The sequence below is a fragment of the Amycolatopsis sp. NPDC104819 genome (genome assembly GCF_055583145.1).
Genome location: NZ_JBVJON010000001.1, coordinates 56,374 through 144,802 on the forward strand (window position 1 = coordinate 56,374; position 88,429 = coordinate 144,802).

The following is an 88,429-nucleotide window of genomic DNA, read 5'->3' on the forward strand; positions in this document are numbered from 1 at the left end:
GCGTACCCCCTCATAGGTCAAAAAAAGCACAGGGAAGGGGGGAGAAGAAGAGGAGGGAGGGGGGTGCTCCTCTGGGTTGTGCTGGCGGTTTGGCCCCCCCCCCCCCCCCCCCCCACCCCGGCACTGGCGCACAACGTGCTGATCTCCTCGGACCCGGCGAACGGCTCGTCCGTCGCCGCCGGCCCGCAGAAGGTCAGCCTGACGTTCGACCAGTACGTGCAGGGCGCGGACGTCAACCAGATCGCGGTGACCGGACCCGGCGGCGGCCAGTGGGCCGAGGGACCGATCAGCGTGGTGAACAACGTCATCAGCGCGCCGCTGCGGCCGCTCGGGCCGGCGGGGAAGTACACCATCGGCTACCGGGTGCTCTCCGCCGACGGCCACCCGGTGACCGGCGAGCTGACGTTCACCCTCACCGCGGCGGGCACCGGCACCCCGGCGACCGTGGACGCGGCGAAGTCCCCGGGCTCCGCCTCGCAGGCGACGTCCTCGGCGTCGTCGTCCACCGGCGTGCCGATCTGGGTCTGGATCGCGGGCGCCGTCGTGCTGCTGGCGATCGGGCTGACCGTGGCCCTGCGGTCGGGACGGTCCGTGGAAGAGAAGAAGTAACCGGATGACCCAGGCCGAGGCCACCACCAAGCCCCGCTACGCGACGCTCCTGTGCGTCGTGACGGCGGGGCTGCTCGGCGCCCTCATCGGCGTCGCGCTCCTGTCCACCACCCCGGTCCCCGGTGTGGTGGAGCCCAGCGCGGTGGTCTCGGCCGGCATCCCGGTCGTGCGGGTCCTGCTCGACCTCTCCGCCGTCGCCACCATCGGGCTCTCGCTGCTCTCGGTCCTCGCCGGCTACGACCGGCCGAAGCTGACCGAGCCGATCATGCGGCTGGCGCGGCCGGCCGGGGTCGCGGCCGCGCTGATCTGGGCCACCACCGCCGTCGTCGCGCTGGTCCTGCAGACCGCGGAGTACAAGCCGGGCTCGTCGACGCTCACCGCGTCGGACATCGGCGGGTACATCGCGGCCGTCGGCGCCGGGAAGGCGCTCGTCATCGTCGCCGCGCTCGCGCTCGTCCACGCCGGGATCGGCGCGCTGGCCCTGCGCTTCGGCGAGAAGGTGCCCGCCGAGGTCCGCGTCGGGCTCGGCCTGTTCGCGCTGCTGCCGCTGCCGGTCACCGGGCACGCGTCGAACTGGAACTACCACGACTACACGATGATCTCGATGGAGCTGCACGTCATGAGCGCCGTCGCCTGGACCGGCGGCCTCGGCGCGATGACCGTGCTCCTGATCGCGAACCGGACCCTGCTGGCGCACGCGCTGCCGCGGTTCTCGAAGCTCGCGACGCTCTGCCTGATCCTCTCGGCGGCGACCGGGCTGTTCAACGGCCTGGTCGAGATCTCGCTCAACCCGACCATCGGGTTCTGGGCGGCGATCTTCACGACGCCGTACGGGCAGCTGTTCGTCCTCAAGTTCCTCTGCACCGGGGTCATCGCGCTGCTCGGCGCGTACACCCGGTTCCGGCTGATGCCGCAGATCGTCCGGCACAACCGCACGGCCCTCGCGTCGTGGGCGACGCTGGAGTTGACGGTCATGGGGCTGGCGTTCGGTTTTGCGGTTGTGCTCACGCGCGCGCCGGTTGTCGCGTCCTGAAAGCCCTTCCACGCAGGTGAGAGCCGGTGATCTGTCACGGCGAGTAGCTGCAAATTGCGCATTGGGATGACCGGTGATCCATTGGGGGTGACCGGTCGGACCGAACTTTCTACCCTGAGAAGACTGCATTTGAGAAGCGACGAACGGTCATCTGCAGTCGTCGAATGCACGTGCAGGCTGTGGCGCCGGTCACACGAAGTGACAGTCCCGGCTCAGCGGTAACGCGCCCAGCGAGTGTCCGTCCGGCCGCTCCGCAGGTCGTCCAACCGGCGGAAGAGCTCGGGCCGCACCTGCGGCCGGCTGCGCAGGATCGGCAGCACGCTGGTCGTCAGCTTCAGCTCGCGGATCGCCCGGAGCACGCCGAACCCGGACCACGACGTCACGTCGAAGCCGTACTCCGCGGCGAACGTCCGGTAGCGCACCGGCGGGTCACCGAACCGCTCACGGCCGACGGCCAGCGGCGTCAGGTCCCACTCCGGCGGGCCGACGCAGGAGGAGTCGAAGTCGCAGAGCACCGGACCGTCCGGTCCGGGGATGACGTTGCCGGGGTACGCGTCCCCGTGCACCAGGCCCCTGGGCAGCGGAAACTCCAGCCCGGCCAGCGCGGCCTCGAGCTCGGCGCAGCGGTCGAGCAGGAACGCGCGGTCGGCGGCGCCGAGCTCTTCGGCGTCGGAAACCCGGGCCCGGACCGCGGCGAACGGCGCCCACTCGGCGAGGCCGTCGGGCGCGGGCAGCGCATGCACCCGGCGCAGCAGCCGGGCGAGGTCGGCGGCCGTCGCCGCGCGGCCGATGCTCGGCACCTGGTGCCACACGGTCACCAGGTGCTCGCCGACGGCCATCGGCTGCTCGACCCCGTCGAGCAGCCGGATCGCGGGGACGTCGTGCCGGGCGAAGTGCCGGGCCACGGTGACCACCGTGCCGACCCGGTGCCGGAGCTGCGTCGAGCCGACGATCCGGACCACCACCGGGGCCGTGACCAGCGCGAACACCGCGTTGTTGGTGAACCGCAGCAACCGTGCGCCCGCCGGGTCGAGGCCCAGCTGCGCGCAGGCCTCGGCCAGCACGCCGCGCAGCTTCCCGGGGGTGAACCGGCCGTCCAAGACGGTGCCGGCGCCTTCGGCGTTACGCGGCGTAGAAAGCGTGGAGGCGGTCGGCGAGGTCACGCGCGTCGGCGTTGTTCCGGCGGCGCTCCGCCTCTTCCTGGAGCGGCCGCATGCGGTCCTTGACCCGCTCGGACTTGATGCCCTCGGCGCAGTCGATGGCCTTGCCGCCGACCTTGGCGCCGTGGTCCAGGTCGCCTTCCAGCAGGTGGTTGGTGGCGAGCGCGCTCAGCATGAACGTCTTCGACCGGGCCATCTCGTCGTCGTAGGACTCGACGGCCCTGGTCAGCGCCGGGATCGCGTACTTCGTGTGCTCGGCGTTCTTCTGCGCGAGGACCGTGTGGACGGTGCCGACCATCGCGTAGACGTCGGTCTCGGTGAAGAACTTCACCCAGGACTCGGCCTCGGCCAGGTTGGCGCGCTCGAACTCGTCCTTGCTCCGGCCGAGCAGCTTCACCGCCTGCTCTTCGTTGCCCATCATCGCGTAGGCCCACGCCTCGTTCGCGCAGAGCACGGAGACGGCCAGCTCGGAGCCGGACTCCTGAGCGGCGATCTGGCCCAGCTGGAACAGCTTCAGCGCGTCGTTCGGGGCGTCCTGGTGCAGGTAGACGCGGCCCATGCGGTAGAGCACGTTGGCCACCAGCGGATGGTTGTCGCCCTGCTTGGCCAGGTCCAGCGCGTTGGCGAAGTGGCCGCGCGCGGAGTCCATCAGACCGGTGTCGAACGACGTCCAGCCGGCCAGCGAGTGCAGGTCGGCCAGCGCCACGTACAGCCGGTTCTTCACCATGTCGGTGCCGTTGGACTCGAGCATCTGCTGTCCCCAGGACAGCTGCGCCACGACGGCGTCGCGGCAGAACCCGCCGCCGTACTGGTAGTCCAGGGCGCGGAGAGCGCGTGTCGCGGCCTCCACCTGGCGCACGTCGGTCATGCCGATGCGCCCGGGCGCCGGCGTCCGCGCCGGTCCCGCCGACCACGTGCCCGATTCCGGACCGAACACCGCCGCACCCATCGTGACCTGGGCGGCGTGCGCGAGGAACCTCCGTCGCTTCACGGACTCGTCCTCCTCAGCCTGCTGGCCGTCGGCGGAGCCGACGACGCGTATCGCCGTGGCCTCGTCGTAGGCGAGGCCCATGTATCCACGGGGGACACCCAGGCCGTCGGCGATCCGCGTGAGGACGTCGTAGGCCATGACCTGGCGACCCTTGAGGATCTCCGACACCTCGGACTGGGACTGGCCGGTCATCGCGGCGATCTGGCGCTGCGAGACACCGTGCTTGCGCAGGAGCCGGTAGACGGCGCTGATCTCGCGACTGGCAAGAGCAGCTCTCATCTCGGGCTGCTCCCACGCGTCGGCGGGAACCGCGTGGTTCTGCCGGGCTTCGGCACCACCACCGCTACTGGCGTCCATCGCGCCCCCTCCACTGTCCGGTCGGGCGTCTGTGAAACAGCGTAAGCAAAGCTGGGAAACCGTGTGAACAGCCGAACTGGCGCCCTGATCGGTCCGGGCGAAGTCCGTTGACCGCTTACCGTGGAACCCGGTCCGGTCACCGCTATGACGCCATTTCGACCTTCTATCGCACCCGGTTTCACCTCACTGTAGTTGTCAGATCTCCGTCACCGCCAGGACACCGGCAGCGATCACGGAGAGCTACGAAAACCGCAGCGTTGTGACAAAGCGATGTTGCAGAAGGCATCTTCGAAGACTTCGACAGAGCGGAGAAGGGCGTGGAGTTCGTGGACTCGTTCGCAGGGGGACATGCCGGCACGGCCACCCGCGCCGTGCGGCCGGCAGTTTCTCCTCTCTCCGCTGTCCGCCCCGTCACCCCCGCCGCCGCGGTGGACCCCCGCACCGCGGCCGTCCGGCACTACGAAGGCGGGCAGCTGGTGTGGCGCGTGCAGTGCGGCGACCTCATCAGCCGCGAGCGCGCGGTGACGGTGTTCGTCGAAGACAACCAGGTGGTACTGGTCTCGCCCCCCGGCGAGACCGCGCGGTTGACGTCCGGCCAGCTCGGACAGCTGCGCGCCGCGCTCAACGAAGCCGCCAAGATGGCGGAAAGGTAACGGTGAGCTGATCATGGATCAGGTACTCGGGCAGGTCCTCCGCAATGCGGTCTGGGAGCGCCTCGACATGCTGACCGACCTGGCGAACCGCGCCGACGCCCAGTCGCTCGTCTCGGTCGCGCGCTCCGAACTCCCCCGGTTGACCGAGGCGTGGCGCGCGATGCTGAAGATGCACGAGCCCGACGAGCGCGGCGACTGCCCGACCTGTTCGACCCGGTGGCACCGCTGCAAGGCGCCGTGCTCGGTCTGGCAGGTCGCGCACGAACACCTCGTCGCCGGCGGCTTGGCCCCGCAGCAGGCCTCGGCCCGCGACGGCCTGCAGGACCGGCGCAAGAGCCCGGTGCCGACGCAGGGCCGTCCGGCCCCCGCGCCCACCCCGGCCGAGACCACCGGCCGCCACGCGCTGGTCAACCCGCGCCGAGCGGTCACCGCCTGACCTCCGGGCCGCCGCCACCTCCCGCGGCCGCGGCTCACCAGCACGACCCGGTCCGGGTCGCCGTCACCTCCCCGCGGTGCCGACCCACCCGGTCCGACCCCAGATCCGGCGAGCGCGGCCGGCCGATCGCCCCATCGGGTCCGCGTCCGTGCTCGCCCGGCCGGGGACTGTTTCGCCCGCACCCCCGAGCAGTGCGAACCAGTCCTCGGCCCTCCAGCCCGGTCCCCACCGCGATTAATCGAAAAAAATACGCGTTAGCCCTAGCCCGGGCGGTAATCCCCCGCTAGATTGATCATCAAGCGCAGCGTGGACCACTGGTCCAGCCTGCAGCGACCCGCCCCCGAGCGGCCCTCGAATTCCGCGGGCCGGTGCCGTTGCACTCCCCTCCCCCGACCGGCACCGGCCCGCGGTTCCAAAACCTTTCAGCGCACCGCCTTCACGCGGAGCACGAGCACCGCGGCCAACAGTGTCGCGACGGCCGAAGCGGCGAAGAGCCCCGGATAACCACCCAGGTAGGCGAGCACCAGCGGTGTCAGCAGCGGCGCCACCACCTGCGGCAGCGAGTTCGCGATGTTGATGACACCAAGATCCTTCGCGCGGTCCTGCGCCGTCGGCAGCACCTGCGTCAGCATCGCGAGCGCGACAGCCATGTACGCCCCGAAGCCCACCCCCAGCAGCGGGGACGCGGCGAGCGCGACCGGCCATGTCTGCCAGAGCACCAGCAGCAAAGCGGCCAACGCCATCACACCGGAGGCCGCAAGGACGTACGGCTTACGCCGTCCGGACTTGTCCGAGAAGTGCCCGGCGACCACGGCGCCCGCGACGAGTGCAACGCCGTACAGCCCCATCATGATGAGCAGGCCCGTGTCCGGGTCCTCGTAGTGCACCGCGTCCTTGAGGAAGAACAACAGGTAGAGCGTCCCGAACGCGTTGCCGAGGTTGATCATGAAGTGGCACGCCCACGCCCACGCGAAGTCCGGGTGCCGCCGCGGGGACACCCAGAGGTTGCGCAGCACCTCGCCGGCCGCCGACGACGGCCGGAACTCGACCGGCAGGCGCGCGTCCGGCGTCCGGAGCACGAAGAACGCGGCGCCGACCAGGACGATCCCCGCGCAGACCGCGTAGGCCAGCGGCAGCCCGGCGATGCCGAGCATGACGACCACCACGAGCGCGCCCAGCACGGTGCCGAGCATCTGCGCGATGCCGACCAGCCCGCCGACCTGCGCGCGCTGCCCCACCGGGACCCGGTCGGCGATCGCGGACATCAGGGTGGCGAGCATGCCGTTGAGCCCGGCCTGCACCAGGCACCAGCCGACGATCAGGAGCGCGACGCTCGGCGCGAACGCCAGCACCAGCAGCCCGACGGCCGCGACGGCGGCGCCGATGACCGTCCACGGGTGGCGACGGCCGAAGCGCGAGCACGTCCGGTCGGACAGCAGCCCGACCGCCGGGTTGACGATCAGCGCCACGATCGCGCCGACGCCCATCACCAGGCCGAGCACGAACTCCTTGTTCACCTGGTCGAGCAGCTCCGCCTGCTGCGGCAGCAGCACCTGGATCGGCGCGTAGATCCCCAGCCAGAGCGCGATGTTCGCGAAGAACAGCAGGCTCATCCAGCCGGGCCGCACCCGCACGACGGGCTCGGCGAGCGCGTCCGGCACCGCTTGGGTCGTTTCACTCATCCCGCACCAGCTTCCGGTACCAGTGGAACGAGTCCTTCGGCGTCCGCCGCAGGGTCTCGTAGTCGACGTGCACCAGGCCGAAGCGTGGCGCGTAGCCCTTGGACCATTCGAAATTGTCCATCAGGGACCAGCAGAAGTACCCCCGGACGTCGACCCCGGCGTCCATCGCCTCGCGCAGGGCCGTGAGATGGCTGTGCAGGAAGTCGATGCGTTCGGGGTCGTGCACACCACCGTCCTCGGCGACGACGTCGGCGAAGCTGCAGCCGTTCTCGGTGATCTGGATCGGCGGCAGCTTGTCGCGATAGCGGCGGTGGAAGTCGAGCAGCAGCTCACGCAGGGCGTGCGGGACGATCGGCGAGTCGTTCGTCGTCATCGGGTAACCCTCGATCGGGCGAAGCTCGAAGGGCAGCGGGTTGCCCGGCCCGGGTTTCGCGACCCCCTGCGGCTCGTAGTAGTTGACGCCGTAGAAGTCCAGCGGCTGCGCGATGGCCGGCAGGTCGTCGGCGAAGCCGGCGGGGAGGTGCTCGTGGAGCTGTTCGGGATAGGTGCCGAGCAGGACGGGATCGGCATAGAGCCGGTTGAGGAGCGCGTCGAGCCATTCCGCGGCGTCGTGCGAGTCGTCGTCCGCGGGCCAGATGGGCGAGTGGTTGTTGGCGGTGCCGATGTTCGTGGCGCCGGCCGCCCGCAGCGCCTGCACGGCGAGGCCGTGCGCGAGGTTCTGGTGGTGCGCGGTCGGAATGGCGTCGAGCAGGAGCGTCTGACCGGGCGCGTACTCGCCGATCGCGTACCCGAAGATGGACATCACCATCGGCTCGTTGAGCGGAATCCAGAGTTTCACCCGATCGGCGAAGCGTTCTCCGAGGATGTGGGCGTACTCGGCGAAGCGATCAGCGGTCTCCCGGGCGAGCCAGCCACCGTCGTCCTCGATCGCCTGCGGGGTGTCCCAGTGGTAGAGCGTGACGGCGGGCGCGATGCCGGCTTCGCACACGGCGTCGATCAGCTTGTCGTAGAAGCCGAGGCCTTCGGGATTGGGCGCGCCCTTGCCCTCGGGCTGGATGCGCGGCCAGGCGATGGACATCCGGTAGGCGCCGACGCCGAGCTCCGCCATCAGGGCGATGTCTTCGGGGTAGCGGTGGTAGTGGTCGGCGGCTACGTTGGCGTTCTCATCGTGGGCGATCTTGCCCTCGGTCGCGGTGAACGTGTCCCAGATGGACGGTCCGCGCCCACCTTCGCTGGTGGCGCCTTCGATCTGGAACGCCGAGGTCGAAACACCCCAGAGGAAGTCGGGCGGGAAGTTCGGGTTCTGCACCGGCTGCTGACCCCTTCGTCAGGCCACCCGTACGGGTGAACATGAAAAGTTCTCATATACTAGGTCTTCACTCGTCCGTGGGGAAGCCCGTCGGCACGATAAAGTCCCAGATCAGACGAGGAGGAGCGCCGTGTCCGACATCCAGGCCGCGAAGGTGCCGGCAGAAGCCACCCCCTTACGCCGTCAGCCGGTTCAGCAACGAAGCGCGAAGCGGGTCGAGCAGATGCTCGACGCGAGCGCGGCGTTGATCGACGAACTCGGCTACGACGCCCTGACGACAACCCTGATCGCCAAGCGCGCAGGAGTGGCCGTCGGTTCGCTGTACCAGTTCTTCCCCGACAAGCGCGCGGTCGTGCAAGCGCTTACCGCCCGCAATCTGGAGCGCTTCGTCGGCGCGGTGAACGAGCGCCTCAAGCAGTTCGGCCCGGAGCACTGGTGGGACGTCGTGGACTCGATCCTCGACATCTACCTGGAGATGCACCGGTCCGTGCCGGGGTTCTCGAAGGTCCACTTCGGCGACATCATCGACCGCCAGCTGCTCGACGAGACCCGCGACAACAACGCGGTGATCGTGGACTCCCTGACGGACCTGCTCTCCGGTCAGGTCGACCGCCCGGTCGAGGACCTCAGGTTCGCGATCGGCATCGCGAACGAGGTCGCGGACGCGCTGCTGAAGCTGGCGTTCCGGAAGGAGCCGAGCGGCGACGAGAAGATCGTCGCCGAGGCCAAGTACGTGGTGAAGGGGTATTTGGCGGCGCGGTTCGGGGAGCAGTCGTAGCTGTCCACAGAGGTTGTCCACAGGTATGCACAGCTGTGGACAACCTGGGGTTTTCAGCGGGGTCTGTCAGGGGTCACCGATAGACTGGAAGCGGGGGTTCCCCCAGGGAAGGGCGGGCTGCGCTTGGGGGCGGCTTTGCTGGGTGGCCGGTGCAAACGGGTGGATGTGCTCGGCGGGGGTGTGCCTGGCCGGAGCTGCTTTGTGTGGCGGCCGGTGTCGGTGGGGTGCGTTCGGGTGGGGCCTGCTTTGCCTGGCAGCCGGTGAGGTGGATGCGCTCGAGAGGGGTTGTGCTCGGCCGGGGCCTGCATTGCCTGGTGGCCGGTGCAAGTCGGGCGCGCTCGAGTGGGCGTACTCGGTGGGTGCGGCGCTCGCTTGGGCGGGGCCGGACGTTTGGCGGCGGCACCTGAGTTTGCGGCTGACTGCCGGGATCAACGGATTTCGGAGCGAGTGGGCTTGAGGCCGCTGCTCTTGGGGGCGGCCGGGCTGCCTGGCAGGACGCTTCGATGGCTCCCGGGAAAGACTGCGCACGGGTGGCCGCACCACCTGTCGGGCGGTGGCTGCCGCACTTGGAACGGCGACTGCGCTCAGGAGTCGAGGGCATTCCGGGACCCCGATCCACGGCGCACCAGCAGCGGCCGCTCCCCGCATCGGGGAGTTCGGGCAAGCTCGGTCCTGTGACCGACAACGACGCGAAGACATACCTTCACGACGAGCTGCGCTGGATTCGCGAAGCCGTCCTCGCGAAGCTCGATGGGCTCACCGAATACGACGTCCGGCGGCCGATGACGGCTACCGGGACCAACCTGCTCGGCCTCGTCAAACACCTGGCGACCTGGGAGGCCCGGTACTTCGGTGAGGTCTTCGCACGGCCCTTCCCCGAACCGCTCCCGGAGCGGGGCACCGACATGTGGGCCACCGAGGACGAGACGCGCGAGGAAATCGTCGATCGGTATCGGCGCGTTTGGGTGCACTCCGACACGACCATCCTCGACCTCGATCTCGACTCCGCCGGGAATGTGCCGTGGTGGCCTCGGCCCGACGTGACCCTCTTCAAGGTCCTCGTCACTTTCCTCACCGAGATCAACCGGCACGCCGGGCACGCCGACATCCTGCGTGAACAGCTGGACGGCAAAGTCGGGCTCGACGCGGAAAGCACCGCCGCCGGGCAAGACCGGTGGGCTGAGGTTGAGCGGGTGGCCGTCAGCCGAAGTTCTGGTGCTCGCCGCGGTAGGTCGGGACCGTTCGTTCCACCCGGTCGCCCAGGACCAGGTGGTAGTGCGTGAAGCGCTCTGCCAGCTCGCCCGCCTTTGCGTGGCGGAGCCAGACCCGGTCGCCCAGGTTCAGGGTGCGGGCCGCGCGGCCCGTCACCGGGGTCTGGACTTCGCCCGCTCCCTCGAAACCCAGGAACTTCAGGCCCGTCGGGAGGTACGGCGTCGGCTGGCGCGAAGGGCCCGTTGGCCCCGAAGCGATGTAGCCGCCTGAGTACAGCGTTGCGATCTTGCGGGTCGGGCGGCGGACCACTGGGAGCGCGAACAGTGCGGCCGGGCGGGGGCTGAAGCGCGTGTAGCCGTCGAAGAGTGTGGGGCCGATCAAGCCCGAGCCGGCCGCTATCTCGGTGACGACCGCGTCCGCTCCTGTCGACTCGATGCTGCCCGTGCCGCCGCCGTTGACGAACTCCAGCGGGGTCACCGCTTCGACCGCGCGGACCACTTCGCCGCGACGCCGGTTCAGCTCCGCCGCCGAGTGGCGCTGCATCCAGCCGATCACCAGCTGGTTCACGCGCGCGCCCGCCTTGTCGCCGAGGCCGGCGATCTGGCCTTCGTACGCCATCACGCCGACCAGGCGGAACCCCGGCCGGGCCACGATCTGGCGGGCGAACGTCGTGGCCTGCTTCGGGGTGAAGATCGGGGACCGGCGGGTGCCGACGTGGACTCCCGGGAGCGGGCGCCACGACGCGTCGAGCTCGAGGCAGACCCGGATCTCCGGGTGGCCGTGGCCGAGCGCGGCGTCGACCAGATCCAGGTGCTCCGGCGAGTCGACCATGATCGTGATCGACGCGCGAGCGAGATCGGACGCGGCCAGGCGGCGCAGCGCCTCGTGGTCGGCCGTCGGGTAGGCGACGACAACGTCGTCCGTTGTGCCCTGCTCGACGTGCCAGACGGCTTCGGCGAGCGAGTAGCACATCAGGCCTTCGAAGCCCGGCTTCGCGAGCACGCGCTCTAGCAACGCACGGCAGCGCACCGACTTGCTGACCACGCGGATCGGCTTGCCCGCCGCGCGGCGGGCAAGGTCGTCGGCGTTCGCGTCAAAGGCAGCCAAGTCGACGACGGCCAAGGGTGGATCGAGGTCCTTGGTCGCCAAGTCGTACACCGTCGCACTGGTCACGAGGTCTAAAGTACGACACGAAGGCTTGAAACGCGAATACTGTTCACATACTGTTTCGGGCACTCGACCGATGGAGGGTGCGCGCATGACCCGGTGGACCAACTGGGCGGGCACGGCGTCCGCCTCGCCGCAGCACGTTCACCAGCCACGGAGCACGGCTGAGATCGCGGCGACCGTCGCAGGCATCGCCGCGGCCGGCCGGACCGTGCGCCCCTGGGGCAGCGGCCACTCCTTCACCGCGATCGCCGTCGCCGACTCCGACGCGCTCGACCTGCGGCAGTGGACCGGCATCGAGCGCGTCGCCCTCGAAACCGGGCACGTCACCGTCCGCTCCGGCACCACGATCAAGCAGCTCAACGCCGAGCTCGACACGCTCGGGCTGGCCATGACCAACCTCGGCGACATCGACGCACAGACCATCGCCGGCGCGATTTCCACCGGCACCCACGGCACCGGCGCCCGGCTCGGCGGCATCGCCACCCAGATCGTCGCGCTCGAGCTCGTCCAGGCCGACGGCTCGGTCGTCACCTGTTCGGCGGAAGAAAAGCCCGACCTCTTCGCCGCCGCCCGCGTCGGCCTCGGCGCGCTCGGTGTCATCACCACGGTGACCCTGCGCTGCGAAAAATCCTTCTACCTGCGAGCTCAGGAACGCCCGGAGCCGCTGGAGCAGGTCCTCGAGGGTTTCCACGACTTCGCCGACCAGAACGAGCACTTCGAGTTCTACTGGTTCCCGTACGGCAAGAACGCGCTGGTCAAGCGCAACAACCGGTGCGAGACGGCGGAACCGCTGAGCAAGGTCCGCGAGTTCGTCGACTACCAGATCATGGAGAACGTCGCGTTCGGCGGCCTCTGCCGGACGGGCCGGCTGATGCCGCGGCTCGTGCGCCCGCTGAACAGCTTCGCGTCGAACATGCTCTCCGCGCGCGAGTACAGCGATCTCTCGCACCGGGTCTTCGTCACCGCGCGCAACGTCCGGTTCACCGAAACGGAATACGCTGTTCCACGTGAATCAGTGCTCGACGTGCTCGCCGAGCTACGGGCCGTAGTGCCGAAGCTGAAGGACCCCGTGATGTTCCCGGTCGAGGTGCGCGTTGCCGCGGCCGACGACATCTGGCTGTCGACCGCGCAGGGCCGCGACTCCGCCTACATCGCCATCCACCAGTTCACCGGGATGCCGTACCGCGAGTACTTCAGCGCGTTCGAGAAGATCGCCGGCGCCGTCGGCGGCCGCCCGCACTGGGGCAAGATGCACGACCTCGACGCCGGCGTCCTCCGCACGCGCTACCCGCACTTCGACGACTTCCTGCGCGTGCGCAAGGAAACCGACCCGAACGGCGTGTTCACCAACACCTACCTGGACCGGGTGCTCGGGCCGGCCTAGAAGAGCGCGGACACCGATTCGCCGTTGTGGATCCGGCGGATCGCCTCGGCCATGGCCGGCGCGATCGAGAGGATCTTCAGCTTCTCGGTGCGTTCCTCTTCGGGCACCGGGACCGTGTTGGTGCAGACGATCTCCAGCACCTCGGGCCGGCCGCCGATGCGCTCGATGGCCTTGGCCGCGAACAGCCCGTGCGTGCAGGCGACGCGGATCGACCGCGGTTCCAGCTCGGCGAGCTTGTCCAGCAGCTCGATCACCGTGCTGCCCTTGGCGATCTCGTCGTCGAGCACGATGACGTCGCGGCCGGTGATCTCGCCGATCACCGAGCTGATCTGGACGCGGTCGTCGGGGAAACGCTCCTTCGCGCCGGCCGCGACCTGGACGCCGAGCAGCCGCGCGAAGTGCGACGCCTCCTTCGCGTTGCCCAGGTCGGGCGAGACGACGGTGGTGCGCGAAAGGTCGTACTGGCGGAAGTGCTTGGCTAGCTCCTGCAACGCGTGCAGGTGGTCGACCGGGACGCTGAAGAAGCCGTGGACCTGCGGTGAGTGCAGGGTCATCGCGAGCACGCGGTTCGCGCCGGCCGTGGTCAGCAGGTCGGCGACCAGGCGGCCGCCGATGGAGATGCGCGGCGCGTCCTTCTTGTCCGAGCGCGCGTACGAGTAGTGCGGCATCACGGCGGTGATGCGGGACGCCGACGCGCCGCGCGCCGCGTCGAGCATCAGGAGCAGCTCGACGAGGTGTTCCTGCACCGGCCGCACGAGCGGCTGGATGATGAAGACGTCCCGCTCGCGGCAGTTCGCCTGCAGCTGCACTTCGAGGCAGTCGTTCGCGAACCGCCGGACCTCGGCCGGCCGCAGCGGGACGCCGAGGTGGGCGCAGATCTCTTCGGCCAGCTCGGGGTGGGCGCTGCCGCTGAAAACGGCGATCTCTCGGGAAGCCTCGTTGATCACAGTGCTGAGATCGCTTCGCCGATCGCGACCTCACCGGAGATCAGCGTCAGGGTGCGCCGCGCGGTTTCGGGCGCGTCCAGCAGGCCGACGAGCACCGCGGCGACGTCGTCGCGCGGGATCGGGCCGCGATCGGTGCGCTCGGCGAGCAGCACGAGGCCGGTGCCCGCGTCGTCGGTCAGCGCGCCCGGCCGGAGGATGGTCCAGTCCAGGTCGCGCGCCTTGAGGTCGTCTTCGGCCGCGCGCTTGGCGCGCAGATAGTGCCGGAACTCCTCGGTGACGTTGGGGTTCTCCGGGTTGTCGGCCCCGATCGAGCCGACCTGGATGTGCCGCCGGACCCCGGCTCGCGCGGACGCGTCGGCGAAGAGGGCGGCGGCGCCACGGTCCACAGTGTCCTTGCGGTCGGTGCCGCTGCCCGGCCCGGCGCCGGCCGCGAAGATCGCGGCGTCGGCACCCTTCAGGACCTCGGCGACAGCGTCCACATCGGAGTTCTCCAGATCGAGGACGACGGCTTCGGCGCCGGCCGCCTCGAGGTCCGCCGCGTGGGCGGGATTACGGATGATCCCGACCGCCTTGTCACCGCGCGCGGCGAGCAGCCGCTCCAGCCGCAGCGCGATCTGACCGTGTCCACCTGCAATGACGACTCGCATGGAGCCGACCCTAGTGCGAAGCGGGCGCCTCTGCGGTCCGGAGCAGGTGGTCGTAGACCAGTTCGTTCACCAGGCGGGAGACCGGGTCCTCGGCGAGCACGACGCGCTCGGTGCGGCCCTCGAGGTCGAGGTCGACGACCGCGTTCGGGTCGGCGGTCACGATCGCGAGGCCGTACGCGCGGGCCCGCGGCAGGCAGTTGCCGACGTAGTCCTCGGTCAGCACGGCCGGCGACGGAAGCACCATCGCGGCCTCGCCGTAGCGGGCGAACGGAACCGCGGAGGCCATCGCGGTGCGCCAGTGGCGCGCGACGGCCAGGACGCCGACGATCTCGGCGGCCGGGGCGGGGGCGGTTCCGGCCAGCTCCGGCCAGGTCCAGGTGTCGACGGTGGCGCGGTCGGCCACCGGGCCGGCACCCATCGCGATGCGTTCGGCGTGCACGTCGGTGCGGAGCTTGGCGACCACGCAGACCTTGCGGCCGAGGATCGTGGTCTCGGGGAGCACGATGCCGTTCCAGCCCAGCTGGGCGGCGGCGGTGCGGGCGAGCTCGTCGACGCTCGTGGGCAGCTCGATCGGCGGCACCACCCGGCTCGGCATCGACCGGCTGCGCTTCGCGCCACCGGCGACCGTCGAGCGCTCGGTGTTCTGAGGTGTAGCCGCCACGAGTCCGCCTCCTTCTAGCCTGCACCGCTTCGTGACCGGTGAAAACCGGCACTCAACCTGTCTAACAGCGCGGCGGCGCGGCGTCGCCGGGTAGTGCGAGTGGCTGCGATCGGCGGCGCCCAGCGGTCGATGACCGGTCGGTAGGCGGTCATCCGACTTCGGTCGAACGGTGCGGCCAACCGAGTGATCGCGGGGTGAGTGGCACTACCGTCCGCCCGCGACCGACTACCGAAGGCACCCTCGTTCGATTGGGCCGTTCGGCGCAACCGGGGGAAAATCCACAGTGGACGCAGGCGGCTGAGCTGCGGTTGTCCGCCGTCACCCACCCGGCGGTGACTTGCACCGCAGCGGTGTCGCGCGCGCCGGACTAAAGTTACCGATCAGTCACTTAGTCGTCGCCGTGGAGGACCGATGCGCTCCCCGAAGGACTTCTTCGCCCCGCTCGCCCTGGGCGCGCCGGCCCCCGTGCGGGAGATCCCGGTGACGCCGTCCCGGATGATCCACTTCTTCGACCCGGGCAACGAGAAGATGGCCGCGAAGGTGCCGGACATCGCGAAGAAGGTCGACGTCCTGCTCGGGAACCTCGAGGACGCCGTGCGCGCGGACCGCAAGGAGGCCGCGCGCGCCGGGCTCGTCGCGATCGCCAAGGCGAACGACTTCGGCAGGACGCAGCTGTGGACGCGCGTCAACAGCCTGGACTCGCCGTGGGTGCTCGACGACCTGGTGACGCTCGTCACCGAGATCGGCGACAAGCTCGACGTGATCATGGTGCCGAAGGTCGAGGGCGCGCAGGACATCCACTACGTCGATCGCCTGCTGGCGCAGCTCGAAGCGCGCGCCGGGCTCACGAAGCCGTTGCTGGTGCACGCGATCCTCGAGACGGCGAGCGGGGTGGCCAACGTCGAGGAGATCGCCGGCGCGAGCCCGCGGATGCAGGGCATCTCGCTCGGCCCGGCCGACCTGGCCGCGAGCCGCCGGATGAAGACGACCCGCGTCGGCGGCGGCCACCCGGGTTACCTCGTGCGGACCGACCCCGTCGGCGACGACCTCAACGAGGGCCGGACGACCTACCAGCAGGACCTCTGGCACTACACGGTCGCGCGGATGGTCGACGCCTGCGCGATGCACGGGATCCTGCCGTACTACGGGCCGTTCGGGGACATCCGCGACGTCGTCGCGTGCGAGGACCAGTTCCGGAACGCGTTCCTGCTCGGCTGTGTCGGCGCGTGGAGCCTGCACCCCGTGCAGATCGACATCGCGAAGAAGGTCTTCTCGCCTTCGTCGTCCGATGTGGCCTGGGCGCGTCGCGTCATCGCGGAGATGGGCGACGGCACCGGCGCGGTGATGATCGACGGGAAGATGCAGGACGACGCGTCGGTGAAGCAGTGCCGCGTGGTCGCCGAACTGGCCGACGCCCTCGCGGCGGACGACCCCGAGCTCGCGGCCGCTTACGACGCCGCCACCAAGGAGATCCTCGGATGACACAGCCCCGACGCTCTGTCCTGTACATGCCCGGCGCGAACGAAAGAGCGCTGGAGAAGGCCAAGACCATTCCGGCCGACGCGCTGATCCTCGACCTCGAGGACGCCGTCGCGCCGGACGCCAAGGAAGCCGCGCGCGAACGCGTCTGCGCCGCCGTGGGCAACTACGGTTCGCGTGAGGTGACGATCCGCGTCAACGGTCTCGACACCGAGTGGCACGACGCCGACCTGCGCGCGGCCGCGTCCGCCGGGCCGGCCGCGGTGGTCGTGCCGAAGGTGAACTCGGCGGCCGAGGTGCACAACATCGAGCGCGCGCTGGAGCTCGGCGGCGCGCCGGAGCACACGAAGATCTGGGCGATGGTCGAGACGCCGGTCGCGATGCTGCACGCGGAGGAGATCGCGGCGGCATCCGAGCGGCTGACCGTGCTGGTGATGGGCACGAACGACCTGGCCAAGGAGCTGCACGCGGAGTTCGTCCCGGGCCGCGGGCCGCTGCTCGGCGGGCTTTCGCTGTGCCTGCTGGCCGCGCGCGCAACCGGCAAGGTGATCCTCGACGGCGTCTACAACGACGTGAAGGACCTCGAGGGGTTCGAGGAGGAGTGCAAGCAGGGCCGTCAGTACGGCTTCGACGGCAAGACGCTCATCCATCCCGGCCAGGTCGAGCCGTGCAACCGGATCTTCGCGCCGTCCGAGGAGGAGATCGACCGGTCGCGGCGGATCATCGAGGCTTTCGAGAAGGCCGGCAGCGGCGTGGTCACTGTGGACGGCCGGATGATCGAAAACCTGCACGTCGACAACGCGCGGCGGGTGCTGGCACTGGCCGAAGCGGTCAAGAACTGAGCCCCGGTGGCCGGGCGTGCGCAGGCCCGGCCACCGGTCCTTTCACCCGGGCAGTGAATCGGTCCACTCGGCACTGATCCCGAACGTGGTGCCCTCGGCCGCGGTCGCTGTTGCGCCGTCCGAGGTCACGTACGTCGAGGTCTTGTTCACCCGGCTGGTCGCCGGGTCGACGACGAGCAGTCCCTCGCCCGGCGGCGGCAGCCGCAGGCCCTGCCCGCCCGGCACCGCGCCGACCGCGCGCACCCCCGGGTACGCGGCGATCGCCCGGAAGGACGCCGCCCGGACCGCCGGGGGCGCGGGCAGCGTGGACACGAGCGAGACCAGGCCTTCGAGCACCGCCTCCTGCCGCTGGTCCGCAGTCAGCGGGCCCGCGCTCGTGCGGATGTCGCTGTGCGCCACCAGGTTCGTGATCCAGTCCCGCAAGGCCGCCGGTTCGGTGGGGAGGGCCTGGATCTGGCCCATGGTCACCTCCGCTCCCCCCAGCCGGAAGGGCAACGGCAACCCCAGCGGCACGACCCGTCCCCCGGACTTCGCGCCGCGGAACCACACGTGCGCGTCGGCCTTGGTCCAGTATTCGTAGGTTTCGGACGAGCTGATCTTGACGTGCCAGTAGGTGCCGGTGCCCGCCGGCGCCTGCGCGGCCACCGTGGCCGCGGCCAGCAGGATCTCCTGGCCGGTGACGACCGGCGGCGCCACCGCCCGCGGCGGGGTCTCGGCCGGGGTGCCGGGCTGGGTCACGACCACGACGCCGGCCGCGACCGCCGCGGTGGCGACGAGTCCGGCGCCGATCGTGAGCGGGCGCACGCGCCTGCGGCGTCCGTGCAGCATGTGGTTCTGCAGCCGGTGACGGCTGCGGTCGACGACTTCCGGGGTGGGTTCGGCGGACAGCAGCGTGGCGCGCAGCGTCTCCAGGTCATGGGGCTTTCGGACGAGCCGAGGATGAGCAGCCGGACCGCGCAGCAAGAGCTTGCCGGGCCGAGGAGCAGACCGCGGGGCTCCCCCCGCCCTTCCCTTGGGGGGCGTCCCCGGGTCCAGTCTATCGGCGAGGGCCGACAGCACTGGCGAAATGGCGTTGCTGCGGCCGAGTTGTCCACATGCGGGGAGGCCTGTGGATTGCTGGGTTTCCGCGCTGCCGGTGCGAAAGCGCGGTAGTGCCGTGCTTCTTTGCGGCGATGGCGGGAAACGAGGTTCGTCGCGATGCCGAACAGCCAGGCCCGCACGTCGCCGCGGGTGGGGTCGAACTTCTTCCGGCGGTCGTAGGCGACGAGGAACGTCTCCGCGGCGACGTCCTCCGCCACCTGGGCGCCGAGCCGGCTGGAGACGTAGCGGTGGATCGCCGCAAAGTGGTGGTCGTGCACCTCGGTGAACCGGTCGACGCCGGTCACCGGGGCTGCCTCTGTCATGGGGATCCTTCCCGTCGGCGACAGTTTCACCCCCACTTCGCCGCGGGCCCCGATCTTCTTCCCTATCCGATCGGCCAGGGGCGCTGTGGCTCGCGAAGGCGCTCGTACGCCGCGGCCGCGCGCAGGACGCCGATGTCGTCGAATCGCCGTCCGGTGAGCTGGAGGCCGATCGGGCGGCCGTCGTCGGTGTACCCGCAGTTCAGCGACACCGACGGCTGGCCCGACATGTTGTACGGGACCGTGAACGCGATGTGCTCGAACGGCCTCGACGGGTCGTTCGTCGGAGACGCCCACTCCGCCGGCGGGGCCGCGACCGGGCAGGTCGGTGAGAGGACGACGTCGTACGCCGAGGTCGCGCGCAAGGCGGCCACGCTGATCACGTCGATCTGGGCGAAGCCGCGGTAGACGTCCACTCCGGACACCTCGGCGCCGCCCGCGGCCCAGTCCGCGATGTACGGCAGGACCTTCGCGCGCCGCTCCGCCGGCAACGCGAGCATGTCCGACCAGGCACGCGTGCGCCAGAAGACGTCGAGACCACTGAGCATTTCGCGGGTCAGGAACGGGCCGACCGGCTCGACGACCGCGCCCGCGGCTTCGAACGCGCGGGCCGCCGCCGTGACCGCGTCGCGGGTCGCCGGGTCGACCGGGAGGCCGACGCCGGGGTCGAGGTGCAGGCCGACGCGCAGGCCTTCGAGGGAAGAGTCCAGTGAAGACCAGTCCAGCTCCGCCGGCGGCAGGCTCAGGTGGTCACGCGCGTCGGGCGCGGACAGCACGCTCATCAGCAACGCCGTGTCGGCGACCGTGCGGGTCATCGGGCCGGCGACGCGGCCGAGGAACGGCGGGTCGACCGGCACGCGCCCGAAACTCGGCTTCAGCCCGACCAGGCCGCACCAGCCCGCCGGGAGCCGGATCGAGCCGCCGATGTCGGTGCCGACGTGCAGCGGGCCGTACCCCGCGGCGGCCGCCGCACCGGCGCCCGCGCTCGAGCCGCCCGGCGACGCCGACGGCTGCCACGGGTTCCGCGCGGTCGTGTGGAAGCTCGAGAGGCCGGACGTCAGCATCCCGTAGTCCGGCATGGTCGTCTTGGCCAGCAGGACACCGCCGGACTCGCGAACCCGTGCGGCCGCGGGGGCGTCCTCGGCGGCGGGAACCAGCGCGGTCGCCGCCGTGCCGAGCGGGACCGGCGTGCCGCGGGTCGCGATGTTCTCCTTGAGCGTCAGCGGGACACCGTCGATCGGGCCCAGCGGTTCGTCGGACGCCCAGCGTGCTTCGGACGCCTTCGCGTCGTCGAGAGCCGCCGAAGGGTCGTACGCGTACAACGCGTGCAGCTCCGGCTCTCGCGCCTCGATGCGCGCGAGGACGGCTTCGGTGACCTCGACCGGCGAGAGCGTCTTCGCGCGGTACTGCGCCACGAGCTCGACGGCGGTCAGGTCGGGCAACTCAGGCATGGACGCTCCTCAGGAGGCGGGCGGTTCGAAGCGGCCGTCGACAGCGGTCCAGCCGCCGTCGACCGCCAGCACGGAGCCGGTCACGAACGACGAAGCGTCCGAAGCGAGGTACACGACGGCGCCGGCCAGCTCGTCCGGACGCGCCCAGCGGCCCAACGCGCCTTTCTGCGCGTACGCGTCGTACCACTCGGGGTTCGCCTTGATCTGCGCGGTCAGCGGGGTCTCGACGACGCCGGGAGCGATCGTGTTGACCCGCACCCCGGCCGGGCCGAACTCCGCCGCGGCCGTCCGGAACAGCTGGACGAGCCCGGCTTTGGTGGCCGCGTACGGGCCCTGACCGGGCTCGACGGTCGTGCCGCGGATCGACGAGAAGCCGATGATGCTCCCCCGCCCACGCGCGACCATGTCGGCGCCGAACACCCGCACGACCTCGAACGACACCCCGAGGTTCAACGCGATGACGCGGTCGAACTCCTCACGCGTGTAGTCCAGCAAACGTTTGCGGACGTTCGTCGCGGCGGTCAGCACGACGACGTCCTGCGGTCCGAGGTCCGTCGCGGCCCGGTCGACTGCCCCGGGTTCGAGCAAGTTGATCTCGTACGCCTCGCCGACGCCGGCCTCGCGCGCGGCTTCGAGGTCGCGGTCGGCGCAGACGACCGAAGCGCCGTGTGCGGCCAAGGCCCGCGCGGCTTCACGGCCGATGCCGCCCGCGCCGAGCACCACGGCCCGGCGGCCGTCGAGGCGGAACAGGTTCTCGTAGCTCACGGGCGCAGCACCGCCATCCTCGTCACGGTCAGCTCTTCGACGGCGAACCGCGGCCCCTCGCGGCCGATGCCGGAGTCCTTCACGCCGCCGTAGGGCATGGTGTCCGAGCGGAACCCGGGCACCTCGTTGACGACAACACCGCCGACGTCCAGCTCGTCGAGCGCGCGGAAAGCCGTCTTCAGGGACCGGCTGTAGACGCTGGCGTGGAGGCCGTAGCGGGAGGCGTTGACCGCGGCGAACGCTTCGTCCACATCGGACACCGTGCGGAGGCAGACGACCGGGCCGAAGATCTCCTCGTCCCACGCCTCGACACCGTCGGGGACGTCGAGCAGGACCGTCGGCCGCAGCACGGTGCCGTCGACGCCGCCGCCGATCTGGCGGGCTCCGGACTTCTCGATCCACGCGGCGACGCGGTCGGTGGACGCCGGGTCGATCAGCGCCGACACCCGCGTCTTCTCGTCACGCGGATCGCCGACGACAACCTCGTCGAGCCGGGCCATCAGCCGTTCGGTGAAGTCCGCCGCCACCGACGCGACGACCAGGACCCGCTGCACCGAGATGCACGCCTGGCCGGACGCGTAGAAACCGCCGCGCAGCACGGCGTCCGCGGCCGCGTCGAGATCCGCGTCTTCCGCGACCACGAGGGCCGCGTTCGAGCCCAGCTCCAGCAACGTCTTGGTGGGCGCCGCGTCGCGGGCGATGCGGTGGCCGACGGCGGCCGAGCCGGTGAAGGAGACCGCGCCGATGCGGCGGTCGGTCGTCAGCGCGGCGCCGACCGAGGCGTCCCCGGTGACCAGCTGGACCATCGCCGCGATCGGCGCGAGCGACCGGACCAGGTGCACCAGCCAGAGGGTGGCCAACGGCGTCTGCGGCGCCGGCTTGACGATCACCGGGCAGCCGGCGGCGATCGCCGGGGCGATCTTGTGCGACGCCAGCAGCAACGGGTAGTTGAAGCCCGCGATGCCGACGACCACGCCGATCGGCTTGCGTTTCCAGAACCCGACCAGCCCGTCACCCGAGGGCAGGAGATCCAGCGGCACGGTCTCACCGTGCAGCCGGGACACCTCTTCGGCCGCGGCTTCCCAGGTGACGATCGTGCGGGCGACCTCGACCCGGCAGTCGACCAGCGGTTTGCCGGTCTCCAGCACGAGCAGGTTCTCGAACTCCTCGCGTCGATCCCGAAGCGCCGAAGCGACGTCGTTGAGCAGAGACCGGCGAGTCCGCGAAGGCAGCGAAGCCACTTCACGTGCGACGGCGACAGCCTCGTCGACAGCGCGCTTCGCCAGCTCCGGCGTCCCGATCGGGGCGGTGCCGACCACGCTCCCGTCGTAAGGGAAAACGATCTCCGCGCTGTCTACAGTGGACACCCAGGCGGTGCCGACCGGCAGGCCTCCGGGATACTCAGCCATCTTCACCTCCGCTCAACCGGGCCAGTTCCGCACGCAGGTTCGGCGCGGCGGCCAGCAGTTCCCGGGTGTATTCGTGCTGCGGCGCGTCATACACCTGCGCGACGTCGCCCAGCTCGACGATCTCCCCGCGGCGCATCACCGCGACGCGGTCGCAGACGTGCCGGACGACGCCGAGGTCGTGCGACACGAACACCAGCGTCAGCGCGAACTGCTCCACCAACGACGCGAGCAGGTCGAGGATCTGGCCGCGCACGGAGACGTCGAGCGCGCTGACCGGCTCGTCGGCGATCAGCACGCTCGGGTTCGGCGCCAGCGCGCGGGCGATCGAGATCCGCTGCCGCTGCCCGCCGGAGAACTGGTGCGGGTACCGCCCGGCCGCGTCTTCGGGCAGGCCGACGGCGGCGAGCAGCTCGGCGACGCGGTCGGGTTCGCGGTGGCCCAGCGGCTCGGAAACGATGTCTCGCACGCGCATCCGCGGGTCGAGCGAGCCCATCGGGTCCTGGAAGACGATCTGCAGCTCGGACCGCAGGAAGCCGAGACGGCGTTCGGGCAGGTTGTCGATGCGCCGGCCCTGGAACGAGACCGTGCCGGCGGTCGGCTTGTCGAGCGCGGCGAGGAGCCGGACCAGCGTGGACTTCCCGGAGCCCGACTCGCCGACGATGCCGAACCGCTGCCCCGCTTCGACGTCGAAGCTGACGCCGCGCAGCGCGTGGACGTCCCGCCGGGCGTAGCGGCGTTCGAGGTCACGGACTTCGATGATCATCGCCGGGCCTCCAGGTCCGAGGCGTCGAGGAGCTTCCGCGTGTATTCGTGCTTCGGCGACGTCAGGACTTCGCGCGTCGAGCCCGCTTCGACGATCTCGCCGTCGAGCATCACCAGCACGCGCTCACACACCGAAGCGACCACCGCGAGGTCGTGCGTGATGAAGAGGAGGGAGCTTTCACGTGAAAGCTCCGTCTTGATGAGCGAAAGGATCTGGGCTTGGACGGTGACGTCGAGGGCGGTCGTCGGCTCGTCGCAGATCAGCAGGGCCGGGTTGTTCGCCAAGGCCATGGCGAGGACAACGCGCTGGCGTTGGCCGCCGGACAGCTGGTGTGGGTAAGCGCGGGCCGTGCCCGGCAGGCCCACCGCGTCGAGGAGCTCCTCCGCGCGGTGGCGGCGACCGTGGATCCGGCCCGGTTCGGTGACCTGGCGGCCCACCCGCATCGCCGGGTTGAGCGCCGTCATCGGCTCCTGGAACACCATCGCCAGCTCGTCGCCGCGCAGCCGGGAAAGGTCCTTTTCGGACATTCCCAGCAGCTCACGCTCGCCGAGCCGCACCGAGCCGGACGTGTGGAGCTCCTCCGGCAGCAGGCCCATGATCGCCAGCGCCGTCAACGACTTCCCGGACCCCGACTCGCCGATCAGCCCGACGCGCTCACCCGCGCCGATCTCGAAAGAAACATCCTTGACCAGCGACGACACCGACAGGCCGGTAACCGAGAGAGTCATACCTTCGCCGCCAACCGGGGGTCGAGGCGGTCGCGCAGGCCGTCACCGAGGAGGTTGAACCCCAGCACGGCGACGGCGATCGCGATGCCCGGCACCAGCGCCAGCCGCGGCTGGACCGTCAGCAGTTCTTGGGACTCCTGCAGCATCCGGCCCCACGACGGCGTCGGCGGCCGCGTCCCGAAGCCGAGGAACGACAACGCCGCTTCGGCGAGCACGGCGATCGCGAACGACACCGACGCCTGCACGATCAGCAGGCCCGAGATGTTCGGCAGCACGTGCCGCAGCGCGATGGTCACACGCGACCGGCCGCCGGCGCGGGCGGCGAGCACGAACTCCGTGCTCATCACCTGCAGCGTCCCGGACCGGGCGATCCGCGCGAACGACGGGATCGTCGCGATGCCGATCGCGACCATCGCCGTGAGCGTGTCCGCACCGAAGACCGCGCCGAACATGATGGCCAGCAGCAGCGCGGGGAACGCGAGCACGAGGTCGTTGACGCGCATGACGAACTCGCCGAGCCACCGCGGGGACATCCCGGCGAGGATTCCGAGCGGCGTGCCGATCACCGCGGCGATGCCGACCGCGACCACACCGACGTACAGCGTGGTCCGCGCGCCGACCATGATCTGGCTGAGCAGGTCACGCCCGAACTTGTCGGTGCCGAAGAGGTTCGAACCCCCGAAGCCGAGCAGCCGGTGGGCCGCGTCGACCTTCACCGGGTCGAACGGCGTCCAGAAGAACGACAGCACCGCGGCCAGCACGACCAGGCCGACGAGCACCCCGCCGATGACGAGACTGCGCATCACGAACCTCGCAATCGCGGGTCGAGCACGGTGTAGAGCACGTCGACGACGAAGTTGACCAGCAGCACGCCGACCACCAGCACGAGCACGATCCCCTGCACGGTCAGCAGGTCCCGCGACGCGACCGCGTCCAGCAGCATCGACCCGAGCCCGGGCAGCACGAACACCCGCTCGACGACGACGGCGCCGATCAGCAACGTCGCCAGCTGCAACCCCAGCACGGTGACCACGGGTACCGACGCATTGCGCAAGCCGTGGCGCACCAAAGCCTGACCGGGCCTGAGCCCCTTCGACCGCGCAGTGCGGAGATAGTCCTGACCGAGCGTGTCGAGCACCGCCGACCGCACATACCGCGTGAGCACCGCGCCCTGCACCAAGCCGAGCGACAACGCGGGGAGGATCAAACCCCGGAAGAACTCACCGAAATCCTGGTCCGGCGGGGTCCAGCCGCCCGACGGCAGCCAGCGCAGCTGCACCGCGAAGATCTGCACCAGGATGATCCCGGCGAGGAACGCGGGGATCGCGACGCCGATCTGCGACAGCCCGGAAACCCCGGCGCCGGACGCCTTCCGGTGCTTCACCGCGGCGAACGTGCCCGCGGGGATCGCGATCACCAGCGCCACCAGCATTCCCGCGCCGACCAGCCAGAGCGTCACGCCGAGGCGGTCGAGCAGCTGCGGGCCGATCGTGTCGCGCGTGACGTACGAACGGCCGAAGTCGCCGTGCAGCACCCCGCCGATCCAGTCGAAGTACTGCGTGACGAGCGGCCGGTCGATGCCGAACTCCGCGCGGGTCTTGGCCAGCAGCTCCGGCGTCGCGTTGACGCCGAGCGCGACCTGCGCCGGATCACCCGGCAGTACGGCCATGAACAGGAACACCACGATCGACGCGACCAGCACGCTGACCACGAAGATCGCCACCCGGCGCAGCACCTTGGCGGTCATCGCGGGGCCAATCCCGTGAGGTCGAACGACTCGCTGACCTGGTTCTGGACGAACCCGCCGACCTTCGCCTTCGCGACGATGACGTTGGGGAACAGGAACAGCCAGTCCGCGGCGGCGTCGGTGTTCAGCTGCCGCGCCACCTGCTTCATGTCGGCGACCTGCTGCTCCGGCGTCCCGCTGTCGGCGTCGGCGAGCAGCTGCTGGACGCGCTTGCTGTCGTAACCCCAGTAGTACTTGGGCTTCCCGAACGTCGTGATGTCCCGGGCCTCGACGTGCTGGATGATCGACAGGTCGTAGTCGTGGTCGGTGAACACCTGCTTCAGCCAGACGGCCGGGAAGTCGAGCGGCTCGATCGTCGTCCGCACACCGACGTCGGCGAGCTGCGACTGGACGACCTGCGCGGCCGACACCGCGTACGGCAGGTTCGGGATCCGCAGCCGCAGGTTCAGGTTCGTCGCCCCCGCCTCGGTCAACAGCGCCTTCGCCTTCGCCGGGTCGAACGGGTAGACGTTCGCCAGGTCCTCGTACCAGGGATCGGTGGGCGGGACCATGCTGCCGATCAGCGTGCCGCGGCCGGCCCACGCCGTGTCGAGCAGCGCCTTCCGGTCGATCGCGTACGTCAGCGCCTGGCGCACGCGCGGGTCGTTCAGCGGCGGCCGCGCGTTGTTCATCGCGAGCGTGACCTCGCTGTTCGAGGTGCCTTGGATGACCTGGAACCGGTCGTCCGCCTGGAACTGCGGGATCGAGTCCGGCGCGGTGATCGCCGAGATGACGTCGATGCCGTTGCTGTACAGGGCGTTGTTGAGCGCGGTCGGGTCCTTGATGTACTTGAGGACGACCGTCTTGTACGCCGGTTCCCGGCCCCAGTACGCGGGATTCGCCTTGAGCACCACCGAGTCTCCGCGCTTGCGGGCCGCGACGACGTACGGCCCGGTGCCGACCGGCTTGTTCGCCAGATCGGCGACGCCGGTCGGGCTGAACATCGCGCCGAGCCGGCTGGTGAGGCTGAACAGCCAGCCGTTCGACGGCTTCGAGAGCACCACCCGCGCGTGGTCCGGCGCGACGACGTCGACGTGGTCGACCACGTCCATCGTGGACTTGATCGAAATCGTCCAGTCGGTCTTCACGCGCAGCAGCGAGAACTTGACGTCCTCAGCGGTGAACGGCGCGCCGTTGCTGAACTTCACGCCCGGCTGCAGCTGGAAGTCGTAGGTGCGGCGGTCGGGGCTGATCGTCCACGACTTCGCGAGCAGCGGGACCACACGTCCCTGCGAGTCGAGCTTCACCAGGCCTTCGTAGACGTTGTAGAGCAACGCCTGCGGGATGGCGGCGCCGTCGGTCTTGGTGAAGTCGAAGTTCGCCGGCTCCGCCGTGAAGCCGACGGAAAGCGTGTCCGGACCAGCGGAAACGCTCGCGGACGAGCCGGCCGAGCAGCCGGACACCACGAGCAGCAGCGTCGCTGCCACCGCGGGAATCCGGACTTTCATTCCGCCTCCAGGTCAGTACACTGGTCAGACCAGTAGCCTGCACCGAGCGGACGACGAGGTCAAGGGATGCGGTTCGAACCGGTGGCTCCGGTCCGCGCGTACGAGCGGGTCGTCGAGCAGATCGAGCAGGCCGTGATCAGCGGTGAGCTCAAGCCGGGCGAACGCCTGCCGAGCGAACGCGAGCTGATGATCCAGTTCGGCGTCGGCCGCTCGACGATCCGGGAAGCCCTGCGCGTGTTGCAGGCGGCCGAAATGATCCGCTCGCGACCCGGCGACCCGCGCGGGCCCGAGGTGCTGGCCGCGTCCCCCGTCGCGTTGCACCGCTCGATGCACCGGCTCGCGCGTGCCGACCACGTCGGGCTCGCCGAGCTCCTGCAGTTCCGGATGATCCTCGACGGCTCGGCCCACCTCCTCGCCGCGGAGCTCCGCACGGAAGACGACCTGACCGGCCTCGACGCGGCGCTGGAGTCGATGCGCGAAGGCGTTTCGCGTGGTTACGCCGAATTCAGCCGCGCGGACGTCGCCTTCCACGAAGTCATCGCGCGCATCTCACGCAACCCACTGCTGGTGGTCAGCGAAGAAGTCGTGCGCGGCGTGGTGCTGGAGCTGATCGAGGACAAGCTGGAGCACGCCAGCAACCGCGCGTCCCTCATGCGCGCCTGGCTCGCGCACCACGCCGAGGTGCTCGACGCGGTCCGCGCGGCCGACGGCGCCGGCGCGGCCCACCTGGCCAAACAAGCGTTGTACGACAACTACGCCGAGTACGTCCCGGCCGGGCAACGGCCACTTCTCACGCCGTTGTTGCGCTGACCGGCCTACACTCCGTCGGGTGGATTCCTCGGAGCGCGACGGCGTCGGTCTGGCGCTTTCCGGTGGCGGTTACCGCGCGATGCTGTTCCACGCGGGCGCGCTCTGGCGGCTCAACGAGCTCGGCTGGCTGCCCAAGCTGACCACCGTCTCCAGTGTGTCCGGCGGTTCGATCGCCGCGGGGGTGCTGGCGCACGCGTGGCACAAGCTGTGGTTCGGCGAAGACGGCGTCGCGGAGAACTTCGGCAAGGAGGTCGTGGCGCCGCTGCGGAAGCTGGCCCGCACGAACCTCGACATCCCGGTGACGCTCAAGGCGTTGGTCACGCCCTGGCGCAGTGCGGGTGAAGAGCTCGCGCGCCGCTACGCCGAACACCTCTTCGGCGACTGCAAGCTCGCGGACCTCGACCCGGCCGGGCCGCAGTTCGTGTTCACCGCGACCAGCCTGCAGGACGGCTCGCTGTGGTGGTTCTTCCGGCAGCCCGGCCCGCACGGGCAGGTGCCGCTGGCCACCGCCGTCGCCGCGTCGTCCGCCTTCCCGCCGCTGCTCTCGCCGGTGGTCATCCCGGACCCGCACCAGGCCGGCCGCAAGATCGTGCTCAGCGACGCCGGGGTGTACGACAACCTCGGCCTCGACCCGATCGAGAACCAGCGCGCGACCGTCCTGGTCAGCGACGCGGGCAAGAAGATGAAGCACGAGGAGAAGCCGAAGCGGAACTGGCCGTTCCAGATGTTCCGCGTGCTGACCGTGATGGACAACCAGGTCCGCGAGCTGCGCACCGGCTCGCTGCTGAAGTCCTACCAGGACAAGCAGTTCGCCGGGACGTACTGGGCGACCTACAGCAACATCGAGAACTTCGAGCTGCCGGACGCGCTGCCGGCGCCGATCGAGAAGACCCGCGCGCTCGCCGAGACGAAGACGCGGCTCACGAAGACCCCGGAACACCAGCAGGACCAGCTGATCAACTGGGGTTACGCGGTCTGCGACGCCGGCATGCGGCGCTGGGTGTGCCCCGGCGCCACGGCGAAGCCGGAGTTCCCGTACCCCGGCTCAGGCGTTGGCTAGCTTCGCGTAGACGACGATGTTGTCCTTGTAGCTGTGCTCGGCGTGGTCGAAAACGCCACCACAGGTGATCAGGCGCAGCTCGGGCTGGTCGCTGTTCCCGTAGACGGCGTCGCGCGGGAAGGTGTCCTTCGGGACCTGGGTGACGCGGTCGACGACGAACTTCACCTTCTTGCCGTCGCTGCGGTCGACGTCCACCTCGTCGCCGGGCGCGAGGTCCTTCAGCTTGTAGAAGATGCCGGGCTTCTTGTCGCCGTCGACGTGCCCGAGCACGATCGCCGGGCCGACGTCGCCGGGCACCGGCGAGAGCTTGTACCAGGCCGCCTGCATCGGTGTGTGCACCGACGGGACGGAGATCGAGCCGTCGGTCTTGACCGCCACCGCGAGCAGGCTGGACTCGGCGCCGATCTTGGGGATCTTCACCGACGTCGGCCGGAGGCCCTTGAACGGCACGCTCACCGGGGCCGACGGCGGCGGCGGTGACTTCGGCGCGGCCGCCTGCGGTTCGGCGGTGCCGCACCCGGCCACCAGGACGGCGAGCGCGGCGACCACCGCGCCCGCTCGCCGGGCGGTCATCAGGCGGTACCGCCGAAGCCGGTCTCGATGCCACCCTTGGGCGCGACCTTGACCTGGGCCTTCGGCGTGGTGTTCCCGGGCGCCGCGGACGTCGCGGTGGTGACCGGCGCGGTGCTCGACGGCGAGCTGCTGGAGGTGCTGGTCGGCGCGCTGCTCGACGTCGTCGGCGGCTGTTCCTGCTCGAAGTCGACGATCCCGATGCCCTCGACGCCGTCGCAGGTGAAGGCGAACCGGGCGGTCGGGCCGGACGGCGGCGTCACGACGGTCACCTGGTAGTTCCAGAGCCGGCCGTCGGACTCGTCCTGGTCCGGGCCCGCGGTGACGCTGAGGTTCTGGCTGAGGATGCCGCCGACCTTGCCGGACGCGCAGTTGACGACCAGGATCCCCTCGCCGCTGAGGCCGATGAAGCCGTGGCCGACGCCGTCCTGGTAGCCGGGGTCGTCGACCGGCGGCTCGCTGGTGGCCGAAGTGGACGTGGGCTTGTCGGGCTTCGTGGTCGTGGTGACGTCGCCGGTCGGGTCCGCCGAGGTGGTGGTGGTCGTGACCGGAGTGGACGGGGTCGTCGTCTCCGAGGTCGACGGCGCCGTGGTGGTCGTCGTGGTCTCGGACGTGCTGGTCTCGGTCGACGACGGCACGGTGGTCGTGTCCGTCTGCGCCAGTGCGGCCGGCGCGGCGACCACGGTGGCGAGCGCACCCGCGAAAACGACCCCGGCGACCCGGCTCAGCGTTCTACCCACGACGACTCCCAAAAGCCAGCGAACTGCGATGCCGCGACTATCGAGGATTCAGCCGTCCGTGTTACTCCGCGAGGGCGATGGACAAATCCCGCCAGAGGTCTTCCGGATCTTCGAGACCCACGCTGAACCGCACCAGACCGGCCGGGACGCGCTCCTCGCCCGGCAGCCACGCCCGCCGTTCGACCAGGCTTTCGACCCCGCCGAGGCTTGTCGCCGGGACGATCAGCCGGGTCGACGCGCAGAAGCGGTCGGCGGCCTCGGCGTCGGCCAGGTCGAAGGAGACCATCATCCCGAAGCCCGGGTACCGCACCCGCGTCACGGCGGGGTGCTCACCGAGGCGCCCGGCCAGCAACGCGGCGGTGCGGGACTGCTCGGCCAGCCGGACCGGCATGGTCCGCAGCCCCCGCAGCGCGAGCCAGGCTTCGAGGGCGCCCGGCGTCGAGCCGACCCGGGTCCGCGCGCCCTTGAGCTCGGCCGCCACCTCGGGGTCCGCCGCGACGGTGATGCCCAGCAGCAGGTCGCTGTGCCCGCCGATGAGCTTGGTCGCGCTGTGCACGACGACGTCGGCGCCCAGCTCCAGCGGCCGCTGCTGCAACGGCGTCGCGAAGGTGTTGTCGACGACGACCCGGCCGCGCGCGGCGGCGGCGATCGTCTTGATGTCCATCACGTCGAGCGTCGGGTTGGTCGGGGACTCGAGCCAGACCAGGTCGGACGTCGCCGCCTCGGCCACCCAGGCTTCGGTGTCGGTCGGCTCGAGCTCGGTGACGGCGAGCTTGCCGAGCTTCTGCGCGTGGGCCAGCACCCCGCGCGTCACGGCGTAGCTGAACGTCGGCACGACGACCCGCGACCCGACCGGCAGCAGGTCCAGCACCGCGGACAACGTCGCGACGCCGGACGCGAACGCCGTCGCGTGACCGCCTTCGAGCGCCCCGACGGCTTCTTCGAGTGCGTGCCAGGTCGGCGTCCCGTCGCTGCGGGCGTACACCGAGTCGCCACCGGCCTGGTACGTGCTGGTGGCGACGAGCGGGGTGTTCAGCGGCTCGCCGGGGCCGTGCGGCCGGCCGGCGGTGATGGCCTTGGTGCGGGGCGTCCAGTCGTCCATGCGATCACGGTAACCGCAGGTCATGCCCCGGTCACTGTGACGAAGACGGCCGGCCCGCCCCCGCGTCCGGGAGCGGGCCGGCCTGGCTCCTTCTAGTGGGCGTAGACCTCGAACTCGTAGAGCGAGTACCCGTACTTCGTGCCGCGCTGGACACCCTGCAGCTTCACGAACCTGGCCTGCGTGGGCGTGAACGACAGGTTGTCCTGCCCGCCGTCCCCGTCCGTGACGACCGCCGCGTCCGTCCAGTTCACCGCATCCGGCGAGGTCTGGATCCGGTAGCTCTTGCCGTACGCGGACTCCCAGCTCAGCAGCACCCGCGAAACCTGCTGGACCGCGCCGAGGTCGACGGTGATCGCCTGGTCGTCGCTCCAGTCACTGGCCCAGCGGGTCGAGGCGTTGCCGTCGATCGCGTTCGACGCCGGCGAGTTGTAGAAGCCGGTCTCGGCGCTCGTGGCGCTGACCGTCTTCCCCGGCGCGAGGTTCGTGATGTTGTCGCCGCGGTGCGCGGTGTACTCGACGACCTGCTGGAACGTCGGCCGGTTCTGCCAGCTGATCTTGTCCTGCGTGATCCCGCCCAGCGGGTTGTGCACGATCGTGTCGGCACACCACTGGTCACCCGCGGAACAGGACGCGTCACCGGGGTAGACGGTGTTCGCGGCCTGGCCCGCGGCCGTGGTCAGCGAGTCGACGAGCGCCTGGCGGCACGTCGTGACGTTGCCGCCGCCGCAGAACGTCTGGCCCAGCGGACCCGCGACCGGCTGGCCGAGGACCTGCCGGATGTCCTTGCTGACGTAGCCCCACCAGCCGAACTGGAACGACGAACCCTTGTGGGGCTGGCCGGTGTGCCGGCCGTTGCCGTTCTGGAAGCCGGACGGGCTTTCGTTGATGCCCAGCACGCCGGTCATCGCGTTGTAGGCGTTGTCCCCCATGCCCGGCTTGAACTCGGCCTGCACGAGCAGCGGCCACCAGGCGTCGAAGATGCGGATCGCGTCGGCGTCCGTGTACGCCTTGCTGCCCGGCGAAGTCTCCTTGCGCTGCTGGCCGTGGGTGAGCCACGCCTTGAGCTTCGCCTCGGCGTCCGCGGCCGGGCCGGTGGTCGGCGCCTTGTCGAGCACCTGCAGCAGCAGCGGCAGGACGCGCTCGGCGCGCAGGTCGGCGAGCGCGGCGTCCTCCATCGCCTGGGTCAGGTTGACCCGGGTGACCTTGGTGCCGCTGGAGATCAGCTTCTTGACCCGCGAGTCGAGCAGGTCGACGCGGTGCACGGCGGACTTGTCGGCGCCGGCCGCCGCGTACCCGTTGGCCTGCGCGTTGTTCCAGCTGACGTAGTAGTCCTGGTTGACCGACTGCGGGTGCTGCGACGCCGGGGTGTAGTTCGCGACGTTGCCGTTCGGGTTCCAGCCGGTCCAGTCGTGGCCCTGGTCACCCCACACCGGCATGTTCGGGTCCACATTGGACTGACGGGCGGGGTTGGCGCCGGAGTTGAAGTACGCGATGTCCTTCGAGTCGGCGTAGAACCAGTTGAACGTGTAGTTGATGTCGGCCGCGGCCTTCTGGAAGTCCGCCGCGGACTTGACGAAGCCCGGGTCGTTCAGCTCCTGGAAGCCGATCAGCGAGTCGACCTCGTGGAAGTAGGACGACCGCAGCGCCGCGTACGCCACCGGCTTGCCGCCGACGGTCGCCCGGCTCTGCACCGGCCCGTACTTGGTCCGGTAGCTGCGCAGGGTGTACGAGCCCGCCGCGGTGCCGTCGGCGACCGTCGGGTTCCAGGCGTTCTTCACCTCGACGGTGTCCATCGGGATGCACTGGCCCTGCCAGGTGTAGTAGTTCGAGTCCTTCGTCGGCGCCTTGCCGCTCGGGTCGCACAGGGTGAGCGCGTAGGTGTCGATGATGTCCTGCGCCGACGTCGTCGCGCTCCACGAGTAGTCCTGGCCGCGCCCGAGGAGCGTGTACATGCTCAGGCCGGCGAAGGCCGCGCCGCGCGAGCTGATGCCCGGGCCCTGCAACTCCTGCAACAGCAGCAGCTGCGGGGCGAAGTACCCGGTCTGCGGGCCGAAGACGGCGACCGGGTGGCCGCTGGCGGTCTTCGAGCCGGAGACGAGCAGCGCGTTGGACATGCCGTGCTTCTCGCTCAGCAGGTTGCCCGGCAGCACGCCGTTCTCGAACATCCCGCGGGCGGGCTCCTGGTCGGCGGGCGCGGCGACGTCCACAGTGGACGGCGTCGCGGTCGCGGCCGAGCCGGTCTTGTCGAACACCAGCTGCTGGCCGGTCACCGAGCCCTTGTCCGGCAGGGCCTGCCCGACCGCGTTGGCCGGCGTCTTGCCGTACGGGAAGGTCTGGCCGTCGTGCAGCGTCTTGACGGCTTCGGGGTCGTCCTCGGAACGGAGGCTCTGCCACACCTTCTCGCCCTGCACGACGCCGTACTGCTCCTGCAGCGCGAGCTTCGCGATCGCGTTCTGCACCTCACCGCCGCCGCCCGCGCCGAACTCGGCGCCGACGAGCGAGGCGAGCACGACGAGGTCGGTCAGCTTGAACGGGTCGATCGTGCCCGCGTTGGTGATCGCGTCGACGTGCCCGGTCAGCACGTACTCACCCGGGAAGTACCGGCCGTTGTGGGAGTCGGTGATGTACTTGTTGATGCCGTCGACGTAGGCCTGCGCGTCGGCCAGGCCCTGCGCGCCGCGCGGGCCGCTGGCGGCGACCCGGTCGATCTGCTGCTGCAGCTCGGCTTCGGTGTACGGCGCGTTGGAGAAGAACTGCTGTTCCAGCTCGCGGTTGGCTTCGGCGCCCCCGGCGAACGGCGTGACCTGGCCGCGGGCGGCGTGCCGCAGGACGTCCATCAGCCACAGCCGGTCCTGCGCGGCGGCGTACCCGGCGCCGAACTCGGTGCCGGCGCGGGTGGTGCCGGTGATGTGCGGGACGCCGAGGGCCTTGTCCCGCACGATCGTCACGTCGGAGCGCGGCTTCGTCGTGCTCGCGACCTGGTCGGCGGCGACGCCGAACGACGAGTCGTTGAAGTACTGGTTGATCGTGCCGGTGGTCAGGGTCTGGTACCCGTTCGCCAGCGACGAGTACTTGCCGAGCTGGTCGGCGGAGTGCGCGGGCCGGGTGCCGAGCACCTTGTGCGCGAGGATTTCGGCGAGCGTGGCACTGCCCTGCTCGCCGGGCGGGAGGATGTCGCTGCACTGCCCCCCGCAGTAGTCGTCGGGCGACACGGCCGCCTGGGCGGCCGGCGCGGTGACGGCGACTTGGGCGAGCCCGGCCACGAGGGCCCCCAGTGCCGTGTAGGTCAGGGCGCGGATGCCTCGTCGCATGCCGGGCTCCCCTCCGTCCAGAAGAGTGACGAAGCGCACGCTACCCATCAGTAGGACAAGTGTGAAGACTTTTCGCGTTTTTCAGCCCTTGGGTGTAGTCCGAACGGCGCAGCCTCGCGCGCGTGGGTACGGTGAGTGCCATGACCTTGGAAAAGCCCCAGATCGACCGCCCCGAGGGCAACCCTCCGGCCGACCTCGAGATCACCGACCTCACGGTGGGTGACGGCGCGGAGGCCACGCCCGGCAAGGCCGTCACCGTGCACTACGTCGGCGTCTCCCACTCGACCGGCGAGCAGTTCGACGCCTCCTGGGACCGCGGCGAACCGCTGCGCTTCGGCCTCGGCGCCGGCCAGGTCATCTCCGGCTGGGACCAGGGTGTCGCGGGCATGAAGATCGGCGGCCGCCGACAGCTCGTCATCCCGCCGCACCTGGCCTACGGCGACCGCGGCGCGGGCGGCGTCATCAAGCCCGGCGAGACCCTGATCTTCGTCGTCGACCTGGTCGGCGTGAACTAGGTTGTCCGGCGGTGGCGGGCAGTACCAGTCGCCGAGCGGCCGGATCGTTTCGGTCGAAAGCGACGGTCCGGACTGTCCGCACGACCAGGCCGAAACCACCGCTCGTGTCGACGTCATCGCGAACTGGATCACCGCACACTTGGGCTGAACGGCGCATTTTTCCCTGCCACGGCGTCGCTACGCTCGAAGGTGATCACCGGTCTTCGACGGCCGGTGCGTGACAAGGGGGATCCACCGATGCGCGTTCGCGCTGTGTTTTCCGCTGCCCTTTTGACCTTGGCCGCCGGGCTCGCCACCGCGAACCCGGCGGCCGCCGTGGCCAACGGCGCCGACGTCCCGGCGGGGACGTTCAAGTTCGCCGCGAAGCTCACGATGACCAACATCCCGAAGCCCGACGGGACGAAGTACAACAGCGCCTGCTCGGGCGCGCTGATCGCGGCGAAGTGGATCATCACCGCCGGCCACTGCTTCCACGACGCGAACCGCAACCGCGTCTCCGGCCCGGTGCCGTACCCGACCTCGGTGCTGCTCGGCACGGTCAACCAGAGCACACCCGGGGTGACGCGCAACGTCGTGACGGTCTACCAGGCCGCCGCCAACGACATCGCGATCGCCACGCTCGACACCGCCGTCAGCGGCATCACGCCGCTCACGGTCAACCGGCTCACGCCGTCGCTCGGGCAGCAGCTGACGCTGGCCGGCTGGGGCAGCCTCACCGCGACCAACCCGACACCGTCGACGAAGCTGCAGCAGGGCACGGTGAAGATCGGCCAGGTCGCCACCTCGACGCTGGGCGTGCAGGGTGTCGCGCCGACGTCCACGACGAGCGCGTGCGTGTACGACTCGGGCGCGCCGTACTTCGTCGCGGCGGGCACCGGCGGCCAGCTCGTCTCGGTGGAGTCGTCCGGGCCGGACTGCCCGCACAACCAGCTCGAGACGACCTCGCGCGTCGACGTCGTCGCGGATTGGATCGCTTCGCACACGGGCTGACCTCCGTCCGGGCGTCACCCGGTGGCCCACCGGGTGACGCCCGGCCAGGGAATACCCCCGGCCCGGCGGCGGCCCTAGCCTCGAACGTCGATCATCGTTTCGACGAAGGGGAAGAATGCGCCTGCGCGCCGTGCTCGCCGCTGCTGTCCTGACCATCACCACCGCCCCTGCCGCCTTGGCCGCGCCAGGGATCGCCCACGGGTCCGACGTGCCGCCCGGCCGGTTCGGGTTTGTCGCGAAGCTCGCGATGACGAAGATCCCGCGTCCGGACGGCTCGACCTACAGCAGCTTCTGCACGGGCGCGCTGGTCGCCCCCGCCTGGCTCCTGACCACCGGCCACTGCTTCCACGACGCCGCCCGCAACCGCGTCTCCGGCAAGACGCCGTACCCCACGACGGTCACCCTCGGCCTGGTGGACGAGGCGACGGAGTCCGGCGTGGCCCGCAAGGTGACCGAGGTGGTCCAGGCCAAGGAGAACGACGTCGCCCTGGCCCACCTGGACACCCCGGTGACCACGGTGCAGCCGCTCAAGATCACGACGAAGGCCGCGAAGGTCGGCGACCAGCTGACCCTCGCCGGCTGGGGCAGCCTCACGAGCACGGACCCGAAGCCGGCGACGCGCCTGCAGCAGGGCACGGTCGCGGTCGCCAAGGTGGAGCCGACCACGCTGGGTGTCCGCGGCGCGGCCCCGGAGATCACGACGAGCGCGTGCACGTACGACTCCGGAGCCCCGTACTTCACCGGCGACGAGCTGGTCGCGCTGGAGGCCACCGGCCCGGGCTGCCCCCACGCGGGCATCGAGACGACGAGCCGTGCCGACGTCCTCAAGGCCTGGATCACCAAAACGGCGTCTTGATACACCCGAAAGTCCGCCGTGAGCGAACACCACGCAGAGCCAAACGGGTGATATTCCCCACCGAACAACGCTGGAAGGTGAGGTGCCGCACCGTGGGGGGTCCGGGGGGCTCGGCCCCCCGGGAGACATAGGGAAAACGGGAAAAGGCCCGGTCGCGCTAGCGACCGGGCCTTTGAACAGCGTGGGCGAGGAGGGAGTTGAACCCTCACGTCCTTTCGGACACACGGACCTGAACCGTGCGCGTCTGCCATTCCGCCACTCGCCCGAGTGCTTCTCTGTGACAGCGAGGAGAAGACTAGCAGGTCGTTTGGGCGGGTTTCACCGGGGGCCGTGTCGAGGCTCGCTCACCCGGATAGGATCGGTGCGGAAGCACACGTGCAGAGGAGGTTTTCCCCGGTGGGCCGCGCCGAGAGATTCGACAGGCGACTCGAGAACCTGGTGGGGAACACTTTCGCGCGCATGTTCGGTGGCAACGTCGTCACGCAGGAAGTGGCGATCGCCCTCGAGCGGGAGAGTGAGGAGAACGTTCGTGAGCTGGCAGGCGGTCGGCAGCTCGCCCCGAATCACTACATCGTGTCCTTGGGGTCGGCTGACCACGAACGCATGGCCGGTGACGAGCAACGGGTCACCCAGGTCCTCGCCAAGGCGGTCGCGGAACACCTCGCCGCCGAAGGCCTGGACACCTATGGTGACGTCGTCGTATCACTCGAGCGCAACGAGGCGCTGCATACTGGACAGTTCAAGACCCGTTCGTCCGTCGATCCCGACGCCCGCCCCTCAGGCGCCGGTTCACCACGGTCGGCACGACCCAGCAACGCAGGAGACCCAGCAATGAGCCAGCCCCCCGGCTACGGCCAATACGACCAGGGTGACCCGTACGGCCAGCAGGGCCAATACGGCTACGGACAGCAGGGTGGCCAGCAGCCCGGGTACGACCAGGGTTACGGCCAGCAGCAGGGCGGCTACGACCAGTACGGCGGCCAGCAGCAGCCCGGTTACGACCAGTACGGCGGCCAGCAGCAGGGCGGTTACGACCAGGGTTACGGCCAGCCCCAGCAGGGTGGCTACGACCAAGGTGGCTACGCCCAGCCCCAGGGCGGTGGCTACGACCAGGGCGGGTACGCCCAGCCCCAGCAGGGTGGCTACGAGCAGGGCGGCTACCAGCAAGGTGGTTACGACCAGTACGGCGGCCAGCAGCAGGCGCCCGGGTACGACCAGTACGGCGGCCAGCAGCAGGGCGGCTACGACCAGTACGGCCAGCAGCAGGCGTACGGCCAGCCGGCCGGCGACCCGTACGGCCAGCAGCAGGGCGGTTACGGCCAGCCCGCGGCCGGGCGCCAGCTCGCGGCGAGCCTGCAGCTGGACGACGGCTCGAACCGGACGTACTCCCTCAAGCAGGGTGGCAACGTCGTGGGCCGCGGCCAGGACGCCGACTTCCGCCTCCCGGACACCGGCGTCTCGCGCCGGCACCTGGAGATCACCTGGGACGGCCAGAGCGCGACGCTCGCCGACATCGGGTCGACCAACGGCACGACCGTGAACGGCACTCCGGTCCAGACCTGGCAGCTCGCCGACGGCGACGTCATCCGGGTGGGTCATTCGTCCCTGGTGTTCCGTACACAGGGCTGACTCCGGGCACGGAATACTGTTCCCGCAGAATTGACGTGCGGGGGGACCGCGGCGTACCCGCGTCGCGGCTGCACGGAAGAGTCGGGAGCGGACACACCAAGTGCCAGAGCTGGTCGTACAACTCACCAGGGTGGGCTTCCTCGTGCTGCTCTGGCTCTTCGTGTTCGCCGCGCTCAGAGTCGTCCGCTCGGACCTCTACGCGGCGTCGGGCATGCGCGTCCAGGTGCCGACCTTCGGGCGCAAGAAGGAGAAGAAGCCGCGCAACAGCAAGTCACCGCAGCAGCTGCTGGTGACCCACGGCGCGCTCGCCGGGACCCGCATCGCGCTGGACGGGCGGCCGATCCTCATCGGCCGCGCCGACGACTCCACGTTGGTGCTCGACGACGACTACGCGTCGACCCGGCACGCCCGGATCGCCCAGCGCGGTGAGGACTGGTACGTGGAAGATCTGGGCTCGACGAACGGGACCTACCTGGACCGGGCTAAGGTCACTGCACCCCTCCGGGTCCCGCTCGGAGTCCCCATCCGGATCGGCAAGACGGTGATCGAGCTTCGCCCATGACTCTCGTCCTCCGCTATGCAGCCCGCAGCGACCGGGGCCTGGTGCGTTCGAGCAACCAGGACTCCGTGTACGCCGGCCCTCGCCTGCTCGCGCTCGCCGACGGCATGGGTGGTCACGCGGCGGGTGAGGTGGCCAGCAAGGTCGTCATCGCCTCGCTCGCGCCGCTCGACGACGACGAACCGCGCGACGACCTGCTCGCCCAGCTGCGGGAAGCGGTGGCGAACGGCAACGCCGCCATCGCCGAGCTCGTCTCGCAGGACCCCGATCTCGACGGCATGGGCACCACGCTCACCGCGGTGCTGTTCGCCGGCACCCGGCTGGGGCTGGTGCACGTCGGCGACTCCCGCGCCTACCTGCTGCGCGGCGGTCAGTTCGCGCAGATCACGCGCGACGACAGCTTTGTCAACGAACTGCTCGAACAGGGCCGGATCACGCCCGAGGAAGCGGCGGTGCACCCCCAGCGGTCACTGCTGCTCAAGGCGCTGACCGGGCACGAGGTCGAGCCGAGCCTGACCGTGCGCGAGGCCCGCGCGGGCGACCGGTACCTGATCTGCTCGGACGGCCTGTCCGGCATGGTCAGCGACGAGACGCTGACCGAGGCCGTGCAGATCCCGGACCCGCAGCAGTGCGCGGACCGGATGATCGAGCTGGCGCTCAAGGGCGGCGGCACGGACAACGTCACGGTGATCATCGCCGACGTCGTCGACGTCGACTTCGGCGAGGACGCGCCCATCGTGGGCGGCGCCGCCGGGGACGGCAGCGACGAGCTGCACCAGGGCGACTCGCCCGCGGCCCGGGCCCGGGCGTTGACGCAGCCCGCGCCGCAGCCGCGGCCCGAGCTGCCCCAGCCGAGCGTGGATCCGAAGGCCAAGCGCCGGAAGCGGTTCCGCTGGCTGGCCGGGGCGCTGGTCGTGCTCGTGGTGCTCGCCGCGGCCGCCATCGCCACCCGGTACTTCGTGCTGAGTCAGTACTATGTCGGCGAAGGTGCGGACCAGGAGGTCGTGATCTACCGCGGCGTCCCCGGCAGCATCCTCGGCATCGACCTGCACACCTACGAGCAGGGCTCGTGCCCGCCCAACCAGGTGTGCACGGACAAGCTGCGCGTCGACTCGCTCCAGGAAGACGCGCGGCTGGCGGTGCAGAACGGCGTCAAGAAGGACAGCCTCGACGACGCCCGGAAGTACATCGACGACTTCCTGCAGCTGCACAAGCGCCTGAACAACTGCGCGCCGGCGGGCGGCCAGACGTCCCCGCCGCCGACACCTTCGGCCACGCCGACGACCACTCCGTCGGCTCCGGCCGGTTCCACCGCTCCGTCGTCGGCGAACCAGCCAGCGGGGAGGGACTGCTCGACGCCGAGTTCGACGGCACCGACGACGGGAGGCGGTAACTGATGAGCCAGCCCGCCGCGCGCGCCGCCGAGCCGCTCGCCGCGCAGTTCCAGACGAACCCGCCGCGCGAGGTCCCGACCCGCCGCAACACCGAGCTGGTGCTGCTCGGGTTCGCGGCGTTCATCGTCACCATCGCGCTGGTGCTGGTCGAGGCGAACCAGGAGCAGGAGCTCACCGCGTCGATCCTCTGGCTCGGGCTGGCCTACCTCGGCATCTTCGCCGCCGCGCACCTCGCCGTCCGCAAGTGGGCGCCGTACGCGGACCCGGTGCTGCTCCCCTGCGTCGCGCTGCTCAACGGCATCGGCCTGGTGATGATCCACCGGATCGACCTGGCGCTGGCCGAGCGGGCCGTGCAGAACGGCAAGGACTATACGCCGGCCGTCACCGCGCAGGTGCTGTTCACGGTGATCTCGCTGGTGTTCTTCGTCGTGGTGCTGGTCGTGGTGAACGACCACCGCACGCTGACCCGCTACGGCTACACGGCCGGCCTGGTCGGGATCGCCGCGCTGGCGCTGCCCGCGTTGCTGCCGTCCAGCCTGTCCGAGGTCAACGGCGCCAAGGTGTGGCTGAAGCTGCCGTTCTTCTCGATCCAGCCGGGCGAGTTCGCGAAGATCCTGCTGATGATCTTCTTCGCCTCGTTCCTGGTGTCGAAGCGCGACCTGTTCATGGTGGCGGGCAAGAAGCTCGTCGGCGTCGAGCTGCCGCGCGCCCGCGACCTCGGCCCGATCCTGATCGCCGCGTTCGTCTGCATCGGGATCCTGGTGTTCGAGAAGGACCTCGGCACGTCGCTGCTGTTCTTCAGCGTCATCCTGGTGATGCTGTACGTCGCGACCGAGCGGGCCATCTGGGTCGTCCTCGGGCTCAGCTTCTTCGCCGCCGGCTGCGTGATCGCGTACAACCTCTTCACACACGTCCAGCAGCGCGTCGCGAACTGGTTGGACCCGCTGGCCACCTACGACGACGCCGGCGGCGGTTACCAGCTCGCGCAGGGCCTGTTCGGGCTCGGCACCGGCGGGGTCGGCGGCACCGGGCTCGGCGCCGGGCGGCCGGACATGGTGCCCGAGGCCGCCACCGACTTCATCACCGCGGCGATCGGCGAAGAGCTCGGCTTCATCGGGCTGGCCGCGGTCCTGATGCTGTACTTGCTGGTCGCGATGCGCGGCATGCGCAGCGCGCTCGCCGTCCGCGACACGTTCGGCAAGCTGCTCGGCGGCGGGCTGGCGTTCACCATGGTCATGCAGATCTTCGTCGTTGTCGGCGGGGTCACGAAACTCATCCCGGAGACCGGTATCACCGCCCCGTTCCTCTCGAAGGGTGGTTCGTCGCTGCTGGCGAACTACATCCTGGTCGCGCTGCTGCTCCGGATCTCCGACGCCGCCCGCAAGCCCGCCACCCGGTCGAAGCCGCAGCCGCAGCAGCAGGCGCCGATCGCGGAAGCGCACACCGTGCTCGTGCAGCGGCCCTCGGCGGACGGGGGCGCGCAGGCATGAACACCCCGCTCCGCAAGGTCGGCATGGCGATGCTCGTGATGGTCGTCCTGCTGCTCGCGAACGCCACCTACATCCAGGTGGTGAAGGCCGACGACTACCGCACCGACTCGCGCAACGCCCGCGTGCTCTACGACGAGTTCGCCCGCCAGCGCGGCAAGATCGTGTCGCAGGCCAACGGCGAGGTGCTCGCCAGCGTCAACCCGTCGAACGACAAGTACAAGTACATCCGGACCTACGCCGACGGCGCGATGTACGCGCCGGTGACCGGGTACTACTCGATCAACTACGGCGCCGGCGGCCTGGAGCGCGCCGAGGACGACGTCCTCAACGGCTCCGACCCGCGGCTGTTCGTGCGGCGGCTCTCGGACATGGTCACCGGCCGCGACCCGAGCGGCGGCAACGTCCGGCTGACGATCGACCCGGCCGTGCAGAAGGCCGCGTACGACCTCATGACGCAGCGCGGCTACACCGGCGCCGTCGTCGCGATGGAGCCCAAGACCGGCCGGATCCTCGCGATGGTCTCGACCCCGTCGTACGACCCGAACGCGCTGGCCTCGCACACTTCCAAGGCGCAGACCGACGCCTGGAACGCGAACAACAAGGACCCGAAGAAGCCCATGCTGAACCGGGCGATCTCGGAGACCTACCCGCCGGGCTCGACGTTCAAGCTGGTCACCGCCGCGGCCGCGCTCGAAGACGGCAAGGGCCCGGACACGCCGGTCAACCCGGCGCCGAACACCAAGCTCCCCGGCACGAACGTCACGCTGGAGAACTACGCCGGCGCCGGCTGCCCCGGGACGACGTTCAAGGACGCGCTCGCGCACTCCTGCAACGTGCCGTTCGCGGAGTTCGCCGGCCAGCTCGGCGCGGACAAGATGAAGAAGACGGCCGCGAACTACGGCATCGGGCAGACCGACCTGACCGTGCCGATGAAGGTGGCGCCGTCGACGGTCGGCCCGCTCGACTCGCAGGGCGCGCTCTACCAGAGCGGCATCGGCCAGCGCGACGTCCGGCTGACGCCGCTGCAGGACTGCCTGCTCGCGGCCACCGTGGCCAACAACGGCATGGCGATGAAACCGCAGCTGGTGCAGTCGGTGCTGGCGCCGGACCTCTCGACCATCGAGGACTACAGTCCCACCGAGCTCACCGGCACGCCGGCGCTGTCCTCGGCCAACGCCGCGATCCTCAAGGACATGATGATCGCTTCCGAAGGCTTCACCAAGGGCGGCGGCAAGCGCCCGGACATCCAGATCGCGTCGAAGACCGGCACCGCCGAGCACGGCACGGACTCCAAGAACACCGCACCGCACGCCTGGTACACCGCCTTCGCCCCGGCTAACGACCCGCAGATCGCGGTCGCCGTGATCGTCGAGGACGGCGGCAACCGCGGCCTCGCGGCCACCGGCGGCACCGTCGCGGCGGACATCGGCCGCGCGGCGATCAACGCCAAACTCGGGGGTGGATAGCGCATGCTGTCCTCCGGTCAGCTGCTGGCCGAGCGCTACAAGCTGACGAGCCGGATCGCCGTCGGCGGGATGGGTGAGGTCTGGCAGGCCAGCGACACCCGGCTGGACCGGACCGTCGCCGTCAAGATCCTCAAGGCCGAGCTCTCCGGTGACGCCGAGTTCCTCCACCGCTTCCGCACGGAAGCGCGGATGACGGCGTCGCTGAACCACCCCGGCATCGCCGCGGTGCACGACTACGGCGAGACGGTGTTCGACGGCGACCTGTCGATCGCGTACCTCGTGATGGAGCTCGTCGACGGCGACCCGCTGGCCGGGCTGCTGGCCAAGCACGGGCGGCTGTCGGCGGAGTTCACGCTCGACATGCTGGAGCAGGCGGGCAACGCGCTGCAGGCCGCGCACTCCCACGGCCTGGTCCACCGCGACGTCAAGCCGGGCAACATCCTCGTGACGTCGGCGGGCCAGGTGAAGATCACCGACTTCGGCGTGGCGAAGGCGGCCGACGCGGCGCCGGTCACGCGCTCCGGCATGGTCATGGGCACCGCCCACTACATCGCGCCGGAGCAGGCGCTCGGGCACCCGGCCGAACCGGCGTCCGACGTCTACTCGCTGGCCGTGTGCGGGTACGAATGCCTCGCCGGGCACCGGCCGTTCCTGTCGGAAAACGCCGTGACGGTCGCGATGATGCACATCCGCGACATCGCGCCGCCGCTGCCGCCCGACGTGCCGCCCGCGGCCCGCGCGGTGATCGAGGCGACGCTGGTGAAGGACCCGCGGCAGCGCTACAACAACGGCGGCGAGTTCGCGAACGCCGTCGCCGCGGTGCGCGCCGGCCTGCCGCTGCCGACGCCGTCCGGGCTGGTCAACGCGGCGTATGCGACCGGCCAGCAGCCGGTGCAGCAACAGCCGCCGCAGCACCAGGTCCCGCCCCCGCAGCAGCAGATGCCCGGCGGCCCGCCGTCGCCGGCGGTGAACCCGATGGTCGCCATCGGCCCGCCGTCGCGGCCGGTCATGCGCCCGGCCATGGCGCCGGCGCCCCGCAAGAAGTCCCAATGGGGCTGGTGGGCGCTCCTCGCGGCGATCCTGCTCGTTGTCCTGGTGGCGGGCATCGTGCTGGTGGCGAAGATGATCGGCAGCTCCGGCTCGCCACCACGCACCGGCCAGACGACGAGCCAGGTGGTCCCGGGCAGACAGCCGCCCGCGGAGGAGCCGCCCGCTTCGAGTGCTTACCCGGCGGACACTCCCGGCACGACCGACGATGGCCAGCAAGGCATCATGACCACACCTTGGACGGAATGGAACGGCACCCAGAGATGAGCACACCCAGACTGCTCTCCAACCGGTACGAGCTGGGCGAAACGCTCGGCTACGGAGGCATGTCCGAGGTCCATCACGGCCACGACGTGCGCCTCGGCCGGGAAGTCGCGATCAAGATCCTCCGTGCCGACCTCGCCAGGGACCCGCAGTTCCAAGAGCGCTTCCGCCGTGAAGCGCAGAACGCCGCCGCGCTGAACCACCCGGCGATCGTCGCGGTCTACGACACCGGTGAGGCGAACACCGACTTCGGGCCGCTGCCGTACATCGTCATGGAGTACGTCGAAGGCCGGACGCTGCGCGACATCGTCAAGACCGAAGGCCCGATGTCGCAGAAGCGGGCGATGGAGGTCATGGCGGACGTCTGCGCGGCGCTGGACTTCTCGCACCGCCACGGCATCGTGCACCGCGACGTCAAGCCGGCCAACGTGATGATCACGAAGAACGGCGCGGTCAAGGTGATGGACTTCGGCATCGCGCGCGCGATGCACGACGGCCAGTCCGCGATGACCCAGACCGCCGCGGTGATCGGCACGGCGCAGTACCTGTCGCCGGAGCAGGCCCGCGGTGAGTCGGTCGACGCCCGTTCGGACGTCTACGCCGCCGGCTGCGTGCTGTACGAGCTGATCACCGGCGAGCCGCCGTTCACCGGGGACTCCCCGGTCGCGGTCGCCTACCAGCACGTGCGGGAGGACCCGAACCCGCCGTCGTCGGTCAACCCGGCCGTGGCGCCGGAGCTGGACGCCGTCGTGCTGAAGGCGCTGGCGAAGGGCCCGGCGAACCGCTACCAGTCGGCCGCGGAAATGCGCTCGGACCTCGTCCGCACGCTTTCGGGCCAGCGCCCGGCGGCGCCGATGGTGATGTCCGAAGACGAGCGCACGCAGGTGATGAACGCCGACCGGCGGCAGCCGCAGCGCTACGAGGAGTACAACGAGCCGGACGACGAGGACCCGAAGGCCAAGCGCCGCCGCCGGACGATCCTCGCCGTGCTGGCCGCGGTGTTCGTGCTGGGCGCGGTGCTGCTGATCATGTGGCTGTCCAACGCGTTCAAGAGCACGACGGACACGGCCGCCATCCCGGACGTGCTGCACCAGTCGGTGCCGCAGGCCCAGGAACAGTTGCGCGCCAAGGGGTTCCAGAGCTTCGAGAACAAGAGTGTCCCCTGCGGCGTCGCGCCGACCGACGGCAGCCCGCAGTGCAGCCAGGACGACATCAACAAGGTCATCCAGGTCAACCCGGCGGTCGGCACCGAGGTGGCGACCAGCACGAAGATCGTGCTCACGGTTGGGGTCTCGCCGGGCAAGGCCAGCGTGCCGGACCTCAAGGGCAAGACCCGTGACCAGGCCGAAAAGGCGCTGACCGACGCGAAGCTGACCCTCGACCCGAACGTGGACGAGGTCGAGGTCGACGACCCGAACCAGGCGGGCCTGGTGCAGACGCAGACCCCGACGGCGGCGTCCGAGGTCGCCGAGGGCACCAGCGTCCGGATCACCGTGGCCAAGTCCAAGGAGCTCAAGCAGGTCCAGGACTTCACGGGCAAGCCGTACTCGACGGCCGACTCGTCGCTGCGCTCGGCGGGCTTCAAGACCAAGCGCGTCGACCAGGCGTCGGACACGGTCCCGAAGGACACGGTCATCACGCAGAACCCGAACGGCGGTTCGGTGACCGCGGGCAGCCTGATCACGCTGACGGTGTCCACCGGCCCGGACCAGACCAAGATCGAGATGCCGAACCTCTCCGGCATGACGGTCGACGAGGCTCAGCAGAAGCTGGCGAGCATGGGCTGGACCGGCACGCTCCGGCAGCAGTCCGACAAGACCAGCAACAAGCCCGAGGGCACGATCACCAAGCAGGACGTCAAGGCGGGCAACGAGATCGACAAGGACCAGGCGATCACGGTGTCGGTCTCGGAGGGCAACGGCGGTTTCCCGTTCCCGACGACCACGCCCACCACACCCTGACGCACTGACGAAGCAGGGCCCGCACGGTTCGCCGTGCGGGCCCTTTCTCGTTGTTCAGGCTTTGTCGAGGAATCCCTGGACCGCGCCGAGGACCTGGTCGGCGTCACTCGCGGCGCCGCAGTCGAGCTCGAGCTCTTCGGCGGCGCCCGAGCGTTTGACCTTGAGGAAGACGCGGGATTCGCGGTAGCGCCGCAACCACGCGAAGAGCGAGCGGCAGAAGACCCCGGCGGAGTTGCTCGTCACGCCGACGAGCACGGCGTCGAACAGCTGGACGCGGCCGCGGAGTTCGTCTTCGTTTCGCAGCCACGCGGCGAGCCCGGGAAGCTCACCTTCGGAGTTTGGCACGGTGATCGCAACGATCCCAGCCGTCACCCGGTCTCCCTTCGCCCAGAATCGGAGAGGACCCGAACCTTAGTCGGGTTCGTGGCCTCTCAGGAAGCCTGTCGAGGAAATTGAATTCTGCAATGTGCAGTCAGGATCGGCGCTGCACGAGCCGCGAGACGACGGCGAAGCTCGCGGCCAGCACCACCACCGACGTCGCGACCGCCAGAACCAGCGGCCCGCCGACCGGTTCTTCGTCGGTGAGGGCGTGCAGCAGGGGGTGGACCAGCGGAATCTTCGCCAGCAGCACGACCACCAGCGTGAGCACGGCGGCGAGCACCGTCCAGCCGATCCGCTGCACCAGCAGCCGCGAGCACGGCAGCGCGATCGCGATGCCCAGCAGCGCGCACGCCAGGTGGGCGAGCAGCCCGACGCCGAGCGCCGACGGCTGGACCTTGAACGACTTGAGCGCCGACCACGACTCGGTGATCACGGTGAGGACCAGCGAACAGGCCAGCACGGTGAGGATCGCACCGGTGATCATCCGCCGCCACTGCCGCGCGTGGCTCAGGGTGACCAGCCGCTGCACCGGGTCCTCGATGTCGAGCAGCGCGATCGTCAGCCAGCACGACACGACCAGCAGCCCACTGGCGCTCACCCCGAACAGCGGCAGCGGCGGCGAGTGCGGGTCGGCGTAGAGGATCACGCACAGCGCGAGGTACGCGAGCAGCGCCGGCAGGTACCGCTGTGAGTGGCCGAGCAGCGCGAGGTAGTACCGCGTCAGGGCGAGCACGGCGCCACCTCCCGCACCGACCAGCCGTCCTTGAGCGCGCGCAGCAGCACGGCGTCGACGTCGGCGACCTCGACGGTGAGCACCACCTGGGCGCCCTCGGTGACGGCGTGCCGCACCCCGGGCTCGTCCGCCCAATCGGTGCCGTGCCCGCGCAGGACGATCCGCGTTGTCGGCTCGGCGCTCTCCGCGGTGAGGCGGCCGTCGTTCATGAGGTGCACGACGTCGGCGTGGTCGTGCACCACCTGCGGCCGGTGGTCGGTGAACACGACGCTCGCCCCGCGCGCCCGCGTCTCGGCGACGAGCTCACCGAGGATCGTGTGCGTGCCGACGTCGAGCCCGGACCACGGCTCGTCGAGGATCAGCAGGTCCGGCCGGACCAGGACGGCCTGCGCGAGCCCGACCTTCTGCGCGTTGCCCTTGGACAGCGTCCGCAGCGGCGCCGTCGGGCCGCCGACCAGCGCGAGCCGTTCGAGCAGCGGGTCGATCGTCGACAAGTCGGTGAGGCCGCGGATGCGCGCCATGTGCCGCAGGTACGCCCGCGCGCCCATGCGCTGGCCGGCCGGGAAACGGTCGGGCAGGTAGCCGATCCGCGGAGTGCCGATGACGGTGCCGGTGGTGGCGTGCGAGACGCCGGCCATGATCCGCAGCAGCGTCGACTTGCCGGAGCCGTTGCTCCCGAGGACGCCGACGACGTGGCCGGGCTCGACGCTCAGGTCGACGTCGTGGAGGACGAAGTCACCACGCCCGTACCGCTTGCCGACTCCCGCGAGCCGGATCACGCAACAGCGGCCTTCTGAAGCGCCTTCGTCGCCCGCTCGAGCTCGTCCACCCGGGCCGGGTCGACCGGGTGCCCGGCGGCGGCCAGCCAGTTCGCGAGCATCCGGTGCCCGCCCTCGGTCAGCACCGACTCGGGGTGGAACTGGACACCTTCGAGCGGCAGCTCGCGGTGGCGCATGCCCATGACGATGCCGGAATCGGTGCGGCCGGTGACCTCGAAGACGTCGGCCGGAATGGTCTCCGGCAGCACGGTCAGCGAGTGGTACCGCGTGGCCGTGAACTCCGCCGGCAGGTCCTTCAGGACACCGGCGCCTTCGTGGTGCACCTGGCTCGTCTTGCCGTGGAGCAGCTCGGGCGCGCGGTCGACGGTCGCGCCGTAAACCACCCCGAGCGCCTGGTGGCCGAGGCAGACCCCGAGCATCGGCGTGCGCGTCTCGGCGCACTTGCGCACGACGTCCATGCTCTGCCCGGCGCGTTCGGGAGTCCCGGGACCGGGCGAAACGAGCACGGCGTCGAACTCGGGCACGCGGTCGAGGTCCACGACGTCGTTGCGCCAGACCGTGCAGTCGGCGCCGAGCTGGGCCAAGTACTGGACCAGGTTGTAAACGAAGCTGTCGTAGTTGTCGACGACGAGAACGCGCATGGCGCCGAGCTTACCGGCGTCAGAGGCCGCCTTCGGAGAACGCTTGCATGCCGAGGGCGGGATTTTCGGTGCCGGGGTTGAGCAGCACGTTCAGCCCGGTGCAGTTGTCGTTGGACCAGAACCGGACCGGGAAGCCACTGGCGTTCGACGCCGACTCGGCGAACTGCAGGTCGAGGTCGCTGAACTTCAGACACTCACCCGAGGCGACCGGGTTCGACGAGTGGATGTTCCCGCCGAAGTTGCTCGCGGTGTACCAGCAGACGATGTTGGACCCGCAGTGCGGATTGGTCTGCGGCGAGGCCTCGGCGACACCCGGCACGAGCAGGCCGCCGGTGGCCGCGAGCAGCACGAACGCACGACTGACACGCTTCTTCATGGCTTCTCTCACTTTCGACGAACGAAAGGAGGCGACTCCCCCTGTTGCTTTTGCAAGCTAACAGGATTCAGAAACGCACTCAAGCGGCTTCTGGTGAATCAGCCACGATCGGATCTCAGCCCGTGGACCGTACCGCAGATCACATTTTAGGTTAGGGCAACCTAACTTACGGTGGAGGGTGTGAGCCGATCCCTTCGCGTAGCCGTCGTGGGCGCTGGTCCCGCGGGCATCTACGCCGCCGACATCCTGGACAAGTCCGACGCCGACGTGACGATCGACCTCTTCGAACGCATGCCCGCGCCGTTCGGGCTGATCCGCTACGGCGTCGCCCCCGACCACCCGCGCATCAAGGGCATCGTGACCGCGCTGCACAAGGTGCTCGACAAGCCGAACATCCGGCTGCTCGGCAACATCGACTACGGCACCGACATCAAGCTCGACGAGCTGCGCGAGTTCTACGACGCGGTGATCTTCTCGACCGGCGCGTCCGCCGACCGCGCGCTCGACATCCCGGGCGTCGACCTCGAGGGCAGCCACGGCGCCGCGGACTTCGTGTCCTGGTACGACGGCCACCCGGACGTCCCGCGCACCTGGCCGCTCGAGGCGACGTCGGTCGCGGTGCTGGGGGTCGGGAACGTGGCGCTGGACGTCGCCCGCGTCCTCGCGAAGACGGCGGACGAGCTGCTGACCACGGACATCCCGGACAACGTTTACCAGGGGCTGCGCACGAGCCCGATCACCGACGTCCACGTGTTCGGCCGCCGCGGCCCGGCGCAGGCGAAGTTCACGCCGCTGGAGCTGCGCGAGCTCGACCACTCCCCGAACGTCGAGGTCATCGTGTCCCCGGAGGACATCGAGTTCGACGACGGCAGCATCGCGGCCCTGCGCGCGTCGAAGCAGATCGACATGGTCGTGAAGACGCTGCAGGAGTGGGCGATCCGCGAGCCGGGCACCCGCCCGCGCCGGCTGCACCTGCACTTCTTCCACTCGCCGTCGGAGATCGTGGGCGAGAACGGCCGCGTGACGGGCCTGCGCACGGAACGCACGGAGCTCACCGGCGACGGCAACGTCCGCGGCACGGGCGAGTTCCACGACTGGGACGTCCAGGCGGTGTACCGAGCGGTGGGATATCTGTCGTCGCACCTGCCGGAGATCCCGTTCGACCACGTCAACGGCGTGGTCCCGAACGAAGCCGGACGGGTGCTGGACCTCGACGAGAACCAGCTGCCGGGCGTGTACGTGACGGGCTGGATCAAGCGCGGCCCGATCGGCCTGATCGGCCACACGAAGGGCGACGCGGCGGAGACGATCGCCAGCCTGCTGTCGGACGCGGACACCCTGGCGGCCCCGAAGTACTCGTCACCGGACGCGATCCTGGATTTCCTCGACGCGCGAGGAATTCCGTTCACGACGTGGGACGGCTGGGGGAAGCTGGATTCGCACGAGAAGGCGCTCGGTTTGGCGGCCGGCCGGGAGCGGATCAAGGTTGTGGAGCGCGAGGAGATGACGCGGGTGTCGCGCGGATAGGTTTTCTCAACGCCGTGGCGGCCATTCCCGGGTAGGCCGGGGTGGCCGCCACGGACCAATTTCGACTGGTACACCCCAGTGAACCGGTGGCCACGGATGTCCACGGTGGTCGACATTGTCCACGCGGCTGCTTAGACTGCAAAAAGCTGGGGCCGCTCGCAAGAGCGGCCCCAGCCGGGAATCGGTTCTGATCAGCGGTGGAAGTGGGTACCAACCGGAACCACCACGTAATAGAACACGATCAGGAGCTCGATTGTCCACGCCCACCAGGGCTGGGGCGGCGGGCTCCTTTTCTTGTTGTGCTTGGCCATGGTTCATCACCTCGTTCCCGCCGCGGGATGGCTGGGAAGCAGCCGTGCGGTCCCTATCAGGGCATCACAAGGCATGGCTAGAGTGCCATCGGATGGACAAAGTGCTGCTGGAGAAGGTCAAGATCGGCCGGGCACGGACCACGTTCGCCACTTCATGCCAATTCGGGTCGTTTCCGGTCGAACGTGAAACGCCAGACGCGGCCAAAACGATCCAGACAAAGCCGGTGGCCGATCGTGGCCATCCGAGGCCGGACGTGGACACCAAGTGAGGCGCAAGGTGACAGTGGACAAGCCCGTACCCGCACAACCGGCGGGCCCGGTGCGACCCGTCCTTCGTCCTATACCATACGGCCTTTCGGACATTCCGCTCGACAAAGTTTCGAGCAGTGCCGATTTCGGCGCTTGTTTGACCAAGCTGCGAAATCTCGCCGGAATCAACTCCAACCGGGAGGTGGAGAAGTTCAGCAACCAGCTCCTCGGCCGGACCAAGGTCGGCAAGGCTCTCGCCGGCGAACTCCCGAAGAAGAACTTCCTGGTCATCTACCTCATCACCTGCGGGGTCCCAGAAGAAGCTCATGAACCGTGGCTTGATGCCTGGTCACGGCTCGACCCGGTGGCCAGCGCCTTCGACAGCTCCGCCGAAGCGGTTTCCGTCGCTCGGAGCGAAGCCAACGAGATCGTTTCCCACGCCCACGCCGAGGCTGAGAAGATCCTGGCCGAGGCGCGAGCGGCGGCCGAAAGTGCCACCCGCCGCCTGACCGGAGGCCACGCCGAACTCGAGAGTCACCAGGCACTCAACAAACGGCTGGCCGGCGAGGTTGACGCAGCTCAGATTCGCTTGATCGAGGTTACTGAACAGTATGAGTCGCGCTACGAGCTGCAGCTGACACGAATCAAGCAGGTCGAAGACGAGCGAGACACCGCGATGCGCCGATCCGCCGATCTTGTCGCCGAGATCGATCGCCTTCACGAAACCAGCTTGAACCGGATCAAGGAGATCGAGCGAGACCGGGACAACGCGCAGCTGCGAGCCCGGGAAATGGAAGCCGAAACGGATTCGATGCAGCGCAAGCTCTTCGATCTACGTGACCAGCTGACGAACTCCACGAAGGCGCTGGCCGGCGAAATCGGCACCGAGCTCAAGAAGATGAACGGCGAACTCGGCGACCTCCGCAAGCAGATTGTCAAGATCGGCGAATCCGCCCTGCAAGGGCGCGAGACCGTATACGACGACGGCTCCGCGGGGAACCAGTGGGACAACAACTACCGGAACACCTTCAGAGACGAAGGTATGGCCACACCACCCGTGATAGGCCTCAGGCCGAGGACTGACCCGGGATGACCGGATGCGTCCACTAAAAGCGGCCGTGTTCGGCGGCTGAGTGTCCACAACTGGTGCGAGGTGTCCCTGAACGTCCGTGGACACTCAGGTTCAGCTCGCGCCGAGGTACGCGAGAACCGCCAGCACCCGGCGGTTCGTGTCGTCCGAGGCGGTGATCGTCAGCTTGGCGAAGATGTTCGCCGTGTGCTTGCCGACCGCTCCCTCGCTGAAGTGGAGGCGGGCTGCGATGGCCGCGTTCGAACAGCCCTCCGCCATCAGGCCCAGGACCTCGCGCTCGCGGGCCGTCAATGCCGCGAGGGGGTCGGAGGTGTTGCCCGCCACCAGTTTGGCGATCACCTCGGGGTCCATCACCGTGCCGCCGGCCGCGACGCGGCGGACCGCGTCGATGAACTGGTCCGCGTTGAACACGCGGTCCTTGAGCAGGTAACCGATCGCGCCGGTGCCGTCGGCCAGCAGTTCTCGTGCGTACAGCTGCTCGACGTGCTGGGACAGCACCAGGATCGGCAGCCCGGGCAGCTCGCGGCGGGCCGCCAGTGACACCTGCAGGCCCTCGTCCGTGTGGGTGGGCGGCATCCGGACGTCCACAATGGACACCTCCGGCCGGTGGGACCGCAGCGCCGCCGCCAGTTCCGGGCCGCTGCCGACCGCTGCCACGACGTCGAAGCCGTGGGCGGCCAGCAGGTGCGTCAGGCCGTCTCGGAGGAGGTACTGGTCTTCCGCGACGACGGCTCTGAGTCGATCTGGCACGGAATCTCCACGGTCGCCCTCGTCGGCCCGCCGATCGGGCTGGTCAGGGCCAACCTACCGTCGAACGCGCCGAGCCGGCGCTCGATTCCGCGCAGTCCCGAGCCCAGCGCCGGGTCCGCGCCGCCCGGGCCGTCGTCGGTCATCACCAGCGTCAGCAGGTCGTCGGCGAAACCGATTTCGATCGACACGCGCCGTGCGCCGTGCTTTGCCGCGTTTCCCAGCAGCTCCGACACCGTGAAGTACGCGCACGCCTCCACCGGCTCCTCGACGCGGCCCGGCAGCGCACCTTCGACCTGCGCCTTCAGCGGGCTGTCCAGCGCGAGCGCGCGCACGGCGTCGAGCAGGCCGCGCTCGGAGAGCACCGGCGGGTGGATGCCGCGGATCAGCACACGCAGCTCGGTGAGCGCCTCGGACGACGACGCGCGCAGCTCGGCCGCGAGCCGTTTCGCCGCCGCCGGGTCGGTGTCCACCAGCGCCTCGACCGCGCCGAGCTTCATCCCCATCGCGACCAGGCGCGACTGGATGCCGTCGTGCAGGTCGCGTTCGATCCGCCGCAGCTCCGCCGCCTGCGTGACCGTGACGTCGGTGCGGGTCTGCTTCAGCCGTTCGACGCGGGCGGCAAGCCGGGTCGCGTCCGTCGGCCCCAGCCAAACCCGCGCGAAGCGGGCCTGCTGCCGGGCCAGCCACGTCGCGGGCGCCACCCCGGCGAGGATCATCGCGAGCGCCACCGGCGTCTGCACGGCGGCGCCGAGGTGCGTCGAGACCTCGGGGAACGGCCACCACGTCACCGGTGACGACACGAACGGCCGCCACACCCACAGCGTGAAGAGGCCGACGGCGCCACGGCCGACCAGCGCGACCGAGGGCAGCACGAGAAGCAGCGACACCAGCGAGATCAGCGCGCCGCCCGCCATGTCCCGCCAAGTGGCCCGGTCGCGCAGGACCCACCGCGAGCGCGCGTGCTGGACCGGCCAGAACGGCTCCTCGTACAGCTGCTTGCCGACCTGGTAAAGCCCGTCCGGGCGGGGCACCGGCAACGCGGGCGGCGGCAGGTACGGCCGGGCGATGCGGACGCCGGTCCAGTTGCCGGACTCACGACGCAGCGTGTCGGTGATCGTGCGGCTCCACAGGATGATCGGCGTCGCCACCGGGTACGCGCCCACGATCACGACCAGCTGCCACACCGAGAACACGAACAGCACCACGCCCAGCGCCAGGATCCCCATCTGGTGCCCGAGCGATTCGAGCCGGCGGTGCAGCCAGCGGCCGCGGCGGACGGGCGCCGGCCGCGGGCCGAGCCACCAGCGTGTCCACCGGCCGTAGCCGCGCAGCACGGCCGGGCCGCCGAGCAGCACCGCGACCGGCAGGAAGAGCGTCACCAGCGGGTTCACCAGCTGCCAGCCGAACTCGCGGCCGGACGCCGGGTCCTCCATCGCCCAGGTGAACCGGCGGTTCCAGCGGATCCAGAACGCGCGCTTGTAGAGCGTGTTGCCGTCGCGGTACCAGCCGTCGCGCTCGCGCTGCGGCTCCGGCGGCTCGGGCCGGTACGGCGATCCGACCTCGACGTCGCACCAGCGCGCGGCCAGCAGGCGGGCGGTCGCCGAGCGGCGCCGGGCCCATTCGATCACCGGCCCGAGGAAGAAGACCAGCCCGACGCACAACGCCGCGAACGCGATCATCTCGAGCAGGACGTCCAGCCAGCTGAGGAACGCGTACACGGCCAGCGCGCACGCCCGGCCCAGCGCTCGCAGGTACGGCATCCGGCACCTCCTTCCCCCGAGATCCTCGCCCGGACACCGCGGCCGGCGCACTCCCCGCGGCCCCACGACCGGGGTGGGTCCAGCCCCACCCCCGTGTCAGCAAAACCCTACTTGAGCTGGGGATTCAGCGTCATTCTGCGCGCGGCCCGGAGTTCGTAGCTTCGTCACCATGCCACTCATCGAAGTCACCGACCTCCACAAGCGCTACGGCACCCGGGTCGCGGTCGACGGCGTTTCGTTCGCCGTCGAGCGCGGCGAAATCTTCGGCATCCTCGGCACCAACGGCGCCGGGAAGACCACCACCGTCGAATGCCTGCAGGGACTCCGCCGCGCCGACCGCGGCTCGATCTCCGTGCTGGGCCTCGACCCGGTGACCGACCGGGCGGCGCTGACCCGCCGCGTCGGCGTCCAGCTGCAGGAGAGCGCGCTGCCCGCGAAGCTGCGGGTCCGCGAGGCGCTGGAGCTCTTCGCGTCCTTCTACGCGAACCCGGCCGACGTCGACGTCCTGCTCGACCAGCTCGACCTGCGCGACCACCAGCGCGCCTACTTCGGGAAGCTGTCGGGCGGCCAGAAGCAGCGCGTCTCGATCGCGTTGGCGCTGGTGGGGAACCCCGAGCTGGCCGTCCTCGACGAGCTCACGACGGGACTCGACCCGCACGCCCGCCGCGAGACCTGGCGGCTGGTCGAAGGCGTGCGCGCCACCGGCGTCACGGTCCTGCTGGTCACCCACTTCATGGACGAGGCCGAGCGGCTCTGCGACCGCGTCGCGATCTTCGACCGCGGCCGCGTGGTCGCCACCGGCACCCCCACCGAGCTCCGCGCGACGGCCGGAGCCTCCACTTTGGACGACGCGTTCGTCTCGCTGACCAGGAGCTCGCTGTGAACACCTTCGCCAAGATCACCGCCACCGAATCGAAGCTCTTCCTCCGCTCGCCGGTCATGGCGGTCGCGGGCCTGCTCCTGCCGTCCGCCGTCCTGCTGGCCGTCGGCGCCATTCCCGGGATGACCGAGCCCAGCGAGGTCGCCGGCGGGTCCCGGTTCATCGACGCCTGGGTGCCGTCGCTGATCGTCATCAGCCTCGCGATGCTGGCGCTGCAGTCGATCCCGAACGCCGTCGCCACCTACCGCGAGCAGGGTGTGCTGCGCCGCCTGGCCACGACGCCGGTGCACCCGGCGAACCTGCTGGGCGCGCAGCTGCTGATCCACGTCGTCGTCGCGCTGACGGGAATCGGCCTGACACTGGTGCTGGCCGACGCGGTCTACGACGTCCCGATGCCGAAGCACCCGCTGCAGTTCCTGGCGACGCTGTTGCTCGGCACGGTTTCGATGTTCTCCTTCGGCCTGCTGGCGGCGGCGGTCGCCCGCACGGCGAAGGCCGCGGGCGCGTTCGCCCTGATCGCGTTCGTGCCGACCATGTTCCTCGGCGGCGTCTACCTGCCGCGGGTGTTCCTGCCCGAGGTCCTCCGCCGGATCGGCGACTACGTCCCGCCGGGCACGCAGCCGTTGCAGGACAGCTGGGTCGGCTCGGGGGTGCAGCCGCTGCAGCTGGTCGTGCTCGGGGCCTTCGCGGTGGCCGGGACGGCGCTGGCGGCGCGCCTCTTCCGCTGGGAGTGACCGGGCCTTCCGCCATATTGGTGATGATCATCGTTTTCTCTTGTGGCCTGGCCACCCGCCCGGTAGCCAAGAGGGTGGCCCTGCTCAAACTGGAGGTTCGATGTCCCTGGACGTGTCACCCGCGTTGCTGGAGAAGGCCGAGCGCGGGGAGGTCACCGACGCCGAGTTCGTCACCTGCGTCAAGGAATCCCTGCCGTACGCCTGGGAGGTCATCACCGGCGTCATCGCCGACGCCGAGGGCGCCGCGGACGGCTTCGCCGACAACGAGACGCCGCCACCGAGCGAGGCCGCCCGCGGACAGCTGCTGCGGGCGCTGGCCTCGGACGCGATCCGCGGCGGGCTCGAGCGCCACTTCGGCGTCAAGCTGGCCTTCCAGAACTGCCACCGGGTCGCCGTGTTCAAGAAGTCCGAAGTGGATGGTGACCGCTACCGCGCGTTCGTCTCGCCGCGCGGCCAGCTGCTCAACCAGAGCCCGGAGCTGCGGGACTGCTAGCCCGCAGCGCGGGCAGCACCTCGGTGCCGATCCGCGCGATGTTCGTGTACGTGCCCTCCGGCGTACCCGACGCCTCCACGAGCATCAGCACGTGGGTGACGCCGGTGCGCCGGAGGCTCGTTTCCAGGGTCCGGACGCAGTGGGCCGCGTCGCCGACCGGGTGGATCGCGCAGAGCCGTTCGGTGTACTCCCCCGGGTCGCGCGCCGGCCCCGGCCGCCCGTCGACCGTGACGTGCGCGCCGAGCCCGTCCTTCAGCCAGCCGGGCAGCGCCGTGCGGACGACGCCGGGGTCACCCACCTGGCAGAGCACGGTCGAGACGTGGCCGGCGGGCTTCCCGTAGGCAGCGACCGTCGCGGCTTTCTCCTCGTCGTCGGCGTGCAGGCCGAGCAGCAGCGGCAGGTTCCGTTCGGCGGCCTGCCGCACGGCAGCCGACGTCGGACCGCCGCACGCGACGACGACGTCCGGCCACCGTTCCGGCGACGGCACCACGGGCACCTCCCGGAAGGCGAAGTGCCGGCCCCGCGCGCCGACCCGGCCGGTGGTGGCCCTCAAGAAGACGTCGAGGGTTTCCTCGAAGCCGGTCTCGTAGCGGTCCAGCCCGGCGCCGAACACCTCGAGGTCCTGCCACGGACCGCCGCGCCCGACCCCGAGCCGCAGCCGTCCGCCGGAGACGGCGTCGAGCATCGCCCACTGCTCGGCGAGCGCCACCGGATGGGTGGTCGACAGGACGCTGACCGCGGTCCCGACGCCGATCCGCGACGTCCGGCCGAGCACGTGCCCGGCGAGCGTGATCGCCGACGGGCAGACGCCGTAGGGCATGAAGTGGTGTTCGGCGAACCAGACGTCGTCGAAGCCGGCTTCTTCGGCCAGCTCGGCGGCGCGGACGGACCGGCGGAGGACGTCGCCGTCCCGCTGGCCCGGGAAGCGGCCGCTGACCAGGAAGACGCCGAACCTCAGTTGACCGCGACCTCGTTGAACCACAGGCGCGGCTCCAGCCACGGGAACACCACGAACATCAGCAGCGCCACCACGCCGAGGGCCAGGACCACGGCGATCGTCAGCTTCACCGGGAACGGGCCCGGGAACTTCCGCCAGAGCCAGGCGTACATCAGGCCTCCCCGATCTTCGAGAGCAGGTCGCCGTAGTCCTTGACCTGGTTCTTCGGCACCTGCTGGGTGAGCACCGAGGTGATGATGAGCCGCTCCTTGGCGGAGAACTGCGGGTGGCACGTGGTGAGTGTGAGCAGCGCGGCCTGCTGGGCCTTCGGGAGCACGTCGGCGTCCTTGTACGGGACCGGGTTGACCGCGGTGCCCTGGCTGGGCAGCACGACCTTGCGGCCGAAGGTCTCGCTGTACGCGCCGCCGTCCTCGGCGCCCTGGTCGCGCAGGGTCGAGACGCCCTTGCACTTCGGGTCGGCGCCCTTGCCGCCGGCCCAGCCCTCGACCTCGTCGTCGTAGGGCAGCACCTTGTAGATATAGAAGTCGGTGGAGGTTTCGATCACGATCTGGTCACAGGAAGAGACGTTGTCCAGGTCGTTGAACGGGGCGCCCTTGCCGACGCGATGGCCGGCGACGGCGAAGTTGCCGGGCTCGCCGGGCAGCGACGTGCCCTTGTAGTGGCCGGGGCCGACTTCGAGGGCCTTGTCGTCGGTGCCCTCCTGGATCGTGAAGTTGTAGTCGACGCCGAACGACGGGATGTGGATGCGGGCGAACGCCTTGCCGTCGATCAGCTCGGGGTGCAGCGTGCGGTCGTGTGCCCACTCGCCGTCGAGCTGGTCGCTCGCCTCGGACTGCTTGCCCGCCGAGAACAGGTCGGTCACGTAGAGCTCGTAGACCATGAACAGCAGCACGACCAGGCCCAGCGTGATGAGGATTTCGCCGGCCGTCCGGATCGCGACGCCGCTCTTGCCGAGCGGGGCCGGGGCGGGCTTCTCCTTGGTCGCGGTGCCGCCCTTCCCGACCGGGGCGAAGACGACGGTCTCCTCGGCCGAGCCGGGCGGCGGGACGGGGCCGGTGTAGCGGCGGGGCGGCGGGCCCTGCGGGCGGCGGGGCGGCTGACCCGGGCCCGGCCGGGGCGGCACCTGGCCGCGCGGAGGTGTGGCGGGGCGGCGCTGCGGCGCCGGCCGCTGTCCGGGGTGTCTGCGCCGGTCGTCATCCGGTCCTTCGCGCATCGTCACGCAAGCTCCTCTCAAGCCGCGTCGAACCCTGGGTGACGCCTACATCACGGTGCGGGAAAATCCGACCACTCCCGGCCGCTGCTTTCCTGCGGGCATTTACGTTAACGTGTGCACGTGGCGCTGGTTGCGCACCCTCAGCGGGACATCGCCACCAGACGAGCCCGAAGAGCACCGCGAGGAACACACGATGCCCAAGTCCAAGGTCCGCAAGAAGACCGCTTACACCCCACCTGCCGACCGGCGCACGCCGGTGAAGGTGCGGGCCGCCGGCCCCACGGGCCTGGCCTGGAAGATCCCGATGTTCGGGTTGATGCTCCTGGGCCTGGTCTGGCTCCTGGTCAACTACATCGCGGGGGACAAGATCTCCTGGATGGCCGACCTGGGCAACTGGAACTTCGCCGGCGGGTTTGCGCTGATGATCGCGGGTCTGCTCATGACTATGCGTTGGCGTTGATTATTACTCCAAATGGCGGCTTGACACCGAATTACACCGGTGTGACTCATCCCCAGTGTGGATAACCCCTGTGGATAACTACCCCACCTCGTGGGCGCCGCGTCAGGCCGTTGTGGTATCGGCCTGGGTGGTCACCCTGCTGCTGCTGGCCGGCGTGGTGGTCGACGTCCTGACCGGCGACCGCGGCGGGCTGGTGCTGTTCGCGCTGGCGGCCGTGGCCGTCGGGGCGTTCGCGGCCCACGCGACGCTCGTCCGGCCCCGGCTGGCCGCCGACGCCGAAGGCCTGGTGACACGGACGCTGAACGGCTCGCAGCGGCTGCCGTGGGCCCAGACCCGCACCCGGCTGCGCACCACCCGGCGGCTGGGCCGCGACGGCGTCACGCTCGAAATCGAGCACGACGAGCAGCTGTTCGTCTTCGGGTGGCTCGACCTCGGCGAGGATCCCCGCGACGTCCTGGACGTCCTCAGCACGCTGCGCGCGCGGAGCTAACCGCAGCTGTAGAGCTCCTGGCCGCGGTACTGGACGAAGTGGCACGTCTGGTCCGCCACCTGGGCGTCCTTGAAGATCAGCAGCCCGACCATCGCGACGACGAGGATGGCGATCCCGGCCACCTGCCACTGCGCCTGCCGCGCGCGGGGCGCGTAGAGGATCGCCACGGTGACCAGCGCGCCGGTGACCAGGCCGCCGACGTGGCCGAGGATCGAGATGTTCGCGACGCCGAAGGTGATGAACGCGTTCAGCGCGAGCGTGATGATCAGCCCGGTGGGGTTCAGCCGCAGCTTCAGCACGATGACCGCGTACGCGCCCATCAGGCCGAACAGCGCGCCGGACGCGCCGGCCGTGCCGCCGTCGAGGCTGTCGAACAGCAGCACCGCGGTGGACGCGCCGAGCATCGAGACGAAGTAGAGCGCGAGGTACCTGACCTTGCCGAAGACCGGCTCGAGGGCGCGGCCCATCATCCACAGCGAGAACATGTTGACCGCGATGTGGATGGGCCCGTAGTGCAGGAAGCCCGAGGTGAACAGCCGCCACCACTCGTCGGCGCCGAGCGTGGCCTGGCCCCACAGCACGCCGACCTGGAAGACGCCGGAGACCTGGTTGTCGTTGAGGCTGCGGGCCTGGAAGACGGTGACCAGGAAGACGAGGACGTTGACGGCGAGGATGGCCTGCGTCGCGAGGAACGACTCGGACGGGCGCGCGCCGGCGATCGTGCGGACGCCGAAGCCGGCGCCCTGGTAGCCGCGGTGCTGCCGGCGTTGCTCCTGGCCGCCCGCGTGGACGCAGTCGGTGCACTGGAAGCCGACGGGGGCCTCGCGGAGGCAGTCCGGGCACGCCGGACGCCCGCACCGGGAACAGCTCAGTCCGGTCGGGCGGTTCGGGTGCCACCAGCACCCGGGAGGCGCGGCTTGCGGTTCGGCGGCGGGGTTCGGCGGTTGGTTCACGATGTCACCAACCTACCGAAACCCGGCGCGCCGCACGCCGTCACTGCTCGATGGTGACCTTTTCGATCACGATGTCGGACAGCGGACGGTCCGCCGGTCCGGTCGCGGTCCGGCCGATCGTGTCGACGACCGCGCGCGACTCCTGGTCGGCCACCTCGCCGAAGATCGTGTGCCGGAAGTTGAGGTGGGTCGTCGGCGCCACGGTGATGAAGAACTGCGAGCCGTTCGTGCCCGGCCCGGCGTTCGCCATGGCCAGCAGGTACGGCTTGCTGAACTGCAGCTCCGGGTGGAACTCGTCGCCGAACTTGTAGCCCGGGCCGCCGCGGCCGGTGCCGGTCGGGTCGCCACCCTGCAGCATGAAGCCGTCGATGACGCGGTGGAAGATCGAACCGTCGTAGAAGGGACCGGAGTTCGTGCCCGCCGCGTTCGGCTGGGTGTACTCCTTGGTGCCCTCCGCCAGCCCGACGAAGTTCGCGACCGTCTTCGGCGCGTGGTCGGGGAACAGGTTCAGGTTGATGTCACCCTGGTTGGTGTGCAGCGTCGCTTTCACGAGCTTCATCGTGCCATCTGCGGCGGGCGGCGGCGAAAAGGGGCACGATAGGTTACGGGCAACAGAGCAGTGTCAAAACGAATGATGAGGTGAAGTCCATGTCCCGGGCGACAGCCCAGGCCGCCGAGACCGCCGACAAACTCGTTTCCGAGGGCGTCAAGCACGGCCGGCGCGCGCAGAAGCAGCTCGCGAAGAAGACCGAGCTCACCCGCAAGGAGCTCAAGAAGAGCTCGAAGGCCGCCCGGCAGGAGGCCCTCAGCCGGCTCTCCGAGCTGCGCAAGCCTGGTCGCAAGGCGAAGAAGGCCGCCATCAAGGCCGCGAAGGCGGCCGGCGAGTCGAAGCGCCGCGGCAAGAAGGACTTCAAGGCGGCGAAGAAGGACTTCGCCGCTGCTGTCGTCGAGGCGAAGGCCGCGGCCAAGGGCACGCGCAGCCGTCGTCGCTGGCCGTGGCTGGTCGGGCTGCTCGTGGTCGGCGCCGGCGCCGCCTACGTGCTTCGCTCGAAGCAGGAGCCGCCGGTCGCGCCCGCGCCGCCGAAGGCCACCCCGCCCGCGCCGCCGAAGCCCGCCGAGGCGGCCAAGCCGAGCCCGTCGGCGAACGGGAAGGCGCCGTCCGCGGCACCGGCCGAGAAGAAGAACTGAACCCGACGCGAAGAGGCCCCCGGCGTGCACCGGGGGCCTCTTCAGTCGTGCTCGGGGGTCAAGCTCACGCGTTGGCGGCGTGCTTGTCGACCAGCTGGCCGAGGCGGGGCAGCGCCTCCTCGACGTTCTTCTTGCCGTTCGGGCGCAGCTTCGAGTAGACCTTCTTGATGCTGTCGCGGCTGCTCTTCTCCGCGCGGGAGTCGGTGACGCTCAGCAGCGCGTCGGAAGCCTCGTCCGAGCGGCTGGTCAGGTAGGCGCCGAAGTCGTTGCCGCCCTTGGCGCGGTAGTCGCCGTAGAACGGCTCGAGCGCGACGACGAAGTCCGGCAGCAGCGTGTCGACGGCCGAGGGGATGATGCCCGGCTTGATCTTCTTGACCGCGGCGAAGCCGGTCTTGACGACGGCACCCGAAACGCCGCCCTTGTCCGAAACCTCGGCGTCCACGAGGCCTTCGAAGTCGGTCACGACCGCCGGGCGGCGGCTGGAGTCGAGCAGGATGTCCTTGAGGGTGTCAGCCACGAATCTTGTCCTTTGTCGTTGCAGAGTTGGTGCCCCGCCCCGGGGTGGGGATCCCCCGGTGGCTGCGGTGCGCGAGTCCACGAAGCCTGCGCGTGACGCACAGGGTAATACAAGATCAACATCACTCACCCGTGTGGAGGCACTACCTAGAGCTTCAGGGCAGCGATAGCCTTCTTCGCCACTGTGCGTGCCTTCACGCTCTGCTTCTGGTTGGTGGTCACGACGACCGCCGAAGCGCCCTTCGAAACCGCGTAGACGGCGCCGTCGTCGCTGGACTGGTAGCCGCCCTTCCAGCCGGTCGGGTCGGACGCCGGGTTGGACGTGTCGACCGGCGCCGCCTTGTTGACCAGCGCCGTCGCCACGTCCGGCTGACCGACGTACACCTGAACGGTGACCTGGACCTTCCCGTCCGGGCGGTAGAAGAAGCACGCCGGGTGCGGCTGGTCGGCGGACACGCGCACCTTCGACACGTGCTGGCCGTTCGAGTCGGCCACGAACTCGCTGTCGAGGTACGGGCAGTCCTCCGTCGCCCCCGGCTGGGGGTCCGGGGGCAGCTGGGCGCCCGCGGCCGCGCCGGTGGACGCCGAGGGCGGGCTGGGCGCCGCGACGCCGGTCACGATGGTGGGGCCGCAGCCGGCCAGCAGGACCACGGCGGGCGCGAGAAGTACGAGTCGTCGCATAGCGCGCACAGTCAACCATGAAGCATGTGTGAAAACCGCTGGCTGAAAGCGCCGGGACCGCAAGGCATGCGACGATGGCGCTGTTGGTCCACATCCAGGGAGGTCGCCGCGTGCTCACCCCCGAGCAGTACCTCGGTGTGGTGGCCGAGCGCGTCCAGCGTTCCGGCGGCCGGCTGAACTCCGTGCAGATCGGGCCCGCGACGGCCGTCGTCGGCCTGTTCACCGAGTCGGTGATGCTGACGACGATGAACTACTGCGTCGTCGCCGCGCCCGTGCCCGACGTCAGCGCCGCGGCGTTGTACGACTTCACCGCCCGCGCCACGCAGCACGCGCGCGCGAACATGATCGGCACCATGGGCTGGACCGCGGGATCCGTGGTGATCGCCGGGCTCGTCGGCCCGGTTGTGTACCCGGACGCCGCGCAGGCCGCGTCGGCGAAGACGAGCAACCAGTTCGGCGGCGAGACGCGGATGGTCGCCGTGGACCTCACCGCCGGGCAGACGTACGCCTTCACCGGCGGGAAGATGTGGGGCGCCGCGATGCACGGCGCGATCCGCGCCAAGCTGACGTTCTGCTTCCCGCAACCCGCCGAGGCGTGGGAGCAGGTGCAGTGGCAGCAGGCGCAACAGCCGCCGCAGCCCCCGCAACCGGCCCAGCAGCCGCCGCCGGGCTGGCAGCAGCAGCCGCCGATGGCCGCGCCGCCGGTGCCGCCCCCGCCGTACGCCGGGCCGGCCGGCCCGCAGCCGCCGGTCTACCCACCGCCCGGGCACCCGCCGCAGCAGGGTCCGTACGGTTACTGACATGGTGGCGTTGCGCGGCTGGGCCTCGTTCCCCGAAGAACTTCCCGTGTTCACGCCGGAAACGGCGCCCGCGGACCCGCAGGCGCTGTTCCTGGAGTGGCTGACCGAAGCGGGCGAGCACGTGCTGGCGCCGCACGCCGTCACACTGTCCACAGTGGACGCCGATGGCGCGCCCGACGCGCGGGTCGTGATCCTCAAGGACGTCGGCCCCGGCGGCTGGGCGGTCGCCACCAGCTCGGAAAGCCCGAAAGGGTTGCAGCTGCGGAAGGATCCGCGCGCGGCGTTGACGTTCTTCTGGCCCGGCCGAGGCCGTCAGGTGCGGCTGCGCGGGCCGGTCTCCCCCGCGGCGCCCGAGGTGTCCGCCGAGGACTTCCTCGCCCGGCCGCCCGCGTCCCGCGTCGAGGCGTTCATCGGGCACCAGTCGCAGGTGCTGCACGACCCGGCGGACCTCGACGCGGCGGCCGCGGAAGCGGAGCGCTGGGTCGGCGAAAACCCCGGCGTGGCCCCGGAAACGTGGACGCGGTACCTGGTGGACCCGGACGAAGTCGAGTTCTGGCAGGCCAGTCACGACCGGCGGCACGTGCGGCTGCGGTACCGGAAGTCCGACGGCGGCTGGGTCACTGAGCGCCTCTGGCCTTGACGTCCCCGGCGTGGCGGCGTAGGCAGGAAATCCGACAAAACGGAGGCCCTGATGCGCCGCACCGTCGTCCTTGCCGCCACCGCCGCCCTGTCCGCCGGGTTGCTGTCCGGCGCTTCCGCCGGTGACCTGTCGCCGTCCCACCACCCCGCCGTGTTCGAGACGGTGTTCGCCGCACCGCTCGGCATCGAAGGCCTGACCACCGACGGCCGGGGGAACCTCTACGCCCCGGCGCGCGGCGCCGATCCCTGTCCCGTCTACCGCGTCGCGTCTTCCGGCGGCCCGGCCGCGGTCGTCGGCACGATCCCGGCGCCGTGCAGCCCCGCGGGCCTGACGTTCGACCGCCGTGGCCGGCTGTACGTCGCCAACGCCGACACCGTGGTGTCGTTCGTGCCGGACGCGGCGAACCCACCGTCGGCAACGGTGTTCACCAGCGGTGTCCCGGGCGCGAACGGCCTCGCGTTCGACCGCGCGGGCGCGCTGTGGATCTCCGACGGCGGCACCGGGCAGGGCCGCGTGTGGCGGGCCGGCACGGACGGCGTCGCCGCGGAGATGTTCCGCGTGCAGCCGATGGTCAGCGACGTCATCGCCGGCGGGGTCGGCCGCGACGTGCGTGGCCTGCCGCCCGGCACGGTCACCATCACGCCGAACGGCCGCACCGCGGCGGACACCGCGGGCTCGCAGCACATCGTCGCGAACGGCCTCGCGTTCACCGCGGACGGCACGTTGCTGGTCGCGGACACCGCGCGAGGCGCGCTCTGGCGTGTGCCGATGGACCGCTCGGGCCGGCCGCGCGCGGCCACCGCGTGCGACGCCGCGTTCCCGGCCGACACCCTGTGCCTGGACGACGTCGACGTCCAGCACCCGTACCTCGAGGGCGCCGACGGGATCGTCCTCGACCGCGCGGGCAACGTCTGGACGGCGGCGAACGAGCGCAACGCGATCGTCCTGGCCCGGCGCGACGGCCGCGTGGTCGAGTACTTCCGCAACCCGGCCGACCCGGCGACGAAGCTGCGCAACGGCGGGCCGCTGGAGTTCCCGACCAGCCCGGTGCTGCTGCCGGACGGCCGCCTGTGCGTCACTCAGTCCGACGGAAGCCGCCGCGACAACGCGCCGAACACGGCGGGCGAAGCGAACCCGGCGGGGCCGGTGCGGGGGAAGATCTCCTGCGTCAAGCCCTGATCGGGGGTAGACCGCACCCGTGCGGCTGTGCGCATGATGCAGGCATGCGCTCGAAGTTGCTGACCGCCGGGCTGGTCCTGGCGCTGACCGCCGCACTCGGGGGTGTGGCCGTGGCCGACGCGCGTCCTGGGGGACGACCGACGCTGACGGACCCGCATCCGTGCCCGGGCCAGCCGGGTTTTACCTGCTCGACGCTGACTGTGCCGCTCGACCACACCGGCCGGGTGCCGGGCACGCTCGCCCTGCCCGTGGCGACCGCCGACAACGTGACCGCGCCCAAGGGGGTGCTGCTGTTCCTGACCGGCGGCCCCGGCCAGGGCGGCGTCGGCACGATCACGCGGATCGCGACGCAGCGGCTGCCGGAGGTCGCGAAGGACTACCGGTTCGTCATGCTCGACCAACGCGGCACCGGCGCCAACGCGCTGAACTGCCCGGGCCTGCAGGCGCAGATGGGCAGTTCGGACATCGCGACGCCCACGCGTGACGCGGTGACGGAATGCGCGCGGATCCTCGGTGCCACGGCGCCGCTGTACTCGACCGACCAGAGCGTCGCCGACTTCGACCAGCTCCGCCAGGCACTGGGCGTGCCGAAGATGGTGGTCGACGGCGTCTCGTACGGCTCGTTCACGGCGGCGCGGTACGCGATCGCGCACCCGCGGAACGTCAGCAAGGTCGTCCTGGATTCGGTGCTGCCGCACCATTCGACGGCGTCGGCCACGCTGTACTTGACGGGCCTGACGGCCGAAGCCCGCGTGCTGCGCGCGGCGTGCGCGGTGGCGCCGGCGTGCGGTTACGACCCGGCCGAGGACCTGGCGTGGGTGGTCCGCCATCGAAATACGGCGGACGGCGTGAAGATCTTCGACGCGGTCGTCGCGTACGAGTTCGCGGACCCGACGTACCGCAACCCGGCATCAGGCGACATCATCGGCGCCCTGCACGCGGCCCGCGGCGGCGCGCCGGAGTGGCTCGACCAGGTGGTCCAGGGCTACACGACGGAGGACGTCGCCCCGGCCGACTACAGCTCCGGCCTCCATTCGGCGACGCTGTGCGCGGACCAGCGGTACCCGTGGGGTTCGTCGGCAACGCCGGTGGCGCTGCGGCAGCCGCTGCTTTCCTTGGCCGCACGCACTTTGCCGCCCCAGGCGACGTGGCCGTACACCACGGCGGTGGCGACGCAGCAGGGTTTCATCCAGGGCTGCCTGCCGTGGCCGGCGGAGCGCGTCGGCTCGAACCCGGCTTCGCGGCTGCCGGACGTCCCGGTCCTGCTGCTCGACGGCGACCGCGATCTGTCGACGCCGCTGGAGTGGGCGCAGGAGGAGGCAGGTGTTGCGCCGCAAGGGAAGCTGGTGATCGTCCCGGGTGAGTCCCACTCGATCCAGAACCGCGAGCGCGGCCACGCGGGCCGGGACGCGGTGATCAGCTTCCTGCGCTGACAGTTGTGGAGCTGAGGGGAATCGAACCCCTGACCCCCGCCTTGCAAAGGCGGTGCTCTACCAATTGAGCTACAGCCCCGGGCGCGGGCGGCGGACCGCCCGCGGGGAGACTCAGTTGTGGGACGCGCCCGCCGGCTTGGCGGGGGTCGTGCCGTTGCTGGAGGGGACCGGCGCGGTCGCCTCGCGCCAGAGGTCGGCTTCGGCCTTGGCCGCCTTGTTGCGCTTCACGACGAACAGGACGCCGCCCGCGATGACCGCGAGTGCCAGCAGCTTCTTCACCGAAGCCCCCTTCTCAGCTTGCTTCCCTTACCCCGTGATGTTACCTGCACCGGCCTTCGCCGGTGTCAGGGGCGGTGGTTCCACGTGGAACCACGATCTTGGTGGTAACGCACGTCACACGCGGCGGGAAATACCGGACCCGGTCGTCCTGTTGTACCCACTGGTCGGTGTGCCCATCGTGTCCCCCGGGCTCACTCATCGCCTTCGCGGAGTTCCGTCCGGCTGGAGCCGCGTCGCGCCTATCGCCGAGAGGCGACCGTGGTGCGCGCCGACTGTGACTGCTCAGCCCTGCCGGTCTTCTCTTCCCGGCAGGGCTGACCTGTATCCGGGACATCTCAGGGTCGGCCCCCGATGTTGCCGCCTTCCGTCGAAGACACCCTCGGACGGGTAAGTCGTCAACGGAAGGAGTCCCCATGCGAGCCGCGCTGATCGCCGGTGCCACCGCCCTGCTCGTCGCGACCGCCGCGTGCAGCTCGTCGACACCGCCGGCCGCCCCGGCGCCGCACGCCGTCGACCAGGCGGGCGCCGCCCGGATCGCCACTCAGAAGTACGGTGGCCGGTCGCTCGGCGTGGAGCAGGACACCGCGCGAGGCCAGGCCAGCTGGGAAGTCGAGCTCGCGGACAGCACCCAGGGCCGCATCGAGGTCGACGTCGCCCAGCAGACGGGCGCGATCCTGACCATGGAGCGCGACTGACCTCACGGGAGGTTCAGGTAACCGCCCTGGTCCCCGACCTGCGGGTTCGGGTTGACGTCGGTCCGACGAGCGTCGCCGAGACCGCCGGCGATCCGCTTCCCGCCGCGACCGCGGTCGCGCAGGTCGACCACCACCGCGATGCCCAGCAACGCCACGACCACGATCCCCAAGACGATCCAGCCCATGTCTGCCCCCTTCGTCCCCTTCACGGTAAGCCCGGAACGGCGGCGGAGATCCCGGACTTGACCGAGACTTAGGGATGAACCGACAAGGGGGCTTCAGGACAAGATCCGTCCTGAAGCCCCCTTTTTTTCACGACCCGGCTACCTCATGGCGCCACGGGCGCGGGCCGGTTGTAGAGGTCGTTGCCCGCCCAGTCCACGATGTCGTTGACCGGGCGTGACGGCGGTGCCGCGACGAAGTTCGCGGCGTCGTCGATGCTGCCGCTCCCGTCGTACTTGGCCTGCACCGGGTACGGGAACACGGGCCGGGTGCGCGCCACGTTGCCGGCGGCGTCGCGGCCGACGGCGATGGTGCGGGTGGGCGCGGTGCCGCGTTCGACCCAGCCGAAGAGGCCGGGCAGGGGGTTGTACTCGGTGAGCTTGTTGCCGTTGTTGCCGCAGTGGTAGAGGCCGGGGACCACGAACAGCCGGGCCCAGCTCTGCGTCGCGGCGACACCACCGGAGGCCTGGGTGAGCCGCTGGTAGTAGTCGAGCGTGCCGGCCGTCGGGATCGCCTGGTCCGCCCAGCCGTGCCAGAGGATCAGCTTCCCGCCGGCACGACGGAACTCGCGCAGGTCGGTCGACATCGCGTTGGAACGGACGCCTTCCGCGGTGAGGCGGTTGAACTCACTGGAGGTGAAGGAGAACTGGTCGACCGACGAGGCAGGCGTCCCGATCGGATAGGCCATGTATTTCAGGTAGCTGTCGGCCAGCAGCCGCGCAAAGGCGACCCCACCCGTGTCCGGCGACGGGAGGATCCAATCGCCCCAGGCCCAGGCGAGCTCGGATCCGACGGTCTGACCGCCCGGGTAGAGCTTCCGGCCGTTTTCGTCGGTCGGCGGCGAATAGAGCTTCTTGGTCGCCGCGACCTGCGCGGGCGTGAGGCAGCCGGCGTTGTCGGTGCCCGCCGGGCAGGTGAGCGTCGCGGGGTCGAAGGTGCAGACCCGCGGGTCGTCGATGGCGCCGTCGACGAGCCCGTCGGCCCCGTCGCACGAGGCCACCGCGGCGGTGTGCAGGGCGGGGAGCTTTTCCCGGGTCAGGATGGGCTGGCCATCGGCGCCGGTGTTCGCCTTCGCCAGCCAGGTCTGGTAGACGCCGAAGAGCGGACCCCAGTAGCCGGCCTGTGCGCCAGTGACGATGCCGTCGAAGTCGTGCGGGTAGCGCTGCGCCAGCAAGAGCGCTTCGCGCCCGCAGCCGCTGAAGTAGGACTTCGTCGGCGGAGCGCCGTAGAAAGTGTTGATCAGGTTCTTCGAAGCACGGGACACGACGTGCGAGGCCCGGAACGCGAAGTCGTCACGGGCGGCCTGGTTGTTCTCGGCCCACTTCCCGTCGTCGAAGGCGAACGGCGTGGTGCCGACGTGGCCGCTGTCGGTGGCCGCGACCGCGACGTCCCCACCGTGCGGCAGGTCGCAGCCGGCGAACGCCGGGATGGCGATGTAACCGCAGAAGCCACCGCAGCCGTACTGCAGGTAGCGGCCCACGTACGTCTTCGTCGGCAGCTTCAGCTCGAAGTGCACGGCCGGTTCGACGTACCCCTTGACGTCGCACATTTCGGATTCGGTCGCGGTCGCGGGCACCACGGTCGCCGAGGTGACGTGGGTGACCGCGTCCGCCAGCGGGTAGGTCCGCACGAGTTCGGCGCAGGTCCGCACCGGACGGATGACCGTACCCCCGGCGGAGGCCGCCGAGGGTACGAGTATCGGGACGGCTACTAAGAGTGCCGCCACGCCGAGCAGGGACAGTCTTCGCATAGTTTTACCTCGGTTCCCAGTTCCCCCGGTTGGGTCATTGCGATACACCCTTTCTCACGCTTCGTAAGCTGTCTTCCGCGATCGTGCTATTTGCATGCAAAACGCAGAATTGTTGGGTAAATGGCGTGATCCGCCGAATCCACTTAGGACCAAGTTGGAAATTTTCACTCGTGTCGACTGTGGACTACCGCAGGTCAGATGGGTTGGAAAATCTCAGAATGGCCGTCGTTGATTCCTGGTCGAGAATTCTTACTGCCAGGAATCGAGCGGCTTCGACCGGTAGTTCCGGGGCTTCGAAATCGATTTTTACGCACTATCGGAAGCGGATCAGGCACCGAACGTCACAAGTAAACGCGAGCAAAGAGAGAACCGCACCCACTGGCGAAATGTGACTACGCAAGGTGACGAACGCAGGCAACCGGTCAGGCCGGGCAGCAAAAAGCCCGGCTCACCGAGAAGGTGAACCGGGCTTGTCTTGCGTGGGCCTACCAGGACTTGAACCTGGGACCTCTTCGTTATCAGGGCAGGTCAGGGCGTCTACGATCTTGAAGGCAAGGTCATAACCAGCGGAGTGCTCGTCCGGTAGCGTCCGCCAACGTCCGCTCCGTACCTCCCTGGTTGTCACTCACTTTGTCACTCAGCGGTCGATCGTGCGTCCGGCGTGGACCGAGCTGCGCAACTAAACCGCCAAGTGATCGCGACACGCCGAAGAACACAAGCCTCCGCGACACGCCGGACAAACTACAGCCCGGCAGCCACCAGGGCGCCCACAGCCCTGACCTGCGCATTAAGAAGGTTGCCTCTCTCTGTCCACAGCCTTGGACACCGAGCCAAGGGGCGATTTGTGCAGGTGGAGCCAGTTATCCACAGGGTGTCCCCAACTGGTCCCACCCAGACTTGCCTTCGGTCTTCCGGGGGATCCAACATGACGCCCGAGCGCTGGAGGTCCACAAGCACTGAGGCGTTCGTTGTTCGTTTCGAAGTAGCCGGCTACTTCGAAACACCTTCGCCTCAACCCCGAGGCTCTCCGTAGGAGACGCTGTTGACCAACCGCCCCGCAAGAGGACGGAAGCGCCGAACCGGGGGTAACAGCCCTGGCCGAAACCGTTCCGTCGAACTCCACGCGCAGTACCTCAAGCTGCTGATCGTGTTGATCTCGGTGATCAGCCCGATCGTGCAGCACTACATGCGTTAGTTGTGTCGCCGCCGGGTGAGGCCGCCGAGCGTCACCCGGCGGCTTCGCTCGGCCAGACTGCTGGATCACGCCATCTCCGACAACAGCGACGAGCAACCGATCACTTCATGACCGGTCATCGACGCTGCCCACGACGTGGTCGATTTCCGGGGCCACCGCTCGCCGGTCACGTCCAAGGTGGCGAGGCATCTAGGGAAGCTGTCTGCTCGGCGCCGTGGGAGCTTCACTCGTAGCCGCGGAGTGACCAAATCCCCAACCGCAAACATCTGTAATTTTTACTCGAACCATTTTCTTGTACTGACTGTTGCCAAGCGAATTGAATTCCGCATCTCTGAGATGCAGAAAACTCGGCGACTCATGTGGTGCAACATCAGATTCAAAGAGATGTGGCCCATATTCCTTCGCTGCAGCATTAAGGCCATTCATGATGGCTTCTCCGCCATTCTCACTCCACTCTTTGACAACGGTATCCCACCACTGATCCCGCGATATCAGTAGACCGCCGAGGATACCGAAAGGCATGTAGAGATCGATATTAAAACTCATCAGTCCACCGTTTACGAGCGTAGCAAGTGCGCCAAGGCGAGGATCGGAAACAGGCGATTCAGCTCGCATCGGATAATCTTTGACCAAGAAGAACTCGTCGTCATTGATTGACATACTTGCCTCGCTCTATCGGCAATACTACAGTCTCACCAGTGTAGTCTGGTGCCCCCACGAGCGCACGGAGCTTAGATGAGAAGATCTCTCGGAATGGTCGATGGCAACTTCTTCATCCGTTCTGCGTGTCGCGTCTTGAGGCTAGATCCCGACACGCACGACGTCTCCATAGAGCACCTATCATTTTGGTTTCGCGCGTCTGCAAAGCGCCTCGATAGTAAGCTCCTACGCATGTACTGGTACGACGCGATCGTCGATCCGAAGTTCAATCAAATCTACACGAGGCAGAAGAATAGGATTGAAGATCTCGATTCCTCTTCCGGCGTACAAGTCCGACTAGGAAGACTGGAAAAACGTTCTGAACCTTGGCGCAAGCACGTCTATGCCGCCTTAGAAGCAATTGGCGCATCACGGAGCGAGTTCGACAAGGAGTTCAAATTCGCGCCACCATTTGCACAGAAGGGTGTCGACAGTAGCATCGTTCTGGATATCGTCCGTCTAGCCGAAAAGGGAACTTACGAAACGCTGATTTTGATTGCTGGCGATGGCGACCTTACCGATGCCGTCAAGGAAGCGCAGGATCTAGGATGTGAGGTGATTCTAGCCTTTCCTGATCGCGAAGGCGTATCTACCAGCCTGCTAAAGCTCGCCGATCAAGCGGTCGTCTTCGATGAAGAAATGCTATCTAGATTCATTAGATCAACAATCTCGACTTCTGAGACTCCCGCCAACGATCAGTCTACGCAGACTTGATTAGCCCCATTCGGTCAGCAATGCCACGCACTTCCCGAGCAACACCCTCACGACGTGCACGGGCGAGCATCGTGGAGATGATCTCCCGGACGAACGGGTTCGTCCGGGTGCGGATGTGCCCCAGCTTCTCGGCTTGGACCAGGAGCGCCAGCACCTCCTCATCGGGCCGGCGGATGCCGTAGAGCGCGCGGGCATGCTCGATCAGGAACGTCGTGCGGCGCGAGTCGATCGTCAGTTCGGCCGGATCGACGGTCGCGGCAAGCTGCGCGGCCTCGGCGTGGTCGCCTCGTTCGAGGGCAGAGGAGATACGCCATAGGACGACGTTGACCGGGCTGAACAGCAGGAAGTTCCGGTTTCCGTACTCGACGTGCTCGGCCAGGCCTGCGGCTTCGTCGAGCGCGGCGGCCGCGTCTCCTCCCAGCACGGATTCCGTGTACCCCGAGGTGAGCGTCAGCGCGCCGCGCACGTCGTACGCGTCGGCCGGCACGAAGTCCAGTGCGCGTTCGGCGAGCTTGCCAGCTCGCTTGTGCGCGCCAAGTCCGGAGAGGGCCTGCGTGCGCGCGAACTCGGCGAGCGCTATCCAGCCGGGCTCTCCGAGCCGCACTGCCGCCTCATGGCCGCGGTCCGCCGCAATCCAAGCCAACTCGAAAGCGCCAAGTCCCTTGGTCAGCAGCGCGGTGGTGTGCGTGGCGGTCACGAGCGAGCGGAGTGCTTCCGGCTTGCTCACGTGAGTGTGCAACGCCAGCAGCAGGTCAGGAAGCCGGGCACCGACTTCAGCGTCTTGGTTCGCCTGACGCAGCGCCGCGAGCAGCTGCGTCTCGGACAGCAGCTGACCAAGGTCGCCGGTCGGTGGTTCGGTGCCGTCGAGGTCCGTGCTGAGCAGGGCGTCACGAATTGCCGGGATGGCAGTACCGGCTTGCGGGTCGCGGATCTCCAGACCGTCACCGGTGATGTCGAACAGACTGACGCGCAGGGCGCCGGCGATCGCGACGAGCGTCGAGCGCTTGTCGATCGCGGTGCGCTCGTTCTCGATCTTGGACAGGTACCCCTTTGACAGGCCGGACAGGCCGGCGAGCTGATCCAGGGACATACCGCGCCAACGGCGAAGGCGGCGGATCGTCGTGCCGATCGGGTCCATGGGTCCAGCGTACCTACCTGGGTTTCCCAGGAGGAAACCTTTGTGACCTGCATCTTTGTACGGTCACTCACCATGCGTGACCCACTACGTACCCGCCGAGCGACAGAGGGAGTCGACCTCCGAGACGCCAGGGCCATCGTCGAGGTAGAAGTTAGAGAGGACGGCCGGATCAGGCTGACGAGCTCGACCCAGCCAGGCGAGCCGATCTTCCTCACCGCCGAGCAAGTCGCCCAGCTGCGGAACCAGCTTGCCGAAGCGTTGACTATCTCGCTAAGGGACGCACGGACTGCGCGCCCGAGGCCGACCTCATGACCAGCGGTTCCGGCCACGATCGGCCGACGTTCTGGTGCGGCGGCTCACTATTCAACACCGGCGGCCAGCGGCTCAACGAGATCGACTTCGACTCTCGCGAGCACCCGAAGAAGCTCGCCGACATGGCCGATGACGACTGGGCGCAGGCCGCCGCAGCGCTTCGGAAGTTCGAAGTCGAGCGAGGACTCCGATGACGGCACTCGACGACCGGCCGATCAAGCACGCCGCCGGACTTCGGGGTGACTTCTGGGAGTGGCACGAGTTCACCGGCGGCGACGGCTGGGCCCACCTGTACCTGCACTCGGAGATGTCCGACCTCCGGATCGTCATGCTGCTGCCCTGGTGCCTGGTCAACGACCGGTTCCCCCTCGAACACGACCGGCCCAGCGTCAGTCGCCGCCGGGTCATCCCGAAGCCGGGCCGCATGTGCCCGGTCTGCGGGAGCCAGAACGAGCACCGACGAATCGAGGTGCCGCATGCTCGCCCGTGATCGCGCACTGCTCCTCGGCCTGTCGAAGGTCAGCTCCAAGATTGGGAGCGTGACGGTCGAGCTGCTGACCTTGCAGCCGGACGACGCCGACTACGCGGCCGGCTTGCGCACGCTCGCGCGCCAACTGGTGCAGATCGGCGCAGCGCTCACCCAGCGCGCCGGCGAACTGGACGGGACAACCCTTGACCCCGCGGCGCTGTTCAACGATCCAGACGAAGAGAACCAAGACCGAACGGAGCACCGTCAGCTGTGACCGATGCAGTACTCCGACCAGCTCTGATCGTTCTTTCGAGCGAGCTTCGCGCGGCCCGCACCCGACGCGGCATCGGCCTTCGTCGGCTCGCCGGCATGGCCGACCTTCATCCGTCCCTGCTGTCGGCCCGGCCTTCGAACTCGGCAAACGCATACCGGAGGACACGACCGTGGCGCACATCCTCGGGGTCCTCCGGTCGCCGAGCGTCGTGCGAAATCAGCTGGTCGACCTGGCCCGCCGCGCTCGCGAATGCGACTTCATGGACCACACCGGACGCGCCGTAGACCTCCTGCGCGCAGCGTACGAACAGCAGTCCAAGCACGTGTTCGAGTGGTCGCCGTGGCTGATTCCGGACGCGCTGCAGACCACCGAGTACGCGCGTGCGCTCCGGAAGGGTGGCCTGTTCGAGGTCGAGGACGTCAAGGTGCGCCCGCTCGCCCGAACGGTGCAGCAGCTCGCTTCGCCCGGCACGCCGGGGTTGCGGTACACCTTCTTGATCGGCGAAGCCGCGACACGTTCTGGCGTGTGCTCGTCGGACGAGCTGCGTGACCAGGTGGACGCCGTGGCCGCCGTGACGCGGCATCCGCGCATATCGGTGCGCCTTGTCCCGGCTGCCGGCTACGCCCCCGGCCTGCTCGAACCGTTCACGTTGTACGAGAGCAGCGCCGGTGCCGTTGCGGTCGCGGTACGGCATCACCTCGGTGCGATGTTCCTGACCGGCGACGCAGCCTTGGAGACCTACCCGAAGATCGCCCGGTCGTTGAAAGGCCGCGCCGCGGACACGTGGCCGTGACAAGCCTCCGGCCGGCGCGTCCTGTCCTCCCTCCGGGCGGCGCGTCGGCCGGACCTCACATCGCTGTTCGCCAAGCACACGTTCCCGCCGAAGCTCTAGCCTGGCTGAGGCGTCCCGATAGAGGAGTCTGATGACCACGACGAAGGCCTTCACGTCCGAGCGGACACAAGCCGTCTTCGAAGCTGCGTGCGCCTTCGCAGGTCTCGACGCGGCCGGCGCCAAGCGGGTCCGGTTCGGGGAGAACGCCATCTTCCGCCTGGCGGATGCCTCGGCTGTGGTCCGCGTCGGGCGCTCGATCCCGGCAGCGACGAAGGAAGTGCTCGTCGCCGGCTGGCTCGTGGAGAACGCGTTCCCTGCTGCTACGTCGTTGCGCGGCGCCGAACAGCCGTTCATCGAAGACGGGCTACCCGTCACGTTCTGGACCTGCCTCGAAGAGGACGACACCCCCATCACGCCGGCGGAGTTCGGGAAGCTGCTCCACGACCTGCACGCACTCCCCCACCCGACGGACTTCCGTCTGCCGGCGTTCTCCCCGATGCCGAAGGTCGAACCACGCCTCCAGGCTCTGAAGGGCAAGCTGCCTGAGGCAGACCTCGACTTCCTGCGCGAGCGATACGAGGAACTGTCGGAGAAGTTCCAAGGCCTTGAGTTCCCGCTTCCCGCCGGCCCCGTGCACGGCGACGCGCACCCCGGGAACGTCATGCGCGCGCCCGACGGGACGCTGAACCTGATCGACTTCGAGGACTTCGCCTTCGGGCCACGCGAGTGGGACGCAGCCGTGCTTTCGGTCCGCCACCAGGCGTTCGGATGGGCCTCCGAAGCCGAGTACGACTCGTACACCGAGGCGTACGGCTTCGATCCGATCAGCTGGGACGGTTTCGCCGTCGTCAGGGCGACGCGCGAGTTGAACATGACCATGTGGCTCTCGCAGACCGTCGACGAGTCCACCGAGGTAAAAGCCGAGGTGCAGAAGCGGATCGCCGACCTACGCGACGACCAGGCGCCCCGTCACTGGAAGGTGTTCTGACGGCAGGTGGATGCTGGCGAAGTCGAGGAACTCCTTCACCAGCGGGTCGCCGGCGTGCCCGCCCAGCCGACCGCGGAAGTCGTCGAGGTACGACAGAACGCGGAAGGACTTCAGCTTGGCTGCCGTCTCGACAACGGACCTGGCCACGTCCAACGCCTCTTCGAGGTTCCCACCCTGGAGGTGCGCCGTGGCCAGGACGGTCCGGCAGAACGAGAGGCTCCTGACGTAGGTGGACGCCGAGACCGAGATGGACGCGGCGGCGTGGTGGTTCGCCAGCTCGGCGTTCCCGATGTCGCGGAAGCAGTGCGCGAACTCCGCGTGTAGCTCGGCTTCGTCGAAGTAGTGAATCCACTCGGGGTCGTTCCCCCGGTTGCCTTGACCGTGCCAACGCTCGGCCGTGAGCAGCGCGGCAGTGACGTCCTCCTGCCGGCCGAGCGACGCGAGAGCCCTTGCTTCCATCGCGTGGAAGAGCGCCATCGTCGTCGGGGTGGCGTAGCCGTTGGCGCCCTTGTACGCAGCTCGCGCCAGGTCGACGGCGCGTTGGAAGTGCCCGAGGAAGTTCGCCTGGTGTGACATGCCCGCGAGGATTCGGCCGCAGAGCGGCTTGTCGCCGGCAGCCTTCGCCAGGCGGAATGCCTGAGTCAGGTATCGCTGCGCGAGTCCGTGCGCGCCCGTGTCATACGCGGTCCAGCCGGCGAGCCGCGTAAGGGCCGCGACCTCCCGGAAGTACTCCCGGCCGACCGGGTCGTGCGGCGACACATGGCCGATGTTCGGCAAGATCTCCTGGTCGAGGAACGACGCGACGAGCGACTTCGGCCGGCCGCCGCCGTACTTGTAGTCGAAGCTGCTGAACATCGCGGTTGCCTCGCGAACCGCCTCGACGTCGACGACGGTGATCGAGCGCGGCTCGGCCGGCTGCCGCAATCCTTCGTTGTCGGAGTCGGTCAGCCAGCGGATGACCAGGCCGCTCCATGCCTCCGGCACGACGGCCAGCGGGCCGACCCGCTTCGGCGTCCGCAACTCGAGTTCGGTGATGGCGCCCAGCGCGACCAGGCTGTGTGCGATCTCTTCGGGGTATTCCAGGCCGAGGTCATCCGACGCGGTCTCAGCTCCGCCGCCGAAGCCGAGCTCCTCCAGGCCGACGGGCCGACCGAGCAGCTCGCCGAGGACGCCAGCGATCAGCTGGCAGGTGCGCGGGTGCGGCTTCGTGCCGTCGAGCCAGCGTTTGACCGACACGTGGTCGGCGCTGACCAGCTCGCCGCCGTCCTTCTGGCTGCGTTCGCGCACACGGCGGGCGAAGCCCTTGTTCGTCGCCCCCGCCTGTCGCATAACCGCAGCTAGAAGTGCGTTCGGCTGCTTCCCCTTGTCGACCACCGGTACCTCCGAAGGTCATTAAAGCACCCCCCGTGCACCCCCCACGTGCAAAAACGCACCCCCACGTGCACACTGCTGCACCCCCGCCCTTGCGCGGTTTCCTGTGTTCATCAGCGACAACGCCGGATCGAAACACCGAGCCGGACCGGCCTCCCGGGCCAGTCGCAGACGAAAGGAGACCGTTGTGGCGAAGAGCAACTTCCCGGTCATGAAGAGCGGCGGCGGCATGCTGTGGAAGGTGGTCGGCCTGCTTCTGGGGCTCGCCGCCATCGTGCTGGTCGTCAAGCATCCGGCCGACTCGGCTCGGTGGGTCAGCGGCCTTTTCGGCGGCGGGGTCGACGTCGTCGACAGCGTGGCGACGTTCCTGAGCAACCTGTTCGGCTAGCCGGCATCCAGCTTCCGCTCGATCTCGCCGAGACGCTTCCTGATCTCGGCAATGGCCTGCCAGACCCGCTCGTCTCCTGAGGCCTCGGAGCGGGCGGCGGCATCACCTTCGACCGGCTGGGTGCGGACGAACGAGCCCTTGCCGTGCCGGATCACCACCAGGCCCTCTTCCCTGAGGTGGGCAACGGCGCTCTTGGCCGTGTTCACCGCGACCCCCCAGGTATCGGCCAGTTCCTGGTAGGTCGGCAACTGGGCTCCCGGGGCGTACTCCCCCGACAGGATCGCGGTCCGGAGACCGCCGGCCACTTGCAAGAACGGCGCACGCGGGTCGTCCGGGTTCAGGGATGCCATACCACCAGCGTAGGCCAAGTCAGTTGGCTAAGTCAGTTCTCCCAAGTCAGTTGACACAGTTAATAGACAGGACTTACGTTGAGTTCCGGCCGACACCGGCCGCTCCCGGGCGGGAGACCTACAAGTCGTTGGAGTTCACACCAATGGATGACCTCATCCCTTTGCCCAGCTACGCGCCGGACGGACTGACCGAGTCGGACATCGACGCGATGATCGCCGAGTACTTCGTGACGGCGCTCGACCGGGAACCGGCGAACACCGGCCCGGCGCCGATCGCGGATCGCGCCGCGACGCATCGACACGTCCGGCGCATCAGCCGCCAGAACGTCAGCTCGACCCTCCGAGGTCGGCCGGACTGCCCCGGCGCGGCTGCTTGAAGTCGCCCCGGCCCGGCGAACGGAACCGCCAAGAACCACCCGCCGGACCGGGCTTCTCCCAACCACTTCGAACCCAGTCAGGAGAACACCCATGGTAGGGCTCGACACGCCCACGAACACCCGAAGCGCGTACCCCGCTTCGGTCGCCGACCTCTTGCCCCGCGTCCGCAAGCTCGCCGCGGACCTGGGTGAGCTGCCCTCACGGAACCGGATCAAGGCCGAGTTCAAGGTGGGCGCACCGAAGGCGCGCGCCATCCTCGCCGCGCTGAACGAGGACGCCGACACGAAACCCGTGCGAAAGCTGCACGCGGTGACCGAACCCGCCGAGGTCGAGGAACCGGCTCCGGCGTTCGAGACTCACAAGGGACCGACCGCGGACGACGAAGAGCCGCAGGTCAGGGCCACCGCGGACCCGGGCGCAGAGGTGGGAAGGGCGCAGCGAATCAAGCTGTGGCCGGTGCTCCTCCTGGCCCTACCTGCGTTCGTCGCCGTCTGGAGCGGCTGGGTTGGTCTCGGCAGGCTGACCGGGTTCGGCCCGATCCAGCTCCTGCCGGGCATCTGGGACCACCTGACGATCAACTCGGCGATCACGCTCCCGATCGGGGTCGAGACCTACGCGGCGTTCGCCCTGCGGGTCTGGCTGTCCCCGGCGACCCGGACCCACCGGGTTCGCAGCTTCGCGAAGTGGTCAGCCCTGGGCTCGCTCGTCCTCGGGATGCTCGGCCAGGTCGCCTACCACCTGATGTCCGCCGCGGACGTCGAACGCGCTCCCTGGCCGGTGACCACGCTCGTCTCCTGCCTGCCGGTGATCGTCCTCGGCTGCGGCGCTGCCCTTGCACACCTCGTGCGCGACACCACCGACCAGGAGGTGAACGACTGATGAGCACCAACGAATCGCACGGCGGCCGCGTGATCGCGTTCCCTAGCACGCCTTCCGCGGAGGCCGACCCGTTCGTCATCGACGCCGAGCCCAGCGACGAGACCGCGGAGCAGTCGCCGATGGTCTCGGTGGACCGCCCGGTCACTGACGGCTCGTCGTGGCTGGACCGGCTCCGCTCGCAGAACCGCCAGGCGATCATCCCCAGCTACCTCAAGTCCACGGCTGACGCGAAGGACGCCGCGAAGTGGGTGGGGAAGCACTACGCGCACAAGGTCGGGTACCACGCAACCCGTTCGCCGCTCTACGCGCTTCGACTCGCGGTGCGCTCTCCGCGCGGCCTTCTCCTCCTGCTGGCAGCAACAGGCCGGTACGTGACTGATGCCGAGGGGCGCCCGGCCCGCTCGGAGACGGCGACAGCCGACAAGGCCGACCTCTACCTGAAGCTGTCGCAGCAGCGAGACCGGCGAGTCGTCCTCCGCCTCATTCAGCTCGGGCTCGTGTCGACGGTCGGCCTGGTCCTGGTGTTCACATTGCCGAACGTCCTGCCGGAGTGGGTGATCTGGGCTTGCGGCGCTGTCGCATTGGCCCTGCTGGGGAAGCTCGGGTCGACACGAGACAACCCGGTGGTGTCCTCTCGGGCCGTCCTGGCCACGCAGGTGCAGAAGCTGACGAGTGACAACGTCGTTCAAGCTCTCTCGGTACTCGGCGTCGCACGCATCAACCAGGCGCTCGCCAAGGACCCGAACGCGATCGGCTTCACGGCGCCGATCACGCGCGACGGGCCGGGTTGGCGCGCGGACGTCGACCTGCCTCCGGGCGTGACGGTCGCCGAGGTGGTCGAGCGCCGCGCCAATCTCGCGTCGGGTCTCGGCCGGCCGCTGGGGTGCGTCTGGCCGGAGGGCAACGCCGAGGTCCACCCGGGGCGCATGGTGCTGTGGGTCGGCGACCAGGACATGTCCAAGTCGCGTCAGCCCGCTTGGCCGCTGCGGAAGCCTGGCACCGTCGACCTGTTCAAGCCCCAGCCGTTCGGCACCGACCAGCGCGGCCGGTGGGTGGACGTCACCCTGATGTTCATCTCCATGGTGATCGGCGCGATCCCGCGGATGGGCAAGACGTTCACCCTCCGAGAGCTGCTGCTGATCGCCGCGCTGGACCCGAGGGCCGAGCTGCACTCGTTCGACCTCAAGGGAACCGGCGACCTGTCGCCGCTGGCGCCGGTCTCCCACCGGTACCGCGCCGGCGACGAGCCGGACGACATCGCCTACGCCGTCGCCGACCTGCGGGCGCTCGCCGACGAGCTGCGGCGGCGCGCAAAGGTGATCCGCGAGTTGCCGAAGGACCTGTGCCCGGAGAACAAGGTCACGCCGGAGCTGGCCGGCAAGAAGTCCCTCGGTCTGCACCCGATCGTGATCGGCGTCGACGAGTGCCAGAAGTGGTTCGAGCACCCCGACCACGGCGCGGAGATCGAGGAGATCTGCACCGACCTCGTGAAGCGCGGCCCAGCGCTGGGGATCATCATCCTCCTGGCCACGCAACGACCGGACGCGAAGAGCATCCCGACCGCGATCAGCGACAACGCCGTCATGCGGTTTTGCCTCAAGGTGACGGGACAGCAGGCGAACGACATGGTTCTCGGCACCTCGTCGTATCGAAACGGCATCCGAGCCACCACGCTGTCCTTTCGGGACAAGGGCATCGGATACCTGGCTGGCGAAGGCGACGAGCCGCGCATCACGCGCGGCGTCTACATCGACGGCCCGGACGCCGAGAAGATCGCTGCTCGCGCTCGTACAGCACGGCTCGCGGCCGGACGGCTGACCGGCTACGCCGCCGGCCTCGACCTCACGCCCGAAGAGGACGAGGACACGAACACCTTGCTCGCCGACGTGCTGACCGCGATCGGCGACGCCGAGAAGGCGTGGTCGGAACGCATCGTCGATCGGCTCGCCGAGCTGCGTCCGTCGGTCTACGGCCCGTGGGCCGAACTGCCGACCGGAACGGCTAAGGCAACCCAGCTCTCCACCGCGCTGAAGCCGCTGGGGATCACCACCAAGCAGGTGTGGGGCAACGACGCCGACACCGGCAAGGGCGCCAACCGGATGGGCGTCAAGCGCGAGTGGATCGCCGACGCACTGACCGAGCGTGATCGGAACCGCAAGAGCGGCTAACTCCCGCAGGGCTCTAGGCCTAGAGCCTGTTCCCTCTAGACCTAGAGCCCTCCCTGGACCGTCACAACACCGCTGATCAGCGCCCTAGTACCTAGAGGCGCGGGCCGAATGCGGCCGAAACAGCCCCGGAGGCTCCGTTGAACACCCTCATCAACCCAACCGCCTTGATCCTCCTCCTGCTCACGATTGTCACTCTTGGTTACTCGTGGTCGTGCGCGGTCTACCCGTACAAGCCGTGCCGTTCCTGCCGGGGCTTCGGCCATTTCCGCTCGCCGCTGCTCCGCGCGATCCGGCTGTGCCGCCGCTGCAACGGGACCGGCCGCACGCTCCGCGCCGGGCGCCGCGCCTTCAACGCCTGCCACCGCGCCCGCCGGTCGTACCGCGATCTCCGCGACCGCGACCGCCGCGACGACAACCGCTGACTTGCAGCTCGACCGAAAGGCCATACCCATGAAGACCACGTTGCTCAACCCCGAGCGTCAGTTCCTCGGCTGCGTCATGCAGGTTCGTATCGCGGCCGCGCGGCGGCTGCTCGCCGGGATGCGCGCCGACGACTTCGGCTCACCGGTGGCCGCGTACGTGCTCCAACTCGTCATCGAACTGGTCGCCGCGGACCAGTCGCCGACGCCGATGGCCGTGCTCGACCACGCTCGGGAGAAGACTCAGGCGGAGCTGCGTTCCGGCCGGGCGAACCGCCTGCACCACGTCGGTCTCTGGATCGTCGAGACCTATTCGGACGGTCCCGTCCTGCCGCCGGCGTACTACGGCACGTGGCTCAAAGCGCTTGTCCTGAAGGACGCCTACCGCCGCGCCGTTCGTGAGCACGCCGTGCGCTTGGTCCAGGCCGTCGACAGCGACTCGGCGACGGACGTTCTCCGTCGCCGTCTCGACGACACCGAACAGCTCGACGACCTCTGGCGGCGCTACCGCGAGGCCGGAGGCGACGACGAACCGACCACGCGCCTGGAGGTGGCTGCCTGATGTCCGAACTCGACGACACCCTGTCCGTAATCGACTTCGTGATCTCCGACGAGCCAGCGCCCCGGTGTCAGCAGTGCGGCCGACCGCGCGGTGACTCGCCGTCCGGCGACTTCTGCTCGGAGAACTGCCAGCGCGTGTGGCGCGGCCGCCACACCGCGGCCAAGCCGACAGAGGACGGCGGCGCCCAGCCGAGCCGGACACTGCCGGAGGCCGCGCCGGTCAACCCGCTCACTTGGCTCGGCCCGGCACCGGCCGGAGCCTTCGCGAAGCCGGGTCACGAAGTCCTCGACGCAGTCGTGACGTTCGTGTCGCGCTTCTCGGCCTTCGCCAACGAGCACGCCGCGCCGACGCTCGCGCTCTGGTACGCCCACACCCACGTCGCCGAACGGCTGTACGTCACGCCGAGGCTGATCCTCGACTCGGCAGAGCCGGGGAGCGGGAAGACGCGGGTACTGGAGGTCGCGCAGTACCTCGTCGCCAAGCCGGAGATGACGATCAGCATCACCCCGGCCGCGATCTTCCGCATGCTCGCCGACGGACCGATGACGCTGCTGTTCGACGAGATCGACGCTGTGTTCAACCCGAAGACGGGCGGGAACAATGAGGACCTCCGCGCGCTGCTGAACGCGGGCTACAAGCGGTCGGCGACCGTGACGCGGTGCGTCGGCGACGCCAAGAGCATGAACGTGACGCGGTTCCCGGTCTACGCGCCGGTCGCGCTCGCCGGGATCGCCGGCGGGATGCCGGACACGATCACCACCCGGGCGATCACCGTGCACATGCGCAAGCGCCGCTTTGACGAAGTCGTCGAAGAATTCATTGAGGAGGACGTCGAGCGCGAGTCGGCGCCGGTGCGCGGCGAGCTGGCTGGGTGGGTCGGTCGCGTCGCCGACGAGGTGAGCCGCGCTCGACCGGACCGGCCGGACGGTGTGCGTGACCGTGCCGCGGAGATCTGGCGCCCGCTGCTCGCCATCGCGGACGCGGCCGGCGGGCACTGGCCGGAGACCGCGCGCAAAGCGTGCCGGCACTTCGTGCTGGAGGCCAACGCACAACCCGTCTCGATCGGGGTGCGGCTCCTGGCGGACGTCCGGCAGATCTTCACGGTCGAGAACACCGACCGCATGGTGACGGCCGAGCTGATCCGCGAGCTGCACGCCATCGAAGACGGCCCGTGGACCGACGTCCAGGGCAAACCGCTCGACAGTCGCCGCCTGGCGAAGGAATTCGACCGGTACTTGGTCCGGCCCAAAGACCTGAAGGTCAACGGCAAGGCGCTCAAGGGCTACCGGATCGACGGTGACGGCGGGCTCGCAGACGCGTGGAGTCGCTACCTGCCCCCGCTCGAAACACCCGCGACCTCCGCGACCAGCGCTACCTCGCAGGTCGGGACCACATACGGTCCGCCGGACTCGCCTGGCCCTGCCGCGACCTCCGCGACCAGCGCGCGAGCCGGGGTCGCGGATGGTCGCGGTGCTCAAGGACTGCGCACACCCCCGCTGAACAGCCCGGTCGCGGAGGTCGCGGAGGTCGCGCCCACCAAGGCGGACGACGTGGAGGAGGGATAGATGAACACCGAACGCACACCGACCACGGTGCCTGAGCGGCTTCTCTACACCGTCGACGATGCGCGACGCCTGCTCTCGCTGAGCCGCACGGTGATCTACGAGCAGATTCGCGCCGGCCGGCTCAAGACCGTCAACGAAGGGCGAGCGCGGCGCATCCCGGTCCAGGCCATTCAGAAATACGTCGAACTTCTCATCACCGAAGCGGGAGGCAGCTATGCCGAAGGCGCGTAGCAACGGAGACGGCGGGCTGTTCTGGTCCGAGCCCCGGCAGCGGTGGATCGCCGAGCTGACCGTCGGTTGGCGACCGAACGGCAAGCGCATCGTGCGCAGGGGCAGCGGGAAGACGAAGACGGAAGCCAAGGCGGCGCTCGACCGCCTGTTGGAGCGCCGCAAGGAAGGCTCGGCGACCGCGGTCGGCGGGCTCACGGTGACGAAAGCCGTCCGTGATTTCCTCCGCCACGGCTTGAACGGCCGTAGCACCGCGACGGTGGAGAAGCTGACCATCCTGGCCGAAACCCACATCATTCCGTCGCTCGGCGCGCGGGTCCTCTTGGACCCGCGGCAGACGAACGAACTGAGCGTTGACGACATCGACGCCTGGTTGGAGGAGAAGGCGGAAGTGCTCGCCACTCGCACACTGCACGATCTCCGATCGATCCTCCGACGCTCGATCAACCGAGCGGCGAAACGACCGGAGGGGAAGGGGATTCGGAACGTCGTCCTGCTCTGCGACGAGCTTCCCACCGGCCGTGACGGGCGGCGATCGAAGTCCCTGACGCTTGCGCAAGCTGTGGCGGTACTCAGCACTGCCGAAGCCGAGGACTCGACATACGGCGACTACACGGTGGTCTCGCTCTTGACTGGAGCGCGGACCGAGGAAGCTCGCCCGCTCGCGTGGTCGGAGGTCGACCTGGTCGGGAAGCCCGAAGCGGAGCCAGCGATCCCTCCGCACGTCAACGTGTGGCGATCGGTGCGGGCCGGCGGCGACACGAAGACCAAGAAGTCGCGACGGTCCCTCGCGCTTCCGGGCCGAGCTGTTGACGCGCTGAAGCGCCAAAAGTGCCGTCAGAAGCAACAGCGCGAGTCGGCCGGCAACCGGTGGCACGAACACGGGATCGTGTTCGCGTCGGACGTCGGGACGGAACTCGACGCGGCCAACGTCCGGCGTGGTTTCCGTCGAATCTTGAAGATCGCTGGCCTTGAGCCCAAAGACTGGACACCGCGTGAACTCCGGCACAGCTTCGTGTCGCTGCTCTCCGACAGCGGGCTGACGATCGAGGAGATCTCGCGCCTCGTGGGGCACGCCGATACGAAGGTGACCGAGCTGGTCTATCGCCATCAACTGCGGCCGGTGATCCAGGACGGCGCGAAAGCGATGGACGAGATCTTCCCGGACTCGGCGGCCTAGCCACTCCATCAAACACGCAGGTCAAGGGCCGGTTCGAGAACCGGCCCTTGACCGCCGACTCCCGCCCCCGGTGTAGCACTGGGTCTCCCGGCGACGACTGAACGTACGTGACGACGTGGAAGCCAACGCTGCCTCGCTTGCCCGCTTTGGACTGGGCGCCAGCGCGCGGGATACTGCTGCTCAGCGGGACCGCGCTACTGGCTGGGACGACAGTGCTGTTCGGGTGGGTCGACTGGTTGGCGTTGGGCCGATGGGCGCGCCCGAACGCGGTGCCGCTAGTTCTGTTCACGGCGGCCGGCGCCGGTTTAACCGCCGCCGGCTGGCGGCTACGTGGGCAGCAGGCGCCGCGGACACGAGCCTCGGGAATGAGCTGGTGGGTCGTCACTGCTGCCGCCATAGCGGTGGTCGTCGTGGCCTGGGTCGCGACCAACTGGCTACTCGGTGAGGCAACCGCGGCAAAGGATCCAGGTGCCGCACGGGTCGACGCGATCAAGACCGGGCTCGGCATCGGCGCCGGCACCACGGGCATCTTCGCGCTCCTGCTGGCAGTGCGGCGACAATGGCACAGCGAGAGCGACGCGACCGAGAAAAACGTCACCGAGCTGTACACCAAGGCCGCCGACCAACTCGGCTCGGCTGAGGCACCGGTGCGCCTCGCCGGCCTCTATGCCCTCGAACGGCTCGCCCACAGCAACCCAGGGCAGCGACAGAGCATCGTCAACGTCATCTGTGCCTACCTGCGCATGCCCTACACGCCGCCCGGCCCCGAACCGACGACCGACAGCGTGGACCATCAGGAGCGGACCCAGGAACGCGAAGTCCGACTTGCTGGCCAACGTATTCTCGGCGATCACCTTGCCCCGCAGAATCGCCGGAAGTTCTGGGACGACATCGACATCGACCTCACCAATGCGTACGTCGTCGACTTCACCCTAGAGAACTGCCGACCACGAAATGGCCGCTTCGTAGGCGCGACCTTCACCGGCGACGCCTCGTTCCGCGGAGCGACCTTCACCGGCGACGCCTGGTTCAGCAACGCGACCTTCACCGGCAGCGCCTGGTTCAGCAACGCGACCTTCACCGGCAGCGCCCGGTTCAACGACGCGACCTTCACCAGCGGCGCCCTATTCGGCGACACGACCTTCGCCGACGACGCCTGGTTCGACGACGCGACCTTCGCTGACAGCGCCTCGTTCAGCAACGCGAGCTTCACCGGCCGCGCCCGGTTCAACGACGTGACCTTCACCGGCGACGCCCGGTTCAGCAACGCCACCTTCACCGGCGACGCCTCGTTC

Annotated in this window: 93 protein-coding genes, 2 tRNA genes and 1 pseudogene; 51 read left to right on the forward strand and 45 right to left on the reverse strand. The window is 69.4% G+C overall.

What is annotated here, in order from left to right:
• The first annotated feature begins 63 nt into the window (after positions 1 to 63).
• Positions 64 to 609: a copper resistance CopC family protein gene (locus tag ACZ63E_RS00270; protein ID WP_465333143.1), complete on the forward strand. Its 546-nt coding sequence runs from the start codon at positions 64 to 66 to the stop codon at positions 607 to 609.
• Positions 610 to 613: 4 nt separating this feature from the next.
• Positions 614 to 1,642: a copper resistance D family protein gene (locus ACZ63E_RS00275; protein WP_465333144.1), complete on the forward strand. Its 1,029-nt coding sequence runs from the start codon at positions 614 to 616 to the stop codon at positions 1,640 to 1,642.
• Between the two features lie 212 nt (positions 1,643 to 1,854).
• Here ACZ63E_RS00275 and ACZ63E_RS00280 read toward each other — a convergent pair whose 3' ends face one another.
• Both ACZ63E_RS00280 and ACZ63E_RS00285 read right to left on the reverse strand, forming a co-directional pair.
• Positions 1,855 to 2,742, reverse strand: coding sequence for a phosphotransferase family protein (locus ACZ63E_RS00280; RefSeq protein ID WP_465334322.1), 888 nt, complete (start codon positions 2,740 to 2,742; stop codon positions 1,855 to 1,857).
• Positions 2,743 to 2,764: 22 nt separating this feature from the next.
• Entirely contained in the window at positions 2,765 to 4,150 is a 1,386-nt protein-coding gene (locus tag ACZ63E_RS00285) for a tetratricopeptide repeat protein (RefSeq protein WP_465333146.1), read from the reverse strand.
• A gap of 317 nt (positions 4,151 to 4,467) precedes the next feature.
• Here ACZ63E_RS00285 and ACZ63E_RS00290 point away from each other — a divergent pair, with 317 nt between their 5' ends.
• Both ACZ63E_RS00290 and ACZ63E_RS00295 read left to right on the forward strand, forming a co-directional pair.
• Positions 4,468 to 4,803, forward strand: a complete 336-nt coding sequence (locus ACZ63E_RS00290) for a hypothetical protein (RefSeq protein ID WP_465333148.1) — start codon at positions 4,468 to 4,470, stop codon at positions 4,801 to 4,803.
• A 13-nt stretch (positions 4,804 to 4,816) separates the two neighbouring features.
• Positions 4,817 to 5,239 carry a hypothetical protein gene (locus ACZ63E_RS00295; protein ID WP_465333150.1) on the forward strand — a complete coding sequence of 141 codons (423 nt, stop codon included), beginning with the start codon at positions 4,817 to 4,819 and terminating at the stop codon, positions 5,237 to 5,239.
• A 422-nt stretch (positions 5,240 to 5,661) separates the two neighbouring features.
• On the opposite strand, the gene ACZ63E_RS00300 is transcribed toward ACZ63E_RS00295, so the two are convergent.
• Together ACZ63E_RS00300 and ACZ63E_RS00305 are read right to left on the reverse strand one after the other, a co-directional pair.
• Complete coding sequence (locus ACZ63E_RS00300; RefSeq protein WP_465333152.1) at positions 5,662 to 6,921, reverse strand: MFS transporter; 1,260 nt, start codon at positions 6,919 to 6,921, stop codon at positions 5,662 to 5,664.
• Positions 6,914 to 8,230 (reverse strand): GH1 family beta-glucosidase, encoded by a 1,317-nt coding sequence (locus tag ACZ63E_RS00305; protein ID WP_465333154.1) that lies wholly within the window; start codon positions 8,228 to 8,230, stop codon positions 6,914 to 6,916. Before ACZ63E_RS00305 ends, ACZ63E_RS00300 begins: the two co-directional genes overlap by 8 nt.
• 130 nt (positions 8,231 to 8,360) lie before the next feature.
• On the opposite strand from ACZ63E_RS00305, the gene ACZ63E_RS00310 reads away from it, so the two are divergent.
• Positions 8,361 to 9,008: a TetR family transcriptional regulator gene (locus ACZ63E_RS00310; RefSeq protein ID WP_465333155.1), complete on the forward strand. Its 648-nt coding sequence runs from the start codon at positions 8,361 to 8,363 to the stop codon at positions 9,006 to 9,008.
• 674 nt (positions 9,009 to 9,682) lie between these two features.
• Entirely contained in the window at positions 9,683 to 10,291 is a 609-nt protein-coding gene (locus ACZ63E_RS00315; protein WP_465333156.1) for a DinB family protein, read from the forward strand.
• Here the strand turns inward: ACZ63E_RS00315 and ACZ63E_RS00320 are convergent.
• Positions 10,209 to 11,393 (reverse strand): amino acid deaminase/aldolase, encoded by a 1,185-nt coding sequence (locus ACZ63E_RS00320; RefSeq protein ID WP_465333158.1) that lies wholly within the window; start codon positions 11,391 to 11,393, stop codon positions 10,209 to 10,211. The genes ACZ63E_RS00315 and ACZ63E_RS00320 overlap by 83 nt on opposite strands.
• Positions 11,394 to 11,478: 85 nt before the next feature.
• Here ACZ63E_RS00320 and ACZ63E_RS00325 point away from each other — a divergent pair, with 85 nt between their 5' ends.
• The gene (locus ACZ63E_RS00325; RefSeq protein ID WP_465333160.1) at positions 11,479 to 12,774 is read left to right on the forward strand and encodes a D-arabinono-1,4-lactone oxidase; all 1,296 of its coding nucleotides are present in this window, start codon (positions 11,479 to 11,481) and stop codon (positions 12,772 to 12,774) included.
• Here ACZ63E_RS00325 and ACZ63E_RS00330 read toward each other — a convergent pair.
• The 3 genes from ACZ63E_RS00330 to ACZ63E_RS00340 are packed head-to-tail and all read right to left on the reverse strand — an operon-like array spanning position 12,771 to position 15,029.
• The gene (locus ACZ63E_RS00330) at positions 12,771 to 13,721 is read right to left on the reverse strand and encodes a ribose-phosphate diphosphokinase (protein WP_465306334.1); all 951 of its coding nucleotides are present in this window, start codon (positions 13,719 to 13,721) and stop codon (positions 12,771 to 12,773) included. The genes ACZ63E_RS00325 and ACZ63E_RS00330 overlap by 4 nt on opposite strands.
• Positions 13,718 to 14,368: an NAD(P)H-binding protein gene (locus ACZ63E_RS00335; protein ID WP_465333162.1), complete on the reverse strand. Its 651-nt coding sequence runs from the start codon at positions 14,366 to 14,368 to the stop codon at positions 13,718 to 13,720. The genes ACZ63E_RS00330 and ACZ63E_RS00335 overlap by 4 nt, the downstream gene beginning before the upstream one ends.
• Before the next feature lie 10 nt (positions 14,369 to 14,378).
• Positions 14,379 to 15,029 (reverse strand): hypothetical protein, encoded by a 651-nt coding sequence (locus ACZ63E_RS00340; protein WP_465306338.1) that lies wholly within the window; start codon positions 15,027 to 15,029, stop codon positions 14,379 to 14,381.
• 411 nt (positions 15,030 to 15,440) lie between these two features.
• Between ACZ63E_RS00340 and ACZ63E_RS00345 the strand changes: the two genes are divergently transcribed.
• Both ACZ63E_RS00345 and ACZ63E_RS00350 read left to right on the forward strand, forming a co-directional pair.
• Positions 15,441 to 16,511, forward strand: coding sequence for an HpcH/HpaI aldolase/citrate lyase family protein (locus ACZ63E_RS00345; RefSeq protein WP_465333163.1), 1,071 nt, complete (start codon positions 15,441 to 15,443; stop codon positions 16,509 to 16,511).
• A complete protein-coding gene (locus tag ACZ63E_RS00350) occupies positions 16,508 to 17,350 on the forward strand; it encodes an HpcH/HpaI aldolase/citrate lyase family protein (RefSeq protein WP_465333165.1) in 843 nt (280 codons plus the stop codon). Before ACZ63E_RS00345 ends, ACZ63E_RS00350 begins: the two co-directional genes overlap by 4 nt.
• A gap of 42 nt (positions 17,351 to 17,392) precedes the next feature.
• Here ACZ63E_RS00350 and ACZ63E_RS00355 read toward each other — a convergent pair whose 3' ends face one another.
• The 10 genes and pseudogenes from ACZ63E_RS00355 to ACZ63E_RS00400 all read right to left on the reverse strand — a co-directional run bounded on the left by ACZ63E_RS00355 (position 17,393) and on the right by ACZ63E_RS00400 (position 27,100).
• Positions 17,393 to 18,313 carry a CU044_5270 family protein gene (locus ACZ63E_RS00355; RefSeq protein WP_465333167.1) on the reverse strand — a complete coding sequence of 307 codons (921 nt, stop codon included), beginning with the start codon at positions 18,311 to 18,313 and terminating at the stop codon, positions 17,393 to 17,395.
• A gap of 203 nt (positions 18,314 to 18,516) precedes the next feature.
• Positions 18,517 to 18,753 (reverse strand): annotated as a pseudogene (locus ACZ63E_RS00360) (RNA polymerase sigma factor); the annotation flags it as partial.
• Between the two features lie 62 nt (positions 18,754 to 18,815).
• Positions 18,816 to 20,201, reverse strand: coding sequence for an amidase (locus tag ACZ63E_RS00365; protein ID WP_465333169.1), 1,386 nt, complete (start codon positions 20,199 to 20,201; stop codon positions 18,816 to 18,818).
• Positions 20,202 to 20,210: 9 nt separating this feature from the next.
• Positions 20,211 to 20,966: an SDR family NAD(P)-dependent oxidoreductase gene (locus ACZ63E_RS00370; RefSeq protein ID WP_465333170.1), complete on the reverse strand. Its 756-nt coding sequence runs from the start codon at positions 20,964 to 20,966 to the stop codon at positions 20,211 to 20,213.
• Positions 20,963 to 22,375, reverse strand: a complete 1,413-nt coding sequence (locus tag ACZ63E_RS00375; RefSeq protein WP_465333172.1) for an aldehyde dehydrogenase family protein — start codon at positions 22,373 to 22,375, stop codon at positions 20,963 to 20,965. Before ACZ63E_RS00375 ends, ACZ63E_RS00370 begins: the two co-directional genes overlap by 4 nt.
• On the reverse strand, positions 22,368 to 23,138 hold the full coding sequence (locus tag ACZ63E_RS00380) for an ABC transporter ATP-binding protein (RefSeq protein ID WP_465333174.1): 771 nt from the start codon (positions 23,136 to 23,138) through the stop codon (positions 22,368 to 22,370). Before ACZ63E_RS00380 ends, ACZ63E_RS00375 begins: the two co-directional genes overlap by 8 nt.
• On the reverse strand, positions 23,135 to 23,866 hold the full coding sequence (locus tag ACZ63E_RS00385; protein ID WP_465333175.1) for an ABC transporter ATP-binding protein: 732 nt from the start codon (positions 23,864 to 23,866) through the stop codon (positions 23,135 to 23,137). The genes ACZ63E_RS00380 and ACZ63E_RS00385 overlap by 4 nt, the downstream gene beginning before the upstream one ends.
• Positions 23,863 to 24,669 carry an ABC transporter permease gene (locus ACZ63E_RS00390; protein WP_465333177.1) on the reverse strand — a complete coding sequence of 269 codons (807 nt, stop codon included), beginning with the start codon at positions 24,667 to 24,669 and terminating at the stop codon, positions 23,863 to 23,865. Before ACZ63E_RS00390 ends, ACZ63E_RS00385 begins: the two co-directional genes overlap by 4 nt.
• Positions 24,669 to 25,613 carry an ABC transporter permease gene (locus ACZ63E_RS00395; RefSeq protein WP_465333178.1) on the reverse strand — a complete coding sequence of 315 codons (945 nt, stop codon included), beginning with the start codon at positions 25,611 to 25,613 and terminating at the stop codon, positions 24,669 to 24,671. Before ACZ63E_RS00395 ends, ACZ63E_RS00390 begins: the two co-directional genes overlap by 1 nt.
• Positions 25,610 to 27,100 carry an ABC transporter substrate-binding protein gene (locus ACZ63E_RS00400; protein ID WP_465333179.1) on the reverse strand — a complete coding sequence of 497 codons (1,491 nt, stop codon included), beginning with the start codon at positions 27,098 to 27,100 and terminating at the stop codon, positions 25,610 to 25,612. The genes ACZ63E_RS00395 and ACZ63E_RS00400 overlap by 4 nt, the downstream gene beginning before the upstream one ends.
• 66 nt (positions 27,101 to 27,166) lie before the next feature.
• Between ACZ63E_RS00400 and ACZ63E_RS00405 the strand changes: the two genes are divergently transcribed.
• On the forward strand, positions 27,167 to 27,910 hold the full coding sequence (locus ACZ63E_RS00405) for a FadR/GntR family transcriptional regulator (protein ID WP_465333181.1): 744 nt from the start codon (positions 27,167 to 27,169) through the stop codon (positions 27,908 to 27,910).
• 19 nt (positions 27,911 to 27,929) lie between these two features.
• A complete protein-coding gene (locus tag ACZ63E_RS00410) occupies positions 27,930 to 28,970 on the forward strand; it encodes a patatin-like phospholipase family protein (RefSeq protein WP_465333183.1) in 1,041 nt (346 codons plus the stop codon).
• Here ACZ63E_RS00410 and ACZ63E_RS00415 read toward each other — a convergent pair.
• The 4 genes from ACZ63E_RS00415 to ACZ63E_RS00430 form a co-directional block, all read right to left on the reverse strand.
• Entirely contained in the window at positions 28,956 to 29,543 is a 588-nt protein-coding gene (locus ACZ63E_RS00415) for a class F sortase (RefSeq protein ID WP_465333184.1), read from the reverse strand. The two genes, ACZ63E_RS00410 and ACZ63E_RS00415, sit on opposite strands and share 15 nt — an antisense overlap.
• Entirely contained in the window at positions 29,543 to 30,280 is a 738-nt protein-coding gene (locus ACZ63E_RS00420) for a hypothetical protein (protein WP_465333186.1), read from the reverse strand. Before ACZ63E_RS00420 ends, ACZ63E_RS00415 begins: the two co-directional genes overlap by 1 nt.
• Positions 30,281 to 30,341: 61 nt before the next feature.
• Positions 30,342 to 31,382 (reverse strand): trans-sulfuration enzyme family protein, encoded by a 1,041-nt coding sequence (locus ACZ63E_RS00425; RefSeq protein WP_465333187.1) that lies wholly within the window; start codon positions 31,380 to 31,382, stop codon positions 30,342 to 30,344.
• 92 nt (positions 31,383 to 31,474) lie between these two features.
• On the reverse strand, positions 31,475 to 34,693 hold the full coding sequence (locus tag ACZ63E_RS00430; RefSeq protein WP_465333188.1) for a penicillin acylase family protein: 3,219 nt from the start codon (positions 34,691 to 34,693) through the stop codon (positions 31,475 to 31,477).
• A gap of 140 nt (positions 34,694 to 34,833) precedes the next feature.
• Here ACZ63E_RS00430 and ACZ63E_RS00435 point away from each other — a divergent pair, with 140 nt between their 5' ends.
• The 3 genes from ACZ63E_RS00435 (at position 34,834) to ACZ63E_RS00445 (ending at position 37,054) form a co-directional block, all read left to right on the forward strand.
• Positions 34,834 to 35,208 carry an FKBP-type peptidyl-prolyl cis-trans isomerase gene (locus ACZ63E_RS00435; protein WP_465333190.1) on the forward strand — a complete coding sequence of 125 codons (375 nt, stop codon included), beginning with the start codon at positions 34,834 to 34,836 and terminating at the stop codon, positions 35,206 to 35,208.
• A 237-nt stretch (positions 35,209 to 35,445) separates the two neighbouring features.
• Complete coding sequence (locus ACZ63E_RS00440) at positions 35,446 to 36,198, forward strand: S1 family peptidase (protein WP_465333192.1); 753 nt, start codon at positions 35,446 to 35,448, stop codon at positions 36,196 to 36,198.
• A 115-nt stretch (positions 36,199 to 36,313) separates the two neighbouring features.
• Positions 36,314 to 37,054, forward strand: a complete 741-nt coding sequence (locus tag ACZ63E_RS00445; protein WP_465333193.1) for a S1 family peptidase — start codon at positions 36,314 to 36,316, stop codon at positions 37,052 to 37,054.
• Positions 37,055 to 37,236: 182 nt separating this feature from the next.
• Here ACZ63E_RS00445 and ACZ63E_RS00450 read toward each other — a convergent pair.
• A tRNA-Leu gene (locus ACZ63E_RS00450) sits at positions 37,237 to 37,319 on the reverse strand.
• A 131-nt stretch (positions 37,320 to 37,450) separates the two neighbouring features.
• Between ACZ63E_RS00450 and ACZ63E_RS00455 the strand changes: the two genes are divergently transcribed.
• The 7 genes from ACZ63E_RS00455 to pknB all read left to right on the forward strand — a co-directional run bounded on the left by ACZ63E_RS00455 (position 37,451) and on the right by pknB (position 46,864).
• Complete coding sequence (locus ACZ63E_RS00455) at positions 37,451 to 38,683, forward strand: DUF3662 and FHA domain-containing protein (RefSeq protein ID WP_465333195.1); 1,233 nt, start codon at positions 37,451 to 37,453, stop codon at positions 38,681 to 38,683.
• Positions 38,684 to 38,783: 100 nt separating this feature from the next.
• Entirely contained in the window at positions 38,784 to 39,245 is a 462-nt protein-coding gene (locus ACZ63E_RS00460) for an FHA domain-containing protein FhaB/FipA (protein WP_003079002.1), read from the forward strand.
• The gene (locus tag ACZ63E_RS00465) at positions 39,242 to 40,639 is read left to right on the forward strand and encodes a PP2C family protein-serine/threonine phosphatase (protein WP_465333197.1); all 1,398 of its coding nucleotides are present in this window, start codon (positions 39,242 to 39,244) and stop codon (positions 40,637 to 40,639) included. The genes ACZ63E_RS00460 and ACZ63E_RS00465 overlap by 4 nt, the downstream gene beginning before the upstream one ends.
• Positions 40,639 to 42,126 (forward strand): FtsW/RodA/SpoVE family cell cycle protein, encoded by a 1,488-nt coding sequence (locus ACZ63E_RS00470; RefSeq protein ID WP_465333199.1) that lies wholly within the window; start codon positions 40,639 to 40,641, stop codon positions 42,124 to 42,126. Before ACZ63E_RS00465 ends, ACZ63E_RS00470 begins: the two co-directional genes overlap by 1 nt.
• Complete coding sequence (locus tag ACZ63E_RS00475) at positions 42,123 to 43,592, forward strand: peptidoglycan D,D-transpeptidase FtsI family protein (protein WP_465306394.1); 1,470 nt, start codon at positions 42,123 to 42,125, stop codon at positions 43,590 to 43,592. The genes ACZ63E_RS00470 and ACZ63E_RS00475 overlap by 4 nt, the downstream gene beginning before the upstream one ends.
• 3 nt (positions 43,593 to 43,595) lie before the next feature.
• Positions 43,596 to 44,906 (forward strand): serine/threonine-protein kinase, encoded by a 1,311-nt coding sequence (locus ACZ63E_RS00480; protein WP_465333201.1) that lies wholly within the window; start codon positions 43,596 to 43,598, stop codon positions 44,904 to 44,906.
• Positions 44,903 to 46,864, forward strand: coding sequence for a Stk1 family PASTA domain-containing Ser/Thr kinase (gene pknB / locus ACZ63E_RS00485; protein WP_465333203.1), 1,962 nt, complete (start codon positions 44,903 to 44,905; stop codon positions 46,862 to 46,864). The genes ACZ63E_RS00480 and pknB overlap by 4 nt, the downstream gene beginning before the upstream one ends.
• A gap of 54 nt (positions 46,865 to 46,918) precedes the next feature.
• On the opposite strand, the gene ACZ63E_RS00490 is transcribed toward pknB, so the two are convergent.
• From ACZ63E_RS00490 to ACZ63E_RS00510, 5 genes are all read right to left on the reverse strand, one after another.
• Positions 46,919 to 47,236: an effector-associated constant component EACC1 gene (locus tag ACZ63E_RS00490; protein ID WP_465306401.1), complete on the reverse strand. Its 318-nt coding sequence runs from the start codon at positions 47,234 to 47,236 to the stop codon at positions 46,919 to 46,921.
• Between the two features lie 100 nt (positions 47,237 to 47,336).
• The gene (locus tag ACZ63E_RS00495; protein WP_465333205.1) at positions 47,337 to 47,978 is read right to left on the reverse strand and encodes a hypothetical protein; all 642 of its coding nucleotides are present in this window, start codon (positions 47,976 to 47,978) and stop codon (positions 47,337 to 47,339) included.
• Positions 47,966 to 48,757 (reverse strand): ABC transporter ATP-binding protein, encoded by a 792-nt coding sequence (locus ACZ63E_RS00500; protein WP_465333207.1) that lies wholly within the window; start codon positions 48,755 to 48,757, stop codon positions 47,966 to 47,968. Before ACZ63E_RS00500 ends, ACZ63E_RS00495 begins: the two co-directional genes overlap by 13 nt.
• The gene (locus tag ACZ63E_RS00505) at positions 48,754 to 49,398 is read right to left on the reverse strand and encodes an aminodeoxychorismate/anthranilate synthase component II (RefSeq protein WP_465306407.1); all 645 of its coding nucleotides are present in this window, start codon (positions 49,396 to 49,398) and stop codon (positions 48,754 to 48,756) included. Before ACZ63E_RS00505 ends, ACZ63E_RS00500 begins: the two co-directional genes overlap by 4 nt.
• 19 nt (positions 49,399 to 49,417) lie before the next feature.
• Positions 49,418 to 49,774, reverse strand: a complete 357-nt coding sequence (locus ACZ63E_RS00510; protein ID WP_465333209.1) for a peptidase inhibitor family I36 protein — start codon at positions 49,772 to 49,774, stop codon at positions 49,418 to 49,420.
• Positions 49,775 to 49,981: 207 nt separating this feature from the next.
• Between ACZ63E_RS00510 and ACZ63E_RS00515 the strand changes: the two genes are divergently transcribed.
• The 3 genes from ACZ63E_RS00515 to ACZ63E_RS00525 all read left to right on the forward strand — a co-directional run bounded on the left by ACZ63E_RS00515 (position 49,982) and on the right by ACZ63E_RS00525 (position 52,954).
• Positions 49,982 to 51,301 carry an FAD-dependent oxidoreductase gene (locus ACZ63E_RS00515; protein ID WP_465333211.1) on the forward strand — a complete coding sequence of 440 codons (1,320 nt, stop codon included), beginning with the start codon at positions 49,982 to 49,984 and terminating at the stop codon, positions 51,299 to 51,301.
• 403 nt (positions 51,302 to 51,704) lie between these two features.
• Positions 51,705 to 51,881: a hypothetical protein gene (locus tag ACZ63E_RS00520; protein WP_465333213.1), complete on the forward strand. Its 177-nt coding sequence runs from the start codon at positions 51,705 to 51,707 to the stop codon at positions 51,879 to 51,881.
• Positions 51,878 to 52,954 (forward strand): hypothetical protein, encoded by a 1,077-nt coding sequence (locus tag ACZ63E_RS00525; protein ID WP_465333215.1) that lies wholly within the window; start codon positions 51,878 to 51,880, stop codon positions 52,952 to 52,954. The genes ACZ63E_RS00520 and ACZ63E_RS00525 overlap by 4 nt, the downstream gene beginning before the upstream one ends.
• Positions 52,955 to 53,044: 90 nt before the next feature.
• Here the strand turns inward: ACZ63E_RS00525 and ACZ63E_RS00530 are convergent, their stop codons facing one another.
• Positions 53,045 to 53,701, reverse strand: a complete 657-nt coding sequence (locus tag ACZ63E_RS00530; RefSeq protein WP_465306411.1) for a response regulator — start codon at positions 53,699 to 53,701, stop codon at positions 53,045 to 53,047.
• Entirely contained in the window at positions 53,641 to 55,461 is a 1,821-nt protein-coding gene (locus ACZ63E_RS00535) for a sensor histidine kinase (protein WP_465333217.1), read from the reverse strand. The genes ACZ63E_RS00530 and ACZ63E_RS00535 overlap by 61 nt, the downstream gene beginning before the upstream one ends.
• Positions 55,462 to 55,630: 169 nt before the next feature.
• On the opposite strand from ACZ63E_RS00535, the gene ACZ63E_RS00540 reads away from it, so the two are divergent.
• The 3 genes from ACZ63E_RS00540 to ACZ63E_RS00550 all read left to right on the forward strand — a co-directional run bounded on the left by ACZ63E_RS00540 (position 55,631) and on the right by ACZ63E_RS00550 (position 57,568).
• The gene (locus tag ACZ63E_RS00540; protein WP_465333219.1) at positions 55,631 to 56,344 is read left to right on the forward strand and encodes an ABC transporter ATP-binding protein; all 714 of its coding nucleotides are present in this window, start codon (positions 55,631 to 55,633) and stop codon (positions 56,342 to 56,344) included.
• A complete protein-coding gene (locus tag ACZ63E_RS00545; protein ID WP_465333220.1) occupies positions 56,341 to 57,075 on the forward strand; it encodes an ABC transporter permease in 735 nt (244 codons plus the stop codon). Before ACZ63E_RS00540 ends, ACZ63E_RS00545 begins: the two co-directional genes overlap by 4 nt.
• Positions 57,076 to 57,175: 100 nt before the next feature.
• Positions 57,176 to 57,568, forward strand: coding sequence for an SCO5389 family protein (locus ACZ63E_RS00550; RefSeq protein WP_370969812.1), 393 nt, complete (start codon positions 57,176 to 57,178; stop codon positions 57,566 to 57,568).
• On the opposite strand, the gene ACZ63E_RS00555 is transcribed toward ACZ63E_RS00550, so the two are convergent.
• Genes ACZ63E_RS00555 through ACZ63E_RS00565 form a run of 3 tightly spaced genes read right to left on the reverse strand, consistent with a single transcriptional unit; the run spans position 57,537 to position 59,739 of the window.
• Positions 57,537 to 58,550 (reverse strand): LLM class flavin-dependent oxidoreductase, encoded by a 1,014-nt coding sequence (locus ACZ63E_RS00555; protein ID WP_465333222.1) that lies wholly within the window; start codon positions 58,548 to 58,550, stop codon positions 57,537 to 57,539. The two genes, ACZ63E_RS00550 and ACZ63E_RS00555, sit on opposite strands and share 32 nt — an antisense overlap.
• Entirely contained in the window at positions 58,523 to 58,678 is a 156-nt protein-coding gene (locus ACZ63E_RS00560) for a hypothetical protein (protein ID WP_465306423.1), read from the reverse strand. The genes ACZ63E_RS00555 and ACZ63E_RS00560 overlap by 28 nt, the downstream gene beginning before the upstream one ends.
• Positions 58,678 to 59,739, reverse strand: coding sequence for a class E sortase (locus tag ACZ63E_RS00565; RefSeq protein ID WP_465334323.1), 1,062 nt, complete (start codon positions 59,737 to 59,739; stop codon positions 58,678 to 58,680). The genes ACZ63E_RS00560 and ACZ63E_RS00565 overlap by 1 nt, the downstream gene beginning before the upstream one ends.
• Positions 59,740 to 59,932: 193 nt before the next feature.
• Between ACZ63E_RS00565 and crgA the strand changes: the two genes are divergently transcribed.
• Both crgA and ACZ63E_RS00575 read left to right on the forward strand, forming a co-directional pair.
• Positions 59,933 to 60,199: a cell division protein CrgA gene (gene crgA / locus ACZ63E_RS00570; protein WP_043787021.1), complete on the forward strand. Its 267-nt coding sequence runs from the start codon at positions 59,933 to 59,935 to the stop codon at positions 60,197 to 60,199.
• Between the two features lie 70 nt (positions 60,200 to 60,269).
• Positions 60,270 to 60,689, forward strand: coding sequence for a PH domain-containing protein (locus ACZ63E_RS00575; protein WP_465333224.1), 420 nt, complete (start codon positions 60,270 to 60,272; stop codon positions 60,687 to 60,689).
• Here the strand turns inward: ACZ63E_RS00575 and ACZ63E_RS00580 are convergent.
• On the reverse strand, positions 60,686 to 61,642 hold the full coding sequence (locus tag ACZ63E_RS00580) for a rhomboid family intramembrane serine protease (RefSeq protein ID WP_465333226.1): 957 nt from the start codon (positions 61,640 to 61,642) through the stop codon (positions 60,686 to 60,688). The genes ACZ63E_RS00575 and ACZ63E_RS00580 overlap by 4 nt on opposite strands.
• A gap of 40 nt (positions 61,643 to 61,682) precedes the next feature.
• Complete coding sequence (locus tag ACZ63E_RS00585; RefSeq protein WP_465333227.1) at positions 61,683 to 62,201, reverse strand: peptidylprolyl isomerase; 519 nt, start codon at positions 62,199 to 62,201, stop codon at positions 61,683 to 61,685.
• Positions 62,202 to 62,290: 89 nt separating this feature from the next.
• On the opposite strand from ACZ63E_RS00585, the gene ACZ63E_RS00590 reads away from it, so the two are divergent.
• Positions 62,291 to 62,830, forward strand: a complete 540-nt coding sequence (locus ACZ63E_RS00590; RefSeq protein ID WP_465333228.1) for a hypothetical protein — start codon at positions 62,291 to 62,293, stop codon at positions 62,828 to 62,830.
• Between the two features lie 64 nt (positions 62,831 to 62,894).
• Here ACZ63E_RS00590 and ACZ63E_RS00595 read toward each other — a convergent pair whose 3' ends face one another.
• Both ACZ63E_RS00595 and ACZ63E_RS00600 read right to left on the reverse strand, forming a co-directional pair.
• Positions 62,895 to 63,347 (reverse strand): DUF6918 family protein, encoded by a 453-nt coding sequence (locus tag ACZ63E_RS00595; RefSeq protein ID WP_465333230.1) that lies wholly within the window; start codon positions 63,345 to 63,347, stop codon positions 62,895 to 62,897.
• A 146-nt stretch (positions 63,348 to 63,493) separates the two neighbouring features.
• Positions 63,494 to 64,027: a DUF2020 domain-containing protein gene (locus ACZ63E_RS00600; RefSeq protein WP_465333232.1), complete on the reverse strand. Its 534-nt coding sequence runs from the start codon at positions 64,025 to 64,027 to the stop codon at positions 63,494 to 63,496.
• A 110-nt stretch (positions 64,028 to 64,137) separates the two neighbouring features.
• On the opposite strand from ACZ63E_RS00600, the gene ACZ63E_RS00605 reads away from it, so the two are divergent.
• The 4 genes from ACZ63E_RS00605 to ACZ63E_RS00620 are packed head-to-tail and all read left to right on the forward strand — an operon-like array spanning position 64,138 to position 68,079.
• Entirely contained in the window at positions 64,138 to 64,827 is a 690-nt protein-coding gene (locus ACZ63E_RS00605) for a hypothetical protein (protein WP_465334324.1), read from the forward strand.
• Position 64,828: 1 nt separating this feature from the next.
• Positions 64,829 to 65,467 (forward strand): pyridoxine/pyridoxamine 5'-phosphate oxidase, encoded by a 639-nt coding sequence (locus ACZ63E_RS00610; RefSeq protein WP_465333234.1) that lies wholly within the window; start codon positions 64,829 to 64,831, stop codon positions 65,465 to 65,467.
• A gap of 51 nt (positions 65,468 to 65,518) precedes the next feature.
• Positions 65,519 to 66,646, forward strand: a complete 1,128-nt coding sequence (locus tag ACZ63E_RS00615; RefSeq protein ID WP_465333236.1) for an SMP-30/gluconolactonase/LRE family protein — start codon at positions 65,519 to 65,521, stop codon at positions 66,644 to 66,646.
• 44 nt (positions 66,647 to 66,690) lie between these two features.
• On the forward strand, positions 66,691 to 68,079 hold the full coding sequence (locus ACZ63E_RS00620; protein WP_465333238.1) for an alpha/beta fold hydrolase: 1,389 nt from the start codon (positions 66,691 to 66,693) through the stop codon (positions 68,077 to 68,079).
• 6 nt (positions 68,080 to 68,085) lie between these two features.
• Here ACZ63E_RS00620 and ACZ63E_RS00625 read toward each other — a convergent pair.
• Positions 68,086 to 68,158 (reverse strand) — tRNA-Ala (locus ACZ63E_RS00625).
• A 32-nt stretch (positions 68,159 to 68,190) separates the two neighbouring features.
• Complete coding sequence (locus tag ACZ63E_RS00630) at positions 68,191 to 68,358, reverse strand: DLW-39 family protein (protein ID WP_020642567.1); 168 nt, start codon at positions 68,356 to 68,358, stop codon at positions 68,191 to 68,193.
• Positions 68,359 to 68,771: 413 nt separating this feature from the next.
• Between ACZ63E_RS00630 and ACZ63E_RS00635 the strand changes: the two genes are divergently transcribed.
• Positions 68,772 to 69,053 (forward strand): PepSY domain-containing protein, encoded by a 282-nt coding sequence (locus tag ACZ63E_RS00635; RefSeq protein WP_465333240.1) that lies wholly within the window; start codon positions 68,772 to 68,774, stop codon positions 69,051 to 69,053.
• Between the two features lie 2 nt (positions 69,054 to 69,055).
• Here ACZ63E_RS00635 and ACZ63E_RS00640 read toward each other — a convergent pair whose 3' ends face one another.
• From ACZ63E_RS00640 to ACZ63E_RS00650, 3 genes are all read right to left on the reverse strand, one after another.
• Positions 69,056 to 69,238, reverse strand: coding sequence for a hypothetical protein (locus tag ACZ63E_RS00640; protein WP_465306446.1), 183 nt, complete (start codon positions 69,236 to 69,238; stop codon positions 69,056 to 69,058).
• Positions 69,239 to 69,381: 143 nt separating this feature from the next.
• A complete protein-coding gene (locus ACZ63E_RS00645; RefSeq protein WP_465333242.1) occupies positions 69,382 to 71,025 on the reverse strand; it encodes a tannase/feruloyl esterase family alpha/beta hydrolase in 1,644 nt (547 codons plus the stop codon).
• Between the two features lie 1,384 nt (positions 71,026 to 72,409).
• Positions 72,410 to 72,880 (reverse strand): hypothetical protein, encoded by a 471-nt coding sequence (locus ACZ63E_RS00650; RefSeq protein WP_465333244.1) that lies wholly within the window; start codon positions 72,878 to 72,880, stop codon positions 72,410 to 72,412.
• A 231-nt stretch (positions 72,881 to 73,111) separates the two neighbouring features.
• On the opposite strand from ACZ63E_RS00650, the gene ACZ63E_RS00655 reads away from it, so the two are divergent.
• Positions 73,112 to 73,633, forward strand: a complete 522-nt coding sequence (locus ACZ63E_RS00655) for an NYN domain-containing protein (RefSeq protein WP_465333245.1) — start codon at positions 73,112 to 73,114, stop codon at positions 73,631 to 73,633.
• On the opposite strand, the gene ACZ63E_RS00660 is transcribed toward ACZ63E_RS00655, so the two are convergent.
• Complete coding sequence (locus ACZ63E_RS00660) at positions 73,620 to 74,771, reverse strand: helix-turn-helix domain-containing protein (RefSeq protein WP_465333246.1); 1,152 nt, start codon at positions 74,769 to 74,771, stop codon at positions 73,620 to 73,622. The two genes, ACZ63E_RS00655 and ACZ63E_RS00660, sit on opposite strands and share 14 nt — an antisense overlap.
• A 308-nt stretch (positions 74,772 to 75,079) precedes the next feature.
• Here ACZ63E_RS00660 and ACZ63E_RS00665 point away from each other — a divergent pair, with 308 nt between their 5' ends.
• The 5 genes from ACZ63E_RS00665 (at position 75,080) to ACZ63E_RS00685 (ending at position 77,646) form a co-directional block, all read left to right on the forward strand.
• A complete protein-coding gene (locus ACZ63E_RS00665; RefSeq protein ID WP_465333247.1) occupies positions 75,080 to 75,277 on the forward strand; it encodes a hypothetical protein in 198 nt (65 codons plus the stop codon).
• Entirely contained in the window at positions 75,274 to 75,573 is a 300-nt protein-coding gene (locus tag ACZ63E_RS00670; RefSeq protein ID WP_465333249.1) for a hypothetical protein, read from the forward strand. Before ACZ63E_RS00665 ends, ACZ63E_RS00670 begins: the two co-directional genes overlap by 4 nt.
• Positions 75,560 to 75,826: a hypothetical protein gene (locus ACZ63E_RS00675; protein WP_465333251.1), complete on the forward strand. Its 267-nt coding sequence runs from the start codon at positions 75,560 to 75,562 to the stop codon at positions 75,824 to 75,826. The genes ACZ63E_RS00670 and ACZ63E_RS00675 overlap by 14 nt, the downstream gene beginning before the upstream one ends.
• Positions 75,827 to 75,995: 169 nt before the next feature.
• On the forward strand, positions 75,996 to 76,619 hold the full coding sequence (locus tag ACZ63E_RS00680) for a DUF5753 domain-containing protein (RefSeq protein WP_465333252.1): 624 nt from the start codon (positions 75,996 to 75,998) through the stop codon (positions 76,617 to 76,619).
• Positions 76,620 to 76,749: 130 nt separating this feature from the next.
• Positions 76,750 to 77,646 (forward strand): phosphotransferase family protein, encoded by an 897-nt coding sequence (locus ACZ63E_RS00685; protein ID WP_465333253.1) that lies wholly within the window; start codon positions 76,750 to 76,752, stop codon positions 77,644 to 77,646.
• Here the strand turns inward: ACZ63E_RS00685 and ACZ63E_RS00690 are convergent.
• On the reverse strand, positions 77,605 to 78,975 hold the full coding sequence (locus ACZ63E_RS00690; RefSeq protein ID WP_465333255.1) for a hypothetical protein: 1,371 nt from the start codon (positions 78,973 to 78,975) through the stop codon (positions 77,605 to 77,607). The two genes, ACZ63E_RS00685 and ACZ63E_RS00690, sit on opposite strands and share 42 nt — an antisense overlap.
• Positions 78,976 to 79,204: 229 nt before the next feature.
• Here ACZ63E_RS00690 and ACZ63E_RS00695 point away from each other — a divergent pair, with 229 nt between their 5' ends.
• A complete protein-coding gene (locus tag ACZ63E_RS00695; protein WP_465306470.1) occupies positions 79,205 to 79,405 on the forward strand; it encodes a hypothetical protein in 201 nt (66 codons plus the stop codon).
• On the opposite strand, the gene ACZ63E_RS00700 is transcribed toward ACZ63E_RS00695, so the two are convergent.
• Positions 79,402 to 79,755, reverse strand: coding sequence for a GntR family transcriptional regulator (locus tag ACZ63E_RS00700; protein WP_465333257.1), 354 nt, complete (start codon positions 79,753 to 79,755; stop codon positions 79,402 to 79,404). The two genes, ACZ63E_RS00695 and ACZ63E_RS00700, sit on opposite strands and share 4 nt — an antisense overlap.
• 143 nt (positions 79,756 to 79,898) lie before the next feature.
• On the opposite strand from ACZ63E_RS00700, the gene ACZ63E_RS00705 reads away from it, so the two are divergent.
• The 9 genes from ACZ63E_RS00705 to ACZ63E_RS00745 form a co-directional block, all read left to right on the forward strand.
• Complete coding sequence (locus ACZ63E_RS00705) at positions 79,899 to 80,132, forward strand: hypothetical protein (protein WP_465333258.1); 234 nt, start codon at positions 79,899 to 79,901, stop codon at positions 80,130 to 80,132.
• Between the two features lie 91 nt (positions 80,133 to 80,223).
• Positions 80,224 to 81,012, forward strand: coding sequence for an ABC transporter permease (locus ACZ63E_RS00710; protein WP_465333259.1), 789 nt, complete (start codon positions 80,224 to 80,226; stop codon positions 81,010 to 81,012).
• The gene (locus ACZ63E_RS00715) at positions 81,012 to 83,180 is read left to right on the forward strand and encodes a P-loop NTPase family protein (RefSeq protein ID WP_465333260.1); all 2,169 of its coding nucleotides are present in this window, start codon (positions 81,012 to 81,014) and stop codon (positions 83,178 to 83,180) included. The genes ACZ63E_RS00710 and ACZ63E_RS00715 overlap by 1 nt, the downstream gene beginning before the upstream one ends.
• A 137-nt stretch (positions 83,181 to 83,317) precedes the next feature.
• Positions 83,318 to 83,602, forward strand: a complete 285-nt coding sequence (locus ACZ63E_RS00720) for a hypothetical protein (RefSeq protein WP_465333262.1) — start codon at positions 83,318 to 83,320, stop codon at positions 83,600 to 83,602.
• 28 nt (positions 83,603 to 83,630) lie between these two features.
• A complete protein-coding gene (locus tag ACZ63E_RS00725) occupies positions 83,631 to 84,161 on the forward strand; it encodes a hypothetical protein (protein WP_465333264.1) in 531 nt (176 codons plus the stop codon).
• Positions 84,161 to 85,726: a DUF3631 domain-containing protein gene (locus ACZ63E_RS00730; RefSeq protein WP_465333265.1), complete on the forward strand. Its 1,566-nt coding sequence runs from the start codon at positions 84,161 to 84,163 to the stop codon at positions 85,724 to 85,726. The genes ACZ63E_RS00725 and ACZ63E_RS00730 overlap by 1 nt, the downstream gene beginning before the upstream one ends.
• On the forward strand, positions 85,727 to 85,957 hold the full coding sequence (locus ACZ63E_RS00735) for a helix-turn-helix domain-containing protein (protein ID WP_465333267.1): 231 nt from the start codon (positions 85,727 to 85,729) through the stop codon (positions 85,955 to 85,957). It begins immediately after the preceding gene.
• Positions 85,941 to 87,134: a site-specific integrase gene (locus ACZ63E_RS00740; protein ID WP_465333269.1), complete on the forward strand. Its 1,194-nt coding sequence runs from the start codon at positions 85,941 to 85,943 to the stop codon at positions 87,132 to 87,134. The genes ACZ63E_RS00735 and ACZ63E_RS00740 overlap by 17 nt, the downstream gene beginning before the upstream one ends.
• A 365-nt stretch (positions 87,135 to 87,499) precedes the next feature.
• On the forward strand, positions 87,500 to 88,429 hold a 930-nt coding region (locus tag ACZ63E_RS00745; protein WP_465333270.1), incomplete at its 3' end, for a pentapeptide repeat-containing protein.

What these genes read in the sequence shown, in the direction of transcription:
- ACZ63E_RS00385 (WP_465333175.1), bottom strand. Translation starts at nt 23,866, where the DNA reads ATGACTCTCTCGGTTACCGGCCTGTCGGTGTCGTCGCTGGTCAAGGAT.
- ACZ63E_RS00620 (WP_465333238.1), top strand. Translation starts at nt 66,691, where the DNA reads ATGCGCTCGAAGTTGCTGACCGCCGGGCTGGTCCTGGCGCTGACCGCC.
- ACZ63E_RS00295 (WP_465333150.1), top strand. Translation starts at nt 4,817, where the DNA reads ATGGATCAGGTACTCGGGCAGGTCCTCCGCAATGCGGTCTGGGAGCGC.
- ACZ63E_RS00535 (WP_465333217.1), bottom strand. Translation starts at nt 55,461, where the DNA reads ATGCCGTACCTGCGAGCGCTGGGCCGGGCGTGCGCGCTGGCCGTGTAC.
- ACZ63E_RS00325 (WP_465333160.1), top strand. Translation starts at nt 11,479, where the DNA reads ATGACCCGGTGGACCAACTGGGCGGGCACGGCGTCCGCCTCGCCGCAG.
- ACZ63E_RS00655 (WP_465333245.1), top strand. Translation starts at nt 73,112, where the DNA reads ATGTACTGGTACGACGCGATCGTCGATCCGAAGTTCAATCAAATCTAC.
- ACZ63E_RS00670 (WP_465333249.1), top strand. Translation starts at nt 75,274, where the DNA reads ATGACGGCACTCGACGACCGGCCGATCAAGCACGCCGCCGGACTTCGG.
- ACZ63E_RS00510 (WP_465333209.1), bottom strand. Translation starts at nt 49,774, where the DNA reads ATGAAGAAGCGTGTCAGTCGTGCGTTCGTGCTGCTCGCGGCCACCGGC.
- ACZ63E_RS00660 (WP_465333246.1), bottom strand. Translation starts at nt 74,771, where the DNA reads ATGGACCCGATCGGCACGACGATCCGCCGCCTTCGCCGTTGGCGCGGT.
- ACZ63E_RS00740 (WP_465333269.1), top strand. Translation starts at nt 85,941, where the DNA reads ATGCCGAAGGCGCGTAGCAACGGAGACGGCGGGCTGTTCTGGTCCGAG.
- ACZ63E_RS00470 (WP_465333199.1), top strand. Translation starts at nt 40,639, where the DNA reads ATGAGCCAGCCCGCCGCGCGCGCCGCCGAGCCGCTCGCCGCGCAGTTC.
- ACZ63E_RS00565 (WP_465334323.1), bottom strand. Translation starts at nt 59,739, where the DNA reads ATGCGCGAAGGACCGGATGACGACCGGCGCAGACACCCCGGACAGCGG.
- ACZ63E_RS00615 (WP_465333236.1), top strand. Translation starts at nt 65,519, where the DNA reads ATGCGCCGCACCGTCGTCCTTGCCGCCACCGCCGCCCTGTCCGCCGGG.
- ACZ63E_RS00285 (WP_465333146.1), bottom strand. Translation starts at nt 4,150, where the DNA reads ATGGACGCCAGTAGCGGTGGTGGTGCCGAAGCCCGGCAGAACCACGCG.
- ACZ63E_RS00390 (WP_465333177.1), bottom strand. Translation starts at nt 24,669, where the DNA reads ATGCGCAGTCTCGTCATCGGCGGGGTGCTCGTCGGCCTGGTCGTGCTG.
- ACZ63E_RS00540 (WP_465333219.1), top strand. Translation starts at nt 55,631, where the DNA reads ATGCCACTCATCGAAGTCACCGACCTCCACAAGCGCTACGGCACCCGG.
- ACZ63E_RS00400 (WP_465333179.1), bottom strand. Translation starts at nt 27,100, where the DNA reads ATGAAAGTCCGGATTCCCGCGGTGGCAGCGACGCTGCTGCTCGTGGTG.
- ACZ63E_RS00700 (WP_465333257.1), bottom strand. Translation starts at nt 79,755, where the DNA reads ATGGCATCCCTGAACCCGGACGACCCGCGTGCGCCGTTCTTGCAAGTG.
- ACZ63E_RS00350 (WP_465333165.1), top strand. Translation starts at nt 16,508, where the DNA reads ATGACACAGCCCCGACGCTCTGTCCTGTACATGCCCGGCGCGAACGAA.
- ACZ63E_RS00690 (WP_465333255.1), bottom strand. Translation starts at nt 78,975, where the DNA reads ATGCGACAGGCGGGGGCGACGAACAAGGGCTTCGCCCGCCGTGTGCGC.
- ACZ63E_RS00395 (WP_465333178.1), bottom strand. Translation starts at nt 25,613, where the DNA reads ATGACCGCCAAGGTGCTGCGCCGGGTGGCGATCTTCGTGGTCAGCGTG.
- ACZ63E_RS00705 (WP_465333258.1), top strand. Translation starts at nt 79,899, where the DNA reads ATGGATGACCTCATCCCTTTGCCCAGCTACGCGCCGGACGGACTGACC.
- pknB (WP_465333203.1), top strand. Translation starts at nt 44,903, where the DNA reads ATGAGCACACCCAGACTGCTCTCCAACCGGTACGAGCTGGGCGAAACG.
- ACZ63E_RS00380 (WP_465333174.1), bottom strand. Translation starts at nt 23,138, where the DNA reads ATGATCATCGAAGTCCGTGACCTCGAACGCCGCTACGCCCGGCGGGAC.
- ACZ63E_RS00560 (WP_465306423.1), bottom strand. Translation starts at nt 58,678, where the DNA reads ATGTACGCCTGGCTCTGGCGGAAGTTCCCGGGCCCGTTCCCGGTGAAG.
- ACZ63E_RS00445 (WP_465333193.1), top strand. Translation starts at nt 36,314, where the DNA reads ATGCGCCTGCGCGCCGTGCTCGCCGCTGCTGTCCTGACCATCACCACC.
- ACZ63E_RS00675 (WP_465333251.1), top strand. Translation starts at nt 75,560, where the DNA reads ATGCTCGCCCGTGATCGCGCACTGCTCCTCGGCCTGTCGAAGGTCAGC.
- ACZ63E_RS00730 (WP_465333265.1), top strand. Translation starts at nt 84,161, where the DNA reads ATGTCCGAACTCGACGACACCCTGTCCGTAATCGACTTCGTGATCTCC.
- ACZ63E_RS00550 (WP_370969812.1), top strand. Translation starts at nt 57,176, where the DNA reads ATGTCCCTGGACGTGTCACCCGCGTTGCTGGAGAAGGCCGAGCGCGGG.
- ACZ63E_RS00650 (WP_465333244.1), bottom strand. Translation starts at nt 72,880, where the DNA reads ATGTCAATCAATGACGACGAGTTCTTCTTGGTCAAAGATTATCCGATG.
- ACZ63E_RS00465 (WP_465333197.1), top strand. Translation starts at nt 39,242, where the DNA reads ATGACTCTCGTCCTCCGCTATGCAGCCCGCAGCGACCGGGGCCTGGTG.
- crgA (WP_043787021.1), top strand. Translation starts at nt 59,933, where the DNA reads ATGCCCAAGTCCAAGGTCCGCAAGAAGACCGCTTACACCCCACCTGCC.
- ACZ63E_RS00375 (WP_465333172.1), bottom strand. Translation starts at nt 22,375, where the DNA reads ATGGCTGAGTATCCCGGAGGCCTGCCGGTCGGCACCGCCTGGGTGTCC.
- ACZ63E_RS00715 (WP_465333260.1), top strand. Translation starts at nt 81,012, where the DNA reads ATGAGCACCAACGAATCGCACGGCGGCCGCGTGATCGCGTTCCCTAGC.
- ACZ63E_RS00435 (WP_465333190.1), top strand. Translation starts at nt 34,834, where the DNA reads ATGACCTTGGAAAAGCCCCAGATCGACCGCCCCGAGGGCAACCCTCCG.
- ACZ63E_RS00520 (WP_465333213.1), top strand. Translation starts at nt 51,705, where the DNA reads ATGGACAAAGTGCTGCTGGAGAAGGTCAAGATCGGCCGGGCACGGACC.
- ACZ63E_RS00735 (WP_465333267.1), top strand. Translation starts at nt 85,727, where the DNA reads ATGAACACCGAACGCACACCGACCACGGTGCCTGAGCGGCTTCTCTAC.
- ACZ63E_RS00645 (WP_465333242.1), bottom strand. Translation starts at nt 71,025, where the DNA reads ATGCGAAGACTGTCCCTGCTCGGCGTGGCGGCACTCTTAGTAGCCGTC.
- ACZ63E_RS00275 (WP_465333144.1), top strand. Translation starts at nt 614, where the DNA reads ATGACCCAGGCCGAGGCCACCACCAAGCCCCGCTACGCGACGCTCCTG.
- ACZ63E_RS00665 (WP_465333247.1), top strand. Translation starts at nt 75,080, where the DNA reads ATGACCAGCGGTTCCGGCCACGATCGGCCGACGTTCTGGTGCGGCGGC.
- ACZ63E_RS00365 (WP_465333169.1), bottom strand. Translation starts at nt 20,201, where the DNA reads ATGCCTGAGTTGCCCGACCTGACCGCCGTCGAGCTCGTGGCGCAGTAC.
- ACZ63E_RS00600 (WP_465333232.1), bottom strand. Translation starts at nt 64,027, where the DNA reads ATGCGACGACTCGTACTTCTCGCGCCCGCCGTGGTCCTGCTGGCCGGC.
- ACZ63E_RS00685 (WP_465333253.1), top strand. Translation starts at nt 76,750, where the DNA reads ATGACCACGACGAAGGCCTTCACGTCCGAGCGGACACAAGCCGTCTTC.
- ACZ63E_RS00405 (WP_465333181.1), top strand. Translation starts at nt 27,167, where the DNA reads ATGCGGTTCGAACCGGTGGCTCCGGTCCGCGCGTACGAGCGGGTCGTC.
- ACZ63E_RS00345 (WP_465333163.1), top strand. Translation starts at nt 15,441, where the DNA reads ATGCGCTCCCCGAAGGACTTCTTCGCCCCGCTCGCCCTGGGCGCGCCG.
- ACZ63E_RS00585 (WP_465333227.1), bottom strand. Translation starts at nt 62,201, where the DNA reads ATGAAGCTCGTGAAAGCGACGCTGCACACCAACCAGGGTGACATCAAC.
- ACZ63E_RS00475 (WP_465306394.1), top strand. Translation starts at nt 42,123, where the DNA reads ATGAACACCCCGCTCCGCAAGGTCGGCATGGCGATGCTCGTGATGGTC.
- ACZ63E_RS00300 (WP_465333152.1), bottom strand. Translation starts at nt 6,921, where the DNA reads ATGAGTGAAACGACCCAAGCGGTGCCGGACGCGCTCGCCGAGCCCGTC.
- ACZ63E_RS00610 (WP_465333234.1), top strand. Translation starts at nt 64,829, where the DNA reads ATGGTGGCGTTGCGCGGCTGGGCCTCGTTCCCCGAAGAACTTCCCGTG.
- ACZ63E_RS00430 (WP_465333188.1), bottom strand. Translation starts at nt 34,693, where the DNA reads ATGCGACGAGGCATCCGCGCCCTGACCTACACGGCACTGGGGGCCCTC.
- ACZ63E_RS00425 (WP_465333187.1), bottom strand. Translation starts at nt 31,382, where the DNA reads ATGGACGACTGGACGCCCCGCACCAAGGCCATCACCGCCGGCCGGCCG.
- ACZ63E_RS00480 (WP_465333201.1), top strand. Translation starts at nt 43,596, where the DNA reads ATGCTGTCCTCCGGTCAGCTGCTGGCCGAGCGCTACAAGCTGACGAGC.
- ACZ63E_RS00635 (WP_465333240.1), top strand. Translation starts at nt 68,772, where the DNA reads ATGCGAGCCGCGCTGATCGCCGGTGCCACCGCCCTGCTCGTCGCGACC.
- ACZ63E_RS00335 (WP_465333162.1), bottom strand. Translation starts at nt 14,368, where the DNA reads ATGCGAGTCGTCATTGCAGGTGGACACGGTCAGATCGCGCTGCGGCTG.
- ACZ63E_RS00415 (WP_465333184.1), bottom strand. Translation starts at nt 29,543, where the DNA reads ATGACCGCCCGGCGAGCGGGCGCGGTGGTCGCCGCGCTCGCCGTCCTG.
- ACZ63E_RS00640 (WP_465306446.1), bottom strand. Translation starts at nt 69,238, where the DNA reads ATGGGCTGGATCGTCTTGGGGATCGTGGTCGTGGCGTTGCTGGGCATC.
- ACZ63E_RS00710 (WP_465333259.1), top strand. Translation starts at nt 80,224, where the DNA reads ATGGTAGGGCTCGACACGCCCACGAACACCCGAAGCGCGTACCCCGCT.
- ACZ63E_RS00505 (WP_465306407.1), bottom strand. Translation starts at nt 49,398, where the DNA reads ATGCGCGTTCTCGTCGTCGACAACTACGACAGCTTCGTTTACAACCTG.
- ACZ63E_RS00725 (WP_465333264.1), top strand. Translation starts at nt 83,631, where the DNA reads ATGAAGACCACGTTGCTCAACCCCGAGCGTCAGTTCCTCGGCTGCGTC.
- ACZ63E_RS00440 (WP_465333192.1), top strand. Translation starts at nt 35,446, where the DNA reads ATGCGCGTTCGCGCTGTGTTTTCCGCTGCCCTTTTGACCTTGGCCGCC.
- ACZ63E_RS00590 (WP_465333228.1), top strand. Translation starts at nt 62,291, where the DNA reads ATGTCCCGGGCGACAGCCCAGGCCGCCGAGACCGCCGACAAACTCGTT.